This is a genomic window from Bifidobacterium sp. LH_449 (genome assembly GCF_056356755.1).
Genome location: NZ_JBKEUV010000007.1, coordinates 1 through 115,343, shown reverse-complemented (window position 1 = coordinate 115,343; position 115,343 = coordinate 1). Strand labels below are relative to the sequence as shown.

The 115,343-nt window shown below is 60.7% G+C and carries 84 protein-coding genes, 3 tRNA genes and 4 pseudogenes (1 of these 91 running past the window's edge); 71 read left to right on the top strand and 20 right to left on the bottom strand.

Annotated elements, in window-relative coordinates; genetic code table 11:
- From AC1AX7_RS06865 to AC1AX7_RS06840, 6 genes are all read left to right on the top strand, one after another.
- On the top strand, positions 1-718 hold the 3' portion of the coding sequence (locus tag AC1AX7_RS06865) for a nucleoside hydrolase (RefSeq protein WP_476509342.1). It extends 206 nt beyond the left edge of the window; only the last 718 of its 924 coding nucleotides appear in the window; the start codon falls outside the window, past its left edge; the stop codon is at positions 716-718.
- Between the two features lie 33 nt (positions 719-751).
- A complete protein-coding gene (locus AC1AX7_RS06860) occupies positions 752-2,191 on the top strand; it encodes an MFS transporter (protein ID WP_476509341.1) in 1,440 nt (479 codons plus the stop codon).
- 111 nt (positions 2,192-2,302) lie between these two features.
- A complete protein-coding gene (locus tag AC1AX7_RS06855; RefSeq protein ID WP_476509340.1) occupies positions 2,303-3,340 on the top strand; it encodes a LacI family DNA-binding transcriptional regulator in 1,038 nt (345 codons plus the stop codon).
- A gap of 248 nt (positions 3,341-3,588) precedes the next feature.
- Entirely contained in the window at positions 3,589-4,539 is a 951-nt protein-coding gene (locus AC1AX7_RS06850; RefSeq protein ID WP_476509339.1) for a nucleoside hydrolase, read from the top strand.
- Between the two features lie 135 nt (positions 4,540-4,674).
- Complete coding sequence (locus tag AC1AX7_RS06845) at positions 4,675-6,087, top strand: MFS transporter (RefSeq protein WP_476509338.1); 1,413 nt, start codon at positions 4,675-4,677, stop codon at positions 6,085-6,087.
- Between the two features lie 283 nt (positions 6,088-6,370).
- Positions 6,371-7,348 (top strand): ribokinase, encoded by a 978-nt coding sequence (locus AC1AX7_RS06840; RefSeq protein ID WP_476509337.1) that lies wholly within the window; start codon positions 6,371-6,373, stop codon positions 7,346-7,348.
- Between the two features lie 997 nt (positions 7,349-8,345).
- On the opposite strand, the gene AC1AX7_RS06835 is transcribed toward AC1AX7_RS06840, so the two are convergent.
- On the bottom strand, positions 8,346-9,359 hold the full coding sequence (locus AC1AX7_RS06835) for a ribose-phosphate diphosphokinase (RefSeq protein ID WP_476509336.1): 1,014 nt from the start codon (positions 9,357-9,359) through the stop codon (positions 8,346-8,348).
- Positions 9,360-9,785: 426 nt separating this feature from the next.
- Here AC1AX7_RS06835 and rpsF point away from each other — a divergent pair, with 426 nt between their 5' ends.
- The 15 genes from rpsF (at position 9,786) to clpB (ending at position 29,816) form a co-directional block, all read left to right on the top strand.
- Complete coding sequence (rpsF, locus tag AC1AX7_RS06830; RefSeq protein WP_476509335.1) at positions 9,786-10,082, top strand: 30S ribosomal protein S6; 297 nt, start codon at positions 9,786-9,788, stop codon at positions 10,080-10,082.
- A gap of 138 nt (positions 10,083-10,220) precedes the next feature.
- Positions 10,221-10,871 (top strand): single-stranded DNA-binding protein, encoded by a 651-nt coding sequence (gene ssb, locus AC1AX7_RS06825; protein ID WP_476509334.1) that lies wholly within the window; start codon positions 10,221-10,223, stop codon positions 10,869-10,871.
- A gap of 122 nt (positions 10,872-10,993) precedes the next feature.
- A complete protein-coding gene (gene rpsR / locus AC1AX7_RS06820) occupies positions 10,994-11,242 on the top strand; it encodes a 30S ribosomal protein S18 (RefSeq protein WP_476509333.1) in 249 nt (82 codons plus the stop codon).
- A gap of 17 nt (positions 11,243-11,259) precedes the next feature.
- On the top strand, positions 11,260-11,706 hold the full coding sequence (rplI, locus tag AC1AX7_RS06815) for a 50S ribosomal protein L9 (RefSeq protein WP_476509332.1): 447 nt from the start codon (positions 11,260-11,262) through the stop codon (positions 11,704-11,706).
- A 1,008-nt stretch (positions 11,707-12,714) separates the two neighbouring features.
- A tRNA-Lys gene (locus AC1AX7_RS06810) sits at positions 12,715-12,788 on the top strand.
- Positions 12,789-13,028: 240 nt separating this feature from the next.
- Positions 13,029-14,066 carry an acyltransferase domain-containing protein gene (locus tag AC1AX7_RS06805; protein WP_476509331.1) on the top strand — a complete coding sequence of 346 codons (1,038 nt, stop codon included), beginning with the start codon at positions 13,029-13,031 and terminating at the stop codon, positions 14,064-14,066.
- 143 nt (positions 14,067-14,209) lie between these two features.
- Complete coding sequence (locus AC1AX7_RS06800) at positions 14,210-14,947, top strand: MIP/aquaporin family protein (protein WP_476509330.1); 738 nt, start codon at positions 14,210-14,212, stop codon at positions 14,945-14,947.
- A gap of 243 nt (positions 14,948-15,190) precedes the next feature.
- Positions 15,191-16,306, top strand: coding sequence for a glutamyl-Q tRNA(Asp) synthetase (locus AC1AX7_RS06795; protein WP_476509329.1), 1,116 nt, complete (start codon positions 15,191-15,193; stop codon positions 16,304-16,306).
- Positions 16,307-16,851: 545 nt separating this feature from the next.
- Positions 16,852-20,865, top strand: a complete 4,014-nt coding sequence (locus AC1AX7_RS06790; RefSeq protein ID WP_476509328.1) for a SpaA isopeptide-forming pilin-related protein — start codon at positions 16,852-16,854, stop codon at positions 20,863-20,865.
- Positions 20,866-21,032: 167 nt separating this feature from the next.
- Positions 21,033-22,673 (top strand): SpaH/EbpB family LPXTG-anchored major pilin, encoded by a 1,641-nt coding sequence (locus AC1AX7_RS06785; RefSeq protein ID WP_476509327.1) that lies wholly within the window; start codon positions 21,033-21,035, stop codon positions 22,671-22,673.
- Between the two features lie 351 nt (positions 22,674-23,024).
- Positions 23,025-23,525 carry a hypothetical protein gene (locus AC1AX7_RS06780; RefSeq protein WP_476509326.1) on the top strand — a complete coding sequence of 167 codons (501 nt, stop codon included), beginning with the start codon at positions 23,025-23,027 and terminating at the stop codon, positions 23,523-23,525.
- Positions 23,522-24,580: a class C sortase gene (locus AC1AX7_RS06775; RefSeq protein ID WP_476509325.1), complete on the top strand. Its 1,059-nt coding sequence runs from the start codon at positions 23,522-23,524 to the stop codon at positions 24,578-24,580. The genes AC1AX7_RS06780 and AC1AX7_RS06775 overlap by 4 nt, the downstream gene beginning before the upstream one ends.
- A 285-nt stretch (positions 24,581-24,865) precedes the next feature.
- A complete protein-coding gene (locus tag AC1AX7_RS06770; RefSeq protein WP_476509357.1) occupies positions 24,866-25,684 on the top strand; it encodes a YggS family pyridoxal phosphate-dependent enzyme in 819 nt (272 codons plus the stop codon).
- A gap of 232 nt (positions 25,685-25,916) precedes the next feature.
- Positions 25,917-26,738, top strand: a complete 822-nt coding sequence (locus AC1AX7_RS06765; RefSeq protein ID WP_476509324.1) for a fumarylacetoacetate hydrolase family protein — start codon at positions 25,917-25,919, stop codon at positions 26,736-26,738.
- A 363-nt stretch (positions 26,739-27,101) separates the two neighbouring features.
- On the top strand, positions 27,102-29,816 hold the full coding sequence (gene clpB / locus AC1AX7_RS06760) for an ATP-dependent chaperone ClpB (RefSeq protein WP_476509323.1): 2,715 nt from the start codon (positions 27,102-27,104) through the stop codon (positions 29,814-29,816).
- Between the two features lie 655 nt (positions 29,817-30,471).
- Here the strand turns inward: clpB and AC1AX7_RS06755 are convergent.
- Positions 30,472-31,065, bottom strand: a complete 594-nt coding sequence (locus AC1AX7_RS06755; protein WP_476509322.1) for an endonuclease domain-containing protein — start codon at positions 31,063-31,065, stop codon at positions 30,472-30,474.
- Positions 31,066-31,203: 138 nt separating this feature from the next.
- On the opposite strand from AC1AX7_RS06755, the gene AC1AX7_RS06750 reads away from it, so the two are divergent.
- A complete protein-coding gene (locus AC1AX7_RS06750; RefSeq protein ID WP_476509321.1) occupies positions 31,204-31,419 on the top strand; it encodes a hypothetical protein in 216 nt (71 codons plus the stop codon).
- A gap of 226 nt (positions 31,420-31,645) precedes the next feature.
- On the opposite strand, the gene AC1AX7_RS06745 is transcribed toward AC1AX7_RS06750, so the two are convergent.
- Positions 31,646-34,513 carry an HAD-IC family P-type ATPase gene (locus tag AC1AX7_RS06745; RefSeq protein ID WP_476509320.1) on the bottom strand — a complete coding sequence of 956 codons (2,868 nt, stop codon included), beginning with the start codon at positions 34,511-34,513 and terminating at the stop codon, positions 31,646-31,648.
- Positions 34,514-34,745: 232 nt separating this feature from the next.
- Here AC1AX7_RS06745 and AC1AX7_RS06740 point away from each other — a divergent pair, with 232 nt between their 5' ends.
- The 4 genes and pseudogenes from AC1AX7_RS06740 to AC1AX7_RS06725 all read left to right on the top strand — a co-directional run.
- Positions 34,746-36,113 (top strand): DNA recombination protein RmuC, encoded by a 1,368-nt coding sequence (locus AC1AX7_RS06740; RefSeq protein ID WP_476509319.1) that lies wholly within the window; start codon positions 34,746-34,748, stop codon positions 36,111-36,113.
- A gap of 337 nt (positions 36,114-36,450) precedes the next feature.
- A complete protein-coding gene (locus AC1AX7_RS06735) occupies positions 36,451-37,176 on the top strand; it encodes a type I phosphoribosyltransferase (protein WP_476509318.1) in 726 nt (241 codons plus the stop codon).
- Positions 37,177-37,391: 215 nt separating this feature from the next.
- Positions 37,392-37,889 (top strand): annotated as a pseudogene (locus AC1AX7_RS06730) (RNA methyltransferase); the annotation flags it as partial.
- Positions 37,890-38,075: 186 nt separating this feature from the next.
- Positions 38,076-38,411 (top strand): annotated as a pseudogene (locus AC1AX7_RS06725) (TrmH family RNA methyltransferase); the annotation flags it as partial.
- A 404-nt stretch (positions 38,412-38,815) separates the two neighbouring features.
- Here AC1AX7_RS06725 and AC1AX7_RS06720 read toward each other — a convergent pair.
- Positions 38,816-39,238: a hypothetical protein gene (locus tag AC1AX7_RS06720; RefSeq protein ID WP_476509317.1), complete on the bottom strand. Its 423-nt coding sequence runs from the start codon at positions 39,236-39,238 to the stop codon at positions 38,816-38,818.
- An 828-nt stretch (positions 39,239-40,066) separates the two neighbouring features.
- Here AC1AX7_RS06720 and AC1AX7_RS06715 point away from each other — a divergent pair.
- From AC1AX7_RS06715 to AC1AX7_RS06670, 10 genes are all read left to right on the top strand, one after another.
- Positions 40,067-40,363: a hypothetical protein gene (locus tag AC1AX7_RS06715; RefSeq protein WP_476509316.1), complete on the top strand. Its 297-nt coding sequence runs from the start codon at positions 40,067-40,069 to the stop codon at positions 40,361-40,363.
- A gap of 350 nt (positions 40,364-40,713) precedes the next feature.
- Entirely contained in the window at positions 40,714-41,010 is a 297-nt protein-coding gene (gene gatC, locus AC1AX7_RS06710; RefSeq protein ID WP_476509315.1) for an Asp-tRNA(Asn)/Glu-tRNA(Gln) amidotransferase subunit GatC, read from the top strand.
- 1 nt (position 41,011) lies between these two features.
- Positions 41,012-42,565, top strand: a complete 1,554-nt coding sequence (gene gatA / locus AC1AX7_RS06705; protein ID WP_476509314.1) for an Asp-tRNA(Asn)/Glu-tRNA(Gln) amidotransferase subunit GatA — start codon at positions 41,012-41,014, stop codon at positions 42,563-42,565.
- 110 nt (positions 42,566-42,675) lie between these two features.
- On the top strand, positions 42,676-44,175 hold the full coding sequence (gene gatB, locus AC1AX7_RS06700) for an Asp-tRNA(Asn)/Glu-tRNA(Gln) amidotransferase subunit GatB (RefSeq protein WP_476509313.1): 1,500 nt from the start codon (positions 42,676-42,678) through the stop codon (positions 44,173-44,175).
- Between the two features lie 218 nt (positions 44,176-44,393).
- Positions 44,394-45,491: a GNAT family N-acetyltransferase gene (locus AC1AX7_RS06695; protein WP_476509312.1), complete on the top strand. Its 1,098-nt coding sequence runs from the start codon at positions 44,394-44,396 to the stop codon at positions 45,489-45,491.
- A 6-nt stretch (positions 45,492-45,497) separates the two neighbouring features.
- Positions 45,498-45,812, top strand: a complete 315-nt coding sequence (locus AC1AX7_RS06690) for a DUF2469 domain-containing protein (RefSeq protein ID WP_476509311.1) — start codon at positions 45,498-45,500, stop codon at positions 45,810-45,812.
- A gap of 280 nt (positions 45,813-46,092) precedes the next feature.
- Entirely contained in the window at positions 46,093-47,682 is a 1,590-nt protein-coding gene (locus AC1AX7_RS06685) for an NAD(P)/FAD-dependent oxidoreductase (RefSeq protein WP_476509310.1), read from the top strand.
- A 149-nt stretch (positions 47,683-47,831) separates the two neighbouring features.
- The gene (locus tag AC1AX7_RS06680; RefSeq protein WP_476509309.1) at positions 47,832-48,062 is read left to right on the top strand and encodes a hypothetical protein; all 231 of its coding nucleotides are present in this window, start codon (positions 47,832-47,834) and stop codon (positions 48,060-48,062) included.
- Entirely contained in the window at positions 48,052-50,244 is a 2,193-nt protein-coding gene (gene rho / locus AC1AX7_RS06675; protein WP_476509308.1) for a transcription termination factor Rho, read from the top strand. The genes AC1AX7_RS06680 and rho overlap by 11 nt, the downstream gene beginning before the upstream one ends.
- 1 nt (position 50,245) lies before the next feature.
- Entirely contained in the window at positions 50,246-50,683 is a 438-nt protein-coding gene (locus AC1AX7_RS06670; protein WP_476509307.1) for a chorismate mutase, read from the top strand.
- Positions 50,684-50,839: 156 nt separating this feature from the next.
- Here AC1AX7_RS06670 and AC1AX7_RS06665 read toward each other — a convergent pair whose 3' ends face one another.
- The 5 genes from AC1AX7_RS06665 to AC1AX7_RS06645 form a co-directional block, all read right to left on the bottom strand.
- On the bottom strand, positions 50,840-52,312 hold the full coding sequence (locus AC1AX7_RS06665) for a phosphatase PAP2 family protein (RefSeq protein ID WP_476509306.1): 1,473 nt from the start codon (positions 52,310-52,312) through the stop codon (positions 50,840-50,842).
- Between the two features lie 336 nt (positions 52,313-52,648).
- A complete protein-coding gene (gene valS / locus AC1AX7_RS06660) occupies positions 52,649-55,375 on the bottom strand; it encodes a valine--tRNA ligase (RefSeq protein WP_476509305.1) in 2,727 nt (908 codons plus the stop codon).
- Positions 55,376-55,464: 89 nt separating this feature from the next.
- A complete protein-coding gene (locus AC1AX7_RS06655) occupies positions 55,465-56,991 on the bottom strand; it encodes an ABC transporter substrate-binding protein (protein ID WP_476509304.1) in 1,527 nt (508 codons plus the stop codon).
- A gap of 156 nt (positions 56,992-57,147) precedes the next feature.
- Positions 57,148-57,816, bottom strand: a complete 669-nt coding sequence (gene nth, locus AC1AX7_RS06650) for an endonuclease III (RefSeq protein ID WP_476509303.1) — start codon at positions 57,814-57,816, stop codon at positions 57,148-57,150.
- Position 57,817: 1 nt separating this feature from the next.
- A complete protein-coding gene (locus AC1AX7_RS06645) occupies positions 57,818-58,534 on the bottom strand; it encodes a winged helix-turn-helix transcriptional regulator (protein WP_476509302.1) in 717 nt (238 codons plus the stop codon).
- A 316-nt stretch (positions 58,535-58,850) separates the two neighbouring features.
- On the opposite strand from AC1AX7_RS06645, the gene AC1AX7_RS06640 reads away from it, so the two are divergent.
- Positions 58,851-59,642: a hypothetical protein gene (locus AC1AX7_RS06640; RefSeq protein WP_476509301.1), complete on the top strand. Its 792-nt coding sequence runs from the start codon at positions 58,851-58,853 to the stop codon at positions 59,640-59,642.
- Between the two features lie 199 nt (positions 59,643-59,841).
- Here AC1AX7_RS06640 and AC1AX7_RS06635 read toward each other — a convergent pair whose 3' ends face one another.
- Together AC1AX7_RS06635 and AC1AX7_RS06630 are read right to left on the bottom strand one after the other, a co-directional pair.
- A complete protein-coding gene (locus tag AC1AX7_RS06635) occupies positions 59,842-60,336 on the bottom strand; it encodes an inorganic diphosphatase (RefSeq protein WP_476509300.1) in 495 nt (164 codons plus the stop codon).
- Positions 60,337-60,530: 194 nt separating this feature from the next.
- The gene (locus AC1AX7_RS06630; RefSeq protein ID WP_476509299.1) at positions 60,531-62,720 is read right to left on the bottom strand and encodes an alpha-1,4-glucan--maltose-1-phosphate maltosyltransferase; all 2,190 of its coding nucleotides are present in this window, start codon (positions 62,718-62,720) and stop codon (positions 60,531-60,533) included.
- A gap of 333 nt (positions 62,721-63,053) precedes the next feature.
- Here AC1AX7_RS06630 and AC1AX7_RS06625 point away from each other — a divergent pair, with 333 nt between their 5' ends.
- Positions 63,054-65,336 (top strand): peptidase, encoded by a 2,283-nt coding sequence (locus AC1AX7_RS06625; protein ID WP_476509298.1) that lies wholly within the window; start codon positions 63,054-63,056, stop codon positions 65,334-65,336.
- Between the two features lie 653 nt (positions 65,337-65,989).
- Here the strand turns inward: AC1AX7_RS06625 and AC1AX7_RS06620 are convergent.
- Positions 65,990-66,433: a hypothetical protein gene (locus tag AC1AX7_RS06620; protein ID WP_476509297.1), complete on the bottom strand. Its 444-nt coding sequence runs from the start codon at positions 66,431-66,433 to the stop codon at positions 65,990-65,992.
- A gap of 75 nt (positions 66,434-66,508) precedes the next feature.
- Here AC1AX7_RS06620 and AC1AX7_RS06615 point away from each other — a divergent pair, with 75 nt between their 5' ends.
- Together AC1AX7_RS06615 and AC1AX7_RS06610 are read left to right on the top strand one after the other, a co-directional pair.
- Positions 66,509-66,829 (top strand): hypothetical protein, encoded by a 321-nt coding sequence (locus AC1AX7_RS06615; RefSeq protein WP_476509296.1) that lies wholly within the window; start codon positions 66,509-66,511, stop codon positions 66,827-66,829.
- Between the two features lie 98 nt (positions 66,830-66,927).
- Positions 66,928-67,485, top strand: a complete 558-nt coding sequence (locus tag AC1AX7_RS06610; RefSeq protein WP_476509295.1) for a hypothetical protein — start codon at positions 66,928-66,930, stop codon at positions 67,483-67,485.
- On the opposite strand, the gene AC1AX7_RS06605 is transcribed toward AC1AX7_RS06610, so the two are convergent.
- Positions 67,435-67,791, bottom strand: coding sequence for a tyrosine-type recombinase/integrase (locus AC1AX7_RS06605; protein ID WP_476509294.1), 357 nt, complete (start codon positions 67,789-67,791; stop codon positions 67,435-67,437). The genes AC1AX7_RS06610 and AC1AX7_RS06605 overlap by 51 nt on opposite strands.
- A 128-nt stretch (positions 67,792-67,919) precedes the next feature.
- Between AC1AX7_RS06605 and AC1AX7_RS06600 the strand changes: the two genes are divergently transcribed.
- Both AC1AX7_RS06600 and AC1AX7_RS06595 read left to right on the top strand, forming a co-directional pair.
- Positions 67,920-68,177: a hypothetical protein gene (locus tag AC1AX7_RS06600; protein ID WP_476509293.1), complete on the top strand. Its 258-nt coding sequence runs from the start codon at positions 67,920-67,922 to the stop codon at positions 68,175-68,177.
- A 363-nt stretch (positions 68,178-68,540) separates the two neighbouring features.
- Positions 68,541-69,661: pseudogene (locus AC1AX7_RS06595) on the top strand (IS1249 family transposase).
- Positions 69,662-69,781: 120 nt separating this feature from the next.
- Here AC1AX7_RS06595 and AC1AX7_RS06590 read toward each other — a convergent pair.
- Positions 69,782-69,858 (bottom strand) — tRNA-Met (locus AC1AX7_RS06590).
- Positions 69,859-70,632: 774 nt separating this feature from the next.
- Here AC1AX7_RS06590 and AC1AX7_RS06585 point away from each other — a divergent pair.
- The 10 genes from AC1AX7_RS06585 to nucS all read left to right on the top strand — a co-directional run bounded on the left by AC1AX7_RS06585 (position 70,633) and on the right by nucS (position 79,981).
- The gene (locus tag AC1AX7_RS06585) at positions 70,633-71,667 is read left to right on the top strand and encodes a homoserine O-succinyltransferase (RefSeq protein WP_476509292.1); all 1,035 of its coding nucleotides are present in this window, start codon (positions 70,633-70,635) and stop codon (positions 71,665-71,667) included.
- Positions 71,668-72,010: 343 nt separating this feature from the next.
- Entirely contained in the window at positions 72,011-72,820 is an 810-nt protein-coding gene (gene atpB, locus AC1AX7_RS06580; RefSeq protein ID WP_476509356.1) for a F0F1 ATP synthase subunit A, read from the top strand.
- A gap of 170 nt (positions 72,821-72,990) precedes the next feature.
- Positions 72,991-73,221: an ATP synthase F0 subunit C gene (atpE, locus tag AC1AX7_RS06575; RefSeq protein WP_476509291.1), complete on the top strand. Its 231-nt coding sequence runs from the start codon at positions 72,991-72,993 to the stop codon at positions 73,219-73,221.
- Between the two features lie 68 nt (positions 73,222-73,289).
- Positions 73,290-73,814, top strand: coding sequence for a F0F1 ATP synthase subunit B (locus AC1AX7_RS06570; RefSeq protein ID WP_476509290.1), 525 nt, complete (start codon positions 73,290-73,292; stop codon positions 73,812-73,814).
- A gap of 24 nt (positions 73,815-73,838) precedes the next feature.
- Positions 73,839-74,675, top strand: coding sequence for a F0F1 ATP synthase subunit delta (locus AC1AX7_RS06565; protein WP_476509289.1), 837 nt, complete (start codon positions 73,839-73,841; stop codon positions 74,673-74,675).
- A gap of 69 nt (positions 74,676-74,744) precedes the next feature.
- A complete protein-coding gene (atpA, locus tag AC1AX7_RS06560; protein WP_476509288.1) occupies positions 74,745-76,421 on the top strand; it encodes a F0F1 ATP synthase subunit alpha in 1,677 nt (558 codons plus the stop codon).
- Positions 76,422-76,424: 3 nt separating this feature from the next.
- Complete coding sequence (locus tag AC1AX7_RS06555) at positions 76,425-77,345, top strand: F0F1 ATP synthase subunit gamma (protein ID WP_476509287.1); 921 nt, start codon at positions 76,425-76,427, stop codon at positions 77,343-77,345.
- Positions 77,346-77,353: 8 nt separating this feature from the next.
- A complete protein-coding gene (atpD, locus tag AC1AX7_RS06550) occupies positions 77,354-78,838 on the top strand; it encodes a F0F1 ATP synthase subunit beta (protein WP_476509286.1) in 1,485 nt (494 codons plus the stop codon).
- Complete coding sequence (locus tag AC1AX7_RS06545; RefSeq protein WP_476509285.1) at positions 78,835-79,137, top strand: F0F1 ATP synthase subunit epsilon; 303 nt, start codon at positions 78,835-78,837, stop codon at positions 79,135-79,137. Before atpD ends, AC1AX7_RS06545 begins: the two co-directional genes overlap by 4 nt.
- A 139-nt stretch (positions 79,138-79,276) precedes the next feature.
- Complete coding sequence (gene nucS / locus AC1AX7_RS06540; RefSeq protein ID WP_476509284.1) at positions 79,277-79,981, top strand: endonuclease NucS; 705 nt, start codon at positions 79,277-79,279, stop codon at positions 79,979-79,981.
- A gap of 182 nt (positions 79,982-80,163) precedes the next feature.
- Here the strand turns inward: nucS and AC1AX7_RS06535 are convergent, their stop codons facing one another.
- Complete coding sequence (locus tag AC1AX7_RS06535; RefSeq protein ID WP_476509283.1) at positions 80,164-81,096, bottom strand: FKBP-type peptidyl-prolyl cis-trans isomerase; 933 nt, start codon at positions 81,094-81,096, stop codon at positions 80,164-80,166.
- A 78-nt stretch (positions 81,097-81,174) separates the two neighbouring features.
- On the opposite strand from AC1AX7_RS06535, the gene AC1AX7_RS06530 reads away from it, so the two are divergent.
- The 4 genes from AC1AX7_RS06530 (at position 81,175) to AC1AX7_RS06515 (ending at position 84,782) form a co-directional block, all read left to right on the top strand.
- Positions 81,175-82,365: a hypothetical protein gene (locus tag AC1AX7_RS06530; RefSeq protein WP_476509282.1), complete on the top strand. Its 1,191-nt coding sequence runs from the start codon at positions 81,175-81,177 to the stop codon at positions 82,363-82,365.
- Positions 82,365-83,384 carry a DUF8094 domain-containing protein gene (locus tag AC1AX7_RS06525; RefSeq protein ID WP_476509281.1) on the top strand — a complete coding sequence of 340 codons (1,020 nt, stop codon included), beginning with the start codon at positions 82,365-82,367 and terminating at the stop codon, positions 83,382-83,384. The genes AC1AX7_RS06530 and AC1AX7_RS06525 overlap by 1 nt, the downstream gene beginning before the upstream one ends.
- 218 nt (positions 83,385-83,602) lie before the next feature.
- Positions 83,603-84,574: a tetratricopeptide repeat protein gene (locus AC1AX7_RS06520; RefSeq protein ID WP_476509355.1), complete on the top strand. Its 972-nt coding sequence runs from the start codon at positions 83,603-83,605 to the stop codon at positions 84,572-84,574.
- Positions 84,575-84,709: 135 nt separating this feature from the next.
- A tRNA-Arg gene (locus tag AC1AX7_RS06515) sits at positions 84,710-84,782 on the top strand.
- 184 nt (positions 84,783-84,966) lie between these two features.
- On the opposite strand, the gene AC1AX7_RS06510 is transcribed toward AC1AX7_RS06515, so the two are convergent.
- Positions 84,967-85,290, bottom strand: coding sequence for a hypothetical protein (locus tag AC1AX7_RS06510; RefSeq protein ID WP_476509354.1), 324 nt, complete (start codon positions 85,288-85,290; stop codon positions 84,967-84,969).
- A 146-nt stretch (positions 85,291-85,436) separates the two neighbouring features.
- Positions 85,437-85,625: a winged helix-turn-helix transcriptional regulator gene (locus AC1AX7_RS06505; RefSeq protein ID WP_476509280.1), complete on the bottom strand. Its 189-nt coding sequence runs from the start codon at positions 85,623-85,625 to the stop codon at positions 85,437-85,439.
- Between the two features lie 179 nt (positions 85,626-85,804).
- Between AC1AX7_RS06505 and AC1AX7_RS06500 the strand changes: the two genes are divergently transcribed.
- The 5 genes from AC1AX7_RS06500 to AC1AX7_RS06480 all read left to right on the top strand — a co-directional run bounded on the left by AC1AX7_RS06500 (position 85,805) and on the right by AC1AX7_RS06480 (position 92,085).
- Positions 85,805-86,482, top strand: coding sequence for a hypothetical protein (locus AC1AX7_RS06500; RefSeq protein WP_476509279.1), 678 nt, complete (start codon positions 85,805-85,807; stop codon positions 86,480-86,482).
- A 221-nt stretch (positions 86,483-86,703) separates the two neighbouring features.
- Positions 86,704-87,690: a glycerophosphodiester phosphodiesterase gene (locus tag AC1AX7_RS06495; RefSeq protein WP_476509278.1), complete on the top strand. Its 987-nt coding sequence runs from the start codon at positions 86,704-86,706 to the stop codon at positions 87,688-87,690.
- A gap of 144 nt (positions 87,691-87,834) precedes the next feature.
- On the top strand, positions 87,835-88,224 hold the full coding sequence (locus tag AC1AX7_RS06490) for a Rid family detoxifying hydrolase (protein ID WP_476509277.1): 390 nt from the start codon (positions 87,835-87,837) through the stop codon (positions 88,222-88,224).
- Positions 88,225-88,401: 177 nt separating this feature from the next.
- Positions 88,402-90,198 (top strand): arginine--tRNA ligase, encoded by a 1,797-nt coding sequence (gene argS, locus AC1AX7_RS06485; RefSeq protein ID WP_476509276.1) that lies wholly within the window; start codon positions 88,402-88,404, stop codon positions 90,196-90,198.
- A gap of 237 nt (positions 90,199-90,435) precedes the next feature.
- Positions 90,436-92,085 carry a diaminopimelate decarboxylase family protein gene (locus AC1AX7_RS06480; protein ID WP_476509275.1) on the top strand — a complete coding sequence of 550 codons (1,650 nt, stop codon included), beginning with the start codon at positions 90,436-90,438 and terminating at the stop codon, positions 92,083-92,085.
- 175 nt (positions 92,086-92,260) lie between these two features.
- On the opposite strand, the gene AC1AX7_RS06475 is transcribed toward AC1AX7_RS06480, so the two are convergent.
- Together AC1AX7_RS06475 and nagE are read right to left on the bottom strand one after the other, a co-directional pair.
- Positions 92,261-92,827: a PTS sugar transporter subunit IIA gene (locus AC1AX7_RS06475; protein WP_476509274.1), complete on the bottom strand. Its 567-nt coding sequence runs from the start codon at positions 92,825-92,827 to the stop codon at positions 92,261-92,263.
- Between the two features lie 94 nt (positions 92,828-92,921).
- Positions 92,922-94,466, bottom strand: coding sequence for an N-acetylglucosamine-specific PTS transporter subunit IIBC (nagE, locus tag AC1AX7_RS06470; protein ID WP_476509273.1), 1,545 nt, complete (start codon positions 94,464-94,466; stop codon positions 92,922-92,924).
- Positions 94,467-94,751: 285 nt separating this feature from the next.
- Between nagE and AC1AX7_RS06465 the strand changes: the two genes are divergently transcribed.
- From AC1AX7_RS06465 to araA, 7 genes are all read left to right on the top strand, one after another.
- Positions 94,752-96,065, top strand: coding sequence for a homoserine dehydrogenase (locus tag AC1AX7_RS06465; RefSeq protein ID WP_476509272.1), 1,314 nt, complete (start codon positions 94,752-94,754; stop codon positions 96,063-96,065).
- Positions 96,066-96,205: 140 nt separating this feature from the next.
- On the top strand, positions 96,206-97,252 hold the full coding sequence (thrB, locus tag AC1AX7_RS06460; RefSeq protein WP_476509271.1) for a homoserine kinase: 1,047 nt from the start codon (positions 96,206-96,208) through the stop codon (positions 97,250-97,252).
- 773 nt (positions 97,253-98,025) lie between these two features.
- Complete coding sequence (locus tag AC1AX7_RS06455; RefSeq protein WP_476509270.1) at positions 98,026-99,429, top strand: Maf family protein; 1,404 nt, start codon at positions 98,026-98,028, stop codon at positions 99,427-99,429.
- 325 nt (positions 99,430-99,754) lie between these two features.
- On the top strand, positions 99,755-100,873 hold the full coding sequence (locus tag AC1AX7_RS06450) for a LacI family DNA-binding transcriptional regulator (protein ID WP_476509269.1): 1,119 nt from the start codon (positions 99,755-99,757) through the stop codon (positions 100,871-100,873).
- Between the two features lie 469 nt (positions 100,874-101,342).
- Positions 101,343-102,980 (top strand): xylulokinase, encoded by a 1,638-nt coding sequence (locus tag AC1AX7_RS06445; protein WP_476509268.1) that lies wholly within the window; start codon positions 101,343-101,345, stop codon positions 102,978-102,980.
- Positions 102,981-103,021: 41 nt separating this feature from the next.
- On the top strand, positions 103,022-103,714 hold the full coding sequence (locus tag AC1AX7_RS06440; protein WP_476509267.1) for an L-ribulose-5-phosphate 4-epimerase: 693 nt from the start codon (positions 103,022-103,024) through the stop codon (positions 103,712-103,714).
- A gap of 72 nt (positions 103,715-103,786) precedes the next feature.
- Positions 103,787-105,304, top strand: coding sequence for an L-arabinose isomerase (gene araA, locus AC1AX7_RS06435; protein WP_476509266.1), 1,518 nt, complete (start codon positions 103,787-103,789; stop codon positions 105,302-105,304).
- A gap of 1,097 nt (positions 105,305-106,401) precedes the next feature.
- Here the strand turns inward: araA and AC1AX7_RS06430 are convergent.
- Positions 106,402-108,222 carry an AMP-dependent synthetase/ligase gene (locus AC1AX7_RS06430; protein WP_476509265.1) on the bottom strand — a complete coding sequence of 607 codons (1,821 nt, stop codon included), beginning with the start codon at positions 108,220-108,222 and terminating at the stop codon, positions 106,402-106,404.
- A 650-nt stretch (positions 108,223-108,872) separates the two neighbouring features.
- Between AC1AX7_RS06430 and AC1AX7_RS06425 the strand changes: the two genes are divergently transcribed.
- The 3 genes and pseudogenes from AC1AX7_RS06425 to AC1AX7_RS06415 form a co-directional block, all read left to right on the top strand.
- A complete protein-coding gene (locus AC1AX7_RS06425) occupies positions 108,873-113,129 on the top strand; it encodes a thiol reductant ABC exporter subunit CydD/CydC (RefSeq protein WP_476509353.1) in 4,257 nt (1,418 codons plus the stop codon).
- 187 nt (positions 113,130-113,316) lie between these two features.
- On the top strand, positions 113,317-114,654 hold the full coding sequence (locus AC1AX7_RS06420) for an ABC transporter substrate-binding protein (protein WP_476509264.1): 1,338 nt from the start codon (positions 113,317-113,319) through the stop codon (positions 114,652-114,654).
- A 94-nt stretch (positions 114,655-114,748) separates the two neighbouring features.
- Positions 114,749-115,343, top strand: a pseudogene (locus AC1AX7_RS06415) (carbohydrate ABC transporter permease); the annotation flags it as partial.

Below are 115,343 nucleotides of genomic sequence, written 5' to 3'. Positions count from 1 at the left end.
GCTCATGCGGGACAACCGCTTCGCCACCGATGCGCACGGCGCGTCCGGTATGGGCGCCTTCGAGTTTCCCCCGGCGGACACCTCGTTGCTGACCGTGAACAATGCGGTTCTGGAAGAACGCCGTGTATTGATGGACAGCGAGGAGCCCGTCACGTTGTTGACGCTTGGCCCGCTCACCAACATTGCGATGCTGTTCGCCGCCTTCCCGGAAACCAAGGAGAAGGTCGCCGAGATCATCATGATGGGCGGCTCCACGGGGCGCGGCAACATCGGCGTATTCGGCGAATTCAACGTGTTCGTGGATCCGGAGGCGGCGAAGATGGTGTTCCGTTCCGGGGTGCCGATCACCATGGTCGGTCTCGATATCGGACGCAAGGCCCGCCTCTTGGCCGAAGACCTCGAGGCTATCGAGCAGAGTGGCGAAGTGGGCGCCATGGTCGGTTCGCTGTTCCGTTCCTATGACGGTGGTCACATCGAGGAAGGCGTCAAGATGTACGACCCCTCCGCCGCCCTCTACCTGCTCGAACCTGAACTGTTCGACGTGCGCGAAGCCCACGTCGACGTGGAAATCTCCAGCACGCTATCCATGGGCGCAACCGCCGTGGACTTCGACGGCGTACTGGACAAACCAATGAATGCCAAGGTGTGCGTCGATGTGGACGTGGAGCGTTTCCGCGCCAGCTACGTGCGTCGCGTAAGCGATGCGCGACGCAAATGACGACACCATATGGAGAACAAGAAAGGAAAAACCATGGCTGAAACCGCAGTCAAGGCGAACGGCATTCCGGTTCCGGAAGAAGGAACCGAAGAATTCGCCAGAATGAACAGGATGGCGAAGATCGCGATCCCGATCGTGCTCATCATCTTCACTTTGGGCGTGCTCCAGCAGCAGGCCTTCGGCATGATTTACGTCAACATCGGCAACGAGCTCGGCCAGTCCAACCTGGCCCCGTTGATCACATCCATTCCGGGCATCGTGCTCGGCATCGTGTGCGTCATCTATGGATCCCTCGGCGACTTCGTCTCCCTCAAGAAGATGATGATCCTTGGAACCATCGTGTTCGTGGCTGGTTCAATCCTAGGCTGTTTCGGTGACCTGAGCATCTGGATCGTCATCGCCGCCCGCACCGTGCAATCCGCGGGATGGCAGGTGTCCGGTTCCATCTTCCTCGTGCTCGTCTCCAAGTATGTGGAGAAGAAGAAGCGCGTGATCTGGTACGGCGTGTTCGTCGCGGTGTTCCGTATCGCGGCCGCGCTTGGCGTGTTCCTTGCAGGCTACATGACTTTGGTCGATTGGCGTATCCTCTTCGGTATCGGCGTCATCGCGGTGTTCTTCATCCCCGTGCTCGCCAAGAACCTGCCGGACGAGCACGCCAAGGGCGCCAAGATCGACGTCGTCGGCTTCGTGCTCATCGGCCTGCTTGCAGGCTCCCTCACCATGTTCTTCACCGATATGAACTGGATGTGGGGCACCGCCATCGCCGTCTCCCTCATCGCCTTCATCGTATACATCAACAAGGCGTCTGATCCGTTCATCACGCCCAAGATGCTCACCAATCCGGCGTTCGCGATGACCATGATCGTCATCTTCGTCGGCTACTTCTTCAGCTACACCCTGAACGCAGGATGCAACGCCATCGGCCTGGACGTCTACGGCATCGACTCCGCACAGGTGTCCAACCTGCTCGTCTGGTCCATCATCGTGGCTGCGATCATGGGCTTCGGCGCCGGCCCGATCATTCAGAAGATCGGACGTAAGGCGTCCGTCATCCTCGCGCTCTCCTGCATGGGCGGCGGCCTGATCCTCATTGCGTTCCTCATTCCGTATGGCGCGGTGTGGGCTTTGGGCTTGGCTCCCTGCATCTACTACTTCGGTACGTCGTTCTTCTACCAGCCGATCGTGGATACCGCGACGTTGACGGTGGAAGCCGAGGAGTCCGGCCGTGCACTGGGCTTCAATGACCTGATGCAGGCCGTGACGGGTTCCGTCGGCGTGGCCATCTTCGGCCAGCTGATGGCCAACGGCGCCATGAGCGGCGGTTCGCTGTTCGGTACCGAAGCCGGTCCTTCTTCCACATACGCTAACGTCTTCCTGATCGGTGGCGTCATCGTCCTGGGTGCTTTGGTGATCTTCATCGCGTCCATGAAGATGATCTACAGCCACTCTCGCGCGGCCGAGGAGGAAGCCTGATCGACCTCGCCGAAGATCGTGTAACGACGTCGGCATGACATGGCGGAAGCGTGCGTTTGGGCACGCTTCCGCTGTATTCTAAAGGGGCTTGGAAGAGTGAGGTGGAAGGCTATGGTGCATAGGACCACACTGAAGGATGTCGCGGCTGCGGCCGGCGTTTCAGTGACCGCGGTGTCGCTTGTGCTCAACGGCCGCCCGGCGCGCGTCTCCGACGAAAAGCGCAGGCTTATCGCCAAAGTCGCGGCGGATCTCAATTATGTGCCCAATCAGAATGCGCGCAGCCTGGTCACGAAGCGCTCGATGCTGATCGCGCTTATCGTGCCCGACATCGAAAACCTGTTCTTCGCGTCCCTCGCGCGCAGTCTCGAAAACTGCGCCAAGCAAGAGGGCTATTCGCTGATCGTCGCCAATTCCGACGATTCGCGCGCCACCGAACGTGAGCTGATCAAACGTTTGGCTTCGCGCGGCGTCGATGGCATGTTCCTTATCGCCGCGCGTGAATCCTATAGGGAGGAGCTGGCTTTGCGCGAGGACGTCGCCAAGGTCGCCTGTCCTGTCACATTGATCGACCGGCTGATCTCCACCGGCTGGTGCGACGGCGTCGGCTTCGACAATCTTGCCGGCGGCCGTCTCGCCGCGCAACGCCTGCTTCAGGCCGGCCACACACGCATCGGCTGCATCGCCGGCGACGCGCGCGTCGGCAACGCGAACAGGCGACGTCAGGGCTTCGTCAAAGCCCTGGAAGAGGCCGGCATCCCCTTCTCCCATGAGCTTTCCGCAATCGGCGACTACCGTTTCGGAAGCGGATACGCCGCCGCGGATTCGATCATCGACAACAACGCCACCGCCGTATTCTGCTGCAATGATTTGATGGCGGTCGGCTTCATGCAGCGCGCCCGCGAACGCGGCCTGTCCATCCCGCATGACATTTCGCTGATCGGATACGACAATATTCTTGAACGCTTCGGCATGGGCGTCGAAATCACCACGGTCGAACAGAATGTGGACGAATTGGCGGCGAACAGCTGGAAAATGCTGCTGTCGCGCATCAATATGAAGCATCTTGAAGGCCGTCCCTGGCTGAGTGGCGCCGAGACGGTTTTGCTGAAGCCGAAATTGGTCGACCGCGGCACGGTGCGGCAAATTTGACGCGTCCCTTCCGCGTCTTTCGCTGATTCGTCCTGTTTGCCGGATCATATTCCGAATCATCTTCGTATCTGACGTAAGCAATATGACACGCCCGGATTGCAGTATCTTGACGATATTGATTTAACGTTTTATCATAATCGTTGTCGTTATGATAAAACGTTAAATCAAAAATATTGCGGCGGATATCATAGAGATAGCGTCGCGCAAAGAGGCAGCGATGCGATTTCGATGAGGAAAGGCAAAATTTCATGAAAAAGATGATTCTTGATCTGGACACCGGCGTGGATGACGCGCTCGCCATCGCGTACGCGCTGGGCAGCCCCGAAGTCGAACTGATCGGCATCACCGGCACCTACGGCAACGTCCTGCTTGAACAGGGCGTGCGCAACGCACTCGCCATCACCGACCTGCTGGGCCATCCGGAAGTGAAGGTATATAGAGGAATCCCGCATCCCGGCACGGCGGAATCCTTCAATGTGCTGGAAATCTCCAAATTCATCCACGGCGACAACGGCATCGGCGACGCCGTCATCCCCGATTCCACGCGCGAAGCGGAAGGCGAATCCGCCGTCGACTTCATCATCGACGCCGCAAAGACATACGGCGACGACCTTGTATACGTGCCGACGGGCCCGATGACCAACATTGCGGCGGCGCTCGAAAAAGCCCCTGAAATCAAGGACGAAATCGGCAATATCGTGCTGATGGGCGGCGCCTTGACCGTGCACGGCAACGTGAACGCCTGGACCGAGGCGAATATCTCGCAGGATCCCGATGCCGCCGACAAGCTGTTCCGCTCCGGCGCGCCCGCCACCATGGTCGGCCTCGATGTGACGCTGCAGACGCTGCTCACCTATAAGGAAACCGCGAAATGGCGCGAACTCGGCACCGCCGCCGGCACATTCTTCGCCGACATGACCGACTTCTACATCAGGGCGTACGAGACGACCGCCCCGCACCTGGGCGGATGCGGTCTGCACGATCCGCTGGCCGTCGGCGTGGCCGTCGATCCGACGCTCGTCACCATGCTGCCGATCAACATGCAGGTCGACGTCGAAGGCGCGACCCGCGGCCGCACCATCGGTGACGTCGAACGCCTCAACGATCCCGTCAAAACCATGAACGTCGCGGTCGGCGTGGATGTGCCGCGCTTCCTCGACGAATTCATGACCCGCATCACAGGACTGTTGGCCGGCTGAAAGCGAACACCAATCCGACACAATCAATCGAACGAACCAAACCAACGAAACCAAACCAAAAATGAAATTGCCCAGATGCGCCCGTAAAACATAAGAATCGTAGGCATCGGCAGTGGAAGTCTGAAAGGACAGACCATGAGTGCAACCACCGCCAAAGTCGTCGTCGATCCGTTCGACGACCCGGAAACCAGCAGTAAGACGGCCGTAAAGGCCCTGATCCTGCTGCTCATCACATTCATTTTGGGAACCCTGTGTCTGCAGGGCTTCAACCTCGTCTTCACCCAGGTCGGCGAAGACGTCGGTGCGCCGGCGCAGGCGTCGCTGATCACCGCGTTCCCCAGCATCGTGCTCGGCATCGTCTGCTTCATCTACGGCTCGCTCGGCGACTTCGTCTCACTGAAACGACTCGTCGTCGTCGGTCTCGTCACACTATTCGTCGGCTCGATCTTCGGCTTCGTCGCCAACATGTTCTTCGGCGCCAACCTGTGGACCGTCATCATCGCCCGCGTAATGCAGACGGCAGGCGAACAGGTCGCAGGCTCCGTCTATCTGGTCATCGCGACCAAATATCTGAAGAACGAACTCAAAGTCATCTTCTTCGGCCTGTTCACCGCAGGCTACCAGCTGTCCGCCTCCATCGGCGTGTTCGCGGCAGGCATGCTCAGCTCCATCGCATGGCAGTACCTGTTCCTGATCCCGGCCGTCACCATCCTGTTCCTGCCGGCCCTGCTCAAACTGCTGCCCGGCCGTAGCGGCAACGGCGAAAAGGTCGACTGGCTCGGCTTCACCATCTTCGGCATCGCCGTCGCATTCCTCACCCTGTTCTTCTCCTACATGGCATGGTGGATGCTGGCCGTCGCGGTGGTGCTGTTCATCGTGTTCGGCGTCTACATCACCAAGGCCGAAAAGCCGTTCATCACGCCGGCCTTCTTCAAGAACACCCGCTGGATCATGGCGATCAGCCTCATCCTCGTGTTCTACTTCTGCAACTACTGCATCTCCCCGATCTTCAACGCCATCGGCGGCGGCGTATACGGCATGACCACGTCGCAGGTCTCCACCTACATCGTGTGGGCGTTCGTCGTGGCCGCCATCGTCGGCACCAGCTCCGGCGCGATCATCGGCAAGATCGGCCGCAAGGCGGGCATCATCATCGCAGGCTGTCTCATGCTGGCGGGCTTCCTCGGCGCGGCGTTCGCCGTCGACGCGGGCTTCCTCGTCCTGACCCTGTGCGCATGCCTGTTCTATGCCGGCGTCGGCCTGATGTACTCGCCGGTCGTCTCCACCGTGCTCGACACCCTGCCGCAGGATGAATCCGGCCGCGGCGTCGGCATGAACGACCTCGTCATGAACGTCACCGCCTCCATCGGCATCGCCATCTTCGGCGGCCTCATGGGCTCCCAGGCGCTCGCCGGTTCCAGCATCACCGGTGCGGTCGGTGCTTCCGCCGGCTACGCCAACCTGCTGCTCATCTGCGCCGGCGTCGTCGTGCTCGGCCTGGTGGTGTTCCTGGTGTTCAACCGCAAGATCTACGCGGATAAGAAGTAGGACGTGGAATGGAAACCAGGAATAGGACGCAAGAAGTACGGTAGCGGCATCTGTTCGGACATTCGGCCATCGTGACGATTGGATCCGGTCATGCGACGTTGATTCGGCCGTTATTTCGGCCAAACGGTCGAATAATCGGTTGAATACTGGTCGAATGTCCGAATGATGTCCGAATAATGTCCGAATGATTCGGCCGGAAACGGCTGAAAATCAGCCGAAAAGGTCGAATAATTGTCCGAATAATCGGTCGAATGTCCGAATGATTCAGAAAGGAATGTCAATCATGAACGCAGCTGAGACCCTTGCCCTGCTTGACCGCATTCACGGCACGGTCTCCGTCGTGGGATCGATGAACGCTGACTACACCGTCACCACCGAGCGCCTGCCCGGTCCGGGCGAAACCATTACCGGCGGGCCGCTGCAGGTGCTGCCCGGCGGCAAATCCGGCAACCAGGCCGCAGCTGCAGCCCGCATCGGAGCCACCGTGCACATGTTCGGCGCAGTCGGCTCCGACGCCAATGCGGAATTCCTTCTCGCCAAACTCGGCGAAGCCGGCGTGAACACGTCGCATATCCGCCGCGTGCTCGGCCCCAGCGGCACCACGGTGATTACGGTCGACGCGGCCGGCGAAAACACCATCGTCTACTCGCCGGGATCCAACGCGCAAGTCACCGTCGAATACATCGAATCGATGCGCGACGTGCTGACGGCATCCTCCGTGCTCGGCCTGTGCCTGGAAAGCCCGATCGAAACGGTGACCGCATGCGCTCGCCTCTGCCATGACGCCGGCGTCAAAGTATTGCTGAACAATTCGCCGTTCACGCCGGTACTGCCGCGCGAACTGGTGGAAGCGTCCGACGTGCTGCTGGTCAACGAGCATGAAATGGCGCAATTGCTGGGCATCGCAGAGCCCGAAGATGATGATTGGGATTCGTTCGACTGGCATTTCGCGCTTGACAAGATGCGTGAATTCGGATTCGAACAGGCGGTCGTCACTTTGGGCGGCGACGGATCGATGGTGTTGGACGGCACTGCTGCCGATCCGATCCAACGCGTGCGACCTGTCCGCGTCAACGCCGTCGACACCACCGGCTGCGGCGATTCCTTCATGGGAACCGTGCTGGCCGGCCTCGCCTCCGGAATGACGTTATGCGAATCCGCGCAACTGGCATCGTATGTCTCCGCATACGCCGCCACCGGCTACGGCGCACAGGCCTCCTACGGCACCGCCGCCCAAATCCGCGAAGCCTTCACCAAATAGTGGAGACGCGTAAGGATGCTGTGTGGATCGCAGCATCGCAATCAGCGCCCCTTGCTGGGCGCATGTCCTTAACGCATGCGCCCAGTAAGGGGCATTATTGTATTTGCGCCAGGTCGCATCGCCCTATTGCGTCTGTATTTTCTCGTGCATATGCAGGCGTCGCGCGCACATTATGCATGCGGCACACGCACAATGTGCGAGTGGCATATACACATTGTGTGGGTGGCATATACACAATGCGGGAGGGGTATGCGCAATGTGGAGGCGCATAGCACAATGGGCGAGTAGCACATACGTGATGTGTGGGCATCACACGCACAATGTGTGGGTATCACATACACAATGTGCGGGTGGCACCTGCACATTGTGCGTTGACAGCCTGTATGGCGCACAATGTGTGTGTGAATCGCGCACATTGTGTATGTGGATGGGGCACATTGTGCATGTGGAAGGCTTCTTGCGCACAATGTGTGGGTGACGCCTACACATTGTGCGTATGCCACCTACACATTGTGTGGGTAGTACTTACACATTGTGCGTTGGCGGCCTGTGTGACGCACAATGTGTATCTGTTTCGCGCACATTGTGCGTTGATTCGGGGCACATTGTGCGTGTGGGAAGCTTATTAGGCACAATGTGTGGGTGGCACTTGCACAATGTGTGGGTGGCACTTGCACAATGTGCGTATGCCACCTGCACATTGTGCGCTGTTTTGGGGCACATTGTGCAGGTGGGGCATATCTTGATTGGAAGGGCTGCACGAGGGGCGCACAAAGGCTGCGCACGTTGTATCAGAATCGCGTGCAGAGCGTGCAGATGTGCACAAAACATGCAAGATTGTCCGCGGAACATACGGAATCGCCCTCATCCCGATGAAGAATGAGGGCGATTCCGTATTGCAGACAAGCCGATGGTGCGCGCGTTGATGATCCGCAGGTCACGCGCAGCGCACCACGCACGCTGCAGGTCACTCGCAGCGCATCATCAACGCTGCGGATCACGCATAAATATTGCGCGGGCGCATGTCCTCCGGCAGGCCGTTCAACAGCGTGGACACGGATCCGGATTCGAAGACGGATCGGATGCCGGCGGCCAGGAGAGGCGCTGCGGAAAGCACGGTCATATTCGGCAGTCGCTTCTCCTCCGGTACCGGCACGGTGTCCATCAGCACGATTTCCTTCGCGCCGCAGTTCTTCAGGCGTTCGACGGCCGGACCGGAAAGCAGGCCGTGCGTGGCGACCAGCGTCACCGATTTCGCGCCGGCGTCGGTCAGTGTGCGAACGGCCTCGCAGATCGTGCCGGCGGTGTCGATCATATCGTCGACGACCACGCAGTCGCGGTCCTTCACCTCGCCGATGATGCCGTGCGCTTCGGCATGGTTCGGACGCGTGATGTCGCGGCTCTTATGGATGAATGCGAGCGGCAGGCCGCCCAGCTTTGCGGCCCACTGTTCGGAAACCTTGATGCGGCCGGCATCGGGGGAGACGACGGTCGTGTTTTCCAGCGGCAGACGGCCGCGCACATAGTCCAGCAGCACCGGCATCGCGGTCAGATGGTCGACTGGTCCGTTGAAGAAGCCTTGCTCCTGCGCGGCATGCAGGTCGACGGTCATGATGCGGTTGGCGCCGGCGGTGCGGAACAGGTCGAAGATCAGACGGGCGGTGATCGGCTCGCGGCCCTGATGCTTCTTGTCCTGGCGCGAGTAGCCCATGAACGGGGCGACCACGGTGATGGAACGCGCGGAGGCGCGTTTCAGCGCATCGACCATGATGAGCTGTTCCATCAGCCACTTGTTGATCGGCTGCGTATGCGCCTGCATCACGAACACGTCGGCGCCGCGCACCGGTTCGGTGAAGCGGATGTACATCTCGCCGTTCGCGAAATCATATGCGGTCGTCTCCAGCACGGAAGTGCCTAGGTATTTGGCCGTTTCTTCGGCCTGTTCCGGGTATGCGCGGCCGGTGACCAATGCCAGGCGTTTATCTGGGGTGCCTTCGAGAATCGCAGACATACGATGCCTTCCCAAGTTGAATATCACGTGAAAAATAGCCGTATTCCAATATAACAATGTCTCTGTATTAGGCACGCGGAAAAACGGTATGGTGATTTTTCGGAAAACGCTTGTGGACGGGTCTCAATGCAGTCCTTTCCGCATTCCCCGCTTTCGCATTGTGATTTTGGATGCTTTTCCGCGGGAATCGCATTGCGGGTTCCCCGAAAATTTTATGCGCGCTGTTCATGTCCTGTTGGCATATCGTGCTTCATCAATCGCGCACATATCGATGCATAAATCGCGCAAGGCCTGGCCGCGATGCCGTCCAGCCTTCAAGCTATCCTGACAAGGTTGCCTGCAGCGCATATGCGCAATCAGCAGGCAGTACGCATACACACTCCTGCCACGGAAGGTCCGTGGCCGATAGTCCGAAGGAGGTGGGTGATGTCTGCGCATAAGTACGAACTGATGTTCATTGCCGATCCTGAGCTGGATGAGCGCGGTCTGAAGAAGCTGACCGAGCAGTATCTGGAGATCGTCACCAAGGAAGGCGGTGCCGTCGAAAACATCGACATCTGGGGCCGTCGCAAGCTCGCCTATGAGATCGCCGGAAAGACCGAAGGCAACTACGTTGTCGTCAACTATTCCGCCGAACCGGCCACGAGCGACGAACTCGACCGTGTTCTGAACCTCAACGAATCCGTGATCCGTACGAAGATCCTTCGTAAGGACGCCAAGTAAATCGTTATTCGAAAACGCTCATTCAACGCTTGGAAAGCTGCGGGCCCAAAAGCCGACAGGCCGGACAGCCGAAAGCTTCAAGCGAATAAACTGGTAAGCGTCACGAATTCAGCGTCACGAAGATAAGAAGGTAGCGTCATGGCAGTGCCAACAGTCACCATCATCGGCAACCTCGGAACCGATCCCGAGCTCCGCACTTCCGCCAATGGCAACGCGTATGTTCGCGTGTTCATCATTGCTTCGTCTCGTCAGCGCAATCGCCAGACCGGCGAATGGGAAGACGGCGACCATATGGCGATTGGTGGCGTTGCTTTCGGCGACCTCGCCCAGCACATCAGCCAAAGCCTTGCAAAAGGTATGCGCGTGATCGTGCAGGGCCGCATGCGCGAAGGCCGTCCGATGCCGAATCAGCCGGACGCGCGTGGCGCAATGGAATTGTTGATTGACGATATGGGCCCGGCCCTGAGCAACGCCACCGCACAGGTGACCAAGGTCACCGGCTCCGGTTTCGCAGGCGGCTCCCGCAACGGAGGATTCTCCGGCGGAGCAGGCGCTGGCGGCTTCGGCGGAAACAACGGTTTCGGCGGCAACGGCGGATATTCCGGCGGCGCCGCATACTCCGGAGGGGCTGGCTACATGGGCGGCGCATCCGCCGGCTCTGCAGCCCCGGCCGCGCCCGCAGGCCAAGGCGTCGATCCGTGGAGCTCCTCTGCCGACTCCGCAGGATCGAGCTTCGGCAGCTTCGGCTCCTCCGATTTCGGAGGCGGCTCCGAAGAACCGGAATTCTAAGCCTTCCGCGTCGAAGATTCCGATCGCAAAGCCTTCAATCGCAAACATTCCGGCATTCCAGCATGCCGATCGAATGAGCGTTACAGCAACGAACAATCAGTTTTTATAAGGAGAACATCAAGATGTCACGCAAGAGGCCGCAACCGCCGGTCAAGCCGTTTAAGAAGAAGCCGAATCCGCTGAAGACCGCCAAGGTCACCGAGATCGATTACAAGGACGTCGCCCTGCTGCGCAAGTTCATCTCCGATCGCGGCAAGATCCGTTCCCGTCGTATCACCGGCGTGTCCGTGCAGGAACAGCGCCAAATCTCGAAGGCAATCAAGAACGCCCGCGAGATGGCTCTGCTGCCGTACGCCACTTCCGGCCGCTGATCGAGGAGGATATCGAAATGGCTGATACCAAGGTTATTCTCACCAAGACCGTCGCGAACTTGGGCCACCCGGGCGACGTCGTCACCGTCAAGCGCGGCTATGCCCGCAACTTCCTGATCCCGCAGGGCATGGCCTTCGCGTGGACCAAGGGCGCTGCCGCTCAGATCGAAGCCATGCGTCGCGCTCGCCTGGCCAAGGCCGTCGCCACCCGTGAGGATGCCGTCGCCGCCAAGGGCGCCATCGAAGGCTCCGTCGTGGAAATCGCCGCCAAGGTCTCCGAGTCCGGCAAGCTGTTCGGCGGCATCTCCGCCGACGCCATCGCTTCCGCTCTGGCCTCCAAGGCTGCTGTGGATCCGAAGGCCATCTCCGTCGAGGCCATCAAGACCACCGGCGAATTCCCGGCAACCGTCGCTCTGCATCCGGAAATCACCGCTTCCTTCACTGTGAAGGTCGTCGCTGAGTAAGACCGGCCCCAGACCTGACCTCAGACCTCGCGTCTGAACTGCGTCTGATTTCAGGCTGAAACACGTCTGAGCTTAAGCACATACGCTCCCCGCTTCCGTTTTGGAGGCGGGGAGTTTTTTGTTCGTTCGGGCGGGGTGGGGTGTTTTTGTTTGGTGTGGGGCTTTTTGCTTTTTGGGACGCCGCTCATTTGCGTTCCCCTGTCCTCTTTTGCCTGTCGTCTGCCGCCCGTTTGCGTTTTTTGTTCTACTTGTCCGGCTCCATGCGACCATTTGTGTGGTGTCGGACGGATGGATGTTGCGGAAGTGGTCGCTGAGGCTGGTGTTTTCCGACCATTTGTGCGATATTGAACGGTCGGGTATTGCGGAAGTGGTCGCTGAGAGGCCGTTTCCCGACTATTTGTGTGGTGTCGGACGGATGGATGTTGCGGAAGTGGTCGCTGAGGCTGGTGTTTTCCGACCATTTGCGCGATATTGAACGGTCGGGTATTGCGGAAGTGGTCGCTGAGAGGCCGTTTTCCGACCGTTTGCGTGGTGTGGCCTTGTCGGAAGTTGCGTTTTTGGTCGCTTTTAGGGAGGCGGAACGGGAAAGAGATGCGGGAGGATGGGTGATGAAGGGGCGGTGTGTGTGGGCGGGTGAAAGGATGCTTGTTGGGTTGGCTGGATGTGTATTTGGGTCGGTCGGGTGCGCGTCTGGGTTGGCTGGATGTGTGATTGGATTGATCGGGACTGCCCTCGGCTGGTTGAATCGTGTGGCGAATTGCGGGAAGAAAAATGGGAGTGATTGGTGCGCGGGAGGGGAAGGCCGATGTCAGGGGGCTGCTGTGACACGCCGAAGATAATAATTTTTGTGGGCGATTTAGTTCCGGATGCGTAAGAGCAAGTAAAAATGCGATTTTGAAAACCATTGGAAATAAAGGCGACACGCCGTGACTTGCGTTCGTCTTGATTCTGAGTATATTTATCTCCTGTTCGCCGGGCAGGTTGCCGCGGAGAGAACGGATAACCAACGCCCCTTTAGCTCAGTTGGTTAGAGCAGCTGACTCTTAATCAGCGTGTCCAGGGTTCGAGTCCCTGAGGGGGCACTTCCAAGAAAACCTCGGCTTCGGCCGAGGTTTTTTCATATTCCGAGCCCTCCGTCATAGGTCAAATGGGCGTAAGCAACAAAACGGGGGTATGGGATTACGGGCCATATGTGTTTGGCTACAGTCGCGGCTTCGTCATCTGGCATGTAAAAACGCCGCACCGCATGATTCAAGCAGCATGATGCGCTTTCGGATATATTTGTCCCAACCGAAACCAATGTCCGAAGGAGGACCGCAATCATGATGACCGCTTGCGATGGTGCGGAGGATCCGATATTCACTGCAGACGCGGACGCACGGCAGACTCGTCCTGCCTCGGGGCATGATCAGACGGCCATCGTCGGCATGATTGCCGGGTTGGTATGCCCGGAAACCGCGGAAGACACCATGCGGCGCATCAAAACGATGCTGAAGGACCTGCCGGGCGGCGATTCCGACGGCAGCCGCATGCTGATGGTCATCCAGCAGGCATTGCCGTTGGCATACGAACGGTATCGCCGGATTGGAATCCCTGCAGAGGTGTTCGTGGCGACGATGGGCTGTCTTCCTCGATTCTGCCATGAACATTACGTCAGTTACGGAACGTTCGGATTCGATCGGGAATGGTGGGTGTGGCGTCAACTGAGCCTGCAGCTGTTCCGTCTTGGAGAATTGGAATTCGAGCTGATCTCCACGCCGGAACGGATGGTCCTGCCGTCGTCGCGCCGCTGCGACCCCGATCGTCGGAAAGGGGTGGAATGTGAGACGGTCAAGAACGATTGGGGCGACCCGGAAAGCCAAGCATCCCGGCTCATCCCGGAATACCACAGGGGACGGGAGCACCAGGGCGGGATCGCCGTCCCAGATGGCATCGCCGCTCCAAGTGAAATCGCCGTCTCGCGTGAAATCGCCATCCACATCCCTTCGGACGCCAGTCTGACAAGAGAGGAATGTCTGCGCTCGCTCGCGTTGTGCCGCGATTTTCTGACGAATTTTTTCCCGGCATTCACGCCGAACGCGTCATCCCAGCCGGCGTTCGTCTGCGAATCATGGCTGCTCAGCCCCGCCCTGCGCGCATTATTGCCGCAGGAATCAAACATTCGTCGTTTCCAGGACATGTTCGACATCGTCGACGTGCACGAGGAGGCGGAGGACTGGCGTGAATGGGTGTTCCAGCGTGATCCGTCGCCCGTCGCCGAACTGCCGGAACGCACATCGTTGCAGCGTGCCGTAAAGCATCATCTGATGAATGGCGGAAGAATCGGCGTTGGCATAGGCCGTCTGAAGGCGATGCCGTAATCCCGCAGCCTCAAGCCCATTCCGTCGGCTGCGCGCAGCCGTTTTGTGATGTTCCTACTGGCGTTCTCTTCAACACTCCGACGGCAGGGGTGTCGCTACAATCGAAATCACATCCCCAGAGAAGAAATCACGAAGGATTTTCAGTGGAATACTCACTTTTTGCCAAGCTGGCCGCGGAATTCGTCGGCACCGCCGTGCTGATGGTGTTCGGTAACGGCGCTGTGGCCAATGTTGAATTGAAGAATACGAAAGGCCATCATTCCGGTTGGCTGACCATCGCCATGGGCTATGGTTTCGGCGTGATGTTCCCCGTGCTGATGTTCGGCGGCATTTCCGGTGCCCACATCAATCCGGCGATGACGCTGGCACAGGCCATCAACGGCATGTTCGACTGGGCTTTGGTCGCCCCGTACATCATCGCCCAGCTGCTGGGCGCCGTGGTCGGCCAGCTGATCGTGTTCGCCGCATACTACCCGCACTATAAGGCCACTGAGGATGCCGACGCGATTTTCGGCACATTCAGCACGTCCGACGCATACGGCTCCCGCGTGAACTACTTCATCAACGAATTCTTCGGCACTTTGATGCTGGTCCTGTGCGCCCTGTGCTGCCTGACCCTGCCGTGGGGCGAGGCGAATCCTGCGGCCGCATCCATCGTGGTCGGCTTCATCGTGTGGGGCCTGGTCACGTCGCTGGGCGGCCCGACCGGTCCTGGCCTGAATCCTGCCCGCGATCTGATGCCGCGTCTGCTGCACCAGCTGCTGCCGATCCCGTCGAAGGGCTCCTCTCGCTGGAACGAAGCGTGGATTCCGGTCGTCGCCCCGATCTGCGGCGCGATCGTCGGCGCATGGCTGTACAACATCCTGTTCGTCGTCGCCTGATTCGATACGCGTCCTTTCGATAAAGCCGAACGAAGCTGAAAAGCTGAGCAAGGCTGAACGAATCCAAACAAACGGCCCGCGGCATCCCGCCCGGGCCGTTTTCCATGCCAAGATCCCGACATTCAATCCCGACATTCAATTCGACGTCCCAGATTCAATCCCGCTGGCCAATCCCGCCGTCCCCAACCGTAAGCGCCGCGCAAACATCACGATTTGAGCGGCCGATATGTTTTAATGCGCTATATGCACGCGTTTGAAGAATCCTCGCATCCGGATACCGCGCCTTCCGTCGTCGGCCGTTTCGCGCCCTCCCCGACGGGGCGCATGCATATCGGCAATGTGTACGCGGCGCTCGCCGCCTGGCTGGGCGCCCGTGCGCGAGGCGGCCGCATTCTGCTGCGCATTGAGGATATCGACGGCCCGCGCGTGGTGAAGGACGCGGACCGTTGGATCATGGACGACCTGCATTGGCTGGGCCTTGACTGGGATGGCGAGCCCGTATACCAGTCAAGGCGTTTGGACTTGTATGAGGCGGCGTTGCGGCATCTGATCGACAAGGATGCGGCGTATCCTTGTTTTTGCTCGCGTGCTGATATTCGTGCCGCGTCCGCCCCGAACGAGGGCGATGGCTTTCTGATTTACCCGGGCACATGCCGCAGCCTTTCTGCGCAGGAGCGTCAGGCTCGTGTTTCGGCCGGGGCCCGTCATTCGTGGCGTGTTCGTGTGCCCGGGGATGCGGCGGACCCGCGTGACGTGGTGTGTTTTGATGATGCGGTGTTCGGCGCGCAGTCGTTCAGTCTGTCCCGCCAACTGGGGGATGTGGTGGTGTGCCGTTCGGATGGCCTGTTCGCCTATCAGCTTGCGGTAACGGTGGATGATTTGATGATGGGCGTGACGCAGATCGTGCGCGGCCGGGATCTGCTGCGTTCGACGGCGATCCAGTTGTGGATCCGTGGTTTGCTGACTGATTCGGTGACTTCGGTTGGAATGATGCAGCCGTCTGGAATGGCGGTGCCGGCTGAAAAGGCGTTGCCGTCTGGAATGATGTCGGAGACTGGTGCGGCGTCGTTGTCGGGTGCCGTGTCGCCGTTGGACGGCCCGACACCGCTTGAATTCATCCATCTTCCGTTGGTTGATGCGCGGGATGGTCGCCGTATGGCGAAGCGTTTGAATTCAGTGGACATGGGCCGGATGCGGGATGAGGGCGTTTCGCCGGAGGAAATCGTCGGCTATTGCGCGTGGCTGCTTGGCGTGATTGACGAGCCGACGCCATGCCTTCCGTCTGATCTGCTGCCGGTGATGGATTGGGGCCGCGTGTCGGCGGATGGCGTGCAGGACCGGGTGGCGACGCGATATTGATTGCGGAGTGCGGATTGTGGATTGCGGCCATGTTAGGGCTGTAATGCTTGAAACTGTAACGTTTTCAGGCAAGTCCCAACGCTGTCGGCAATACCTTCGCCGTTAATCTTTTCCCGGCTTATGCGTTTCTTGTAGCGGTTTCATGATTTTCCGCTCGATTTCCTGAAACTTAAGCATCTTGCGTGACCTGTCGTCGGGCTTCATTGCGGCCGTGTCGAGATGATTCTCTGAACGCAGACATGCCGGTGTCCCGGCCTGCATTGGGCTGTTGCGTGGTGTTTCTGGCAGGCTGCGCAATCCGCCATGGCCTTTCCTGTCGGGCTCGTATGCCGCGTCCGATTTTCCTTCCGTGCCATGGTGTTGCGAGGTTCGCTAAAACCCGCCATTCCCCGCTTTTCCGGGGGGGGGTATCGGGGGTTGATGCTTTTTTCATTGCCGTCAACAATGGGGTGTTGACATTACTGTGTGCGGCGTAAGCCGCATGTGGGATTGCTTTCTGCATTCGGAATCAATCCGAACGGCAAGGATGCGGGAATGGGGAACTCATGCGCAATATGCATCGGACGACTGACGAGGATGTAGCTCTCAGGAGCACAAGTCGCCTGCATCGCCATGGACTGTTGGGATGCCTGGTGGCACTGCTGGCGTGCGTAGGAATGGTCTGCCCCATGCTCGCCGTGCCTACCGAAGCTGAGGCTGAGGTTTCCGATCATACCGTGCCGGGGGTCACGCCACTGGGCACTGAAGTCGACCTGTTCGATTATTGGCTATCAAGTCAGGATGAGAAGGATAACAAGACGGTCGCAGACTATACGAGGCAGGGCATAGACTATAAAACTCTTGGTATCAATGATGGACATTTCCTGCTTTTCGCTAACGGCATGGGCAGTGAAAGATGCGCAAATGCTGATTGCATCGCGACATCGAATAACTCCAATATGTGGACAGAAAGTGCCCAACCTCGTACGGGCATTGTGGAAGATAGATTGGGAGCTGACGGTTACCCGTCGCTGAATTCTGACAATACCGGTAGCAATGAGTCGTTAGCCTATTTGTTTGATACTCAAACCGAGTCTCAGGGCAAGGAGTCATTCCCTGATGTTTCAAATCTGCTGCGGGTAGATGAGGCCGGGTATTACTCATATTCCAGTCGTGATAATTTTGCGGAAATCAATACAAGAGACGAAGGAAAATCTTCGTTTATTTTGTATGATGCTCCTGGCGTGCAATCTGGTGGTGCCAGTAACGAGAACGGTCAGTTTTTCCCGTTCAATACTGGTGATCAGGTCTTTTCTGAACAGGGGAATGTGCTGGTCCCCAACAGTCAGGTTACGTCAACTTATAAGGCAATCAACCATTATTTTGGTTTGAAGATGAGCACGCGTTTCGTGCAGCAGTATGGCGGCCATACCGATAGCAATCAGAACACTGAAGTCACCTACAACTTCTCCGGCGACGATGATGTGTGGGTATTCATCGATAACAAGCTGGTCGGCGACCTGGGCGGCATTCACAATGCGTCATCGTTGCAGATCAACTTCCGTACCGGTGAAGTGATTGTGTACCAGGATAATAATGGGGATAATGAATACGATCCGCTGTCTGACCGGCGCTATCGGGCCACAACGCTGAAAAACCTGTTTAACCTGCAGGACGATACGTTCGCCGATAACACCTATCACACGTTGGACTTCTTCTATTTGGAACGCGGCAACGTCGATTCCAACATGAGCCTGCGCTACAACCTTGTGTATGTGCCGGAAAGCGGCATCACCAAGGTCGATCAGGACGGAAAACCAGTAGTTGGCGCCATGTATCAGCTTTCGGCGGCTGATGGTGATTATCAGCCGTTGACAGACTCTAACGCATATACGGTTCGAGGTACGACGGACGCGAGAGGCCGCATCGTGTTCACGGATGATAAGGATGAGCCTCTTTCACTCGCTGATTTGAGACTGAAGAGCGAGTATTACGTTTTGAAGGAAACATCGGTGCCTGCCGGGTATCGAACCGGTCCTGAAACGCATCTTCGTTTTTCCGATGTGGGCAATAGTGGGAATGATGGCCCGAGCCTGCTGCTGTCATCTAACCCGTGGGAGTCCGGAAGTTACGCGCAGGCGCATTCGTTGCAGACTGCGCCGGATCTCATCCAGCTGCCGAACGGAAAGAGCGTGAACCCTGCACCAGTTGCGGCAGGCGGACAGGGCGGCACGCTGTTTGTGGTCGTAATGCAACGCCAAACGGACGGCAACGGTAATCTTATGCCTTTGAACAATGCCGATTCTTGGCTTCCGATTTTCGGCGATCCGTTGGATGGATGGACCAAAGCCGGGTCCAATTCCATTGAGTCGGTAATTGAGACAGCCCAGAAGACGAAGAACAATGTCTTCACGCTCGGTTCCGGCGGTGCCATGCAGATGAATCTGGAGAATTTGCCGGGTGACGTCATGTCGTACTATTGGGTGGCGCAAGAGAACGACAAAAATCTCGACGAAACCGTGCGCTACACCGTCGGTGTTTTCTACACGGATGCGGACACTTTGGAGCAGGCGAATGCTCAGAATACCTGGTATGTGGAATCCAATGGGCAGAATCCAGGTGATGACGATTATTTCAGTCGCGTGTTCTCCACGACGGTATACACGGCGAATATCAATAACCGTTTGCTTGTGCAGAAGCAGTCGCCGGAAGGCACGCCGATTAACGGTGCTAAATTCGCCTTGTATGAGGCAGATTCAAATTCTGTGAATGATTCAAGCTATGAAACAGATGGTACCGTCACCATTAACAATGGTGCGACTCCGTATCAGACAGCGACCACCGGAGATTTGAGCAGCGTGTTGCCGGATGTGACGGCTGGTGCAGCCGTATTCACTGATTTGGACGTGCCGATGGAAGGGCAGGCCACCTATTATTTGGTCGAATCCACAGCGCCGAACGGATATGAGAAAAACGTGAAGGCAACCAAGATCATTGTGGATAACACTGGTGCCGCCAGCGCCGTATACGCGGATGCAGGAAAGGATAATGACGGCATTCGTGTCGAGCGAGGCGTGGGCAAACTGGTGCACAGCCTGCGGCAGTTCGCGACGGATGATTCCGTGGACTCGACGTTGCATAACCTCACCGCGCAGTTGCAGACATCGGAAACAGCTCCGAATGGTAGTACGCAGTGGACGACCGCTCCCGGCGATGCGACGCACCTGCAATACGCGGGTGCCCGAAACGAATGGTGGTACAGTGAACAGGCTGACGGTAGTTCTCAGCATCGTGTGACGTTCGGTACCGATAGCGGTTGGTCCCGTCTGCTTGTGAAACAGTGCGATCAGCATAAGGTAAACGGTTATCTGCAGGATATACCTAGTAACATGGATATCGCCGGACTGTTCTCCGGCACCGTATTCGTGCAGGTGACTGATACTCCGATCGGTTCGCTGCAGGTCAACAAACAGCTGAATAACGGTGGCACGTTGCCGGGGAACGCTTCGAATCAGGATTTCACTTTCCAGACTGTGCTGACAGGCGACAACGGTCTTGCTGGACAAACGGTTACGGCCACTGTGTATGACGCTACGAATAATGAAAAAACAGGTGTGACCGTTCAGAGCACATTTGCTGTAGTGGAGGATAAGAAGGCTGCGACCGCAAACCTGTCCATTACGATGAAAGCCGACCAGTATTTCGTAATCGAAGGATTGTCTGCTGGCTACATCGTAGGGAACAACGTTGACCTTCCCGCTTGCAATGAGACCGATAATATCTGCGGCGTCACCTACGCGGTGTCCGAAGATTCGGAGTCGGCAAAGGGATATACTCCAAGCTTCACGGTAAACGGTGAAGTTGCCACCGCTGAGAACGGCCAGGTCACAGGAATGATCACTCCGGATACGAATCCTGGCACAGTCGGATCACAAGTCGGTGCTCCAGGATGGGCGCCCGGCCAAAGCGTGGTCGTGACGAATACGTATGCGCAGGAGACGACTGCTTCCTTCAATATTGTGAAGAATCTTGATGGACGTGATTGGGCGGATGGCGATTCCTTCCAGTTCACGGTCACGCCGGATGATGATACAGCGAATTCGATCGGCACCGACGTCATGCTTCCAGACGAGAGTGACGGCATTGCAATCGATTCGGAGAGCAATGTCATAACGGTGACTGTCGATAATAAAGACAAGTTCAACGGATCTCAATCTCAGCGTTCAAAGGCATTGCCTGATTTCACCTTCAAACAAGCCGGCACATATGTTTTCAAGGTGAAAGAGTCTGTTCCTAAGGACACAGGTTCTCTGCAGTATGACGCAAGAACATACACCGTCACGTTCACGGTATCGCCAAATGCTGAAGGCGCACTGACGGCAAAAGTTACATGCGCGCCTGATAGTGGTGTCGCCACGAGAGCGGCAGGCGCCGCCACATTCACCAACAAGTATGTTGGCGTGTCTTCGCTGCCATTAACCGGTGGCGATGCGACGGCTCGTAACTGGATTCTGTCCGGCGGCGGTCTGCTGCTGTTGGCCGGTGCCGGTTGGCTTCTGGCACGGAGGCGTGTCATGTAGGCGATCGGATGCGTGTGATGGGTCGCGGTAAGCGGCGATTCATCACACGGAAACAGGATTTCCCGCCCATTATCACCGTTCCGATGGGTTTGGGAGAAAGCACTAGGAGCGGTGACGACAAATAATTTCTCAATTTTGCCACTTAAGGAAGAGAGCAAGGAGAGATCATGATGAAGGACACGTGGAAGCGCATATGCGCCGTCGCGGCCTCAGCCGCAATGGCCATCGCCGGCCTAGCCGTCGGAGCCACCTCCGCCAATGCTGCGGTACCTACCGACCAGACCATCACTATTACATCTGGTAGCGAAAATAACGGTGTGGTAAAAGGACATACGTTCAAGTATGTACAGATTGCCGAATATCCAGCTGAGAATACCAAAGGGCTGTATACGGTGGACGATAAGACGGTCAACGCTGCGGTCAGGAGCGCAGTGGGAACTGCACTGAGCACTACTGATATGCCGGTTACCGTGCCTGACGGCATGGACCCGCTGGTTTGGGCTCAGAATCAGGACAGTCCGCTGGATGACAGTTCGGATTTCCCATGGGATGCCGACAGCACCTCCCGCAAGTTTGCGGATGCATTGGTTGAGCTGTTGGACACCCCGGCAAACACCAACATCTGGACTTCTACTAGTGCTGCAGTGGGTGATAGCTTGACCATTGGAAGTTTGCTCGGTGGCCTGTATTTGATTGTAGATACCACTTCGCCTGCTGATCCTAAAGCGACCGATACTTTGCCGATGTTGGTCGGTACGCCTAATACAGCATTTGGCGTTGAAGGCACGGTTGTGGTGAAGAATCAGCGGACCGACACTGCGCCAGAAAAGACAGTCACTGATGATACTAGCGGTTCCGTGACTGTCGGTGATACCTTGACTTACACCATTACCGGTGAGATTCCGTCGACTACTGACCAAGGTGAAGATTACACGTATGTATTCAGCGATTACGCTTCCGCCGGTCTGAGCATTAATATCAGCAAGGAAAATGTCAAGGTTTACTACATAGGAGCAGAGGATACTGAAACACCAGTTAATGATTACACAGTTGCGTCGGACTATGATACCGACGGCGACAGTGTTGTAACAGGTCAAGGTTCTGATGCAAAACGTGATCAGCCTACCTTCACCGTAACGCTGGGTAAAACAACCTTGGACGACCTGCAGGATTATGCCGGCAAAGCTCTGTATGTCCGGTATGATGCCACGGTGACACCGGAGGCTCCAATCAGCGGGATTACCAACTCCGCAATCATTTCGAATGATGGCGATGCTTCTGAACCCGGCACCTCTCCTGAAATCGTTACCACGCCGTTCGAGTTCACCAAGGTCGAAGCTTCGGACGGCAAGACTCCGATTCAGGGCGCAACCTTTACTATCGCTGTAACTCTTGGTACTGACACTAAGGAGTTGCCTGCAAACTATGTCAAGACAGCTACCTCCGATGAAGACGGCGTTGTGAAGTTCGCAGGTTTGGCTGACGGCACCTACACAATCACCGAAACCGGGACACCGACAGGCTACATGGATACCGGCCTGTCCTTCACAATTATGGTTAAACATGATGTAGTGCAGAAGGTGACCGTTGACAGCGAAAGCTCTTCGTGGAACGTTGACCTCGGCCTTGTCGATCAGGCTGCCAACGGTGGTGGCGTCACCGTGAAGAATTCCAAGAACATTTCCCAACTGCCGCTCACCGGCGCTGCAGGCACCGCCCTGTTCACCGTCGTCGGTCTGTTGGTCGCGGGTGCCGCCGTGGCGCTGTATGCGAAGTCCCGCAAGCTGCGCAACAACATGCGCATCTGAGACCGAGCGGTCCGCATCGGCGGTAACGCCAGTCGATGATGCCGCATCAATGTTGCCGATCGGCAATGCCGAATTGGTGGCGTCCAACCAGTGACGCCAAGACAGGCAATGCCAAAAAGCTAACGCCCAACCGGCATCGCTAAGCGGCATCATCCAACCAGTAAACCGCAACAGAGGCTGACATGAGAGCAACGATCCCATGTCAGCCTCTGCGGGTATATCAAAAGTCGTAAAATCATCAGTGTCGGCAAGGAGGGGCCATGACTGCCGATCACATGAAATTCGATGGGGGGGGGGGTATTCAGTGATGAAGAAGTCGAATATCTCCGTTCTCTGCCCGCCGTACAGGATGTGAGAAACAATCGCACCATCATCTATTCGCGCGAATTCCGAGACGAATGCCTGACGCGCTACTATGCGGGCGAATCCCCGTCCGCCATATTCCGCAGTGCGGGACTGGATCCGATGCTGGTAGGCCGCAAACGCATCGAACGCTGCATCGCCCGCTGGAAAAGCTTTGCGGAACGGCATCTTCAATCCTTGTCTGGAATCGGAGCCGAATATAAGCTGCCTCAGCCGGATCAGTCCGACGAAACGGTATCGAAGGAACTGGATGTCAAAACATGCATACTGATCATCACACAGCAGGCGCGGTGCATTCAGCGTCTTAGGCAGGAAATCAGCCGACTCCGGGCGGAAAACAATGATCCGGCGTCCGACCATCGGAATGACGGCGACCCGGCAGATGCCGTCGGCGGGGACGACCTTGCCTATGAAGACGCCGCTTATGAAGACGTCGCTTATGGCGACGTTGCGCATGGAAACGTCATCCAAAAGGGCGTCCGGCGATGAAATCACGTCAACAGCCTGCGCATGCGACGTCAAAGCGGCATCGTCGTGAGACCACGCGCGACGACGTCGCATGCAATGGAACGGCTGTGCCGCAATCATTCGAAGACCTCATCAACATCGCGGACGTCATCGGCCGGCAACGCGCCGTCAGAAGAAGATTCCTGCGGCTGCGCATCATTTCATTGATCATGCTGCTGGCCGCGCTCTGCATTATGGCGTATCCGGTCGTGTTGCAATATCGTTCCGGCCTCCAGCAATCGGGCACGTCGGAAACCGTGAGCGATACCGTCGCCGGCTGGCCCTACCCGCAGGCGGAGGAATCGATCAAGGCGGCGTGCGCATACAATAGGCGTCTCGCCCAATCCGGACAGCCTGTTTTGGGTGAGGCGAAAGATCCTTTCGCTTCCGCTGCGGGGCGCTCGCAAAGCAGCGACGATGATTCCGCTTCCGCTGCGGACGACGAATATCAATCATTGTTGAATGTCGCCAATGGCGTGATGGGATCGGTCAGGATCCCCGAAATCTCCGTCGATCTGCCGATCTATCACGGCACGTCCGAGGCGGCGTTGGCCTCCGGATCCGGCCATTTATACGGCACCAGTCTGCCGGTGGGCGGCAGGAACACGCATGCCGTGCTCACCGGGCATCGCGGGCTCGTCGAAGCGGCGATGTTCACACGACTCGACGAAATGCGCGTCGGCGACGTGTTCTACATCGACGTCATGGACGAAACGCTCGCCTACAAAGTCGACCGCATCACCGTCATCGAACCGGACGACACCGACGCGCTGCGCATCATACCGGGAGAGGACCGCGTCACATTGATGACATGCACGCCATATGGCGTCAACACGCATCGTCTGCTGGTTTCCGGATTGCGGGCGTCGATTCCGGGCGAGGCGCCGGCATTGGAGGATGCGCCGATTGATGCGAGAGGGGTCGGTATCGCGCTTGGATTGGGTGTTCTGCTGATTGGAACGTTGCTTGTTCGACGGCTGTGTGGCGGCGGATGGCATGTGATGCGGCATGGCGAATGGTGGCCGCGCAGGTGGTAGGGAGCTGTATGCAGGCGCGGCGTGCGATTGGCGAATATTGATGAATGTTGACGAGCATCGACGAATGGTGAGGCGGCGTCGCCATCGATGCGGGATACGGCTACAATGAAACACACAATACGAAAGCAGGAAATCGCAGACAAACGTCGATAGCGCGCCGAACGGAGCGTCACGACGTGTCATGGCGCGTCCGTGACGCGTCGATGACGCATCAATGATACGTCGATGATGGTCGACGGCACGCTGATGGCGCGGCATATGGGCATATATGAATCGAGCAAGGGCATGACCGCATACATGGAGCACAAGGATCTGGCCAACGACAGCATTCCGCAGGAGCGGGCAGCGCAAATCGCCGACAACGTGCATCGTGTATTCGATGCGATTCATGCCGCCGAATCCGCTGCAGGCCGCTCGCAGGGCGGCGTGCGATTGCTGGCGGCCACCAAAACGCGCGACGTCGGCGAAATCATGGCCGCCATCGACGCCGGCATCCGCATGATCGGCGAAAACCGGCCACAAGAAGTCATCGCCAAAGCCGAAGGCCTCATCCGTGCCTGCGCCTCCCGCGGCTACCGGCTCGGCGTCGCCTCTACAATGGAAGAACGGTACGGGGATTTCATTCCGTTCCATCTGATCGGACAGCTGCAATCCAACAAAATCAGCAAAGTGCTGCCGTACGTCGATGCCATCGAATCGGTCGACACGTTGCAAACCGCCGAACGCATCGCCCGACGCGCCGCGGCGCAAGGCATCGATGTCGGCGTATTCCTGGAAGTCAACGAATCGGGCGAAGCCTCCAAGTCAGGCTGCGACCCCGATCAGGCGATTGACCTCGCGAACGCGATCGCGGCGCTCGACGGCGTCACATTGCGCGGCCTCATGACCGTCGGCGCGCACGTCGACGACGAACGCATCATCCGCGGGGGCTTCGCGCATCTGCGCGGCCTGCGCGACCGTATTCTCGCTTCCGGCGTGGCCGGCACCGAGCGGTGCGTGGAGCTTTCGATGGGCATGAGCGGCGACATGGCGCTCGCCATCGCGGAAGGCGCGACGATCGTGCGCATCGGCACCGGCATTTTTGGCGAACGCGCATTCAAGTGACGCCTGCTGTGTGACGTGCGCACTTTGCGGCGGTGCTGGGCCGTGCTGCCTGTTTCTGCGGTATGAGGTGTTGCGCTGTCTGTTTTTGCGGCGGTGCCGGGGTGTCGCGTCGCCTGTTTTACGGCGACGCATACCTGCCATGCCTCCGCCATGCGGCCCGGCCTGCATGTTCGTCGCCTGTTCTGCGGCGATGCGTGCCTGTGGATAGGCGTTGGGACGCTACACTGGACGCATGAGAATCGCACGTTTTTCCCACAATGACACTGTCCAATACGCGTTCGTGCAGACCGACGAAAACGACGGGCGCGACTATCTGATCGCCCTCGACGGGCATCCTCTTCTCGGAGACCAGGTCGCGCCGACCGGCGAACGGTATCCCGTCGACGGCGAAGGCATCCGCCTGCTCGCCCCCGTCATTCCGTCCAAAGTGTACGGTCTGGCGAAAAACTATGAAGCGCATGCGCAGTTCATGCACGAATCCGGCCATTCCGACATCGCGCACGCGCCGGAAGACATGGTCATCTTCATGAAACCGTCCACCTCCGTGATCGGGCCGGACGACCCGATCGTGATTCCGCCATGCTCGAACAACATGAATTTCGAGCCCGAAGTGGCCGTTGTGATGGGCCGCATCGCCAAGAACGTGCCGGTGGAGAAGGCCATGGACTACGTGCTGGGCTTCACCTGCGTCAACGATGTGACGCTGCGCGACGTGCAGGGCTTCGATCCGGCGTGGACGCGCGCCAAGGGCTTCGACACGTCCTGCCCGCTCGGCCCGTGGATCGTGACGCGCGACGACCTCGATTGGAAGGACGCGAAGATCTCCTTCACGTTGAACGGCGCCGACGTCGCCGAGGCGAGCGGCACGACGGCGAACCTGATCCACGGCATTCCGGAGCAGATCGCGGCGATTTCGTCGTTTGCGACGCTGCTGCCGGGCGACGTGATCATGACGGGCACGCCGCATGCGTCGGGCCAGCTGCAGCCGGGCGACGAGGCTGTCGTGCACGTTGACGGCATCGGATCGCTGCGCAATGTGGTGGTGCGCGGCTGACGTCGTCGCTATTCGATAGTTGATATTTGACGGAATCCGATTCCGCTGATTGCCGCTGGCTGGTTTTCCGAATATTCGTCGGCATATCGTCGGTTCGCGGGATTCTGCGGAATCCTGCGGGGTTTTGCGGGATTTGCAGGATTTGCGGGATGTGGTCGGATGCTGGCGAATGTCATCGAATAAGAATGTGAATGTGCTGTAATGCGCGGTGTTTCATGTGAAACACCGCGCATTTTTAAAACTTGAGTCGATTTCGCTCAAGTTTTGGGAATAGAGTGGTCGGAAAGCCTGTTGAGCATATCAGACAACGACAGCGCGGCTGCAATCCTGAAAACGGGAAAGCCGCCGCCAATGGAGGATGATATGGAACAGAAGTTCACAACAATGGCGCAGGAAGCCATCGGCGACGCCATCCAAAGCGCATCGGCGGCGGGCAACGCCCAAATCGAAACATTGCATGTGGTGGACGCCCTGCTGCGCCAACAGCAAGGCGTCGTCACCGCGCTCATCCAAGCGGCGGGCGGAAATCCGCAAACCATCGGCGCCGCAGTGCGCAACGCCCTCGTCGCGCTGCCCTCGGCCAGCGGCAGCAGCACGACGCAGCCTCAGGCCAGCAGGCAGCTCAACGCCGCCATCGCACAGGCCGAAAAGGAAATGCGCGACATGGGCGACGAATACGTCTCCACCGAACACCTGCTCATCGGCATCGTCGCAAGCAAACCGAATCAAAGCGCGGACATCTTCAACGCGAACGGCGTCACCGCCGAAGCGCTGCGCAAAGCCGTGCCCGGCGTGCGAGGCGGCGCGAAAGTCACCAGCCCCGACGCGGAAGGATCCTACAAGGCGCTCGAAAAATATTCGACCGACCTGACCGCGGCCGCAAAAGACGGCAAACTCGACCCCGTCATCGGGCGCGACCAGGAAATCCGCCGCGTCATACAGATTCTGAGCCGCCGGACGAAGAACAATCCCGTGCTGATCGGCGAGCCCGGCGTCGGCAAGACCGCAGTCGTCGAAGGCCTGGCCCAGCGCATCGTCGCAGGCGACGTGCCGACCACGCTGCAAAACAAGCGGCTCATCAGCCTCGACCTCGGCTCCATGGTGGCAGGCTCCAAATATCGTGGCGAATTCGAGGAACGATTGAAGTCCGTGCTGGAGGAAATCAAGAAATCCGACGGACAGATCATCACGTTCATCGACGAAATCCACACCATCGTCGGCGCGGGCGCAGCCGAAGGCTCCATGGACGCAGGCAACATGCTCAAACCGATGCTGGCGCGCGGCGAACTGCGCCTGATCGGCGCGACCACGCTGGACGAATATCGCGAAAACGTCGAAAAGGATCCGGCGTTGGAACGTCGATTCCAGCAGGTGTATGTCGGCGAGCCAAGCGTGGAAGACACCATCGCCATCCTGCGCGGCCTGAAGCAGCGTTACGAGGCGCATCACAAGGTCACCATCGGCGACGACGCGCTCGTGGCCGCGGCGACGCTGTCCAACCGGTACATCTCCGGCAGGCAGCTGCCCGACAAGGCCATCGACCTCGTCGACGAAGCGGCCGCGCACCTGCGCATGGAACTCGACTCCAGCCCGGAGGAAATCGACGAACTGCAGCGCAAGGTCACCCGACTCGAAATGGAGGAAATGCAGCTGCGCAAGGCCGAAGACCCCGCCTCCAAAGAGCGCCTCGGCAAACTGCAGGCCGACCTCGCCAACACGCGCGAACAGCTCAGCGGGCTCAAGGCGCGCTGGGACGCCGAACAGGCGGGACACAACAAAGTCGGCGACCTGCGCGCACAACTCGACGCCAAGCATGTGGAAGCCGACAAGGCCACGCGCGAAGGCGACCTGGAAAAGGCAAGCCGCATCCTATACGGCGAAATCCCGGCGATTCAGAAGGAATTGGCGGCGGCGGAAGCGGCGGCTTCGGAGGGGGCCGGCGCTGGTTCTGATGGGGCTGGTGTCGGTGCTGGTATTGGTGCTGGCGGCGCGGCGAACGAGCCGATGGTGCCCGACCATGTGGACGCCGACTCCGTGGCCGGCATCGTCGCGGAATGGACGGGCATCCCCGTCGGGCGGCTCATGCAAGGCGAAAACGAGAAACTGCTCAGCATGGAAGAACAACTCGGCAAGCGCGTGATCGGCCAGCGCGAAGCCATCGCGGCGGTCTCCGACGCCGTGCGGCGCTCGCGTGCCGGCATCTCCGACCCGAACCGCCCGACCGGATCGTTCCTGTTCCTGGGACCGACCGGCGTCGGCAAAACCGAACTGGCGAAGGCGCTCGCCGACTTCCTCTTCGACGACGAACGCGCCATGGTGCGCATCGACATGAGCGAATACATGGAGAAAGCCTCCGTGTCGCGGCTCATCGGCGCGGCGCCGGGCTACATCGGCTATGAGGAAGGCGGTCAGCTGACCGAAGCCGTGAGGCGGCGTCCGTATTCGGTGGTGTTGTTCGACGAGGTCGAAAAGGCGCATCCGGAAGTGTTCGACGTGCTGCTGCAGGTGCTTGACGACGGCCGCCTGACCGACGGGCAGGGCAGGACCGTGGACTTCAAGAACACGATCCTCATCATGACCTCGAACCTGGGCTCGCAGTTCCTCGTCAACCCCGACATGGACGCGGAATCCAAGCGCAAGGCCGTGATGGACGCCGTGCACATGCAGTTCAAGCCGGAATTCCTCAACCGACTCGACGAAATCGTGATGTTCCATCCGCTGACGCGCGACGAACTCGGCGGCATCGTCGACATTCAGGTGGCGCAGGTCGCCGCCCGCTTGAGCGAACGCCGCATCAAACTGGACGTGACCGCAGTCGCCCGCGAATGGCTGGCCGACGCCGGATACGACCCGGCATACGGCGCACGCCCGCTGCGTCGACTCGTACAGACCGAAGTCGGCGACCAGCTGGCCCGCATGCTGCTCGCCGGGCGCGTGCACGACGGCGACACCGTACGCGTCGATCAGACCGGCGGCGAACATCTGGAACTGTCGGTTTCGGGCGGCGTCGGAGCGGAGGCTGGTTCGGGTGCTGCCGGTGACGGCGGCGTCCATGTAGACGGCATCAGCGAAGACTAAGCGAACCGGGCCGGTCAATCCGGCCCGGCCAACCAATGGGCCAGTCCGGCCCATCCAATCCAGCGGGCCCGTCCAGTCCGGCAGGCCCATCCAGTCCGGCGGGCCCATCCAATCTGGCAGGACAGACCAATCTGGTGGGCCAGACCAATCTGGTGGGCCAGACCAATCTGGTGGGCCTGTCCAGTTTGGCCTGTCTAATCCGGCGGGCCTGTCCAATCCGGCGGGCCTGTCTAATCCGGCGGGCCCGTCCAGTCCGGCAGGCCTGTCCAATCCGTCCCAATCAATCCAACGGGCCAGTCCAATCTGCCCAACCGATCTGACAGGTCCGTTTGATTGGGCCTGACCAACCCGGCAGACCTGTCCAATCCGGCCTGTCCAACCCGGCCTGACCAATCCAACGGGCCCAGTCAATCCGATATGCTCGTCCAATCTGACCCGTCCAATATGGCCCAACCAGCCCGACCGTCCAGTCCAACCGGTCAATCTTTCTCGACCTGCCGCACCGCATTGGCCGGCTTACCGGAATGGCAATGCTAATCCATCGGCGCCTGCAAAAACCGCTGCCGGCCGCCATCTGCCGGCAGCGATTTATTCTGCTCGCCGTCCTCTCGGCATCATCAGTCTGCGTGCATTTCGTTCACATAAGGTGCGGAAATCATACGTGACCGTATGTAAGGATCTGACCGCGACGCTGTCCCAACGCGCGGGCCACCATGGTCACAAAAGCGTCCGTCGACTGCTGGTTCGCCAAATCAGTCTTCGTGGCGACCAGCACGTGCCATCCCAAATGCTGCAAACGGTTACGCTTATGAAGATCGGCGTTCCAACGCTGCTTGTCATAATGATATTCGCCGTCATATTCCACGGCGATACGCTCATCCGGGTAAGCCATGTCCACGGTTCGGATGCAATGTTCTTCAATGTCCACAATGGGGAAATTCACTCTTGGACATGGCAGGTTCCGATCCAAAAACTTCAGCCGCAGCAGCGATTCCTGCGGCGAATCCGTGCCTTCGACACTTCGGGCCAGGGCAGCCTTGCATGTTCTCGAACCGGTGAAGCGTGACAGGCCGGATATGTAATCGCAAAGTTCCTGATGCGTCAGTTGGCGAAGGCCATCATGGTGGCATGTAAGAAAATCCATGGCGATCGTGAGCGAATCCTGCGTGGTGAACTGCGCCATCTGGCAAATGGCCTGTTGCGGGGTGACCGCCATGACCAGTTCATCGGGTGCTGCCGCGTAGGTCATTTCCTGATGCCACACATGTGCCTGCACGCCTTGAAGCTTGGATTTTTCCGCGGCGTTGCCGACCGTGACATGTAGGGTATCGCACGGCAAGGTGGTATCAAGCCGAACGGTGAGGCCCGCCAAACGAAGTGCGGTGATATGACTGAAAACCAGAGGCCGCTTGGTTCGGGAAACGGCTTTTCGGCATGCGATTTGTGTCTGCCGTGCAAGTTCCTGGGCTTGCGTGATGGTGAAGAATCCGTTGATATCGTCCATACTCTGACGGTATCGGGGAATCGTCCTAGGCGGGTACGTTTCCCGAAAAATGGTGGATTATTCCAAGAAGGCCGGAATTTCCACATTTCTGATGCTTAAGAAATGTGGATAACCGGCATTGCCGTTCTGTATTGAAGGAAAACGAAGGGCTTCAGCGGACCCAAAAGAGCGCATGAAAACCGTACCGAAAATTCAGTGGGCACTTTTTGCGTTCACTGGGCACTTGAAAATGGGTTTTTAACCTCTGAAAGGCCGTTATACCCGAAAACGAGTGCCCAGTGAACGCAAAAAGTGCCCACTGAATGAGCCACACTCTGGTTTTGCGTTATGAAAGGAAAACCTGCGGGGCTTTCATGAAGTTCTCGGCGCAGCGTTCGGCGCAGAAATAGTAGGTTTTGCCGTCAAGCTCGCGGCGGATCGCCTCGGCGTTGACGGCGACGGTCATGCCGCATACCGGGTCGATGGCGGTTTCGGCTGCGTTCGGGTCAGCCTGCTTCATCATGTGCATTGCATGCTCCTTATTGTCGGGATTATTGGGGGTGTCATTGCCGAAATTGCGGGGGCTGTCTGCGCGGCGGGTGTTGGCCTCGCCCTGCAGATGGGTCATATTCGTGTGCTCGTCGATGATGATTTGGGGATCGCCGGCGGTGGCACGGCCGCTGTTCGCGTTCGCGGCGGTTGCGGATCCGGCATCGCGGGCATGGCCGACCAACCGGTCGTCCGCCAACTTCGCACCGTTCAAGCGATTCGCGTTCAATACCAGGCACACGGAAGAAAGCGCCATCGCCAATCCGGCGATCATCGGGCTCAGCAGCCATCCCGTGAACGGATACAGCAATCCTGCGGCAATCGAAATGCCGATGACGTTGTATCCGAACGCCCACAGCAGGTTTTCGCGAATATTGCGCACCGTCACATGCGACAGGTTCATCAGGCGGATCACGCCGCGCAGGTCGCCGTTCATCAGCGTCACATCGGCGGACTGCATCGCGACATCCGTGCCGGTGCCGATCGCAATGCCCAAATCAGCCTGCGCCAAAGCGGGGGCGTCATTGATGCCGTCGCCGACCATCGCGACCAGCCCATGCTGGCCGGCCGCGTCGCGCTCCGCCTGCAGACGTTCGATCCAATATGCCTTGCCGTCGGGGCGCACTTGCGTGATCACCGTGTCGATGCCGACCTGTCGGGCGATGGCGGCCGCGACTTCGGCCTTGTCGCCCGACAGCATCACCGTGCGGATGCCGGCCGCGCGCAAAGCGGCGATCGCTTCGCACGAGCCGTCCTTGATGGAATCATGCTCATAGGAAGGACGGTCGAACGTGGTGTCGGCGTCGATGATGCCGCGTGTGATCGTGCCGGTCTTGTCGAAGACCACCGTGCGGATGTCGCGCGCCTGTTCGAGGGCCTTCGCCGACGTGACAAGCACGCCGTTCGTGGCGCCCAGACCGCTGGCGGCGGTTACGGAAAGCGGCGTGGCAAGGCCAAGCGCGCACGGGCAGGCGATGATCAGCACGCTGACGGCGGTCACCAGCGCGTGAGGAAGTGCGGGCTGCGTGCCGGACGACAGCCAGATCGCGAACGTCCAAATGGCGATGATCATGACCGCGGGCACGAAAATACGGGCGATGCGGTCGGCGAGACGCTGCACCGGCGCTTTTGTGGCCTGCGCGCGCGAGACCATCGCGACGATCTGCGCAAGCACCGTGTTGCCGCCGACCTGTGTGGCGCGCATCAGAATATTGCCGGTGAGGACGACGGTCGCGCCGGTAAGCGTGGTGGACGGGGCGGGGGCATTTTGTCTGTTTTGTCCGTTTTGGCCGCCTGTTTCCTGCGTGCCGGCGTTTTTGATGACAGGCTTGGCTTCGCCGGTGATCATGGATTCGTCGACCGTGGCTTCGCCGGCGATCAGTACGCCGTCGACGGGGATGCGCTCGCCTGCACGGACGGTGATCAGGTCGCCCGGGGTGATCTGGTTGATGTCGACGTCGGTCAGATGCGCGGGGTCGAGCCAGAGGTGTGCGGCTACGGTGTTCGGGATTGCGTTGCCTGCGTCGTATGCGCCGTCGAATCGATGCGCGATACGCGGACGCAGCCGGATCAGCGATTGGATGGCTTTGCCTGTGCCTTCGCGAGCCTTGGTCTCCAGCAGTCGGCCGACCAGCACAAGCGTGATCACCGTGCCGACCGATTCGAAATACGGTTCGCGTGTGCCTTCCGGCAGCAGCGGCGAAGCGACGCAGACGACCAGGCTGTACAGATATGCGGCGGTTGTGCCGAGCGCGACCAGCGAATTCATATCCGGATCGCGGTGGATCAGCGCGGACCAGCCGACGCGGTGAATCGGCGCGCCGCAGTAGAACATGACCGGCGTGATCAGCGCGGCCTGCAGCCACGGATTCATCAACCAGTGCGGCACGAGGTCATGATTGATCATCGCCAGCATCATCGGCACGAATACCGGCAGGGTGAGTACTGTGCCGATGATGATCAGATGGGTCAGATGCTTGATTTCTTTGACGCGTTCGGCGGATTCGCGCTGTTCCGCGGCCAGTGCGTCGTCGGTGTTGGTGCTGCTGCCGGTGTTACCGGTGTTGGCGCCGTTGCTGCAGGTGCTGGCAGTGTTGCCGGTGTTGCACGTGTTGGCAGCGTTGCTGATGTTGGCGGTGTTGCCGACGGCTGCGTTCAGGTCTGCAGGAATGTCGATGGTCGGCGCCGCGCAGCATGAGGGGATGCCGCCATGTGCCGCGTCCTTTTTGGCCGTGCCGATCGTACCGATTGCATTTTCTGCGGCGCTGCCGCTTTCGCCGTCCGTCGTGACGCGCAGCAATCCGTGCACCATATTCATGCCGCATGCGAACGGATAGTCTCCGGGCTGCAGCGCGGGCAGCTGCACTTCGGTTGCGGCGTTGCCCGGCAGCATCACGTCGAGTCCGAGGTCTGCGAACACCACATGCGACGTGCATTCGCCGCTTTCCTGCCGGTCGAAGGTCAATGTGATCGGTATGCCGGGCCGCATTTCGATGAGTGCCGGTGAGTATCCGCCTTTGACGGTGATGACGGCGGTCTGCATGCCGTCGGCCAGCGCGCCGGCCGCGCCCTTTCTTGGGGCGAAGAAGAATCGTATGACGCCCCAGGTCAGCAGCGCCGCGATGATGATCGCCGTGATCGCAGCGGGCCAATCGATGTTCGGCATGCCTCCTCCTTGTCTCTCTCTCTGATGGTTCCTTGCTTCTTGCCGATATTGATTATTCTCTCTGTCAAAGTCGTGTGTTGGCAAGCATATTGCGCGTGCGGCGTACCGGTGTTTTTGTCCGCTTCGTCTGCATTCCTCCGTCCTTGCCGGGGCCGATTGCGGATGTGTCGGAGGAAGTTCGCGCTGCCTGCGCGCGTGTCGGTGGTCTATGGAATCCGGTTTAATAGAACATATGTTCGACAATATTGTGATGGTGCTGCTGCTGATTCTTGTAGCGGCTCTGGGACTTTTCGCCGGCTTCGTGTGGGGGCGTGCGAAAGGTCAGGAGAGCGCGCGTGATGTGAAGTCCTCCGATCTGGACCAGGCGAAGTCGGAAGCGGAGTCCTTGCGCCAGCAGATCGTCGAATTGACGACGCAGTGTGCCGAATATCGTACGCAGGCGGACGGTTTTGGGCAGCAGCTGGCGTATGTGAAGTCGCAGTTGGCTCAGGCGCAGCAGGCCGAGCAGATTCGTATGCAGCATGAGCGCGATCGCATGGCGGCGGAGGCTGAGGCGAAGCGGCAGGATCAGGCGAAGGCTTTGCAGGAGCAGAGCAAGGTGTTGTCGGCGCTGGCGCCGGTGCAGAAGAATCTGGATGCCTTGCAGGAGAAGGTGTCGCAGATCGAAGAGGGCCGCAAGCGCGAGATGGGTGCGCTGGGGGAGCAGCTTAAAGGTTTGAACGAGCAGCAGGCGCGTCTTGATAAGGAGACGAGTTCGCTGTCCGCCGCGTTGCGCAATAACAAGGTGCGTGGCGCGTGGGGTGAGGCGCAGCTGAAGAATATCGTGGAATCCGCTGGCCTGCTGGAACATGTTGATTTTGATACGCAGGTTGTGGTGACCGGCGCTGACGGCAGACAGCAGAGGCCGGATATGGTGGTGCATCTGCCGGGCGGCAAGACCATTCCGATTGATGCGAAGGTGCCATACTCCGATTATCAGAGGGCTTGTGAGATTCCGGATACCGCGTCGGAAGAGGAGTTGAACCGTCGTGCGGAATTGCTGCGAGCCCATGCGAAGGCGCTGCGTGAACATGTGAAGACGTTGGGCGATCGCGCATATTGGAATGCGTTTGATACCGCGCCTGATTTCGTGGTGGCGTTCATTCCGAATGAGGCGTTGCTGCAGGCGGCGTTGGAGACCGATCCGACGCTGATGGATGATGCGTTCTCCCGCAAGGTGGCGTTGACTTCGCCGGTGACGTTGTGGGCGGTGCTGAAGTCGGTGGCGTACGCGTGGCAGCAGCAGAGCCTGACCGATGACGCCAAGCAGCTGTTTGATCTGTCTCGCGAATTGTATGAACGATTCGCAGTGCTTGGCGATCGTGCGTCCAAGTTGGGCACGGCGATCTCCCGAACGGTGGCCACCTACAATCAGTTCGCTTCTTCATTGGAATCCCGCGTGCTGGTGACTGCGCGCAAACTGCAGAAGATCGACGCTGGCAAGGTCATCGAGCCGGTGGAAATGATCGATCCCGACAAGGCGGATGTGAAAGAGCTGTCCGCTCCGGAAGTGGTGACGGATGTGCCGGAGGTGATTGACGCTTCCAAGAATGAGAGCTGATGCGTAATCGTCGACGCAGGTGGCGGCAATGCGAATGGCGGCAATGCGAATGGCGGCAATGCGAATGGCGGCAATGCGAATGGCGGCAATGCGAATGGCGGCAATGCGAAGAGGATTTATTCCTTTCGTTATCCCGCAAAGGTGGCCTGCCGTAAAAAGGGTTTGTCGGAAGGACGGCTTCTCGTAAAGCTTCTTGTAAAGCTTCTCGTAAAGCTTCTCGTAAAGGAGGCTTGTCGTAAAATGATGACTTGGGAATGGGTCGACGCATCGTTGGAAACGCTGGCTGGCGCATTGAGGCGAAGCGTTTTTGACGAGCGGCGTCGGTAGTCTAGATGCTATGACCGAAGAGAAAACGTTCCGCAAGACCGGTGCGGCCCGATCCGGTGCAGTCGATGCAACCATCGCATCTCAGGAGGTATCGCATATGGCGTCCCAGGAAACATCTCAGGAAGCATTCCAGCAGACGGCATCCGCTGTGGACTCGGTGGCGTTCGCGATGCTCGAGCCGCGCGATCAGCTCAAAACACTGCTGAAGGACGAAATGGCCGACCGTCCGTTCTGTGAACTGTCGGCGGTCACCTTCGATCATCGTGGAGCTTCCATCGTCGGCCATATTCTGCTCGACGCCTTGGAGGAACAAGGCTATTCGGTCGACGATTTCGACGCGGTCGGCGCTTTGACCGCGGCATCCGTGCCGCTGGTCTGCGCGATGATCCAGGCCGCCGCATCCCGCGGCGAAGACCTGGACGGTTTCGTCATGGACTTTGTGTTTCCGTCCATCAAGGGTCCGTCCATCAGGGGCAAGCGCGTTATTCTGCTGGATTCCTGGCTGTCCGAAAAATCCTACGTGCAGACCTCTTCGTTGGTCACCCTGCGCAATGGCAACGAGCTGAGCCTCGACTTCTCCGTCGTTGAAGCCGAAGGCGCGGAAGTACTGGCCGTAACGGCGCTGGTCGGCGGCGTCGATATGACCGATCCGACCATCAAGGTCATCAATCCGGTCAACGGCGACGAGCGTGAGCTTCCGTTCGTTGAAGTGTACAAGGAATCCGAACTTCACTGAATCCGGCTGTTCGGTGTCCTCTGCCGGTTTCCCTCGACCGCAGCGGCATGTTCCAGCAGTGATGCCGCGCACGGGCGTGAATGCCGTCCGGTGCTTCGCGAATAATGCGTTTGCATGTTGCGTCGCCGTCTGCCGGTCGGCATTCGCGTTCATGATCGGCATCACGTATCCGCGTAAACAATTCTGCATACAACGAAGGCATAGCACACATCATCATGCACGAACCGAATCCCATCTCTTTGGCGGCAAAAGCTTCCGGCGAACCCGAATTCCGCGAAGTCGGCGTAGGCCCGTGGGCCGAAACCCATCCCGGCGAACCACGCCCGGACGATCCTCAATCCCGCGATTATGACGAACGCTACGATTCGCAGCTGTTGGACGAAGGCGATCGGCGCAACGTGCTTGACCGTTACCGCTACTGGACCGTGGCCGCCATCAAAGCGGATCTCGACGCGCGTGGACGCCACCGTTTTGAGGTCGCCGTCGAAAATTGGACGCATGATTTCAACATCGGATCAATGGTGCGCACCGCCAACGCATTCCAGGCCGCCAAAGTGCACATCGTCGGACCGCATAAGTGGAATCGCAAGGGCGCGCTGATGACCGAACTGTATCAGCACGTCGAACATCATCCTTCCATCAAAGAACTTGTCGACGACTGGCATCAGCGCATCAATCAGGAAATCGCCGACGCCCAAACCGAACTGGCCGCCCTTTGCGCCGCCGCCAATCTCGCCGCAAACGCTGGCAGCAGTGCGGAAGGCGATGCCGATACTCCTGCCGATGCCGCAGACATCGTCGGCCTTTCCAATGCGAATGCTGATATCAGCCTGACTGCGACTGCCGCAGCGAATCTTCGCGCCGCCGCAGATCTTGATGGTGCAGCCGCCAGTATGGATGCCGATGCAGCCGTCAGTATGGGTGCCGCCGATGCCGCCGACATCGCGAATCGCATCGCCGCGGCACAGCATCGTCTCGACGCAGCCCGTGCCGCACGCGTCATCGCATTGGATATCATTCCCGGCGCAGTGCCAATCGAAACCTACCGATTCCCGGAACGCTGCCTCATGCTGTTCGGCGCGGAAGGCCCGGGCCTTTCCGAAAAAGCCCTCGAACTGGCTGATGACGTCGTCTACATCTCCCAATTCGGCTCGGTCCGTTCCATCAATGCAGGCGCCGCCGCCGCGGTTTCCATGCATTGCTGGATCGCCCAACATGCCACCCCCGTCGTCTAAGCGTTCCCGGCGTTATGCCGGCAAACGTCATTTGCAAAGCGGTTGTTTTCACAAGAACGGCTGTCTGTGGGTCGTCTGTCTGCAGGTCGCCTGTCTGTAGGAACGGCTGTTTTGCGGCAAGCTGTCCGCACATCAATCGTTTCCAATGTGGCCGTCTGCAGAATGGTCATCTGCAAGAGGCGGCTGTCTGCGAGACTGTCATCTGCGAGACCGCCATCTGCGAGGCGGCCATTTACAGAGCGGCCGTCTCGAGGGAATGGAAGTCGGCATATAATCATCGACAAGAACGACAGTCCGCAGAATCGGTCATCCCGACGAAAACCGGCTTCACGCCAGCAAACGCCCACCAAACCGGCCTCACCAACGGCCAAGTCACCAAGCCACAAATCGCCAATCACAAATCTTTAATCCCCATCCAATAACGGCACCCCGCTTTCATACAACTTCCGAATAAGCGGATGCCGCTGCATCACGTCATCAAATGTGAAACGAATGATCGTGGTGACGCCCGCACGATGCAGGGCCCGTTCCCGCTCGCGCTCATCCGCGACCGTCTGCTGCACGCTTCTGCGATCGGTCATTGCCGGATCGACATATTTGCCGGTGCCATCGAATTCGCCGACGATGATCGTGCCGTCCTCGAGATACCACACGAAGTCCACACGACAACGCCGCTCGGTTTTGGGATCGATGAATACGACCTGGATCTTCGGCGGCATGAAATGCTCTTCGATGATCGTCGCCCGCGCCAGTGATTCGCCGCCGTTCTCACTCGCGGCATCAGCATGCTGCAGCACGCGCATGACGGAGGGCATCTGATATCGCATGCGGTTGCAGTTCGCTGCGAGAAGCTCGACCGTCGTTCTCTTTTGTCGCAAGGCTGAATCAACAATCGGCAATGCGAAGCGAAAATCCAATGTTCTCGCGCAATCCAACACTGTCTGCGTCAAATCCGTAACGGGAATCCCATTGACGATTTCCGATTCGAAAGACGGCATGACAAGTTTGTTCACTCGGAATGGCGAATTCTGATGCCATGTGCCGTAAACCGTGGAAGCAATGGTCAGACGATCGCGATGCAGATGCCATTGATGCTCCAAACCATGTATCGCTGCGGCCGTAACGCCCGCGAAGCACCATTGCGGATGCATGCGGCTCAATGTCCGTGCCATATACATCGTCTGATTGAGAGCATTGAGATTGTTCCATATTTCTTCGCGCACATATACATTCGGATAGAGCCGCAGCAGCTCGCTGGCAGCGGCACGGCGGCGTAACGCCGCTCTTTCGGCCTGATCGGTGCCGAATATGCATCTGCATTCACGTTCGGCCTGGCTGATGAGCGCCGTGACTCTGCGGTTTCTCTTCATGAATCGAGCATATGGATTCGCGGCCCGGCGGAAAAGCCGGAAAGGGGGCTGTGGACGAAGAGACGCACTTTCCCGGCGTGTTGTGGATAACTTTAGGCGTTATCCACATTTATGCGGCATTGGGACTATATATTAACAGTGGATGCCGGTCTTGCTGTGCGAATTGTTTCGAGCCGTCATATTGCGGCTCTCTTTTGCCGGTGTCATATCATTTCGTTGTGATTGCCGACTGTTCGCCGTCGCGGTGCGCGTCGCTGCTGGCATTGCGTCTATGGCATTGTAGCTATGGCATTGCGTCCATGGTATTGCATCGATGACATCGCATCGATGGCATTGCGTCTGCCGATGTTTGCTGTATTTGTTGATGCCGCAGGATTTGTTGGGATTTTCCGGAATCTGTATAGGGCTTGCTGTGATTTGTTGGAATTCGTCAGGATTCGTTCGCCCGTTTGTCTGTATTCCAGTCGCGGAATTTATGTGATTCAACTGATTGGCATATCAGCGTCGCATTATGGCAGTGCGGCGGTCGCCGGCATGCATGTGGTTCAGCCGATTTATGCATTTATATGGTCAGCTATATAGTCAGTGTCACAAATCCGTAGGTAAATTCTTTTTAGCAGTACGCTGAGAGACCGTCAGTGTACTGCTAAAAAGAATTTACCTACGGATTTGTGACACTGAGAGAAATATTCGGAAAAAGCCGCCTAGCGGGGATGCAGGTGCACGATTTTTGAGATAGCGCTTGTTGTTGGTGTTGGGAGGTGGGGTTGCTGTTGGTGTTGGGAGGCGGGGCGCTGTTGGCGTTGAAAGTGGGCTTGCGATTGGCTGAGGGGAAAACAGTGGGATAGGCGGACCATTGGGATCGGGCGCGGCCGGCTGGGAAGCGGAAAAAATAACCGGCCTCGTCACAAACCGCACGTATAGTAAGGGACATGCCTACATTCACACGAGAAGAAATCATGCATTTGGGCGATTTGGCCCGAATCGCACTCACCGATGAGGAAATCGCCCGCCTGCAGGGCGAGCTGAACGTCATCGCGGATTCCATCAACAAAGTACAGGAAGTCGCCGGCGACGATGTGCAGCCGACCGCGAATCCGATTCCGCTGGAAGCATATCTGCGCCCGGATACTCCGGAAACGCCGTTGACCCAGGAAGAAGCCACCGCCGGCGCTCCGATTTCGGAAAACGGCATGTTCGTTGCACCGCGCATTCTGGGGGAGGAGTGAGATGACCGCGACTACCGAACTCGTCAAGCTGTCCGCCGCCGAGATGGCGGCCAAGATCAGGGCCAAGGAAGTCTCCAGCCGTGAACTGGTCGATGCCCATCTGAACGTCATCGAAGCCGCCGAGCCGAGCATCCACGCATTCCTCGCGCTGTCCGCCGATCAGGCCCGCGAGCAGGCCGACGCCTTCGATGCCAAGAACGCCAAGGGCGAGACCGAGGGCATGCCGGAATTGGCGGGCGTGCCGATCGCGATCAAGGACATGATCGTCACCAAGGGCATCGTCACCACCGCCGCTTCGAGGATCCTTGAAGGCTGGGTGCCGCCGTATGACGCCACCGTCATCGAAAAACTGAAGGCCGCGGGCATGCCGCTGCTGGGCAAGACCAACCTGGACGAATTCGCCCAAGGCTCGTCCACCGAACATTCCGCCTATGGCCCGACCTACAATCCGTGGGATACCGAGCGTGTGCCGGGCGGTTCCGGCGGCGGCTCGGCGTCCGCGGTCGCCGCATTCGAAGCGCCGCTCGCACTCGGCACCGATACCGGCGGCTCCATCCGCCAGCCGGGCGCCCTGACCGGCACCGTCGGCGTCAAGCCGACCTACGGCGGCGTTTCCCGCTTCGGCGCGATCGCCATGGCAAGCTCGCTGGACCAGATCGGCCCGGTCTCCCGCACCGTTCTGGATTCCGCGCTGCTGCAGGAAATCATCGGCGGCCATGATCGCCGCGACTCCACGTCCATTCCGGAAGGCCCGCGTCCGATGGCCGCAGCCGCCCGCGAAGGCATGAAGCGCGATCTGAAGGGCATGAAGGTCGGCCTGGTCAAGGAACTGGGCGGCGAAGGCTTCCAGCCCGGCGTGCAGGCCCGCTTCAACGAAGCGGTGAAGATGCTCGAAGACATGGGCGCGGAAATCGTCGAGGTCTCCTGCCCGCATTTCGAATATTCGCTCGGCGCCTACTACATCATCATGCCGTCCGAAGTCAGCTCCAACCTGGCCCGCTACGACGGCATGCGCTATGGTCTGCGCGTCACCCCGCCGGCCGGCGTTCCGAACACCGCGGCCAACATGATGGCCTACACGCGTGAAGCCGGCTTCGGCGACGAAGTCAAGCGCCGTATCATCCTGGGCACGTATGCGCTGTCCGCAGGCTATTACGACGCCTGGTACGGTTCCGCGCAGAAGGTGCGCACGCTGATCATCGACGACTTCAGGAAGGCTTTCGAAAAGGCCGATGTGCTGATCTCCCCGACCAGCCCGTCCACCGCCTTCAAATTCGGCGAGAAGATGGACGATCCGCTGGCCATGTACATGAACGACATCGCCACGATTCCGGCCAACCTCGCAGGCACTCCGGCCATGAGCATTCCGGCCGGCCTGTCCGACGACGGCCTGCCGACCGGCATCCAGTTCATCGCCCCGCAGCGGCGTGACGAAGTGATGTACAAGCCGGCCGCCGCGTTGGAAGTCGCTTTGAATGAGGCTTGGAACGGCCCGATCTGGCAGTCGCTGAACACCCCGTGGCTGGACGGCCTGGACGACGGCCTGAACAAGTAAGCATCGGAAAGCCGGGAGGCCGGAAGGCTGGCAGTCGGATCGGACGACCAATGGTCGTGCGGTCCGACTTGGCAGCCGGAAGGCCGGCAAGACGCAAGCAAGGAATAACAATGGCTGAAAAACTTATGAAGTACGCCGATGCCGTCAAGAAGTACGATCCGGTCATCGGCCTGGAAACCCACGTCGAACTGAGCACGAACACGAAGCTGTTCTGCCCGGCCGAAGTCTCCTTCGGCGGCGACCCGAACACGCAGCTGACCCCGGTGAGCCTGGGCCTGCCGGGCAGCCTGCCGGTCATCAACGAGACCGCCGTCGATTACGCGATTAAGCTGGGGCTGGCCCTGCACTGCGAAATCGCCGAATGGAGCCAGTTCTCCCGTAAGAACTACTTTTATCCGGACATGCCGCGCAACTATCAGATCTCCCAGTACGACAAGCCGACCAACGGCAACGGCTACCTGGACGTCGAACTGGAGGACGGCACGGTTTTCCGCGTTCCGATCGAACGCGCCCACATCGAGGATGACGCCGGCAAGAACACGCATGTCGGCGGTGCCGACGGCCGTATCGAAGGCGCCGACCATTCCCTGGTCGACTACAACCGTGCGGGCGTTCCGCTGATCGAAATCGTCACCAAGCCCATCGAAGGCGCCGGCGACCGCGCTCCGGAAATCGCGGGCGCCTACATGCGTGCCATCCGCGACATCGTGCGTGCGCTCAACATTTCGCACGCCCGCATGGAACAGGGCAACATGCGCGCCGACGTGAACGTGTCGCTGCGCCCGTCCGCCGACGCCCCGTACGGCACACGTTCCGAAACGAAGAACGTGAATTCGTTCCGCGGCATCGAAAAGACCATCCAGTATGAGATTCGCCGTCAGGCCGCGATCCTCGACGAAGGCGGCGAAATCCTGCAGGAGACCCGCCACTGGGACGAAGCGTCGCAGACCACCGCCGGCGGCCGCGTCAAGTCCGACGCCGACGACTACCGTTACTTCCCGGATCCGGATCTGGTCATGCTGCACATCACGCCGGAACACATCGAGCGCATGAAGGCCGAAATGCCCGAAATGCCGCGCGAACGCCGCAACCGTCTGCAGGGCGAGTGGGGCTTCTCCGATCTGGAGATGCGCGACGTGATCAACGCCGACGCGCTCGACCTGATCGAAGCCACCGTCGAAGCCGGCGCAACCGCTTCCGGTGCGAAGAAGTGGTGGCTGGGCGAGCTGTCCCGCGAAGCCAACAACAAGGGCGTCTCCCTGGAAGAGCTGCCGATCACCCCGGCCGACGTCGCGGAGGTCGAGCAGCTGATCGCCGACGGCAAGCTCAACGACAAGCTGGCCAAGCAGACCGTCGCCGGCGTGCTGGCCGGTGAAGGCGCTCCGGAAGAGGTCGTCGCCAAGCACGGCTATCAGGTCGTGTCCGACGATGGCGCGCTCGTCGCCGCCGTCGAAGAGGCGCTTGCCGCGAATCCGGATGTCGTCGAAAAGCTCAAGAGCGGCAACATGAAGCCGATGGGCGCGATCATCGGCGCCGTCATGCGTGCCACGAAGGGCCAGGCCGACGCCAAGGCGGTCAACAAGATCGTCATGGAGAAGCTGCAGGGCTGATTCGCCGTCGATGGGCTCGCGCTGGCTGGCACGCGCGCACACGTATAATGCGCGTCCCGCGTGTCCGTGGCTGAATCGGCAAAACCGAATGGACGAAAGGTGATGATTTTTGTAAATCATCACCTTTTGTCTATTCAGGAATCTTTCAGTCGGGTAGAATACCGTCGAAACGGGTCGGGGATTCCCCGCAAAAGCAAGTAGCACAAGGACGAAGGACGATGTCAGAATATGGCGAGCCGCCGTTGGCGGAACAGCAGCAATCCCGTGAATTGCCGGCCAGGATCGACATTCCGTCGATTCGGGGCGAGATGGTGTATTTGCGTCCGGCTACCGTCGACGACCTTACGCGCATGGACGAGTTGGACGCGTTCTACAATGCGTCCGGCATCACCGGCAAGGACCAGCGTTCGGAGCGTCTGGCGGTGAGCGCGTGGGTCCGTCGTTCCGTCGCCTGGTCCGAAGGCGTGGCGCCGACGGAATCCGGTTTTGGGGATCCGGAATTGCGTCGCACCATTGCTTGGGCGATGGTGACCGATGCCGATCACGATGGCGACGGCACCGTTGACGCGCAGAACACCGACAATGTGATTGGCCTGATTTTCCTGATCGACATTGACGGTTGGTCGCGTTCCGCACGCATCCAGGTGATTCTCGGCAAGGATTACCGGGGCCGCGGCTATTCGCGCGACGCGATGCCGCGTGTGATGACGTACGGTTTCGCGCCTTCGCCGGCAGGCCTTGGCATGCATCGCATTTGGGTGGCCGTTCCCGAAAAGAACACGCGTTCCCGTTCCGTGTACCAGTCGCTCGGATTCGTGCCTTCCGGCACTTCGCGCGACGCCTTGTGGGATGCCGTCGACAATAAATATCAGGATCTGATCGTCATGGACACGTTGGTCGACGAATACGATCCGATTCGTTCGCTTGACGCGTTCGGCATGCACGTGTATGAGGACAATCCGGGTGTGAAGGAGGCGTTGAGCGCCCGCGAGCATTCGATTGCGATTCAGATCGCGCGCTCCGGCCGGAAGAACGCGCGCAATGACGGCACCGCCGGTGCGCAAGGCGGCGATAGGTCGGACGCTTCCGAGAAGACGCCGCCGACGCCGGATGAACGGCGAAAGGATGTCGCAAAGGACAAGGGCCATGCTGAAACGCCGTCGGACGGAGCCGCCGGCACGCAGGAGCACCCTTCATCCGGCGATGAAAACGATCGTAATGACTGGCCGTATAATTCTTCCGACCGCAAGCCATCGAAGGAAGCATGGTGGCGTGTGCTCGGTCGCGGCCGCAAACGTGAAACGGAAGGTATGTAAGGCACGATGAGCGCCGAAGATCTCGACAATTACGAAACCGACGCGGAACTTGCCCTGTATAAGGAATATCGTGACGTCATCAAGTTGTTCACGTATGTCGTGGAGACTGAGCGTCGCTTCTACCTGGCGAACAAGGTGGATTTCAACGTCCGCTCCGCCGGGCAGGACGTGTATTTCGACGTGCAGCTGACCGATGCTTGGGTGTGGGACGTGTATCGTTCCAATCGTTTCGTCAAAAGCGTCCGCATCGTCACTTTCAAGGACGTGAACGTCGAGGAAGTGCAGAAAACCGACATCGACATTCCGGACGATATTCGCTGATCCTGTCGGCCTGCCCGTGAGTTTGCCCGTAGGTCCGCGCGGTCCGCTTTCGGGTTTCTTATCGAATTCCCGTACGGTCATTCCGTTTTCGAGGCTTTGCGGCCCGATCCGGAATCCTCGTACGGGGATTGTTTTTTTTGGGGGGGGGCTCGCAGGAATCCCGTGGCCTCGCCGAACGCGCCTTTTTCCGCGGGAATCGTGAGGATTGCACATGGTCCCATGTGCGTTTTTCATACCTGTAAGTAAAATACCGTTGAATTTGTTATAAGGAGATCTCAACGTGACGAACAAGCAATCCGTAGTGATTATCGGTGGTGGGCCTGCCGGTCTTACCGCCGCATGGGAACTCGTCAAGGACGGCGGCTCCGCACAGTATGACGTGACCGTCCTGGAGGCCACGCGCGAATTCGGCGGCATTTCGCGAACCGTCCGGCATAACGGCAATCGTATGGATATCGGCGGCCACCGTTTCTTCTCGAAGGACGACCGCGTCATGGATTGGTGGAAGGAGGTCCTGCCCCTGCAGGGCGCCGCCAGCTACGACGACCGCAAGCTCGGCCGCGAGCATGATATGGAGCCGGGCGGCCCGGATCCGGAAGTCGAAGACAAGGTGATGCTGAAGCGTCATCGCGTGTCCCGCATTTACTGGAACCGCCATTTCTTCGACTATCCGATTTCGCTTTCCCCCAACACGTTGAAGGCGATGGGCCCGAAGCTGACGCTGGTCGCGGGCTTCTCCTATCTGAAGTCGATCTTCCACAAGCTGCCCGAAACGAATCTGGAGAACTTCTACATCAACCGTTTCGGCCGCAAGCTGTATTCGATGTTCTTCGAAGGCTATACCGAGAAGCTGTGGGGCCGTCATCCTTCGCAGATCTCCGCCGATTGGGGCGCGCAGCGCGTCAAGGGCCTGAGCATCATGGGCGTGCTGAAGAACGCCTTCGAAAAGCTGCTGCCGAAGAAGCGCGACAATTCCGAAGTGGAGACCTCGCTGATCGAGGAGTTCTGGTATCCGAAGTATGGCCCCGGCCAGTTGTGGGAGACCGTGGAAAGTAACTGCGAGCAGGCCGGCGTCACAGTCCTGACCGATGCGAACGTCGTTGAGATCCGTCAGGAAGACGGCCATATCGCTTCGGTGGTGTATGAGGATTCCGAAGGCAACCGCACCGAATTGAAAGCCGACCAGTTCATTTCCTCGATGCCGGTCAAGGATTTGGTCAACGCGATCGACGCTTCCGGGCAGCACGCTCCGGGCGACATGGTCGAGGTCGCCAATGGCCTGCCGTATCGCGATTTCGTGACGGTCGGCCTGTTGGTCAAGCATCTTCGTCTGAAGAACACGACGGATATCCCGACGCTCGGCAATCCGCCGATCGTGCCTGATTGCTGGATCTACGTGCAGGATCCGGGCTACAAGGTCGGCCGCCTGCAGATCTTCAACAATTGGAGCCCGTACCTGGTCAAGGACGTCGACAATACGGTGTGGATCGGCTTGGAATATTTCTGCGAGGAAGGCGATTCCTTCTGGAACATGAGCGAGGAGGACGCCACCAAGTTCGCCATCCAGGAACTGACGCGCATGCGCGTGATCAATGGGCCGCAGGATGTGGTCGATTCGCATCGCGAACGCGTCAAGAAGGCGTACCCCGCCTATTTCGACACGTATGACCGCATGGCGGAGCTGGTCGAATACCTTGACTCCTTCGGCAACCTGTATTGCGTGGGACGCAACGGCCAGCACCGTTACAACAACATGGACCATTCGATGGCCACCGCGATGGAGGCCGTCGAAAACATCAGGACGGGCAAGACCTCGAAGCGCAACGTGTGGTCGGTGAATACGGACAAGTCGTATCACGAGCAGAAGTAGCGCCGCCTGAAGATTGAGGATCGCGACGCGATTGCCGCCGGAATGCGGCGTTCCGCGCAGTATGCCGCCCATCGGACATTCGTCCGGTGGGCGGTTTTGCATCGGTGCGTACGTGTCATGCCTGGATGATGCCGTGGCCGGACGGCGTCATGACTGATGCCGTCCCGATCGATCGCGTCGATGATTCCGAGGTCCGCCGCTTTGCGGCATCGCCTCTCGGCCGTGTTGCGTTGGTCGCGTTGCCGTTGTATGGTTATTCCAGTTCGCTCAGGCTATGGAATGGCGGCGAACATTCAAGCGGATTTCCGCAATCTTTTTTGAAGCTGCTGCATGCAGTGTGTTTTGCAGAGCCAAGGAAAGGCATAACCAGTGGCAACTAGCCCGAATCTTGAAGATATGAAGCTGCCCGAATTGAGGGAATTGGCCAAGCAGATGGGCCTTCGCGGCACTTCGACCATGCGCAAGCCCGAATTGATGGCGACGCTGCAGGCCGCCCGCACCGGCGGTGAAGCTCCTGAAGGCGTGACGGTGAAAGCGCCGAAGCGTGTTGTGAAGCCGCTGCAGAATACGCAGATTGCAGATGATGCGAAGTCGGCGAATGACGGTGCGCCGGCCGCCGATGCGCGCAATATCGAGGTTGCGCAGCATGATGGCCAGGCCGCCAACGGCAAGGCCGTCGATGGCAAGGCCGTCGATGGCCAGGCCGCCGATGATAAAGCCGTTGACGGCAAGGCCGCGGAGGAAGCGCCGCAGTCGGACGAACGCCGTTCCGCTGCGATTGATGTTCAGCTGCCCGATCTGCCGATTCATGAAGATCGCCGTGGCCGCCGCGGCGCCGAGGCGCAGAATGGCGACATGCCACGTGTCGACCGTCGCGCTCGCAAGCATCGCGGCAAGGACGGCGCCGCATCCCTGCTGGACGAGTTGGATTTGGACGTCAATCAGACGAAGCGTGAGAATCCGCGCAATCGTCGTAATCGTGACGATGATTTTGACTCCGACCAGCCGCGTCGCCGTCGCCGTGGCCTGGAGTCCGGCGGCATCGTCGTTGAACGCGACGACAATCGTGATTTCGGCCGCAACGGTGGCCGCGATGAGGATGCTGTGCGCGATTTGGCTGATATTCTTGCCACCCTGCCGAATCAGTCCGCCGACAATGTGCGCCGTGACCGCGTGGAGGGCGAGGAGCCGGGCGAGGAACGTGAGTTCGTACGCCGTAATCGCAATCGCCGAGGCGACAACGACGACCGCCATGAGCGTGTGGAACGCCGTGGCCGCCGCATGCGTGGCCGCGACGAGGAACGTGACGCGCGCGATTCCCGTGATGAACGCGACACGCATGCTGAACGCGGCGAACACGCCGATCGCGTTGAACGTGTCGAACGTGAGGCCCGCCGCGAAGAGCCGCAGGACGATCTGGTCCCGGTCGCCGGCATCGTGGACGTGCTGGATTCCTATGCCTTCGTGCGTACCTCCGGCTATCTGCCCGGTCCGAACGACGTGTATGTCTCGATGGGCCAGGTCAAGAAGTACGGCCTGCGCAAGGGCGACGCCGTGCACGGCTCCATTCGCGCCCCGCGCGACGGCGAACGCCGCAACCAGCGTCAGAAGTTCGTGCCGCTGCAGTCCATCGACTCCATCAACGGCATGACGGTGGAAGAGGCCGCGAACCGTCCGCAGTTCAGCAAGCTCACCCCGCTGTACCCGCAGGAGCGTTTGAAGCAGGAGACGACGCCGAACAAGCTCACCGGCCGTCTGATCGATATCGTCGCTCCGATCGGCAAGGGCCAGCGCGGCCTGATCGTTTCCCCGCCGAAGGCCGGCAAGACGATCACCTTGCAGAACATCGCCAACGCGATCGCGACGAATAATCCGGAAGTCCATCTTATGGTCGTGCTTGTGGACGAACGTCCGGAAGAAGTGACCGATATGGAACGCACCGTGCAGGGCGAGGTCATCTCCTCCACGTTCGACCGTCCGGCCTCCGACCATACGACGGTCGCCGAACTGGCCATCGAACGCGCGAAGCGACTGGTCGAGCTCGGCCAGGACGTCGTCGTGCTGCTGGATTCGATGACCCGTTTGGCCCGCGCCTACAACATCGCCGCCCCGGCTTCCGGCCGAATCCTTTCCGGCGGCGTGGACGCGCAGGCGCTGTACCCGCCGAAGAAGTTCTTCGGCGCCGCCCGCAACATCGAAAACGGCGGCTCGCTGACGATCATCTCCTCCGCGCTGGTGGAAACCGGTTCCAAGATGGACGAAGTGATCTTCGAAGAGTTCAAGGGCACCGGCAACATGGAACTGCGTCTGAGCCGCGAACTGGCCGACAAGCGTCTGTTCCCGGCCATCGACGTGAACGCTTCCGGCACGCGCCGCGAAGAGCTGATCACCGACCCGCAGGAACTGCCGATCGTCTACCGTCTGCGTCGTCTGCTGGGTGGCCTTGAGCCGGAGCAGGCATACCAGACGCTGGTGCCGCGCTTGAAGAAGGCGCCGACGAACCGCGACTTCATGGCCGCGATCGTGCAGCAGGCGAATTCCAACGGCGCCAACGGCAACTGATATGCAGTCCGAAACGCAATCCGATATGCGGATGCCGCAGATGCCGGAATCATCGGAATCATTGGAAACGGCGCGATCGCGGGAATCGCCGCATTGGCGTGAATCCACGATCGATGAAGCGCAGGCCTCGCTGCATCCGCAGGTCGCGCAAGCGGTGAAGCATATCGAACGGCTGCGCGGTTCCATCGACAATGTCGATGCCGCGATCGTGCTGCTGCTGGCGGAACGCTTCAAATATACGGAGCAGGTCGGCCAATGGAAGGCGCAGGCGGGATTCGGGCCTTCCGATTCGCAGCGTGAGGCGCAGCAGGTGGAGCGTCTGCATCATATCGCCCATTCCGCCGGATTGCCGACGGCGATCGCCGACCAGTATCACCGTTTCGTCGTGACCGCCGCCAAAAACCGGCATCAGCAGATCGCTCGGGATACCGCGGAATGAAGCACATTCCAACAAGGAAAGGCCGTTGATGACCACGCCTCATATGGCGTGCTCGTCAACGGCCTTTCGCATTACTGGGAAACGAGATGTTGCCGTGACATGAGTCGATCCATATCACGGCAACATCGTTACCGATGGGTGCCGGTCAGATGCCGATCACCGCTGACGCTGACGACGCATCAGAGCCAATGCGGCACCGGCCGCGGCCATCGCCATGGCAAGCACGATGAACACATCGGCGGAGGAGCCTGTGGCGGCCAGCGCTTCGGAAGAGGACTGCGTGTTCTGATCGGCGTCGCCGGCTTCGGCGTTGCCGGCATCATTCGATCCGGTCGTGTCGGAGACGGTGACGACGGACGGCATATCGGCGTCAACGATCGACGCGATGCTGCCATCGGCGTTCAACGTGACCTTCGAGCTGAGCGCACGGGCCAGGTTGATGCGGTCCCAGCCTTGCGCGGAGGAGCTCAGCGGATAGCCGGAGTCGATGGCGGTGGCGGCCAGCACTTGGTCGCGCTGTTCGACGGTCAGGTCCGGATAGGCGAAGCGCAGCAGTTCGGCGGCCCCTTCGGGAGCGGTGAACTGCTGGCCGGCTGCGGTCACCTGGCTGAAACCGTAGGTCATACGGGCGGTATAGGCGTCGATGGCGGACTGACGGTCGGTGACGGCCTTGGTCGACACCGTGTCGGTGAAGGCGTTCCGATAGCCGTTGGAAGCGTTGGCTCCGGTGTTGACGATGCATTCGGTAAGCGTGCTGCCATAGCCGTCGGCGGAGCAGCGTGCGGTCAGATAGGAGCGCAGCTCGTCGGCGGCGTCGGCCACCTTGTCGGCGTTGGCCGTCCAATAGGCCGCGTTGGAGGCGTGGCCGCCGATGCGGCCGCCCATCACGTCGAGCGCGTAGTGCACGCCGAGCACGATGCGGTTGTTGCCGGCTTCGGAGGTGCGGGCGAGGATTTCGGGAGCCAGTTCCGGGACCATCGCGGCCAGTGCGACGCCGCGGGAATACGCCTTGTTGGTGTGGCCGGAGGGGAAGGATCCCTCCGAGGAGTTCTTCGGATAGTCGGCCGAATGCGTCTTGCCGTCGGAGCCGACGCCGTCCGGAACCTGATGGATATTGAGCGTTGCGGCCAAGCCGTTGAGATCGTTCTTGCCGCTGGTCAGCGCTGCGGCGTTGGGCAGCCATGTGTCACGCTGCGTGTACGGGCGCGGGGACTGATATACGGCCTTGGCCGGATTGCCGCTCCAGCCGTTGTCGTTCATGACGCTTTTCACGGTTTCCAGTTCGCCGCTGTTATAGCCGTCCGCGAAGTATTCGCCCAGAACGGGTCCGAAACCGTCCTTGAACGCGGTGGCCACGTCCTTGTCGGCATCTCGGTCGCTCAATGCGCGCTTCTGCTGTTCGGTGGATTCGGTTTCGGTGGCGCCGACGGCCGCGGCCTGGTTGATGGCGACGGTGACTTCGTCATTATGCTGCAGGACGGCCGTGTTCAGCACGGAGCCGCCGGTGCCGGTGCCGTCATACGGCTCGCCCGGCTTGGTCCAATACGTGTTGAATTCGGTGAGCAGAACGGCCAACGGATCGGTGGCGGCGGTTTCCTCTGCGGAAGCGGCCGGCACCATGGCCACCATGGTTGCGGCGGCGATGAATCCGGCGGATAAGCGTTTCGCCTAATGCGACATGATGAAGCTGTCCTTTCGAAAGCAAGTGGGATTTCGTTGCGTCCACGGCATATTTATTCGATGAATGCACGATATGAGACAGCGTCATTATGTGTGGTATAGGTGTTGTTCCGGTGCCCGATACATGTATGGAAAGTGAATTGTGGGATAACTGTCCGTTTTTGGGCGGTGCACGCCGTGCCGCGCATCGCGTCCGAATACGCATTGTGGCCGTCGTTCTTCCGAAGGGAAGAGCGACGGCCACAATGCGTATGCAATGACGGCGCCTCTCGGGCGGCGGACCGGTCAGGCCTTCTTGGCCTTGACCGGCGGCTCTCCGAGCTCGCTGGCGAGCACGGCCACGGCAGCGGCGGCCTCGCCGTTCCCGTCTTCGGCTGCGGCGCCGAACGAAATCTCGCCGGTCACGCGGCCGGCTTCGGCGATATCGTTCACGGCGGCCTCGACCGAAGCGCGGACCTCGTCGGAAACGCCCAGCGTCACCGACAGGATCGGGGTCTTCATCGAAACCTTCGCCTTGGACTTGATGCCACGCAGCGCGGCCAGCGCCTCGCCCGCATGCACCAGCAGATCGGCGGAGGCGTCGCCCGCGGCCTCGGCATACACGTCGGCGGTCGGCCATGCGGCGCGGTGCACGGAGCCTTCGCCCTCATGCATCCAAGCCCACACCTCTTCGGCGGCGTACGGCAGATACGGGGCCAGCAGGCGCACGAACGCATCCAGGCCAAGGCCCAGCGTGGTGCGGGCGGACTTGACGGCCGCCTCGCTCGGCAGCTTGCCGGTGGCGTCGGCCGTGCCGTAGGCGCGGTTCTTCACCAGTTCGATGTAGTCGTCGCAGAACTGCCAGAAGAAGGCCTCGATGACCTCCAAAGCCTTGGAATGCTCGTAGGCGTTCAACGCATCGGTGGCTTCGCGCACGACGGCGGCCATGCGGGCCATGGCGGCGCGGTCGATCGGCTCGGTCACGTCGGCCGGATCCCAGGAAGCGACCGCGGAGTCGGCCACATGATGGTTCTCGTCTTCACGGCCGATGGCCAGCGCGAACTTCGTGGCGTTGAGCAGCTTGATCGCCAGACGGCGGCCGATCTTCATCTGGCCTTCGTCATAGGTGGCGTCCAGGCCCAGACGTGCGGCTGCGGCCCAATAGCGCACCGCGTCGGCGCCGAACTTTTCGATCGGCTCGTTCGGCACGACGACGTTGCCCTTGGACTTCGACATCTTCTTATGATCCGGGTCGAGGATCCAGCCGGACAGCGTGGCATGGGACCACGGCAGGCATTTGTTCTCCAGATGGGCGCGGTCCACGGTGGAGAACAGCCAGGTGCGGATGATGTCCTGGCCCTGCGGGCGCAGATCCATCGGGAAGGTGGCGTTGAAGATCGCCTTGCTTTCCTCGTCCTGCTCCTCCCAACGGGTCACGATCTGCGGGGTCAGCGACGAAGTCGCCCACGTGTCCATGATGTCCTGCTCGGCGGTGAAGCCGTTCGGCTGGTCACGCTGGGACTCGTCATAGCCGGCCGGCACGTCCGTGGTCGGATCGATCGGCAGAATGTCCTCGCTCGGCACGATCGGATGCTCATAATCCGGTTCGCCGGCCTCGTCCAGCGGATACCACAGCGGGAACGGCACGCCGAAGAAGCGCTGGCGGGAGATCAGCCAGTCGCCGTTCAGGCCGTTGACCCAGTTCTCATAGCGCACGCGCATGAAGTCCGGATGGAATTCCAGTTCGCGGCCGCGTTCGATCAGCTGCGCGTTCAGCGCGGTGTCGGTGCCGCCGTTCTTCAGATACCACTGGCGGGAGGTGACGATCTCGAGCGGCTTGTCGCCCTTCTCGTAGAAGTTCGTCATACGCTTCGTCGGCGTCGGTTCGCCGTCCATGTCGCCGGATTCGCGCAGCGCGTCGACGACCGCCTTACGTGCGGAGAACGCGGTCTTGCCGGCGATCTGTCCGAACATGGCGCGGCCGGATTCGTCCTCGATCCAATCCGGGGTTTCCATGATGATGCGGCCGTTGCGCTGGATGATCGGGCGCAGCGGCAGGTTCAGGTCGCGCCACCACTGCACGTCGGTGACGTCGCCGAACGTACAGCACATCGCGATGCCGGCGCCCTTGTCCATTTCGGCGGCGGTATGCGCGAGAATCGGCACCTTGACCTTGAACAGCGGGGAGTGGACGTACTGGCCGAAATACGGCTTGTAACGCTCGTCGTCCGGATGCGCGATCAGCGCGCCGCAGGCGGCCAGCAGTTCCGGACGGGTGGTTTCGATGTAGATCGGGGTGCCGTCTTCGAAACGGAACGCGATCTTGTGATAGAAGCCCGGGTACTCGCGGGATTCCAATTCGGCCTGGGCCACGGCGGTCTGGAAGGTGACGTCCCACAGACCCGGGGCGTCCTTCTGATAGGCCTCGCCGCGGGCGAGATTGCGCAGGAACGCCTTCTGGGCGACGCGGCGCGGATGCTCGCCGATCGTGTGGTAGGTCTGAGACCAGTCGATGGACAGGCCCAGCCTACGCCACAGGGCCTCGAACAGCTTCTCGTCCTGGGCGGTGAGCTTTTCGCACAGTTCGATGAAATTCTGGCGGGAGACCGGCACCTGATCCTTGGCGTCGATCTTCTTGCCGTCGGTGCCTTCGAACGGCGGCACGAAATCCGGGTCGTACTTCAGCGACGTATCGACGCGCACGCCGTAATAGTTCTGCACACGGCGCTCGGTCGGCAGGCCGTTGTCGTCCCAGCCCATCGGGTAGAACACGTCGAAGCCCTGCATGCGCTTGAAGCGGGCGATGATGTCGGTGTGGGTGTAGGAGAACACGTGACCCACGTGCAGGGAGCCGGAAACGGTCGGCGGCGGGGTGTCGATGGAATAGACGGACTTACGGTCGCGGCTGCCCTGGAACTTGTAAACGCTGTTTTCGTCCCAGACGCCACGCCACTTGTCTTCGAGACCGTCCACGCCCACCTTGTCCGGCAGTGGGGTGAGGTTCGCAGTGATGGTGTGTTGGCTTTCAGTCATGGTTCCCCAGTCTAGAAGCCATTTGTGACAACACCGCAGCGGCATCGCGGCATCATCGCGACCGTATCGCAGCCATCGTCACCGCACCGTCACTGCACCGTCAAACCCGCAAGCGGCAGCCATTCGCGCGTCATATTCGTCGGATATCCGCTCACATGATTCGACGCGATCACATAATCCTTGCGCACATACAGCCAATCCGCGGCGGCGTTTTCGCTGACCGCGCGCGCAAAGGCGCGAAGATTCCCCTGATAGTCGTCATCATTCGTCGACGCCATCACCGCGTCCCACGCCCGCTGCGCGTCGCCGTTTTCATAGCGGAACACGGATTGCGCGTTCGAAAATACGGAGGCGTCGCCCTGCTCGTCCATCGTCATCAACGCGACCGCATACGATCCCTCCTGCAGACGCGACCGCAATGCGGCGTCGTCCAACGTCTCCATCGAAACGTCGAATCCAAGCGTCTGCAGAATGGCGAGGATCTCCTGACCCAGCCGCTCGTATTGCGTCGGCACAAGGAACGTGAACGCATCGAAATACGAACCGGGAAAATAGCCGCGCATCGACTGCGCCTGCGCCAAATCATGGGGGAACAGGCCTGTCAGATCCTCATAGCCGTCCTCCAGCGGGCTTACCGGGCCGCCCAACGGTTCGTACGAATCATCCGCAATGGAATTCAGCGCGCTCGCATTGACGGCGTAGCGGACCATTTTGCGCACCTGCTCGTCGGAGAACGGCGAATCCGACGACATGTTGTACCCCAGCATCACCTTTTCGAAGCCGACTCCCGATGTGATCGCGGTATTGGGAATGCTGGCGACCTCGCTGACCGAAGAGGCGCTGTCCGGCAGCACGATCTGGATGTCGTCGTCCTTGAAGGCGGATATCAGCGACGCGTCGTCGCCGTAATAGCGCAGCAGGATCTGCGACAGAGCGGCTTTGCCGGACCAATAGTCATCGTTGCGCCGCAATGTGATCGCGGTGTCCGACATGTCATCCACGATGAAAGGGCCTGTGCCGATGCTGCGCCTGGCGTAGTCGATGTCGGCCTGCTCGTCGTATACGATGCCGGCGCGGCCGCTCAGCGCGCGCAGTAGTCGGGGATCGGTGCGCGACAGCGTGATCTGCACGGTGTCGTCGTCCGGATTGGTCACGTTCCTGAGATATTCGAAATCGTCGGCGTAGACGAATTCATTCTGCACGGCCTGCTGGATCGACCAGACCACATCGGATGACGACATCGTGTGACCGTTGGAAAAACGTATCCCGTCGTGCAAGGTGAACGTGTAGGTGAGGCCATCGTCGGAAATCTTCCATGATTTCGCCAATCCCGGCTGCAGCCTGTTCGACTGGTCCCGTGTGACCAGCGTCTCGTACACGTTGCCCAGAAGGGCCCGCTGTACGGCGACGTCGTCGTCCTGTTGGATGTCCAGGGATTTCGGCGCATCCGTCATGCCGACCGTCACCGTCTGATCCGTTTGGATGACATTGATTTGCGGCAGAATGCTGCGATGGTTGATCAACGCGAACCCGGCCCACACGATCGTGCCCAACGCCACGGCGGTCGCGATGAAGATCAGCCATCGTTTCACGGCTCCAACAGTGTCTTTCGTCATGTCTTGAAGTCTAGCCGCAATATCGCACGATGGTGGCGCAATCATGCCGTCGACGGCGTCATGCGCCGGAACGCAACGGCGATCTGCCGGCCGGTCGCGTGTTGCGTTTTCGGCTTTTCCGCGTTTCTAGCGTGTGATTTTGCGTTTCGCCCGCGCCTATGCGAGGATCTCCGCGCTTGGACAGGTGCCGTTCAGCGGGCAGCGCGCGCAGTCGGGACGTCTTGCATGGCATGTGGCGCGTCCATGCAGGATCAGCCGGTGGGACAGATCCGTCCATTCTTCGGGCGGGAAGCAGGCCGTGATCTCCTGTTCGATCTTCACCGGATCGGGGGAGGCGCTTTTCCAATCCGAGCGCCAGCGCAGCCGGCCCGTCACACGGATCACATGCGTGTCGACGGGGAATCCCGGCACGCCGAAGGCGTTGCCCAACACCACGTTCGCGGTTTTACGCCCCACGCCGGGCAATGACGTCAGCTCCTGCATCGTCTGCGGCACAACGCCGTCGAAACGTTGGACCAATTCATGCGACAGCGCGATGATATTGCGCGTCTTCGAACGGAAAAAGCCCAGCGGACGGATGATCCGCTCCACATGTTCGGGATTCGCCGCGGCAAGATCCCCCGGATCGGGATATGCGGCGAACAGGTCGGGCGTCACCGTATTGACGCGCTTGTCCGTGGTCTGGGCGCTCAACACGGTCGCCACCAGCAATTGGAACGGATCGTCGAAATCCAGCGCGCACTGCGGGGCCGGAATCATTTCGCGCAGCACCGCGTATTCGGCGTGCATGCGCGCCAGGCGTGCGGCCTTCGATTCGCGCGGCATGCTAGGCGTCCTCTTCGTCGGCTTCCGGCGGGTCGAAACGATATCCGACATTGCGCACGGTGCCGATCACATGCTCGTATTCGCTACCCAATTTGGCGCGCAGACGACGAATATGCACGTCGACCGTACGCGTGCCGCCGTAATAGTCGTAGCCCCACACTTCCTGCAGCAACTGCGCCCGCGTGAACACGCGGCCCGGATGCTGCACCAGGTATTTGAGCAGTTCGAACTCCTTGTACGCCAGATCGATCGGATGGCCGTGCAGGCTTGCGGTGTAGCCGTTCGTGTCGACGACGAGATTGCCGGAACGGATCAGGCCGTCCTCGTTGTCGTCCGTCATGTCGGCGCCGCCCGTACGGTTCGCTGCATGATCGCCATGCTCGCATACCAGGCGCAGTCGGCTTTCCACTTCGGCGGGGGAGGCGGAAAAGACCACCATGTCGGCGATGCCCCACTGCGCGTTCACCGCCGCGAATCCGCCTTCGGCGAGAATCAGGATCACCGGCGTCGAAAGGCCCGTCGCATGGATCAGATTGCACAATGTTTTCGCGGTCGCCAGATCGTCGCGCGCATCAAGGAAAAGAATCGTGCTTTCCGGCATCTTCACCAGGCTTGCGGCGTCCATCGGCAGCACACGCACACGATGCGACAGCAGTGCGAGGGACGGCAGCACGGTGGCGGGATCGCTGGCGAACGTCATAAGCGTAAGATCCGTCACAGTGTCTCCCTCCGGTGTTCTACTGGCGCATGCCGCAGCTTTCGGTCCGTGACGTCTGCCGCGTTCGGTCTTGGCCGCCGCCCGCGGTCTGTGCGCCGGCGGCGGCTTGCCGTCGCGCCTCAGTGTAATCGCAGCCACACGCTGATATTGATTGTAGGCGCATATTGTGGACACTTATGACTACATTTGGTTACATTGTTCGTGGATAGGATGTATTCAGATCGCGATGACCGCAATGTGAACGATGACGCGATTTGCTGTGCGGATTGCAATGCGGCCGCAGCGCGAGTTGCGGCATGGACGGAGGGAGCAGCGCATGACCTCAAAGAAGAATCCGGCCGTTCGGGCCGGCGCCGCCGCCATGTTCGGCGTGCAGGCCGCCGCATATGCGGTGCTGACCGTCGTTTCGGTCGTTTCCGCGGTTTTGATTCCGGGGGCCGATATCGCGGCCGGCGCTGCCGGCGGCATGCTGTATATGCCGGCCGTTCCGGCGGCGGTGGCCGGTCTTGTGCTGCTGGGCGTCTGGCTGACGCGTGCCTGCTCGCCGCTGCGCGACGGCGTGGCCGGGCGTGTGATCGCGGGCGTCCTTGGCGTGCTTTCCGGCGTGTTCGCAGTGACGACGCTGCTCGGCCGGATTGTGGCGCCGTCCGAAGCCACAGGCGCCGAAGGCGCGTCGGCTTCGGATTTTCATCAGTCGGAGGCGTGGCTGGCCGGCGCCGGCGTACTACTGATCGCCCTGACCGTCACGGCATTCGCGCGGCAGATGGCGCGCGAGGAACGCTCGCACCTGATCCGCTCGCTGTCGCACACCATCCTTGACGGCGTGTGCGCGATCGGCGTGTTCGGATGGTGCTTCCTGCCGGGCGTGCTGCAGGCGTTCGCCGGCGCGCGGAATGCGGACGATCCGGGCATGTTTGTGGCTGCCGGGATCGCGATCGTCGTGATCGTGCTGCTGATTGCGATGCTGGCCGTGGCCTCATATTGGTGGCATAAGGAAATGGACCCGCCGTCGGACGCGCGCCACCCGTGGGTCGGCGTCGCGCTGGCGCCGGTAATGTTGAGCGGCACTGCGGTGGCGTTGGCGGGAATGATCATCGCGATGCTGTGATGCTTCGATGATCGCTGTTCTCATGATCGCGGGATCGCATGATCGCATGATCGCGGATGTCGCGCGGAATCATGAAAAACGACGATGGGCTGGCCTTCCTCATGGAAGGCCAGCCCATTTACGCATCCGTAAAACCGATTTCGCAATCAGATTCCAATCGGTCTCAACCAGATTTTAATCGGTTCCACATCGGTTTTGATCAGGCTTCGGAAGCGGCGAGGCGCTCGCGGGCCTCGACGATCTCCTTCTCGGCCACTTCGGCGCCGGTCCAGTAATCGCCCGGCATGACTTCCTTGCCCGGCTCCAGAGCCTTGTACTGCTCGAAGAAGTGCTTGATTTCGGCCTTGTGGTATTCGGAGACGTCGTCGATGTCCTTGATGTCATCGAAACGGACGTCGGCCGGCACACACAGCACCTTATCGTCTCCACCGGCCTCGTCGACCATGTGGTACAGGCCGACGGCGCGGCACTCGACCACGCAGCCCGGGAACACGGAGTTCGGGATCATGATCAGGGCGTCGAGCGGATCGCCGTCCTCGCCCAGGGTGCCCTCGATGTAGCCATAGTCATCCGGGTAGCCCATGGAAGTGAACAGGGTGCGGTCCAGGAAGACGCGGCCGGTCTCATGGTCCACTTCATACTTGTTCTTGGAACCGCGGGGGATTTCCACCACGACGTTGAAGGTTTCTGCCATTGTTGCTCCTTATGTAAGGCGACAGTTGGATGTACTGGTGTACTCAATAGAAAACAATACCGCGCCCGGCGGCACAAGGCACGTCGGGCGCGGTATCGTATGGCCGCATTCGCGGTCGGCGCGTTCTGTCTGCGGCAGGCGGCGCATCATTCGTGGCTGGCTGCAGGCGTCGAATGTCTGCGGCTGGCCGCGGATCAGCCTTCGACGGTCAGGATGTGCGCCACATCCGCCCACGGGGCGAGCGAGACGAAGTTGTCCCAACCCCATTCGAATTCACGGCCGGTCAGCTCGTCGCGCACATGCACGGCATGGTCGGTCGGCAGGCCGTAGTCGCCCAATTCCAGATGGATCGTGGACTGATGCGCGTTGTGCCCGTCGAGGTTGACGACGACGATCACCGTGTCGGTGTGGCCGTCTCCGGTGTATTCTGCCGGGGTCTGGCGAAGGAACGCGATGATGTTCGGGTCGCTGCTGGGCAGGATGTGCAGGTTGTGGTAGCTCCTGCACGCCGGATGCCTGCGGCGGATCTCGTTCAAGGCGCCGAGCAGCTCGCTGATGCCGTACTTGTCGGCCTCATCCCAGTCGCGCACCTTGATCTCGTACTTTTCGTTGTCGATCTGCTCCTCGAAGCCGGGGCGCTGACGGTTTTCGATCAGCTCGTAGCCGTTGTAGATGCCCCAGCTCGGGCTGCCCATCGCGGCGAGCACTGCGCGGATCGCATGGCCTGCGATGCCGTTGTCGCGCGTGTATGCGGTAAGGATATCCGGCGTGGTCGGCCAGAAGGTGTTGTGCTGGTAGAAGCCGCCCAAACCATTGGTCTCCGGCAGGAATTCCTCCAGCTCGCCCTTCGTGTTGCGCCACGGGAAGTAGCAGTGGGACTGGGTGAACCCGGCGTAGCTCAGCGCGCGCACCATGCCCGGGCGGGTGAAGGCTTCGGCCAGGAACAGCACTTCCGGATGCTTCTTCGTGACCTCGGCGATGACGTCCTGCCAGAAGCGCACCGGCTTGGTGTGCGGGTTGTCGACGCGGAAGATGGTGACGCCCGCATCGATCCACAGATTCAGGATGCGTACGACTTCCTTTTCGATGCCGGGCATGTCGGCGTTGAAGTCGATCGGGTAGATGTCCTGATACTTCTTCGGCGGATTCTCCGCGAACGCGATCGTGCCGTCCGGCTTGGTGCGGAACCAGTTCGGATGCTGCTTGACCCACGGATGGTCCGGCGAGCACTGCAGGGCGAAATCGAGGGAGACCTCCAGACCCAGTTCGTGTGCGCGGGCGCAGAACGCCTTGAAATCCTCCATCGTGCCCAGCAGCGGGTCGACGGTGTCATGGCCGCCCAATTCTGAGCCGATGCCGAACGGGGAGCCCGGATCGTTCGGGCCGGCGACCAACGAGTTGTTGCGGCCCTTGCGGTTGGTCACACCGATCGGGAAGATCGGCGGCAGATAGACGATGTCGAAGCCTTCCTCGGCTGCGCGGTCAAGGCCGGTCAGCGCCGTCTGCAGCGTGCCCTGCACGATATCGCCGTTCTCGTCGACATAGGCGCCTTCGGAGCGGGGGAAGAACTGATACCATGCGGCGAAGCTGGACTTCGGCCGCTCCACGCGCAGACGCTGCGGGTTGCTGGCGGAAATGCCGTCGCGCAGCGGATTGCTCCTATGCAGGGCTTCGATGGTCGGATTGTCGGCTTCGGCCAGTCGCGCCGCGGCCGGACGCTCCTTGTCGTCCATGCGGTCGGCGGCCTGCTGCAGATGCTTGCGGTCGCGGGCGGTCAGCTTGGAATCCTTGGTCACGGCCCAGCGGCGCAGCAGCTGTGCGCCGGATTCAAGCGCGTTCTCCACGTCGTCGTCGACCCGCACCTTGATGCGGGCGTCATGCAGCCAGGAAACGTAGGTGTCTTCCCAGCCTTCGACGACGAAGCTCCATTCGCCGAGCTGCTTCTTGACGCTGGCATAGTCGTCGTCCCAAGGCTTCAGATCGCTGTGTTCGCCGGCCTGGATGGTGGCGACCCAGCGGTCGAGACCGGGGTTGACGCAGTGCATCGGCACGCGCAGCATTTCGCGGCCGCGTGGATTTCGCAGCACGACGGTGGCACCGACCTTGGTGCGACCTTCGATGAAAACCTGTGCGGTGACGTCGAATGCTTCGCCGATTTCAACGCGGGCCGGATACAGGCCGTTTTCGATGGACGGGGTGACATCCAGCACATTGATGCGTCCGAACTGGTCGGGCGTGGAACGTTCAAGAATGGGGGCGGCAGGCTCTCCAACGGTCATTTCGACCGCGGCTTTCGCCTTCGTCGTGCGTTTGGCCGCCGGTTTGCGCTTGGCGGTGGAGGAAGCGTCAGTATGTGAACGTGTCGTCACTTGTGTTTCTGCCATAAAACCGATTATAGAGACGTATCTCACGAAATCGTCTTATATTTTTGCACTATTTTTGAACACCAGAAACGTTGATTTTGCGCCGATTGCATGGGCTGATCGCGAGCGCGTCGCCCGCATGCCACGCATTCTTGCCGCGGATATGTGAATTGACGTCATGATGATTGAAATGTGCTGTGGATGGCTGTGGATAACGCAAAAAGTTATGCACAACACGCCGGCGGACGGCGTCTATTTTTCCACAGCGCCCAAAAACCACCCGCCAAAATCGTATTTTCTGACAATCTCGAATCATCGCGGCAATGCGGCTGCGATAACGAGGAAAGGACGATCATGGAAACGAAAAGACATCATGCCGTCGCGTCCATAATCCGCATGCTGGCGGTGTGCGCGGCACTGGCCATGGCATTGCTTGCCGCAGGGCCGGCGCACGCGGCGGAAAGCTTGTCCGCGGGGCCTGACGGAACGCATAAGGTCTTCATATATAACGGAAACAGCTATGAGATCGGCATCACGGCGGTGGATTCCCGCGGCCGATATTATTATTGCCGCGAAATCAACGAATATACGGATTACGTGGCAGGCGAGGCGGCCGTGATGAACGATGACAACACGGCGCGCGCCATCGGCTGGATGATCGATCGTTACGACGATTCGTCTGATTTCTACGCGCACGCATCGATCGGCATGCTCATACATGATGAATATGATGTGAATCCTGACATATGGGCCCAGGCCCGCAAGGATGTGGTGTCGACCTTCCCGGAACTGGAAGCAAAAATGAGCGGTTTCTGGGAAGAGGCCAAACGTAATGCACCGGCCGATGTGGTGGTGGAGCACACATTCACTGACGGACGGCGTAGCGGCACGCTTGCCGTGCAGGTGGTCAATCAGTACGGCGACCCTATAGCCGGCGTTCCCTACAGTGTGACGTTGAGCGGCGCCGCACGATTCAAAAACGGCGATATGACGGTGAACGGCACAAGCCTCGCCGGACGGTCCGAATGGTCATGGACCGCTATCGGGGACGGAAAAGTGTCGGTCGACGTGCAATATGCCGTGGAAAGTCTGGAAAGCGTCGACAGCGCGCAGACGCTTGTGCGTGGCGGTGGGAAAATCCAAGCGCATGCCGATATCGAGCCGTTTGAGGTCGCCAAGACGTTCCATCCGACTGTCAGTACCAACGTCGTCTTGGAACAGGTGGATGCGGGGGAGCCGATACAGGATGTCGTGACCTCCGCCATTACTGGTGACAATACGTGGGCAGACGGCATCGAATTGAATGCCACCGGTTGGTATTTCGACGGCGTCGCGCATACGGGCCTCGACCAACCTATTGCTCCGCGTTCCGGGGAAAACGCCGATGCCTTCCTCAAACGCCTCGCGGATTCGGGATATGTGCCTTCCGCCTTTGGAACCGCGCGATTCAACGGTCCGAACCAAAGTCGCGTGGTGAGTGCGGTCGATGCCGATGGTCGCCCCTACCTTTCGGCAGGGGATGCGAAATTCGGCACATGGGTCTGGGCGTTCGAAATCGATGGGCAAAGCGATTCCGCCGCCGAATATCTGGCCGCGGATTATGTGAGCGGATTCCTTGAACTGAACGAAGTCAACTCCAATCGAACGATCGTCACCAGCGAATCGGAAACAAGCGAATTCTCCGCATCGCTCGGCGCCGAGTTGCGGGACACGATTACGGTGTCCGGATTTCCCGAAGACCACGGACTGTTCGCCGGAAATGAATTACACGGATTCGAGGCGGATAATCCTTATATGCAGGTCACGGTGTGGTGGGCCGGAGATAAGGAGAATCCGGAAAATAATGAACAGTATGCTCCGGCACATGCTGAAGAGCCGCAGGAGGACGAGCATCACGAGATTATCGGAACATGGAATTACCCGGCGAAAAACGGCGAATACCGCATAGGCGGCGGGGAACCGGACGCCAACGGCGATCCGGTGAACATCATCGCCGAGGAACCGGGCTGGTATGTGTTCGTATGGAAATTCACAGGGGATTCCCGCGTGGCTCCGGCGGCAAGCGCCTACAACGATGGCTGGGAACGCGTGTACATCACCGAAAACGAACCCGGTCCCGAGCCGAAGACGCCGATGATCCTGACCGAAGTGAGCGCCCGTACGGTAACGGTCGGGGAGCCGTTCCATGATACGGCCATGATCATAGGCTCCGTGGAGGAAGGCTCATATGTGACCTTCAGCGCCTACGAGCCGGTGCCGGCGGATGCCGAACCGGGAAGCGGGGAAAAACTGCTGGATGAGGAACGCGTCGAATTGGACCACACGCTTGCCGCGCAGCGAGTGACCAGTTCGGATATCACCGCGTCGCAGGCCGGATACGTGTATTGGCAGGCCACGATCTGGGATGCGGCGGGCAATATGCTGGCCACGCACGAGCTTGGTGAGGAACGCGAAACGGTATTGGTCAGTCAGCCGCCGGAGGAGGAACGGCCCCCTGAAGAGCCGGACCCGGCCCCGGAACCGGTGCTTCCGTACACGGGCGTCGATATCGGCATGGTTTCCGGCCTTGTGGTCTTCGCGTTGTCGGTTTCGATGCTGATGATATTCGGCATTCGACGTCGAAGCGGCGAATACTGAATATGACTGTATATAGATAGGAGCGCAAAGGTGCGTATGCGGAACGGACATGTATATGGACAGACGTGCATATGGACGGCATGCATATGGCGTAAGTAACAAACGATGGGGGTTCAACGATGCCCCTCAGCCCTTACGGGAGCAGGCGTGTTGGGCGGTGTTAATGATCCAGCCGTTAATGGAATCGTCGTTTGCCTTCAGCCTAGTCGCATACCGCTGTTGGTCAATCCGGGTTCGAAGGAGAATCCGTTTGCGACCGTGTACGCCATGTCGGAACAAATCCAAGGCGAGAAAAGGCCTTGTCGGCGTCAGCAACGATGCAGTATAGCGCCAGACTGATCCGGCGGTCATGAGTCGAGAACCGGTCTTGGAGAGAAACGCGGCGCGCCGACCGAAACCATGCCATTGGACCGTATTGGTTACTCATGCCGTAAAACCGGGAACCCGGACGCAGTCTTTAATGGTCGGAACGTTAATGCCACCCCGACGCGCTCACTCTCGCAAGGGCTGATGGGCATCATCGGACCCATTGTTTGTTGCTTGCGCCGCCGTATGTGCCTGAGATGCTCTGCAAGCAAAGAGGCTGGGAATCTCTATGATTCCCAGCCTCTTGATTGGTAGCGGGGCATGGATTTGGACCGTGGACCTCCGGGTTATGAGCCCAGCGAGCTACCGAGCTCGTTCGTGAAGCAGTCGTACACGAGCGTCATGTCCGGAACGCCCCATCTGCCGGTGTATTGCAGGCGGGTCCAATGATCGCCGTAGGTCTGCGTCATGCCCTCGGACCTGCTGTGCGGCAGGCAGGTCAGGAACGGGTCCGCCGGTTCGCCGCCGCGTGCGAGCAGGTCTGACACCTCGCCGGCGATGTCCGGTTCAGGTTCCTGCACCTGCGCCGGTTCAGAGTCTGGCGTGTCCGTGTCGGCTTCGTGCCACGTCTCCGGTTGCGTCTCCTGCTGCGGCTGACGTTCCTTCTGGGTTTCCTCCTGCGTCGTCGCGGGCGGTTTCGTCGCCGACGACTGCTCGCCGCCGCACGCCGCGAGTGGCGGCAGGCAGCAGGATAGGACGGCCAATGCGGCGACGAAACGATTCCTGTTCATGGGGTTTGCTCCCTTACATCGAGGGCGTCGTTGCCCTCACCATCAATTATCGCGTCGCGGCGTGGCGGGAGCAAGATGCCACGCCACGACGCGCGGCCGGCCGTGACGCCGGACGGCGGCTCAGGCATGAGCTCGGTCGCCTTCCGCACCCATCGGGGCGGCTGCGACGGGGCGAGCGCGACGATGGTGTGGCCGGAACCGTCCGGACGGCAGTGCATCGGCGCGGGCAATATGGTGACGTCGCCGAGGCCGTGGCGGCCGGTCGGTGTGAACAGGATCTCGCCCTCTGCCGGTTGCCCGTCCGGCGTGGCGAGCCTGACGTTAACCCTTGTCATCGGTCACGCTGACCTCGACCAGCTCGACATCGCCGTCAGCGTGGCCGACGGCCAGGACTGAGGGTCGTCCGTCGCGGCGTGGCTTCTTGCTCCCGCCACGCCGCGACGCGATAATTGATGGTGAGGGCAATGACGTCCTCTCGGTAAAGGGAGCAAACCATGAACAGGAATCGTTTCGTCGCCGCATCGGCCGTATTGGCGTGCTGCCTGACACCGCTCGCCGCGTGCGACGACACTCAGACGGCCGGCAAACCGGCAGATCAAAACACCACGCAGCAAACCACGCCAAAGGATGAGGAACCACAGCAAACAAAACCGCAGGAGGAGCCGGAACCCGAGGAACAGCCGGCGGCCGACGGCCCGCAGGCCATCGTCGACGCCTTGCAGGTGGGCAGCGACGGCAGCAGCGACACGATGGACGACGTGCCGCAGGCCAACATGTACGACACGTGGATGGAATGCATGCCGCACAGCCAGGTCGACGGACTGCGGTGGGTCACGGGCCCGCAGGCCGAATACATACGTTTGACCGCGCCGGGCGGCGACCTGCCGTACATGTTCGACTGCACGGCGGACGCCACGGGCATGCCGGACGACGTGCGCCGATCCGTCACCGACTCGCGGGACGGGCAATGGCACACGGCCGGCTGGGACGGCTATCAGGCCCTATGGCGGCGTTCCGCGGCACAGTCGGACGTGGTCATACGCATGCGGTAGCGGCCAGCCGATAACAACGGCTTCAAGGCCGGCGCGCAGGCGATCGGCGGGCATGGCGACGTATATCTGCGTCGTCTCGACGGACGAATGCCCCGACAGTTTCGATGCCAGCAGAATATCGTGCGTGGCCGCGTATACGGTGGTCGCGTACCGGTGGCGTAGGCTGTGCGGCGTCCATCCATCGCCCAGCATTCGGCTGATATGTCTGCCGATGTACGATGCCTCGCAATGGCCTGACCATCGGCTGGGAAACAGATAGCCGCCTGCTGCTGTCACGACCGCCGCCAGATCGTCGGAAAGCGGCATGATACGTTGCTTGTCGCCTTTCCCGTGGAACTATGAGCGACCATCCCAGCAGATCGCGTATGACGTCGCGGCTATGAACCGCTGCTACTTCCGAACGTCTGAGACCGGTTTCGGCCGCAAGTCGTATCATGGCGCGTTCACTATTGTTCGCCCTTGCTAACGCCGCGAGTATGACGCTGTCGGGGCATGGTCTTGGATGTGCGTGCGGCCGTCTGACGCTTGGCAGCGCGTCGGACGGATTGCCTGCCGCGCGTCCGGTGTCGTGCAACCATGTGAAGAAGCCGACCGCAGCGTTGCGGTATGATTTGCGCGTCTCCGGCTTCCAATCATGGCTTGCGAACCATCCGACCAATTTGTCGTCTGTGACGTCGGACGGCGTGCGCTGAAGATCTCGTGCGAGTTGGGACAACTGGCATCGCCGTGTTTCCAACGTTCCGGCCGGCCGCCCGTCCGCCGGCCCTCAGCATATCGGTGTATTGGGTTATTTGTTCGCGCCACCCGGCCGGCGCGTTCGTTGTCTTCGACATGCGACAACCATGCGATGACGTTATGTGACGGCCATGGGCGGGTTATAGGCCAAAATATGTGTCCGGAATGGCTCCCCGTGCCTTGTCCCGGAATGCGTGTCGGGGATTCGAATGTCCGCGGGGGCACTTTCGAGGTCGGCCGGAAAGTGTGTCCGGAACATCGTTCCGCCCTTACTGCCGAAAGGGATCGGGCCGGTTCGAATGTGCCTGCTGCCGTACGGTATGAACACACCACGATGCGGCGCCTGCGGGGCGGACATGAAGAAAAACGGCAGGACCGGCGGCGGGCGGACCCGATGGCGATGCAAGAACCGTGAATGCGGCGCCGGCACCAGCCGCACGTACGACAGGAAGGCGTCCGACCTGAGGGTTGGGCTCGACCGGCCGTTCTCGAAACAGTCCCAGGCCGAGCACCCGCTGCCCGCGCGCACACTGCGGCGCCGCTGCGAGGCGATGCGGAAGATATGGCCGCCGGTGCCCGCGGTCGACGGGATCCATCACGTGGTGCACGTCGACGGCATCCATCTGCGCCGGCTCGCGGCGGTGCTCATCGCCGTCGCCGACGGGCACGTGATCGGCTGGCATGTCGCCAAAAGCGAGCGGAGCGCCTCATGGTCGAGCCTGATGGGCAGGATCGCGCCGCCCGACGTGCTCGTCTGCGACGGCGGCGGCGGGATCCTCAAAGCCGCGGCCGCCGTCTGGCCCGGCACCGGGATCCGGAGGCGCCTGTTCCACGTGCGGTGCGACATCCTCGAGCCGGCCGGCATGAGGCCGCGCCTCGAGGCCGCGAAACGGCCGCGGGGAATCGCGAAACGGCCCGCCGCCGTCACCAACGCGGACGAGGCCGCCGCGTGGCTCGTCGACTGCAACCAGTGGGAACGGGACTTCGCGGCGTTCCTCGACGAGAGGAGCAGGCTCGCCGACGGCGGCGTCGCCGACACGCACCGCCGCATGGTCAAGGCCAGGAGGATGATCCGCCGGCGGATAAGGGAGGGCCATCTGTTCACGTTCCTCGACGAGACGCTGACGGCGGCCGGCCCGGTGCCCTCGACGAACAGCCTCATCGAATCATGGAACGCGCGGCTGCGCGACATGCTGCGCCGCCACCGGGGGCTGCGGCTGGAACGGCGGCTGAGGCGGTCTGCTGGTGGCGCCACCAGCACACCGAACGGCCCGGGTCCGACGCGTGGCTCGTCGCGCACGCGCCGGACGACGATCAGGTGAGGGATTTGTACCGCAAGGCGTGGGAACGTTCCCCCGAGGGCGTCCATGAGACGTTCGGCATCCCGATGAGATACGGTACCGGCGTCGACTGGAACGATTTCCATATGCCGGGTACGTGATCGGAACGGCTGTGTCCGGCCACACCACCGGACACACTTTTTGGCCTATAACCCCCATGGGCTAGGCGTGTCCGGCACGGAAAGCAGAAAGCCGCCACGGCATGAACCGTGACGGCTTGTTGGTAGCGGGGACAAGATTTGAACTTGTGACCTCTGGGTTATGAGCCCAGCGAGCTACCGAGCTGCTCCACCCCGCGTCGGCTTGTTTTCAAACAGCTCTATTTATATTAGGAACATATCAATATCTGTCAAATCGGCGTGTCGCGTTCGGCTCTCCATCGGAATGGCCGGACTGACCTTATCCTGTCTTGTTTTGTTTCGTGCTGTCCTGCTCGGTCTTGTCTTGTCCTGTTTGGTCTTGTCTGTCCTGTCTTGCTTGGTCCTGTCTTGCTTGGTCCTGTCCTGCTGTGCCTCGTCCGTCCGGCCTTGTCTGTTCTGTCGGATCCCACTCCCGCCTTTCCCCATCCTGCCTTCTATCCTGCTTGTACTCCGGTATCCTCATCTCCTGACGCTTTTGACCGCAGTTCCCGGCGTGTTGCGGTCAAAAGTGTCATGGGAGGGGCTGTCTTGTTTGGCGGGGCTTTTGTCCTTTGACGTTTTTGGTCGCCGATCTCGGTGTGTTGCGGTCAAAAGTGTCAGAGAAGGGATGCCGTTGTTCATTGTCGTCCGTTGTGGTTGATCTCTGTTGGTATGTCCCTGTTTCCTGTGTCCTCGTTCTTTGACGTTTTTGGTCGCCGATCTCGGCGTGTTGCGGTCAAAAGCGTCAGGGGAGGGGCTGTCTTGTTTGGCGGGGCTTTTGTTCTTTGACGCTTTTGGTCGCTGATTCCGGCGTGTTGCGGTCAAAGGTGTCAGGGGTATCCGTGCGGCGTTAGGGTATCCGTGTTGCGGTCAAAAGTGTCAGGGGTATCCGTGTTGCGTCGGGGATATCCGCGCCATGTCGGGGATATCCGCGTCAAGCCCATAATGGGAGCATGCCTATTAAGATCCCCAGCGGCCTGCCGGCCAGAGAAATCCTTGACTCGGAGCGTATCTTCGCACTTGAGAAGCCGGAGGCGGAACGTCAGCGTGTGCGTCCGCTCAAACTGGTGATCCTCAATCTGATGCCGAAGAAGATCGAAACCGAAACGCAGCTGCTTCGTCTGATTTCGAAAAGCCCGCTGCAGGTGGAGATCGACTTCATGAAAACCTCCACCCATGAAGGCACGCATGTCAGCGCCGACCATCTGGTGAAGTTCTACGAGACGCTGGATTCGTTCCGCGACAATTACTACGACGGATTCGTGGTGACCGGAGCCCCGGTGGAGCATCTCGATTTCGAACAGGTCGATTATTGGGACGAATTCAAGGAGATCCTCGACTGGGCCTCCACACACGTGTTCTCGACCATGTATCTGTGCTGGGGCGCGATGGGCGCGCTGCATTACCGTTACGGCGTGCGCAAGATGAATCTTGACAGCAAGCGCTTCGGTGTTTTCCCCCAGTATCTGCAGGACGAGTATTGCTTCCTGACCAATGGATTCGATGAGATCTGCCTGCAGCCGCATTCCCGTCTCGCCGGCGTCAACGAGGACGACGTCGCCGCCAACGAGGATCTGCAGGTGCTGACCTGGGGGCCTGATGCGGGGCCGGGACTTATCGCCACGCGTGATTTTTCCGAAGTCTTCGCGTTGGGGCATTGGGAGTACGGCAAGAACACGCTGAAGGAAGAGTATGACCGCGACATGGCCAAAGGCATGACCAATGTGCCGTTCCCGCAGAATTATTTCCCGCATGACGACCCGAAGGCCGAACCGCTGTTCTCCTGGCGCGCGCATGCGAATCTGCTGTGGCGCAATTGGCTGAACTGGGTGTATCAGACCACGCCGTATGACGTTGCCGAAATCCCGCAGCTGAGGAGCGAGAAGCGGCTTGGCACGGATCGTTCGATCCGTCATGAGCCGGGGTCCCCGCGAGAGGATGATTTCAGCGTTTTTGCCCACGATGGCTATGGCGTAATCAATCGGTAACGTCACACGTTGGATAATGTCGGAAGTGCTGATGATTTACGGCCCGACAAGTCGTGACGTCACACGAGCAAAGTAGACGTTTACACAGGGAACGTCTATTGCCTTGGTCTGGTCTTGCTTCGGCGAAACGCCGAAAAATCGTTGCGACGGCAAGGTTCATGCAGGTTGTCTAGACGCGGGCAAATAATTCAATCTCAGCCATTCGGAGTCGAATGTCTCATCAGGATTCCGGATTGGAATGAGGCATGCTTCGTGTGACTAACAGAAGACGTTCCGGATCTTCTTCAATGACGATTCGTTGCGTTAGACTGACAGGAACATATGGAAGCAGGAGGTCATGGCTATGGGGTCATGGAACATGGGCTTGCCGTTGGCGGCGGAAAGTGGGCTGGAACTCCCCTCGGTTAACGATTTTCTGCCGGATGTATGCCTTTTCGAAGGCACACCGTTCGCGATCAACCGCATCATCCTCATCCGTATCGTTGCCACGGTGATTCTGCTGACGGTCATGGTCGTGACCGCCATGCGCGCCAAGCTGGTGCCCGGCCGCTGGCAGGCCGCAGTCGAATGGGTGCTGGATTTCGTCCGTGAAAGCATCGTGTATCAGGTCATGGGCGAATTGCGCGGCAAGCGCTATGTGCCGATGATCACCACGATTTTCATGGCGATCTTCGTCTTCAACCTGTGTGGCGTCATTCCGGGCATGAACATCGCCGCGAATGCGACCATCACCATGCCTTTGGTGTTCGCCATGTGGACGTTCTGCCAGTATTGGATCGCGGCGGTGCGCGAGAAGGGGTTGGGGGAGTTCCTTAAGGAGGAACTGTTCCCGGCCGGCGTTCCGTGGCCGATCTACATCATCCTTACTCCGATTCAGTTGCTGGAATTGCTGGTGATTCGCCCGCTTTCGCTGACGATTCGACTTTTCGCCAACATGATCGCAGGCCACCTTCTTGTGGCCACCTGCTTGGCGTTCACCCAGTACTACATCGTCGTCGCCGAAAACAAGATGATGGCCGGCGTGGGCGTCGCCTGGTTCGCGGGCGGTTTCGTCCTGACGCTGTTCGAAATATTCGTCGCCGCATTGCAGGCGTACGTGTTCGCCATTCTGTCGACCGTGTACATCAGCCAAAGCTATCCGGAAGTCGAATAGACATTCGGATAGCGCGTGAAGGCCGCGCAATCCGCTCGACGAGCGGTCGAGCAGCGGTCGGATAACTGGATAACTGAATAATCGAATCAACTGAACCGCATATGAGATTTGCGATGCCCGCCAAGTGACATCGCCCGATATTGTCAGATTTCGGTAAGAAAGGACAACAAATGGATATCATCACCCTCGCCGAAGTTGCAGGCAACCTGAGCGTTCTCGGCTACGGCCTCGCGGCCATCGGCCCTGGCATTGGTCTGGGCATCGTGGTCGGCAAGGCCCTGGAATCCACCGCTCGCCAGCCTGAAATGGCCGGCAAGCTGCAGACGCTGATGTTCATCGGCGCCGCCCTGATCGAGCTTCTGGGCCTGCTGGGCTTCGTCGCCTTCATGATGGCCCAGTGATTCGGACGTTTGGCATTCAACGAACGTTTAATACAGGCGTATAACGAATCAGAAAGGAGGAGCGGTCAATGACGCAAGCAGCAGGCGACGGAATCAGGCTATTCCTTCCCGAAACGTATGACATCGTATGGTCGTTGGTCATCCTCGTCATCATCGCGGCTGTTTTCTATAAGGTTGTGCTGCCGAAATTCCAGGCTGTGTTCGATGAGCGCGCCGAGAAGATCGAAGGCGGCATCGCCCGCGCCGAACAGGCTCAGAAGGAAGCCAACGAGGCCAAGGCCAAGTATGAGACTCAGCTGAACAATGCAAGGGTTGAAGCGTCGAAGATTCGCGATGACGCCCGTGCCGAAGCGTCCCATATCGTGGCCGACGCCCGCGCCCGCGCCGAATATGATGCGGCGCAGATCACCGCGAATGCGCAGCGTGCGATCGAATCGCAGCAGCGTCAGGCGATGGTCAGCCTGAAGGGCGAAGTCGGCGTTCTGGCGACGGCGCTTGCCGGCAAGATTCTGGGCAGCCAGCTTCAGGATACCGCCATGCAGTCGTCGATGATCGACCAGATGCTCGACGATCTGGACAGCGACAAGCAGTAAGTTTCCAAGAAAGGGAGGTGACCAATGCGAGGAGAAGCATCGCGTATCGCGGACCGCGTTTCGCGTGACTCGCTGGCACCCAGGCTGCGTGACACGCATGATCAGGCATGGCGTATCGGGAACGAATTGTTCACGATCACCAATGTGCTCGATCATAATGCGCAGCTTGAACGCGCTCTCACCGACCCGTCGCGCCCTGTCGAAGACAAGGTGGCTGTCCTGAATACGCTGTTGGGCGGGCAGGCGCACGAAATGACGATGGCGATCATGACCGACCTGGTCGGCCGCAAGTGGAGCCGCGTTTCGGATATCGCGAATGCAGTCGAGGATTTCGGCGTTGATGCGATGATGTATTACGCGGATTATCGCGGCAAGACTTTGACGGTTTCGATCGAACTTGCCGAGCTGCATTCGGCGCTGCTGAAGTTGCCGGTGGTGCGCGCCAAATTATATGACGCCACCGTTCCGGCCGAGGCGCGCACCAAGCTGCTGAACGGCCTGATCGGCGACGGCGATTTCGATGTGGTCACCAAGCGTCTGGCCGAACATGCCACCTGCAATCTGCGTAATCGTCGCTATCTGGCCACCATTCAGTGGCTGATCAGCAAATTCTCCCGTCATATGGGCGAATCGATGATCACCGTGACGACGGCGACGCCGCTGACGGACAGGCAGATCGACCGGCTTATCGCCATCTACAGCGAAAAGCTCGGCCAGCGTGTGCACGTCAACTCGATCGTCGACGCGGCGGTGCTGGGCGGCATGCGCATCCAAGTGGGCGACGAAGTCACCGACAACACGGTGGTCGCGCAGTTGCAGCAGCTTCAGCGCATGGCACAGGCGGGCATGCAATCCGTCTGAAGGTGAGAAAAGCCTCGGGGAAAACCTGACGACTTGACTTGAATTTGACAACAACAATAAGGAGTGATCATGGCAGAACTTACCATTGATCCCGCCACGATACGCAAGGCGCTCGATGAGTTCGTCGAGTCGTACAAGCCGAGCGACACCCCCACCCAGGAAGTGGGCTATGTCGCGACGGCGGGCGACGGCATTGCGCATGTGACGGGACTGCCTGGTTGCATGGCCAATGAGCTGCTGACGTTTGAAGACGGCACGCTCGGCCTGGCGTTCAACCTTGACGCCCGTGAAATCGGCGTGGTTATCCTCGGCGATTTTGCTGGCATCGAGGAAGGCCAGGAGGTCCGTCGCACCGGCGAAGTGCTTTCCGTGCCAGTCGGCGACGGCTATCTCGGCCGTACCGTCGACCCGCTGGGCAACCCGATCGACGGTCTGGGGGAAATCAAGAGCGAAGGACGCCGAATCCTTGAGGCGCAGGCTCCGGACGTCATGCACCGTCATCCGGTCGATGAGCCTATGTCCACCGGCCTGAAGGCCATCGACGCCATGACCCCTATCGGCCGTGGCCAGCGTCAGCTCATCATCGGCGACCGCCAGACCGGCAAGACCGCCATCGCCATCGATACGATCATCAACCAGAAGGCGAATTGGGAGAGCGGCGACCCGAAGAAGCAGGTCCGCTGCATCTACGTGGCCATCGGCCAGAAGGGCTCGACCATCGCCTCCGTCAAGCAGAGCCTCGAGGACGCGGGCGCAATGGAGTACACGACCATCGTCGCCTCCCCGGCTTCCGACTCCGCAGGCTTCAAGTACATCGCGCCGTACACCGGTTCCGCCATCGGACAGCACTGGATGTACAACGGCAAGCACGTGCTGATCGTCTTCGACGACCTGTCGAAGCAGGCCGAGGCCTATCGTTCGATCTCGCTGCTGCTGCGCCGCCCGCCGGGACGTGAAGCCTACCCGGGCGACGTGTTCTACCTGCATTCCCGTCTGCTCGAACGCTGCGCCAAGGTTTCCGATGACCTGGGCGGCGGCTCGATGACCGGTCTGCCGATCGTCGAAACGAAGGCGAACGACGTTTCCGCCTACATTCCGACCAACGTCATCTCCATTACGGACGGCCAGATCTTCCTGCAGTCCGACCTGTTCAACGCCAACCAGCGTCCGGCCGTGGACGTCGGCATCTCCGTGTCCCGAGTCGGCGGCGCCGCTCAGACCAAGGCGTTGAAGAAGGTCTCCGGCACGCTGAAGATCTCGCTGGCGCAGTACCGTTCGCTGGAATCCTTCGCCATGTTCGCCTCCGATCTGGATGCGGCGTCGAAGGCCCAGCTGAACCGCGGCGCGCGACTGACCGAGCTGCTCAAGCAGCCGCAGTTCTCCCCGTACTCGATGGAACAGGAAGTCGTTTCGGTGTGGGCCGGCACCCACGGCAAGCTCGACGATCTGGAGATCGCCGACGTGCTGCCGTTCGAACGCGCCATGCTCGACTATCTCGACCACAACACCGACATTCTGACCACCATCCGTGAAACCGGTGACTTCACCGCAGAGACGGAGGCCGCTCTCGACGCGGCCGTGGAAGCCTTCCGCGAGACTTACGTGACCAAGGCGGGCACTCCGTTGGTCAGCCACAAGCCGAGCGTCCGGAACGCAACCCCGGTGGAGCAGGAACGCATCGTGGCCAACGCCGAAAAGCCGGCGCTTGACCCGAACCAGCATCCGATGGCCGGAGAAAAGAAGTAGCACATGGGATCGCAACTCGCATTGAAGAGCAGGATCGCCTCCACGGGCTCGTTGGAAAAGATCTTCAACGCCCAGGAGATGATCGCGTCTTCGCATATCGCAAGGGCACGTGACGTGGCCTTGAATGCGAAGCCCTACACCGATGCGATTTTCGACGCCGTGCAAGCGCTGGTGGCGCACAGCCATATCGATCATCCGATCGTCAAGCGCGAGGCGGGCAACACTCGTGTCGCCGTGCTCGCGCTGACTTCGGACCGCGGTATGGCTGGCGCCTACACCTCATCGATCATTCGTGAAACGGAATCGCTGCTGGCCCGTCTTGACGAGGCCGGCAAGCAGCCGGAGCTGTATGTGTATGGTCGCCGAGGAGTCACCTATTACAAGTACCGCAATCGTGATATCGCCGGTACTTGGGAAGGTGATACGGACCAGCCCGGCGTGGAGGTCGCGGAGTCGATTTCAAGCGCCCTGATGGACGCATATATGAAGCCGGCGGCCGAAGGCGGTGTAAGCGAGCTTTATATCGTCTACACGGAATTCATCAACATGGTGAGCCAGAAGGTTCGCGTGCTGCGCATGCTGCCGGTCGAACTGGTGCGCCCGGAACAGCCGGCCGCCGGTCCCGTGCCGGAATCCGTGGCCGATCAGGCATCCCCGCTGTATGCGTTCGAGCCGAGCCTGGAAGAGGTTCTGGACGCCATTCTGCCGAAGTACATCCAGTCGCGTATTCATGAATGCCTGCTGGAAGCCGCCGCCTCCGAGACGGCCAGCCGCCAGAACGCCATGCATACGGCCACAGAGAACGCTCGAAACCTGATTGAGGACCTGACTCGCAAGCTCAACGCTTCGCGTCAGGCTTCGATTACCCAGGAACTTACCGAAATCATCGGCAGCGCCGACGCGCTGAACAAGAAGGAAGAGTAGGAACGCATATGGCTGACATTCAGACCACAGCGGCTCCCGAGACGGTTGCAGAGCCGATCAACGGACGCGTCACGCGTATTCAGGGCTCGGTCATCGACGTTGAATTCCCGGTGGGCCACCTGCCCGACATCTACAATGCTCTGACCGTCGAACTGACCAGCATGGGCGCGAAGGAAGAGGGCGAATCGACGCATACGATCACGCTTGAGGTCGAACAGCATCTCGGCGATTCCACCGTGCGCGCCGTCGCCCTGAAGCCGACCGACGGCCTCGTGCGCGGCGCGAAGGTCATCGACACCGGCGGCCCGATTTCCGTGCCGGTCGGCGATGTGACCAAGGGCCACGTCTTCGACGTCTCCGGCAACATCCTGAACAAGAAGGACGGCGAGCAGATCACCATCACCGAACGCTGGCCCATTCACCGCCAGCCGCCGGCGTTCGACCAGCTCGAATCCAAGACCCAGATGTTCGAAACCGGCATCAAGGTCATCGATCTGCTGACCCCGTACGTGCAGGGTGGCAAGATCGGTCTGTTCGGTGGCGCAGGCGTCGGCAAGACCGTTCTGATTCAGGAAATGATTCAGCGAGTCGCCCAGAATCACGGCGGCGTGTCCGTGTTCGCCGGCGTCGGCGAACGTACCCGTGAAGGCAACGATCTGATCGGTGAAATGGACGAGGCCGGCGTTCTCGAGAAGACCGCGCTGGTTTTCGGCCAGATGGATGAGCAGCCGGGTACCCGTCTGCGTGTTCCGCTGACCGCACTGACCATGGCCGAATACTTCCGCGACGTGCAGAATCAGGACGTGCTGTTGTTCATCGACAACATCTTCCGCTTTACGCAGGCCGGTTCCGAGGTGTCCACACTGCTGGGCCGTATGCCTTCCGCAGTGGGTTACCAGCCGAACCTGGCCGACGAGATGGGCGCCCTGCAGGAGCGCATCACCTCGACCCGCGGTCACTCCATCACCTCACTGCAGGCCATCTACGTGCCGGCCGATGACTACACCGACCCGGCCCCGGCCACGACCTTCGCCCACCTGGACGCGACCACCGAGCTTTCCCGTGACATTGCCTCCAAGGGCATCTACCCGGCCGTCGACCCTCTGAGCTCCACGTCGCGAATCCTTGATCCGCGTTACGTCGGCCAGGCTCACTACGACTGCGCCAATCGTGTCAAGGCCATTCTGCAGCGCAACAAGGAACTGCAGGACATCATCGCCCTGATCGGTATCGACGAACTCGGCGAAGAAGACAAGACCACCGTGAACCGTGCCCGTAAGATCGAGCAGTTCCTTGGTCAGAACTTCTACGTCGCCGAAAAGTTCACCGGTCGTCCGGGCTCCTATGTGCCGGCCGATGAAACCATCGAGGCCTTCACCCGCATCTGCGACGGTGTGTACGACGACGTTCCGGAACAGGCGTTCTCCGGTATCGGCGGCATCGAAGACCTCGAGAAGAAGTGGCATGACATGCAGAAGGAATTCGGTGCATGATGGCCGATTCAACCATGCAAGTGAACATCGTCGCTGCCGACCATCCGGTATGGCACGGCACGGCGACGTCCGTGATTATTCCCGCCTCCGAAGGCAGCATGGGCATCCTGCCCGACCATGAACCGATTCTTTCGGTCGTCAAGGGCGGCACGCTGACGGTGGTCGACGAGAACAAAGAGCGTCACCACTTCGAAGTCGCCGACGGATTCATCTCCTTCGACACGAACAAGCTCACGGTTGCGGTTGAACGCGGCCGCGATGTGGTGCAGCTTGACGCCGCGCCCGAAACCGCGGACTGATCGCGCGGCATGATCGCAGCCTGACTTGGGCTTTGCGAACGACGGCCTCCCGTATGCAAACGGGAGGCCGTTTTCGTATATGGCCTTCGCGCCGCGGGCGTCGCGGCGCAATCGCTTGCATGCGCTATTGTGAAGCATTATGCGTGTGATTGTTGCTGATTGTTCCGCCGAATATTCGGGCCGTCTGAGCGCGTCGCTGCCGTTGGCGAAGCGCGTGCTGCTGATCAAGGCGGATAACAGCCTGCTGATCTTCTCCGAATTGGGCTCGTACAAGCCGCTGAATTGGATGGCGGCGCCCTGCACTTTGAAGGACATCACGCCGGACAACGCCGACGCCGACGTGGATACGCCCACACCGGAAAAGGTGATTCGCGCCGCCGCCGCGAAGTCTTCGGATGTGCTGGAAGTGACGTTGCAGCACATCTATTCCGATGAAACATATGATTTGGGCGAGGATCCGGGACTGATCAAGGACGGCGTCGAAGATCATCTGCAGCGCTATTTGGCGGAGCAGATCGAGCGCATCGGCGAAGGCGCGACGTTGGTCAGGCGCGAATATCCGACGGCGATCGGTCCGGTCGACATCATGGCGATCGACGGGGACGGCCAGCATGTCGCGATCGAAATCAAACGCAACGGCGGCATCGACGGCGTCGAACAGCTGACGCGATATTGCGAACTGCTGAACCGCGACCCATTGCTGGCGCCGGTCCGCGGCATCTTCGCCGCGCAGACGATTACGCCGCAGGCGCGCGTCCTCGCGCATGACCGCGGCTTTGAATGCCTCATCCTCGACTACGACGATATGAAAGGCGCTGAAGACGATTCCCTGCGCCTGTTCTGATTTACGATACGGCTGGTCCATGGGAGCCATGGAAATCACTGAAGGCATTGAAATCGCAGGAATTGTAGGGATTCCAAAGCCGTAGGACTTATGCGAATACGAAACGGGCCGCATCCTTTACGGGATGCGGCCCATCGCCATCGCCGGCGTCCATCCGGCCCTGTTCAGACCTTCCGGCCGGCTCAGTACGCGGCGAGGATGTCCACCACGAACACCAGCGTCGAATTGGCCGGGATGGAGCCCTGTTCGGTATCGCCGTAACCCAGGTCCGGCGGAATCACCATCAGCACCTGCGAACCGACGGTCTGGCCGATCATGCCCTGCTGCCAGCCGTCGATAACGGTGTTGTAGCCGCCGCTATACGTGTCGGCGGTCAGCGTGTCGCCGCGGTCCCACGAGGAATCGAACTGCGTGCCGTCCAGCAGCCAGCCCGTGTACTTCACCACGACGCTCTGGCTGTCGGTGACGGTCGCGCCCTTGCCCTTGATCAGCGGCTGCGCGACCAGCGTATCGCTGCCCTTGTAGCCGTTCATGTCGATCGACGGCTTGCCGTCCTCGTCGCGCGTCACCTTCGGCAGGTCGGCGGGAATATCGGTGACTTCGTCGCCGGTGGCCTTCGTGTAATCCTTCGACTTGGACACAAGCGTGTACGCCATGATGTAGGACGAGTCGGAAGAACTGGAATCATTGCTGCCGAATGCGACGGTGCCGTTGATTTTCATCGACTTGAAGACATTGTAATAATCGGTGCTCATCGAATCCGCGTCGACCAGCGCGGAGCAGTCGGGCGTATTGTCTTCCCAAGTGCTCATCAGTTCGGTGCCGTCTTCGGCGTTGAGCGCGATGCCCTGCATGCACAGGCGGTCGCCGTCTTCGACCTGTTCGCCGTCGCCCTCCTGCAGCATGACATAGCTGCCGTCCTCAACGGTCATCGGCGCCTTGAAGGCGATTTTCGGCTTTTCGCCGGGATTGCCGGTAGCGGTGACGCCGGCGATCTGATTCATCGAAACCGTGGAATCGGCGGAAGAGGAATCGTCGCATGCGGAAACGCCCAAGCACAGCGCCAACGCGGACGCCGCGGCCAACGTCGTAAAGAAATTCGAAGTATTGCGCATGAAACCATAGCCTAGTCGAAAACCATGATTTACGGCATTCAGACTGCATCAAGGTGGGATTGTAGAATAGGATTCGTTATGACTATCGAGCAGGAAAACAGCGGATCCGAAAAGGGAACTGCACAAACGTCCGAGCATGTCCTCAAGCGGCCGACCCGGCGCGCGAAGATCATGCGGGGAGTCGTCACGCCTATCTTCGGGTTGCTGGCGGTGGCCTGCATTGTCTTGGGTGTTCTGAACGCGACCGAATGGAAGCCGAGCACGTCGGTGACGGCTGTCGCAAACGTATCCGGCACTCGGTATATCGTCACCGATCCGGGCGTCCTTCCTTTGGTGGACACGAAAACGAAGATCACCGTTTCGCCCAGGAATTCAAGCGAGGACGTGTGCATCGTCGTCGGTTCGGCCAAGGATGCAGCCGGATGGATCGCAGGCGAACAGTACACGAGGATCACAGGCTTGACCGATTGGCGGAATCTGTCCACTGAAAAGGCGTCGGCGCAGGGCAGCGCCGACTCTTCCGAGAATCAGGTTGGAATAGCGGATTCCGATATGTGGCTGTCTGCGGGATGCGGCACGCATGATGTTTCCATGAACGTGGACAGGCAGGATTTGGGATCCGACAAGACGAATGTCGCATTGATTGATTTGGGCGAAAAGAAGAACGCTGAAATCACCATGCATTGGACGCGTACGACGGTACCTGATTTTGCGATGCCTTTCTACCTGTGCGCGGCATTGCTTGCGATCATGGCGGTGCTGTCGGCATCCGTGTTCGCGATGTCGCCGCAGAAGCGTCGTCATCGCGGGACGTTGGAAGCCGTTGAAAACGGGCAGGAGGAAGTGGCCTCCGACGCCCCGTCGCCGTGGGCGACGGCAACGTTGGCCTCGATTCCCGCGACCGCCGCTGCAGGGGCGGCGACATCCCGTCGTGCGCGTAGCCGCCGTCATGCCTCGCATCGCGCAGACCGTGCCGAAGCCCCTGCCGGATCGCGTGACGACGAAACCGCGAATGCCGGCGAACAGACTTCAAAACCGAGCATCGTCGATCCGGGCAGGCGTAATCTGGTCACCGAAAATGCCGGCGGCGCGAACGAGCAGGACTCGTCGAGCGCCGGCGAAACGACGTCCGTCATCACGCAGGACGAATTGCAGGCGTATTTCGCGCGTCTTGCGCAGGAGGCTTCCGAAGAGCGGGCCGCAAACGCGCAATCCGAATCATCGGATGATCAATCGGCAAACGGCGAATTCGGCGACAAGGAGGCATGATGGCAAGGAAATCCCGTATTACCGCAATCATGGCGTCCATTGCCGCCATCTCGATGACCGCCGGTCTTTCCGCATGCGAAGGACAGGTTCCAACGGTCTCCAATCCGTCCACGAGCACGGCCACCTCCACGGCCGTCCCGGATCTGACGGAAGCCCAGGAAAAGCGGATCCGTACGCGGATCCTGGAAACGCTCGACCAAGCGAATCAGGATCGCAACACCGACATACTGCCCACCATCATGTCGGGGCCGGCCCTGCAGGTGCGCACCAGCGAACTGATCACCGCGCGCGCGACGGGCCAGCTGGACAAGAAAACCACCATTCCGACCGACATTTCGCAGACGATCATCCCGACCGATAGCGGCTGGCCGCGTACCGTTTTCGCCATCACCACGACAACGGAAGACCAGCAATCCAAGCGTCTTCTGGTGTTGAAACAGGATTCGCCGCGGCAGAATTACAAGCTGTGGGGCGTCGCGCGACTGTTCCAGGGCGCGCAGCTGCCGAAATTCACCATCGCCAGCATCGGTTCGCAGATGGGCGACGAAAACGATGCAGGCCTGGTGGCTACGCCGAAGGAAGCCGTCGCCCAATACGTGGACGTGCTGCAGAACGGCGCGAACAGCCAGTATGCGGCCATGATCGCGGACGATTATTTCCGTCAGGCGATGGCGTCGCAGACGCAGACCGTGCAGGAAGGCATGGAACGCAACAGGGGCACGCTGCAGCAGACGTTCAGTGCGGTCGACGGCGCGCTCGCCTGCATGCGAGCCGCTGACGGCGGCGAACTGGTCGTGACGCAGATCAACAACGAGATGATCCGCCAGGCCGGCGAAGGCCGCCAGTCACTGCCTGCATCCGATTCGGAGACCGCGCTGTTCGGCGGTGCGACGGCGACCAGCACGATGAAGGTCACCTATGTGAGCATGGTCGCGCTGTACATTCCGCCGGAAGGATCCGACCAGCAGATCACGGCCGTCGGCGCCGAATGGCAGCCGGTAAGCGTGGAGGCGCTGTAAGACGGAATCCTCGTGCAGGCATTGCATCGTTGCGCAGCCGCTCCCGCAGGCATTCCGTTATGTGACGTTGCATGCCGCTGCATGACGCTGTGTGACGGATTCTCTTGTGGCGCAACGCTTTACGGCGTGATGCCGCAACTATAGTTGATTGCGGCAATGATTGTTGTTTGATTTCTGCAAGCGGCCGCCTCATCGAGGGCGGCCCGGAATCGGGAGGCATGATGGCAGGTCAGTTCAATCCTGGCGTGTCCCTTGCGGGCGCGGTCGATTTGGAAGCGTTGAAGCATCAGGTTAAGGCGGAACCGGGCGAAGCCGGCGGCGCTCCGGCCGCGGGCGGCTATGTGATCGACGTTTCCGAAAACACGTTCCAGGCGATGGTGCAGACTTCGGCCACATTCCCGATCGTGCTGCTGCTGTGGGTGCCGACGGATGACCGTCTCTTCCCGATGGCGCAGCGGCTTGGCGATGCCGTGAACGCGATGAACGGCCAGATTCAGCTGGCCCGCATCGATATTGCGGCGAACCCGTCCATTGCACAGGCCTTCCAAGTGACTGGCGCGCCCGCATTGTTCGGTCTGATCGGCGGACGCTCGATGCCGATTCTGCAAGGCCTGCCGTCCGACGCCGAACTGCAGCAGATCGCGGATGAAGTGATTCCGAAATTGGTCGCCGTCGCGCAGCAGGCCGGCGTGGTCGGCAGCGCGCCGTATTCCGGCGATCCCGATCAGGACGGCGCCGCGGCTGCCGGCGAGGCGGGCGCTTCGGCCGAGCCGCAGATTCCGGCCGCGCATATGGACGCCTACATGTTGGCGCAGCAGGGCGATTATGCCGGTGCCGCCGCCGCATACGGCAAAGTGCTGGAAGCCGATCCGAATGACGCGCTGGCCGCCCGTGAACGCGCGAAGGCGCTGCTGCTGGCCCGTTCCGGCGCCGCGGACGTGCGACTGGTGCGCGCCGCCGCCGCGGAGCATCCGGATGATGTCGAAGCGCAGCTTGCCGTCGCCGACATCGACATGATCGGCGGTCAGATTCAGGACGCGTTCGACCGTCTGCTGGACTTCCTTGCGGCGGGCCATCGCGCCGACATCGAGCCGGTACGACAGCGCATGCTGGAATATTTCCTGATTCCGCCGGCGGACGATGAACGTCTGAAGCGCGCGCGCCGCCGCCTCGCCACGCTGATGTACTGATCATCGGCCGGCTGGCCGTTTGTCTGTAGCGCCCTCGCATGATTGTGCGGGGGCGTTTATGCTGTTATGTTGCCGATCATGCTTTGGACGTGTGTTATTTGGTCCATGCCTGTCATAAAATAGTCAAGTTAACTCGGGTTCGTAGCTCAGTGGATAGAGCGTCTGTCTCCGGAACAGAAGGTCGTGGGTTCGATCCCCATCGAGCCCACGAGAACGGCGGAATTCCAAGGATTTCCAGTCGGCCCTAACCCCACCCCGTCCAAATCGGGGACATTCCGGGGACATTGCTATGCAAAGGCGTCCTCTTCAACGCGCCGGATCGATCGTGTGCGCGGCGATCCAACCGTCGATATCCGGACGCCGGTATCTCGCCGGCCGGCCCCAAACCTGCCCTAAACCTGCCCTAAACTTGCCCCCAACCTGCCCTCAAAGTCGGTATTTGCTCGGTATTTGCCTTCCATCCGTTCCATTCGCGACCATTTCTGCGACTTATGACGAAGCCACTGCGCACAATTGGTCGCCAATAGCTGATTTTCCGACCAATTGTGCATGGTGGCTTCGTTCAAAATGGCACGTTTGGTCGTTTTATCGGCAGGACGAGTCTCTCCGTCCGCCGTCACGACAAGGACGATGTCTTCATTACGGCATCCGATTGAGACAAGATGGTCCTTCTCGTTCTGGTCGAGCGTGAAGAGACGCTCGCCTGTCTTTGGAATGTAGAGCCGATGGGCGCAATGTCTGGGTTGGGCTCATCCTCGTCACCAGGCGTGGTGGTGTTCTGGAGGCATTGCTGGAGAAAGATGCCCAACCCGTCGGATCGATTGCGTGCGCGGCGATCCGACCAGCCGGCGGCATGACGTCGTCAGCGTGACGAAGCCTGATATGATCTGCCCCACTCCTGCATGGCGGTGAGAATCGGCTGCAGGCTCGACCCCAGCTCCGTCAGGGAGTATTCCACCCTTGGAGGCACCTCCGCGTACACCGTCCGCGTGACGAGGTCGCCGTGGGTTGCGGCGCGGGTCGCGGAAGGCGGGCCCGCCGTCCAACGCATTCCCGATCCGCGACATGCATGGGCGTGGGAATCGTCGAAATCTTTCAAAAATGCGCGGCTTCCGTCGAAATGCCCGGAATCGCGCATTGGTTTCCTCTCGGCAACCATCCAATAGTATCCTTTGGGTAATTGTATTACAAGAAAGTGTCTTCTTTACATTCGAAAGCAACGTTCCTATCTTGAACGGCGAGGCTTCGGACACGGAACGCGGCGAAGCGGGGAAACCACACGATAAGGAAGGCGACGGCATGGACAAGAACGCATTCGCCGCCGTAAAGCTCGCAAAGGGCGAGGTTCGCGTCTGTGATTTCGGCGGAGTGACGCTGCATGCGTACGAAACGAACGGCCTCATCGGCGACGAGGTCTTCATCGTGGAGAAGGGCGGCAAGGCGCTGATCGAGAACTTCACGAGCGCCTTCGGCGCCGCCTTCGACGGCGGCGTCCACAAGATCACCGACTTCATCGAGCCGGGAGAGACGGCGGTATGCGGCATCGACTTCGACATCAGGCAGACCGCCGAGGCGTTCGACATCGTCATCCCCGAAATCAACGCCGTCTACACGCATATGCTGGGGCATGACCGCCATTCCATCGTCGCAAGCGCGGAGCATGCCGACGCGATGATCGCCGGACTCAACGGATGCATCGAAAAGGGATACGACCTGGTGCTGTCTGCGCATTACACGCCGGAAGACCTGAAGGATGTGCGGGAGAAGATCGATTACCCGAACGATCCGAAGGCGATCGCGGCGGATTGCAAGGACGCCGGCAGCTTCAAGACGGAAGTGCGGAAGCGGTATCCGTCCTACGGCGGCCGGAACTATCTCGACATGACCGCGGATTTCCTGTACACGTAGCGCACCTCGTGCAAGCGTTTCCGAGACGTCTTCGAACCGCCTTGAACCGTCCCTGAGGCGCCCCTGAAACCTTCCTGATATATCCCTGAATTTCGCCTGTCGCGCAGGATAACGCGTCGGTGTTCTGCCACAATGAAAAAGGATACGGCATCGGGGCCGTGAAACGTTCGGCTTACGGTCCCATTGAAGGCACCGGTATCCGGTGGGTGAAAGGACGCGTCATGAACGGCCGCAATGTGACTTCATCGAAAGCCCTGCGCGAGGGAACGCCTCGCCCTGCGTTCCGCATGAAGCTGATGTCCGTCGTCGTCCTGTTCGGCATGCTGTTGACTGTCGGCTGCATGGCATGCCATCGTATGGCCGTCTCCTTCGGCGGCCCGGACGCCATCCGGCCGTTCGCGGTAGCCGGGCATACGTTCGCGGGGCGGTCCAGGCCCATCGTCATCGCCCATCGCGGCGACAGCGGTGAAGCGGAGAATTCGCTGCGCTCCATCGCGCGTGCGGCGTCGAACGGCGCCGACTATGCGGAAATCGATGTAAGGCTCACCTCCGACGGGTATCCCGTCGTATTCCATGACCGCACCACGGAGCGTCTTTCGGCGCAGGGGCGCACCGTGACCGTCGCGCGAACGCCGTTGCGGACGCTGCGGCGCATGCGTATGCGTTCGAACGGCATGCAGTATCGGATCCCGACATTGCGCGAGGCCTTCGATGTCGCGATGTCGTCCGGCATAGGGCTGCTGCTCGACCTGAAAACCGGGGATGAGGGGGCGGACAAGCTCGCCTCGACGGTGGCATACGAAATCCGACGGATCGGATACGACGATCAGGTGATGCTCATGTCGACGAACCGGAAGGTGCTGTCGAGGCTGGAACGCAGGCATCCGCAATGGCTGGTCGGATACTGCGCCAGCGGGCATCCGGAATCCGTCGACTGGAATGACGGCGCGGATTTCGTGGTATTGCGCGGCCATGAAATGACTTCGGCGTTCATGCGTTTGGCTCGTGAGCATCAGGTGCCGGTGCTCGCCGGATCGATATGGGACGGTCGGGCCGCCGCACGCTGCCTTGAAGCGGGGGTCACGGGCATGCTGGGCGACGATATGGCGATGATCCGCCATGCGGTCGACGTCGACGAAATGCGTTCGACGCGTATCGCCAACGGCATCGTCTCCATAATATGGAACGGGGTTTCGTCCGCGGACTGACCTTTCGGCCCATGCCGCCGGTCGGCTGCCGGCTGGCATGGGCCGCGGCGCTTCCTATTTGGACCATCCGTCACGGATGCGGATTCGGCGACGTATGATGTCGGACATCATTCATCCGATGAATCGACCATTGAAGGAGCAGTGATGAACGAGAGGCTGGAAGCCGTGGCCACGACGAGCGCGCCGACTGCGTTGGGCGCCTACAGCCAGGCCGTCAAGGCCAACGGGTTCGTGTTCGTGTCCGGCCAGCTGGGCATCGATCCGGCCACCGGCGAGCTGGCGGGCCCGACCGCGGGCGAGCAGGCCACGCAGGCGTTGAAGAACATCGCGCACATTCTTGAGGCCGCCGGCACCGGCCTGAGCGGCGTGGTGCGCACCACGATCTATATGAAGGACGTCGACGATTTCAAGGAGGTCGACGCCCGTTACGCCGAAGTCTTCTGCGGCGACGTGAAGCCGGCCCGCTGCGCGTTCGGCGGCAACGACATCCCCAAGGGCGCCCTCGTCGAAATCGACGCGATCGCGGCCCTGTGAGCCAAGGAACGTAAGACGATGCGGGCGTGATGCGCGCCCCATTCGACGCGGCGGCGGTTTCCTGTTCAATGAAGGTCATTGAACGGAAACATGCCGCCGCGTTCGTCGTATAAGCGGCGTCCGTGGCCGCCGCCATCCGAGGTCTCCTCTGTCTGCGTGCCCGGTATTCTTAGAAGAATGAGCCCAGAAGCATTGAGTGAACTGATTTCCGCCATCGCGCACGACCTTGTCGCTGCCGGTGAGGCGGGCACCCTGACCGAAGACCTGATTCCCGACACGTCCAAGTTCGCCGTGATGCGCCCGAAGGATCGCGCGCACGGTGATTGGGCTTCCAACGCCGCCATGCAGCTGGCCAAGAAGGCCGGCATGAAGCCGCATGATCTGGCTGAACTGTTCGCGGCCCGCCTCACCGAGGCCGACGGCGTCAGCAAGGTCGAAGTGGCCGGCCCCGGCTTCATCAACATCACGCTTGATTCCGCTTCCGCCGCGGCCGTCGTGGACGCCGTGCTCGAGGCCGGCGCCGCGTACGGCAGGAACGATCATCTGGGCGGCGAAACGTTGAATCTTGAATTCGTTTCCGCCAACCCGACCGGCCCGATCCATATCGGCGGCACCCGTTGGGCGGCCGTCGGCGATTCGATGGCCCGCGTGCTCGAAGCGAACGGCGCGAAGGTCGTGCGCGAATATTATTTCAACGATCACGGCGAGCAGATCAACCGTTTCGCCAAGTCGCTGGTCGCCGCCGCCCATGGCGAGGAATGCCCGATCGACGGATACAAGGGCGCCTACATCGATGAAATCGCGCAGCGCGTTATCGACGAAGCCAAGGCGGAAGGCATCGACGCGTTGTCGCTGCCGCGCGTCGACGGCGGCGTCGACAACGATGGAAATCCGCTGGGTGAGGGAGATTCCGAACAGCGTGAGGAATTCCGCAAGCGTGCGGTGCCGATGATGTTCGACGAAATCCGCCGTTCGATGAAGAACTTCCGCGTCGACTTCGACGTGTGGTTCCACGAGAACAGCCTGTATGAGCAGGGCGCGGTCGACAAGGCGATCGCCGACCTGCGCGCCCGCGGCGACATCTTCGAAAAGGACGGCGCCACCTGGTTCGCCTCCACCAAGCACGGCGACGACAAGGACCGCGTCATCATCAAGTCCGACGGCAACGCCGCGTACTTCGCGGCCGACATCGCCTACTACTACAACAAGCGCCATCGCGAAACCGACCCGGCCGACGTGGCGATCTACATGCTGGGCGCCGATCATCACGGCTACATCGGCCGCATGATGGCCATGTGCGCCGCCTTCGGCGACGAGCCGGGCAAGAACATGCAGATCCTGATCGGCCAGCTCGTCAACGTGATGAAGGACGGCAAGCCCGTCCGCATGTCGAAACGCGCCGGCAACGTCGTCACCATCGACGATCTGACCGAAGCCATCGGCGTGGACGCGGCCCGCTACTCGCTGGCCCGCACCGACTACAACTCGCCGGTCGACATCGACCTGAACCTGCTGGCATCCCACTCCAACGAAAACCCGGTGTACTACGTGCAGTACGCGCACGCCCGCTCCTGCAACGTGGACCGCAACGCCGCCGACGCCGGCATCACGTATGAGGGCGCCGACCTGGCATTGCTCGACACCGTCGCCGACGGCGAAGTGCTCGCCGCCCTGGCCCAATGGCCGGCGGTACTGCGAGAAGCCGGCGACCTGCGCGCCCCGCACCGCGTGGCCCACTATCTGGAGGACCTCGCCGCCACGTACCACAAGTGGTACAACGTGGAACGCGTCGTGCCGATGTCCCTGACCGATCCGGAGGAACGCGCCGACGACGCCGAACGCGAAGCCATGCGCATCGCCAAGGCTCCGGAACCGGCCCGCGCCGCCGCACGACTGAAGCTCAACGACGCCGTGCAGGCCGTCATCGCCTCCGGTCTCGACCTTCTGGGCGTCAGCGCACCGGACAAGATGTGATCTGACGACACACGGCCCCCTCACATTGCGACCGCGCATCGCATTCGCAGAGGGGGCTGTCGCATATCGGAATCGCATATATCGCATTGCGATATTCCGGCATTGCCGATGACGCGGCGTCCTGCAATCCGATATCCGACGGTCCCGCAGGCAATCATCCTGATAAATCGAACAAAACAAACAAGACCAACGAATCAATCCGATTTTTCACATCCTCATATCGCATAAGGAGCGCACATGCCCGTCACCCCGATCTGGCCCAAAGCCAGCGCCATCAACAGCGACGGCGCCATCGAATTCCACGGCCGCACCGCCGAATCACTGCTGGACGACTTCGGCTCGCCGCTGTATCTGATCGACACCGACGAAGTCGCCGACCGCGCCTCACGCTTCGTCAAAGCCGCGGCCGCCGCCTTCCCCACCACGACCACGCATGTCAGCTTCGCCGCAAAAGCGTTCATCTCCAAGGAAATCGTGCGCATCGTCACCGAACAGGGCATGCTCGTCGACACCTGCACCATGGGCGAAATGCGCATCGCGCTCGCCGCAGGCGTTCCGGGGCGACGCCTCGTGCTGCACGGCAACAACAAAAGCGACGAGGAAATCGCGCTCGCCATCGAACAGGGATTCGCCAAAATCGTCGTCGACGAACCGGACGAACCGGCCCGCATCGAACGCATCGCCAAACGGCTTGGCAAGCGCGCCCGCGTGATGCTGCGCGTCACGTCCGGCATCCACGCCGGCGGCCACGAATTCGTATCAACCGCGCATGAGGATCAGAAATTCGGCGTGCCGCTGCTGCCTGCCGGCGCGGACGCATCGGCGCTGGATCTGCTGGAGAACCTGTCCGAGGTGACGCCGGCCGGGGCGAACGCGCGATTGCGTGAGCATGAGGTCGCAGATGATGCCGTCGGCAGTGTTGCGGCATCCGATGGTGTCGCTGCCGGCAATGTTTCCGGCGATGCGGCCGTCTCGCACAAGCCATATGAGCGCATGCTGCGTCACGACATCAAATATCCGTATGATCTGAACGCCGCCGACGTTTCCGACGACGACCGCATGCTGGCCGCGGCGATGGAAACCGTTGCGGACGGGCCGGCGCTCGCCGTGCTGAAGGATATTCTGCGCCGCGGAGATTCGCTGGAACTGGTCGGCATCCATTCGCATATCGGATCGAATATCCATGATGCGGACGCCTTCATCCAGGCGGCCCGACGCATGATGCTGCTGCGCAAGACCTTCTACGCCACCGACGCCTACACGCTGCCGGAAGTCGACCTGGGCGGCGGATACTCCGTGGCCTACACGGACGGCGAGGATTCGATGGACGTGAACGTCGAACTGCGGCGTCTCGCCGAAGCGGTCACCGGCGTCAACCGTGCGCTCGGCATGCCGGCTCCGGTGATCTCCTTCGAACCGGGCCGCTGGATCGTGGCCCCGGCCGGCGTGACGCTGTACCGCGTGGGCACGGTCAAAACCGTCGCGCTGAGCGGCGTCGTCGACGAACAGGGCGATCCGGTGACCGAACGCACGTATGTTTCGGTGGACGGCGGCATGAGCGACAACGTCCGCCCGGCGTTGTACGGCTCGAAATACGCGGTGCGCATGGCCAACCGCGCGGGCTCGGAAGAGACGAAGCTGTGCCGCGTCGTCGGCATGCACTGCGAGTCGGGCGACATCATCGTCCCCGAATGCCAGCTGCCGGCCGACGTTCGGCGCGGCGACGTCCTGGCCGTGCCGGTGACGGGCGCGTACGGCCGCACGATGGCCAGCAACTACAATCAGGCGCTGATTCCTGCCGTCGTCGCAGTGAGCGAAACGAACGCCCATGTGATGATCCGCCGTCAGACGGTCGACGATCTGTTGGCCTTGGACGTCAGCGAATGATCGATGACGTCACATGACGGTGACACATGACGGTGTCGTGTGACGGGCATGTGACGATGCCATGTGACGGTGACGGATAACGGCGACGATCCCCGGCTGCCCAGATCAGGCAGTCGGGGATCGTCATATGCGTCATGCCGGGCGTCGTGCCGCCTGGCCGCGGCCGGCACGGGATTCAGGATTTGACGGCGAGCCGTCCGATTGTGGTGCCTGCGGCGACGGCGCCGGCCTTCGGCAGCGTCAACGTGTCGATGCGGTCGGGATTCGTGAAGACGACGATGACATCGGTGGCCTTCCCCGCAGCGGTGATCGCGGCGAAATCGACATCCACCATGGGGATGCCGGCCTGCACTGGCTGTCCCGCGGCGACGCGCATGGTGAACGGCGCTCCTTCGAGCTGCACGGTGTCCACGCCGATGTGGATGAGCACTTCGACGCCGCCCGGCGTGGTGATGCCGACCGCGTGCTTGGCGTTGGCGATGGTGGTCACGGTGCCGCTGACCGGCGCCACCACAGTGCCGGACGCCGGCACGACGCCGAAGCCGTCGCCGAGGATCTTCGCGGCGAACGTTTCGTCCGGAACCTCGTCGATCGGCTTGCATGATCCGTCGACGGGGGAGACGATCGGCATCGTGGTCGGCTGGCCGGGCTGCGGCTGCGTCGTCGCGGCCGGGGTCTCCGCCGGCTCCGATGTCTGGTCAGGCTTGTCGCGGCGGAAAAGCGAGGAAAGGAAACCTGCCATGGAAACTCCTTGTTGAAAACGAGATGATGGTTGGATATGAACAAACGGGGTTAGCGCTGACTGCGTACGCTAACCCCATTTGCGGACGGTGAAGTCACGACTTGGCGTGGATCTCTCCCATCGCGTCGGCGACGGCCTGCACCTGCGTGCCGACGATGATCTGGACGTTCTTCGCGTCCAACACCTTGACGCCCGGAACCAGTTTCCTGATCGTATCCAGGTCGATGTTGGAAGTGCTGTTGACGCCCATGCGCAGACGGGTCACGCAGTTTTCGATGTCGACGACGTTGGTCTTGCCGCCGAGGGCCGCATACAGTTTGGCGGCCAGATCGGCGTACTTGTCGGCGGCCTGGGCGACCGGAGCGACGGTCTTGGCCGGTTCGTCGAAGGCGGCGGAGGAGATCTCCTCATCGTCATCGCCGCGGCCCGGGGTCTTCAGGTTGAACTTCTTGATCACGAACGTGAAGACGAAGTAGTAGATGACCGCGAAGACCAGGCCCTGCACGATCAGCATCCATGGCTGGTGCGCCTGCGGCACGCGCAGCGACAGGAACCAGTCGATGAAGCCTGCGGAGAAGTTGAAGCCTGCGATCCACTGGAACGCGGCGGCGATGAACACCGACAGGGCGGTGAGCAGCGCATGCACGACATACAGCGGGAACGCGGCGAACATGAAGGAGAACTCCAACGGTTCGGTCACGCCGGTAAGGAAGGCGGCAAGGCCACCGGCCAGCATCAGCGAGCCGACCGCCTTACGCTTCTCGGGCTTGGCGCACCGGTAGATGGCGAACGCGCCGGCAGGCAGGCCGAACATCATGATCGGGAAGAAGCCGGCCTGATACATGCCGGTGACGTAGGTGCCCCACGGGTGGAATCCGCCGGTCGCCTGCACTGCGGCCACGTCGCCGGACAGGCCGCCGACGCCGTTCCAGAACTTCGTGATGTCGTCGATGCCGGCCAGGTTGAACCAGAACACATTGTTCAGAGCATGATGCAGGCCGGTCGGGATGAGCAGACGGTTGAAGAAGGCGTAGATGCCGGCGCCCACGGCGCCCATGCCCATCAGGGATTCGCCGAACCAGACCAGTCCGTTGTAGACGAGCGGCCACACGAACAGCAGGATCAGCGAAATGACCGACATGATCGCGGCGGTCAGGATCGGCACGCAGCGGCGGCCGGAGAAGAACGCCAGGAAGTCCGGCAGCTTCGTCTTGCTGAACCGGTTGTACAACGCGCCTGCGACGCAGCCGACCATGATGCCGAAGAACACGTTCTTGTTGCCGATGGCGCCCGCGGCGAACGCCGGATGTTCTTTGTCGATGGTCGCCGCGTCGAATCCGAGGAACATCGAAGCGGAACCCAGAATCGTGGTGACGGTCATGAAGCCGACAAGACCGGACAGGGCGGAGGCGCCGTCCTTGTCGCGCGCCATGCCGATGGCGACGCCGACGGCGAAGAGCAGGCCGAGATTGTCGAGGATCGCGGATCCGGTCTTGCACAGGTAGGCGGCGACGACGTTGTTGCCGCCCCATCCGGACGGGTCGATCCAGTAGCCGATGCCGAGGAACAGCGCCGCGGCAGGCAGACAGGCGACGGGGAGCATCAGCGCTCGGCCCAGTCGCTGAACATATGCTTTCATTATTCAGACTCCTTCATCTATCATCCGGCGATATCGTGAACGTTCCTCATCGAACCTCACGGCCGTGCACAGCCATTGGGCACGGCGGCTCCCCGCATGGCGGGAAGCGGCATCGCTTGCAACCAATGATACACTGCGACGGCGAGGTAACATCATAATTGTTAACTTCTTTTGCGAAACGGCGTCAACGGAATGGGAATGAGACGGAATCGCCGGCGTGTCGGATTTCATTCGTACAATGAGACCAGTCAGATAAGGCGTATCGACCGCAAGGAGACGAAATAAGTGGCACAGGAACAGGTTTCTCCGATTCGCGTCGGATTGTTGGGCGCAGGCACCGTCGGCTCGCAGACCGCACGACTGATCGTCGAACAGAAGGATGAGCTCGCGGCCCGCATCGGACGTCCGATCGAACTGTCCGGCGTCGCATGCCTCGACCCCGACGAAGTGGACTTCCCCTGGATCGACCGCTCCCTGCTGACCAGCGACACCATGTCGGTATGCCGCAACGCCGACATCGTCGTCGAACTGATCGGCGGCACCAACGTCGCACGCACCTTCGTGCTTGAGGCCATCAACAACGGCGCTTCCGTCGTCACCGCCAACAAGGCGTTGCTCGCAAAATACGGCGAGGAAATCTATTCCGCCGCCGAAGCCAAGGGCGTCGACATCTATTTCGAGGCCGCAGTAGGCGGCGCCATCCCGTTCCTGCGTCCGTTGCGCGAATCGCTTGTCGGCGACAAAATCACCAGCATGCTGGGCATCGTCAACGGAACGACGAATTACATCCTCGACGAAATGACCACCAAGGGACTCGACTTCGACGATGTCCTCAAGGACGCCCAGGCCAAGGGCTACGCCGAAGCCGATCCGACGGGCGACATCGAAGGCTATGACGCGGCCAACAAGGCCGCCATCATGGCGACGCTCGGCTTCCATACCAACATCACCATCGACGACGTCAGCGTCGAAGGCATCACCAAGATCACCGCCGACGACATCGCGGCAGCGGCGGCGGAAAACAAGGTCATCAAGCTGCTCGCCGTCGTCGAAAACGGCGAGGCCGGCGTGTCCGCGCGCGTCTATCCGGCGCTGATCGGCACCGACCATCCGCTCGCCTCCGTGCACGGCTCCTTCAATGCCGTGTTCGTCAAGGCCGAAGCCGCCGACGACCTCATGTTCTACGGCCGCGGCGCAGGCGGCGCCCCGACCGCTTCCGCCGTCGTCGGCGACGTGGTCACCGTGGCGCGTCACATCGTCGCCGGCTGCACCGGTCCGGCCATCCCGCTGTACAAGGCCCTGCCGAAGGCTCCGGTCAACGCTTCCAAGGCCGCTTTCGCAGTGCGTTTCGTCATCCACGACAAGCCGGGCGTGCTGGCCGCCATCGCCGAGAAATTCGCCGAGCACGGCATCTCCATCAATGGCGTGAACCAGGATCTCAAGCCGACCATGAATGAGCCCGGCTATGACGGCGAACTGCAGCAGCTGCGCATCGTCACCCACCTGACCGACGAGCAGACGCTGCGCGCAACCGTCAAGGATGTGTGCGAACTGGATTGCGTGGCGGGCGAACCGTCCATCCTGCGCGTCATGGACTGAATCGGCGAGCCGATACGGCAAAAACCGAAATAGCGAATGCTGAAACAGCAAATACTGAAGTGACGAAATGAGCTGAAATATGCTGAATCTGCCTCATGTTTCACGTGAAACATGAGGCATTTGATTATAAGGAGGAACGGATGATCCCAGTGGCTCGGCAAGTGCATGTGCGCGTGCCTGCAACCAGCGCCAACCTCGGCTCCGGCTTCGACACGGTCGGTCTGGCGTTGGACTATCACGACGAGCTTGTGTTCACGCTCAACGGCGACGCCGGCGAAACCGGCGACATGACTGCCTCCGGCGCCGCCGTCGCGGCAGGCGACGTTTCGGCGCATGTCATCATCGACGGCGAAGGCGCGGATACGTTGCCGCGCGACGAAACGCATCTGGTCGTCTCCGCATTCCGCCGCGCCTGCCAGACCTTCGGCCTGGGCCGTCTCGGCTTCACCTTGGAAGCGCATAACAACATCCCTCAGGCGCGAGGCATGGGATCGTCCGCAGAAGCCATCGTCGCAGGCATCGCGGCGGCCGCCGCCTTCGCGCAAGAGGGGCCGCTCAACCGTGACGCCATCTTCGAACTCGCCGCGGCGATCGAAGGACACCCCGACAACGTCGCGCCGGCCGTATACGGCGGGCTGACCATGTCATGGAACCTGCAAACCGGCGAAGGCGTCGGATCCGTGCCGATCCCGCAGGGCGAGCCGCTGCACGGCGGCTTCCACACCGTCAACTATCAGGTCTCCGACGATGTGACCACGGCCGTGTTCGTGCCGGATTTCGAACTGTCCACAGAAAAGGCGCGCAAGGCGCTGCCGGGCGACCTCGCCTTCAAGGACGCCGTATACAACGTGTCGCGCGTGGGACTTCTGCCGGCCGCGATGAATCCCGGAATGCTGGCCGCAGCCAGCGCCGACCCGAACGCGCTGCTGTACGTGGCGACGCAGGACAAGCTGCATCAGCCGTATCGCGCCGCATTGATGGAGCCATCCTGGAATCTGATCGAAACATTGCGCGCCCGCGGCTACGCCGCAATGGTTTCCGGCGCCGGCCCGTGCGTGCTCGTGCTGCATCACGGCGACGCGCGCGAAGCGATCGAAGAGGCCGCCGCCAAGCAGCTTGCCAGCGGCCACTGGCGTGTGTTGCATCTCGCCGTCGACACCGCCGGCGTGCAAGTCGAGCGCCGTTAGGGGGCGTCTCTGGCGTTGACTGGCGTCCTCCTGCTGCTGGCGGGTGCGTCCCTGCTGCTGGCGGGCGCGTTATCTGTTACTGGCGGGCGTCTCACGTACTGCTGACGGGCGTCTTTTTGCCGTTGACGGCCTCTCTTGCCGTTGGAGGGCGCGTCTCTTGCTGTTAAGCGGGTATTTCCTTACCGTCCGCGGGCGCCTCTCTGACACTTTTGACCGCAACACGCCGTGTTATGCGGGCAAAAGTGTCAGGAAAGGTGTGCAGGGGAGGCGAAGAGGACGGGCTCTGCCGGGTTTGGCTGTCCCATCCTGACGGTTTTGACCGCAACATGCCGCGTTCGGCGGGCAAAAGTGTCAGGAGGGCGTGCAGGGGAGGTGAAGAGGACTGTCCTTGCCGGGTTTGGCTGTCCCATCCTGACGGTTTTGACCGCAACACGCCGCGCTTGGCGGGCAAAAGTGTCAGGAGGGCGTGCAGGGGAGGTGAAGAGGACTGTCCTTGCCGGGTTTGGCTGTCCCATCCTGACGGTTTTGACCGCAACACGCCGCGCTTGGCGGTCAAAAGTGTCAGGAAAGGCGTGCAGGGGAGGCGAAGAGGACGGGCCTTGCCGGGTTTGGCTGTCCCATCCTGACGGTTTTGGTCGCGACGCGCCGCGTTCGGCGGGCAAAAGCGTCAGGAAGACGGGGCGGGCGAGGTACGGCAGGGTGGGGACGAGGCTGAGGCGGGACCGAGGTGGGGTCTGGTGAGGCGGGACGCTTGCATTGGTAGAGTTGAAGGCATGACGATTCCGCTGATTCTTGCTTCGAAGTCCCTGCCGCGCCGCAATGTGCTGTTTTCGGCCGGCATCTGTCCGACGATCCGCGTATCCCATGTTGACGAGCCCGCAGCATTGGAACGCGCCGCGAAAGAGCGCGGCATCGGCGTCGACGATTTGACGGTCGAGGAGCGCGTCATGATTCTCGCCGAAGCCAAAGCGCGCGTCGTATACGACGCCTACCGCAATGTCGCCGCCACCGCGGCGGCGGCCACCGGCGAGCAGATCACAGGCCTCCCGCTTGCGGCGAAGGCCGACGAAGCGCATGAATCAGCCGACCATCCTTCCGACATCACGCGTACGCGTGATTTCTCAAGCATCGCCATTCCCACCGAATCCTGCCCGATGTCGAACATCGGCGCCGGCGAACATGGCGGCCTCAACGCCAGCACCGTCGGCCCGCTGATCCTCGGCTGCGATTCCATGTATCTGATGGACGGCGAATGCTATGGCAAGCCGCACAGCGCCGACGTCGCCCGCGAACGGCTTCGTGCGATGCGCGGCGCCACCGGCGAATTATGGACGGGCCACTGCCTGATCGACTTCGCCACCGGCCGCGTCGCCCGCGGAGCCAGCAGGGCGACGCTGCGTTTCTGCGAATATTCCGACCGCGACATCGAACGCTACATTGAAACCGGCGAACCGTTGGAAGTCGCCGGCTCCTTCACCATCGACGGATTCGGCGGAGCCTTCATCGACGGCATCGAAGGCGACCCGCACGGCATCATCGGACTGAGCCTGCCGTTGGCGCGCCGCCTTACCGCAGAACTGGGCATCGAATGGACCGATCTGTGGAACGTGACGCGCGAAGACCAGTATCCGAGCGCCGGCACCGATTCGAAAACAGGGGAGAAAAGCGTGCTGCCGCCGAAGGAAAACGTGAAACAGCCGGGTGACGGCTGGGTCGACTGCGCTTGCGGGCGCAAGCATTGGGGCCTGAACGGAGCGTCCGGCATCCTGCTGGTCCGTCGCGACGCCGAAACCGGCAAGCCGACGCATGTGGTGATGCAGCATCGCGCATTGTGGAGCGCCGAAGGCGGCACATGGGGCATACCGGGAGGCGCCAGCGCCGATGGCGAGACGCCGATCGAAGGGGCGCTGCGCGAAGCCTACGAAGAGGCCAACATCACACCGGAAGACATCGAAGTGGTCGGTGCCTACCGTGAAGACCATGGCCCATGGGGCTACACCACGGTGTTCGCATTCGAAAAGCCCGGTCACAGCGTCAATCCGCAGGCCAACGACGATGAAAGCATGGAAATCGAATGGGTGCCGATCGACGATGTACCCAATCGAAAACTGCTTACCGCGATGCGCACCGATTGGCCGGCCTTCCGCGCGCGTATCGACGTGCTTGCCGCGGCGTAGCGATTATAGCGGCGCAGTGACTGTAGCGGTGCCGCGATTGCAGTGATGCAGTGGTCGTAATGATGCAGCAAGTGCGGTAATCATAGCGGATACGGCAGGCGCGACGGGGGCAGGTGCACATTCGATTGCGTACGCCCCGCAATGCATGCCAGCAACGTGTGTCCGCAATGTGCGTCCGCAGCGCATGCATCGCACGCACTCTTATAAAAAAGCGCTGGTAACACGCCAACTGTGAGCGCTCACTATGAAACGCGCCGTAATCGCGGTATCCTCACAATAAGGCGGTCGCCAGCAAAGCAGCTGCAGGCAATACGGGGAGGCAAACATGGCAGGCAAACGCAACACCGGCAACAAGCGCCCTTCGATTTTCGAAGTGGCGAAGCTCGCCGGCGTCAGCCATCAGACGGTCTCCCGCGTCATCAACAATTCGCCGTCCGTTTCCGACGCGACGCGCGCGAAAGTGCAGCAGGCGATCGACGAATTGGGCTATCGTCCCAGCAATTCCGCCCGTGCGCTCGCCTCACGCCGATCCCGTACGATCGGTCTGATCGCTGGCGGGCAGCGCTTTTTCGGCCCGATCTCCGCGATTTCGGCGATCGAATCGACGGCGCGCTCGCACGGCCTGTTCGTTTCGGTTTCGATGGTGCACGAGGCGCTGTGCACGCAGGACGAATTCGACGACCTGTGCCGCACGTTCGATGAGCAGGACGTCGACGCATTCATTTTCCTGGCCCCCACCGATGTGATGTTTTCCGCCGCCTGCCGCGCGCAGATCGCGCAGCCGCGCGTTATCGTGACGTCCACGCATGGCGCGACGAACGTGCAGGAAGGGCTGCGTCTGATGCGTGCCGCCGAACGGAGGCGCGTTTCCGTGGTCGGCGTCGACCAGTGGGGTGCGATGGCGAATGTGATGCGGCTGGTCGCGCAGCAGGGGCATCGTTCGGTCCTGTATTTCGCGGGGCCGAAGGAATGGCGCGATGCGGCGACGCGTCTGATGGCGTGGAACAAGCTGTGCGCCGCGAATTCGGTGAGTTCGGTGACCGTGCAGTCCGAAACGTGGGAATCGGCCGAGGCCTACGGCAAGATGAATCATGTTCTTGACAACATCGGCCGCTCCGGCGGCAGGCTGCCGACTTGCGTGGTGACCGCGAACGACAGCCAGGCCGTCGGCATTGCGCGCGCTTTGCACGAGCATGGCGTGCGCATTCCGCAGGAGGTGAGCCTGATTGGTTTTGACGATATGCCTGCGATGGACAATATGTTCCCGCCTTTGACGACGGTGCGTCCCGATTTCGAGCAGCTTGGCGTCGCCGCGATGCGTGAGGCGCTGCGTTTGCTGGGTGAGGGCGAAACCCCGAGTTTTGCGGTGACGCAGCATGGTGCCGGCCTGATTCCCGCGAAGGTGATGATGCGCAGTTCGCTTGGCGTCGCCGTCGGACGATGATTTCGCGGTTTTCTTGTTCGTGATTTCCTGATTTGTGATTCCTTGATTCGTGATTTCCTGTCTTGCGATGTCGCTTTGCGGTTGCGTCTTGCGATTGCGCTTGTCGATCGCGTCTTGCGATTGCGCCTTGCATTACTGCCTTGCGATGGCATGGTGACGGCGATTTGCGGGTGGCGGTTTTCGTGATGATTTCGCGATGATTTCGCGATGATTCGTATTGTTGATTGCGCCGCGTGTTGAAGCGTGTTGAAGCGTGTCGCGTGTGTTTTCTGTGTGCTTTTCTATGTGTTCTTCCGCATGTTCTTCCGCGTGTCGGCTGCGTGTTTCGAGTTGCTTCGTCTACGGTCTTCGCTTACAATAGTGAGCGTTAACAGTGAGCGCTAACAATCACGCAACGATGGGGTTATGACGCGCTCGGAACATTGACGCCGGCGGCGTGAGCTGCCGTTAGAAAAGGAGCCCAGCATCCATGGCAGCAACGCAGAATCTCGACGATCAGATCGCCACAATCTCCGAGAAGATTCGCGCCGGCAAAACATCTCTCGGCATTGAATTCGGCTCGACCCGCATCAAGGCCGTGCTGATTGACGACACGTATTCCACCATCGCCGCCGGCGATTACGGCTGGGCCAGCCACCTGGAAGGCGGTTTGTGGAGCTACACCGTTGAAGAGATCTGGAGCGGTCTGCGCACCGCCTATGCGAACATGGCGCACGACGTTGAAAAAGCCTATGGCGAAAAGCTCACCAGAATCGGCCACATCGGCTTCTCCGCAATGATGCACGGCTATCTCGCCTTCGACAAGGACGGCGAATTGCTCGTGCCGTTCCGTACCTGGCAGAACACCAACACGCACGAAGCCCACGAAAAGCTTTCCGAAATGTTCCAGTACAACATTCCGGAACGTTGGTCCGTGGCCCACCTGTACCAGTGCGTGCTCAACAACGAAGAGCACATCGGCAAGGTCGACTTCTTCACCACCCTTTCCGGCTACGTCCACTGGAAGCTCACCGGCAGGAAGGTCCTCGGCGTCGGCGACGCCTCCGGCATGTTCCCGATCGACCCGACCACCCACACCTGGGAATCCGAATTCATCGAACAGTTCGACGCGCTGCCGGAAATCCAGGCCCAGCCGTGGAAGATCGAAGACCTGCTGCCCGAACCGCTCGTCGCGGGCACTCCGGCCGGCGAACTGACCGCCGAAGGTGCGCTGCTGCTCGACCCGACCGGCACCCTGCAGCCGGGCATCACCCTCGCTCCGCCGGAAGGCGACGCCGGAACCGGCATGGTCGCCACCAACTCCGTACGCGTGCGCACCGGCAACGTCTCCGCCGGCACCTCCATCTTCGCCACCGTCGTACTCGAACGCAAGCTGGAACGCCTGCACCCCGAAGTCGATCTCGTCGCCACCCCGGCAGGCGATCTCGCCGGCATGAGCCACGCCAACAACTTCACCTCCGATCTCAACGCGTGGGTCGGCCTCTTCGGCCAGTTCGCCGCCGCCATCGGCCAGCCGGTCGACGCCGGTACGCTGTACGGCACGCTGTTCCGCGCCGCCATCGCCGACGACGTCGACTCCAACTGCGGCGGCCTGGTCAACTATCCGTTCCGCTCCGGCGAATTCCTCGCCGACCTGCCGGAAGGGCGCCCGCTGTTCGCACGCGGCCCCGAAGCCAACATGACGCTCGGCAACTTCATGCGCGCCCAGCTGTTCAGCGCATTCTCCCCGGTCAAGATCGGCATGGACGTCATGACCAAGGACGAAGGCGTCGCAGTCGATTCGCTCGTCGGCCACGGCGGCATCTTCACCACCCCGAAGGTCGCACAGAAGATCCTCGCGGCGGCGTTCAACACCCCGATCAAGGTGATGAGCACCGCGGCCGAAGGCGGCGCATGGGGCATGGCCGTCCTCGCCGACTACCTCTTCCACGCCGACCAGTCGCTCGACGACTACCTCGATGCCTGCGTCTTCCCCGATGCGCAGTCCACCACCGAAACCCCGGACGCAGGCGACGTCGAAGGCTTCGAAAAGTTCTTCGACCTGTTCCGCAAGGGACTGCCGGTCGAGCGTGCGGCCATCGAAGCGATTCCGCTGGAAACCAAGTGATTTTGAAACAAGCTTCATCTATTGAGGAAAGGAAACCAACCATGGCAACTCTCGCCGATTTCGGACCCGAAGTCCGCGCCGAAGTCAAGCAGGTGCGCGAAGTCGTCGCCAACCTGCACGACCAGCTGATCAAGTGGAACCTGGTCGTCTGGACCGCGGGCAACGTCTCCCAGCGTCTGAAGACCGCCGACCTGTTCGTCATCAAGCCGTCCGGCCTGCGTTACGAATACCTGACCCCGAGCTCGATGGTCGTGTGCGACCTCGACGGCAACGTCGTCGACGGCAGCGAAGCACCGTCCTCCGACACCGCCTCCCACGCCTACATCTACCGCCACATGCCCGACGTCTACGGCGTCGTGCACACGCACTCCACCTACGCCACCGCATGGGCGGCCACCGGCCAGAACATTCCGTGCGGCCTGACCATGATGGGCGACGAATTCGGCGGCGAAGTGCCGGTCGGCCCGTTCCGCCTCATCGGCTCCGAAGCCATCGGCGAAGGCGTCGTCGAAACGCTGAAGAAGTACCCGAAGTCCCCGGCCGTCCTCATGCAGAACCACGGTCCGTTCACCATCGGCAAGGACGCGGAAGGCGCCGTCAAGGCCGCCGCGATGACCGAAGAGGTCGCCCACACCATGTGGGCCGCCCGCCAGCTCGGCGACATCATCCCGATTTCCGAGGAAGACATCGCCAGCCTCAACGACCGTTATCAGAACGTCTACGGGCAGCACTGACCTGGCGGCGTTGCCGACAGGCGAAACTCCAAGTTCCCCATCATTGGATAAACAACAGTAAGGAAACCGATTATGGTTATGGCAAACCCGTTTGAGGGCAAGGAAATCTGGTTCGGCGTCGGCTCGCAGGACCTCTACGGCGACGAAGCGCTGCGCCAGGTGGCACAGCAGTCCGCCGAAATCGTCGACACGCTCAACGCCAGCGGCAAGATCCCGGTCAAGGTCGTGCTCAAGCCGACCCTGAAGTCCTCCGATGGCGTCAAGCAGTTCATGGTCGAAGCCTCCGCCAACCCGAACGTCATCGGCGTGATCGCCTGGTGCCACACCTTCTCCCCGGCCAAGATGTGGATCCGCGGCCTCGAAGTGCTCACCAAGCCGATGCTGCAGCTCAACACCCAGCATCATTTCGAAATTCCGTGGGAAACCATGGACATGGACTTCATGAACCTGAACCAGGCCGCCCACGGCGACCGTGAATTCGGCTACATCGTCACCCGCCTCGGCATCAACCGCAAGATCGTCGTCGGCCACTACACCGATCCGGAAGTCGCCGAAAAGATCGGCACCTGGGCACGCGCCTGCGCCGGCTGGGACGCCTCCAACAACATGAAGGTCATGCGCTGGGGCGACAACATGCGCAACGTCGCCGTCACCGAGGGCGACAAGACCGAAGCCGAGCGCGTGTTCGGCGCCTCCATCAACACCTGGGCCGTCAACGAGCTCGTCGCGGCCTATGAGGCCGTCAAGGACGACCAGGTCAAGGCCATCATCGAGGACTACAAGGCCAAGTACGACGTCGACCCGGCCCTGCTGGACGCCAAGTACGAATCCCTGTACATCGCCGCCAAGGAAGAAGCCGCCATGGTCAACATGATGACCGCCAACGGCTGCACCGCAGGCGTCGACAACTTCGAAGACCTCGGCGCACTGCCGCAGCTGCCGGGCGTCGGCCCGCAGCGCTTCCCGTCCGAGTACGGCTTCGGCTTCTCCGCCGAAGGCGACTGGAAGACCGCCGTGCTCGTGCGCATCGGCGCCGTGATGGGCTACGGCCTCGACGGCGGCGCCTCCCTGATGGAGGACTACTCCTACAACTTCACCCCGGGCAACGAGATGATCCTCGGCTCCCACATGCTGGAAGTCTCCCCGTCCCTCGGCACCATCGCCAAGCCGAAGCTGGAGATCCACCCGCTCGGCATCGGCGGCAAGGCCGACCCGGTGCGCCTCGTCTTCACCGTCGCCCCGAAGAAGGACGCGGTCGTCGTCTCCATGTCCGACGTGCGTGAGCGCTTCCGTCTGCTGATGAACGTCGTCGACGTCGTCGAGCCGCTCGGCGAGCTCAAGGCTCTGCCATGCGCCCGTGGCCTGTGGAAGCCGGCTCCGGATCTGAAGACCTCCGCCGAGTGCTGGCTGCGTGCCGGCGGCTCCCACCACACCGTCATGACCACTTCGGTCGGTCGCGAGGCTTGGGAGGACTTCTCCCGCATGGCCGGCGTCGAACTCGCCGTCATCGACGAGAACACCAACGCCCGCGACTTCGAGCGCGATCTGGAAGTCTCCGAGATGTACCACCGCCTCAACAACCGCCACTGATGCGGCGGGCCGGCCGGCGGGCTGACAGCTGGCAGCCAACCGGCCGGCGGCAAGCCAGTCTGGCAAGCCAGTCGATGGCAAGCTGACGGCAAGCTGGTTGACGGCAAGCCGTTTGACGGTGCCGCTTAACGATATGCCACTTGGCGTCATAAAGCGGACGGCACATAATTGACGGCATATGAAAAGGACGGGCCCAAAGCCCGTCCTTTTCATATGCCCAGCCAGTTTCCCCCCCCCATCTGGTTCTTTCGTTTGGTTTTTCGTCTGGTTTCCCTGTCCGATCCTCTCGTCCGATCCTGTCCCCGGTCTTTCTCCCCGGTCTTTCTCCCCGGTCTTTCTCCCCGGTCTTCCCATCTGGTTCTCTTGCCTGGTTCTCCTGCTTAGTCCTCACATCTTTGGCGTTCTACCTCTGATGGCCTACCTCTGGCGTCTCACCTTCGTCAGTCCCACCTCTGACACTTTTGACCGCCAGTCGCGGCGTGTTGCGATCAAAAGTGTCAGAGGTGGGGCAGGTTTTTACCTTGACAGCCCCGCCTTTGACGTTTTTGGTCACGACATGCCGTGTTGTGCGGTCAAAAGTGTCAGAGGTGGGGCAGGCTTTTCACCTTGACGGCCTTACCTTTGACGGTTTTGACCGGTGTTGCCGGCGTGTTGCGGTCAAAAGTGTCAGGTGGGGGCCTGTCCTTTGCCGTGTGGCTGTTTTCTTTGACGTTTTTGGTCGCGACGCGCCGTGTTGTGCGGTCAAAAGTGTCAGGAGTGGGGCTGGTCTTCTGTCTCGGTGGCCTCACCTTTGACGGTTTTGACCGGTGTTGCCGGCGTGTTGCGGTCAAAAGTGTCAGGTGGGGGCCTGTCCTTTGACGTGTGGCTGTTTCCTTTGACGCTTTTGGTCGCGACATGCCGTGTTGTGCGGTCAAAAGTGTCAAAGGTGGAGGCTGGCCTTTCACCTTGGCGGCCTCACCTCTGACGTTTTTGACCGCAACACGCCGGTGTGTGCGGTCAAAAACGTCAGAGGAGGCAGCGGTGTCAGCAGAGATGGCAGCGGCAAGCAGCGTCCGTAGCGGAACCAGCGGCTCAGCAGGTGCGAGCGAAGGCGAGGCTCAGCGCTTGTCACCGTAGATATCGTGCGCGATCACATCGGCGAACACGCGGTTGACGGCAGGGCGCACCACCTTCAGCGATGGCGTCAGGCACTTGTTGTCCTGCGTGAACTGCGTGTCGAGCACCACGAATTTGCGCACGGATTCGGCGCGCGACACCATGGCGTTCGCCTTGTCCACATACTTCTGGATCTCCTCATGCACGGCGGCTGCAACGGCGACGCGCTCCAGCGGCGTATCCGCGCTCAGACCCACCGTCGGCAGCCAGTGATCCAGACCTTCCGGATCAAGCGTGATCAGCGCGGCGATGAACGGACGGTTGTCACCGACCACCACGGCATGTTCCACGATCGGGCATTTCGCGATCTCCTGCTCCATCGGAATGGGGGACACGTTCTTGCCGCCCGCGGTGATGATGATGTCCTTCTTGCGGCCTGTGATCGTCAGATGGCCCGCGTCGTCGAGAGAGCCCAGATCGCCGGTGCGGAACCAGCCGTCCTCGGTGAACACTTCGGCGGTCTTGTCGGGCAGATTATGGTAGCCGCGGAACACGTTCGCGCCCTTCACCTGCACTTCGCCATCGTCGGAAATGCGCACGGACGCGCCCGGCGCAGGCTGGCCCACCGTGCCGATCAGATTATCGCCGACGCGCGTCACGGTAAACGGCGCGCAGGTCTCCGTCAAACCGTACCCCTGAATCATCGGCAGACCGATGCCGGCATAGAAATGCGCCAGATCAACCGGCAGGGGAGCGCCGCCGCACGCCACATAGCGGATGTTCGAGCCCAATGCGCCGCGCACGGTGCGATATACCGACGCCTCATAGCCGGCATGCTCGGCGATCTGCCGGGCCGTCGGGCGTTCGCCGGTCTGTTGTATGCGCGACCATTCGCGCGCGGCCTCCGCCGCCTTGTAGAACAGCCGGCCCTTCAAACCGGTGCCGGCCTTGCGCGAAGCCGCGTTGTACACCTTTTCGAACACGCGCGGCACGCCCAGTAGATACGTCGGTTTGAACGAACGCAGATCAGGCAGCAGCGACTTCGTGTCCGGCAGATATCCGACCACGCCATAGTCGGATCCGATCGAGCAGAACTGCACGTATCGCGCGAAGCAATGCGCCAACGGCAGGAACAGCAGCAGTCGCGGCTCATCTTCGCACAGCACTTCGCCCAGGCAGTCATAGCCCGCACGCACGATGCTCAGGAAATTGCGGTGCGTCAATTCCGCGCCCTTCGGATTTCCCGTGGAGCCGGACGTATACACGATCGTCGCCAGATCGTCGGCCTTCACCGATGCGATGCGCTCCTCCAGTTCCTCGTCCGAAACGACCACGCCCAGACCTTCCAAAGCGCCCAGCGCATTCGCGTCCATCATCAGAATGCGATTCAGGTTCGGGCAGCGGTCGATCACGGAATCCAAGCGGTCGAAGCGCTCGCGATTGTCGGCGATGGCCAGTTTGACGGCGGAATCGTTGAGGATGCGTTCCGCTTGGGCGGCGGAGTCGGTGTCGTAGATCGGCACGTTCACCGCGCCGATCGCGGCCAAAGCGAAATCGAGCACGCCCCATTCATAACGGGTGGAGGAGAAGATGGTGACGGCATCGCCTTTTTCGATGCCGAAGGCGATGAAGCCTTTCGCCGCGGCGGTGACGGCGCGATTGAATTCGCCGGTCGTGATGTTCTGCCAGTGGCCGGGGCCGATTTTGCGCGCCGCGATGACGGTGTCCTCGCCGGTGCGGGCGATGCGCTGGGGGAGCAGGGAATACAGCGTTTCGTCGTTGGCCACTTCGATGGAACCGGGGGTGGTGTATTGGCTGAGCATGGTGTGCTTCTTCTTTTCTGCGAATCACCGTTCGCGTAGGCCGGCAGGACCGGTGCAATCAAATATATCGCCATATTGCCGGCTTGGCCGGTGCCATATTGGCTTAGCAACATTGTAAGTTACGGTCGCGTAGCTTGGCTTTGTGCAAACCGACAAGAACACGTCGGTGGGCTTTGTATGAACTGACAAACTGTGTCGTGATGTCAATTCTCGGGCGTATGCGAAGCCGCTACGGAATTCAGTGGGCACTTTTTGCGTTCAGTGGGTAGTCGTTCGACGAACTGCTTAACGGAAAATGGCCGTTTCCGTCGAGTGACACTCTCAAATGAGTGCCCAGCGAACGAAGAAAGTGCCCACTGAATGCGAATGCACCGCGAATGCACCGCGAATGCATCGCGAATGCATCGCGAATGTGCCGTGATTGTGTCATAAACGCGTCGCGAATGCGCCATGAGTGGCCGTGTGCACGACGAACGCATTATGAGTACATGCATGTGCCGCGCGCGCATGTGAAAAAGCTAACAGGGGTCTGTTCAAAACGCGCTGGAATTGCTAGGTTGAATACGAAACGTGTGCAATCGCATGCGCAGGACCGCGCGCATCGCGTGAAACACGGCATGCACCCCGACGGATTCGGCAGCGAGGTTGGAATGTTCGACAAACGACTGTTTTCCCTGGTACCGGGCATCAGAGGATTGATCGCCTGCAAAGTCATGTGCCTGTGGGCCGGGCTGCTCGCGAATATCGCCTTCGCGTGGACGCTGGTGCAGCTGCTGGGAACGCTGCTGATGGCCTCCGATCCCAAGACCTTCGCCTGCGACACCGCGCTCGGCGCATTGTGCCCCGCCAACCTGTATGGGGTGGGTTATTACGATCTGCCGCTCGGACAAAGCGTCGTCCGATCATTGGTGGCGTTGGCGTTGGCGGCCACGGTGCGTTTCGCCGCAGCCCGATTGGGCTCCCACTTCGGCACGGAAGCCGCGGAACGCGTCAAACTCGCGCTGCGCGAATCCCTCTACCGTAAAATGCTCGCGCTCGGCCCCTCCTATGCCCGTCGCGCCCGCACGTCCGACGTCATCCAATCCGCGGGCGAAGGCATCGACCAGATCCAAAGCTTCTTCGAACTGTTCCTCCCGCAGCTGTTCTATGCGGTGCTTGCGCCGATCACCCTGTTCTTCGCCATCGCCCCGCTGAACATGCCCGCCGCCGTCACCCTGCTGGTGTGCGCGCCGCTGATCGTGCTGATCGTCGGCATGGTGGCCATGCGCGCCTCCCGCGTATTCAAGAAATACTGGGGCCGCTACACCGACATGGGTGCCGCCTTCCTCGACAACCTGCAGGGTCTGGAAACCCTGAAAACCTTCGATGCGGACGGTCGTGCGGCCGCCGACATGGACCAAAAGGCCGAAGAATTCCGCGTGATGACGATGAACGTGCTGCAGATCCAATTGCGCTCGCTGACCGCGATGGATGTCGTCGCCTATGGCGGCAGCGCCTTGGGCGTCGGCGTCGCCGTCTGGCAGTATATGAGCGGCTCGCCGCTGACTCTTGCCGGCGTGCTGTTGATTGTGCTGCTGTCCGCCGATTTCTTCATCCCGCTGCGCCAATTGGGATCCTTCTTCCATGTCGCGATGAACGGCATGACTTCCACGAAGCGTATCTTCGCGTTGCTTGACGCGCCGGAAGGCCGGTATGGCGGCGAGCGTTTCGTCGGCGACGGGCGCGGCATCGGCGTCGCCTTCGAACATGTGGGGTATTCGTATGAGGAATCCCATGATGATTTGAAGATTGATCCGCAGTCTGATTCGCAAGCTGATTCACCGGCCGATTCGCAGTCCGACGCGCGGGCTGATTCGTCGACGACCTCGCACGCCGCCTTGAAAGACGTGAATTTCCGCGCCGATCCCGGCACGCTGACCGCCATCGTCGGCGTATCCGGCTCCGGCAAGTCCACGGCTGCCGCGCTGTTGACCGGATTGATGGACGGATACGCCGGTTCGATCCGACTCGCCCGCGGCGGCGCCACGGAAAGCGTCGAACTACGCGACCTCGACGCCGCTTCTCTGACCGGCCTCGTCGCGCTCGTCTCCGCCCGCAGCCACCTGTTCGCCGGCACCTTGCGCGACAATCTGCTGATGGCCGCGCCCAACGCCGGCGACGACGCATTGTGGGACGCGCTCCGCCGCGCCCGCATCGACGATTTCGTGCGCTCGCAAACCGACGGATTGGATATGCGCATCGAATCGGGAGCCGAGAACCTGTCGGGCGGACAGCGTCAGCGTTTCGCCATCGCCCGCGCCCTGCTGAGCGACCGCGCGATCTACGTATTCGACGAGGCCACCAGCAGCGTCGACTTCGACAGCGAATTGAAGATCATGAGCACCATTCATGAATTGGCGCGCACGAAAACGGTGATCATGATCACCCATCGCATGGCCAACGCCGTCGACTCCGACCAGATCGTGGTCTTCAGCCATGGCACGACGGCGGAATGCGGCCGCCACATGGACCTGCTCAACGCCGGAGGCATCTACGCGTCGCTTTTCCACACACAGTGGAGCGTCGAACATGTCGGACGCCGCAACACCGGCGAACAGCCGGAAGTAGGCGGCCTCAACGCAGAAGCCGGTCCTGTTGGTGATGCTGTTTCTGATAGCGTTGTTTCCGATAGCGCTGTTTCTGATGACGCCGTTGATGCTGCTGATGTTGCCGATGCTGCCGATATCGCTGATGCCGTCGATTCCGCCCCCTCCGCAGCTGGCACAGGTAATGCAACTGGCACAAATGACACGGCTGACGCAGCTGACACGGCCGCCGCAGTCCCTGCCAAGACCGCTGCCGCCTCCGCTGCACGACCGCGATTCGGCGGCGGTGACGCCAGTGATTCCGAATTCTCCTGGCCGCTGGTCGCCCGTCTGCTCGGCATGGTCGGCCCGCTGCGCCCCTTCATGATCATCGCCTGCGCCAGCGGTACGATCGGACATCTCGCAGCCGCGTTCCTGCCGTTCTTCGGCGTCGCCGCGGCTCTGGCCGCCACGGACAATCCGGTATGGGGGCTGGGCACGGTTCCCGCGCTCGTCTGCATGGCGGTCTGCGCGCTGGTACGCGGCGGCTTGCGCTACGTCGAACAATACATGAACCACAACGTGGCCTTCCGCCTGCTCGCCCTGTTCCGCGCCAAAGCCTTCGCGGCGCTGCGTCGTCTCGCCCCGGCGAAGCTCGTCGGCAAAGGCAAGGGCGACATGATCGCGCTGATCACCACCGATGTGGAATTGCTGGAGATCTTCTTCGCGCATACGATCTCACCGGTTGTCATCGCCGTTTCCACAACGCTGATTTTCGCCGCGGTATTGGCGGCGTTGAATCCGTGGATGGCCGTGCTTGTGCTGGTCGCACATCTGGTCATCGGCGTCGCCCTGCCCCGCCTGTTCGCCGCCGCCGTCGGCGGTCTGGGCGGCGGCATCCGCAAGGAATCGTCCGCATTGGATGACGTGATGCTGGATGACATGCGCGGTCTGGACGAGATCATTCGCTTCGGCCAAGGCGAACGCCGTCTCGCTTCGATCGTTGCACGGACCCGCTCGCTGTGGGCGCGCCGCATGAAGCTGAGCGACAGAAACGGCGATTTCACTGGCCTGAGCGGTGTATTGGTGATTGTTTTGACGGCGGCCGCCGCGTTTTCGGCGATTGCGTTGGCGTTTGCGAAACCGGATGAGACGCCGCAGCTGCTGGTCGCGTTCACGCTGATCGCCAGCTCGTTCGGCCCGACCCTGGCGTTGAGCGCGCTGCCGGCCAACCTGACGCAGACCTTCGCCTCCGCCCGTCGCCTGTTCGCGCTGATGGATGAGACGCCCGCCGTGGTCGAAGCCGGTACGATGATGCCGGAATACGAGAATATGGCGCTGCGTGATGTGACGTTCGCGTACGCGAATGATGCCGCCTCCGATGATGCCGCCCATGATGAGGCAGTTTTTGATGGTGCCGTTCATGATGGTGACGCCCATGATGCCGCTGCCCATGGTGGGGCAGTCTCTGATGATGCCGCCGCCCATGGCGATGCCGCCTCCGATGGCGCCGCCGTCCTCAGCCATGTGTCATTGGATGTCCCGCGTTCCGGCATCCTCGGCGTGCAGGGGCCGTCCGGCCGCGGCAAGTCGACGATGCTGAAACTGCTGATGCGCTATTGGGACCCGCAGTCCGGCAGCGTGACCATGTCGGGCACGCCGCTGCCGCAGATCGACGCATCGCATCGCCGCCATGTGCAGACGATGATGAGTCAGGAGACCTATCTGTTCGACGGCACGATCCGCGACAACCTGCTGATGGCCTTGCCGCGGACCGACGCCGCTGCGCAGGATGTTGCCGCCGTGCGGGACGTTGCAGTTGCGCAGACCGGTGCCGCAACACAGTCTGATGCCGCCGTGCGGGACGTTGCAGTCATGCAGAACGGCACCGCTTCACAGTCTGACGCCGCCATGCAGGACGAGGCCGAAACACGGGATATCGCCGCCGCGCAATCCGCCGCCTCCCGATCCGCAGCCGCCTCCCGATCCGCGGCCGCCGTCCGATCCGATGCGTCTGCCGACGACCTTCTCTGGTCCGCCTTGCGCAAGGCCGCCGTCGCCGACCTGATCGAATCCTTGCCGCAGGGGTTGGATACGCCCGTCGGCGAACTGGGCGGCCGCCTGTCTGAAGGCGAGCGCCAGCGCATCGGCCTGGCGCGCGTGTTCCTGCGCAATGCCGACCTGGCGTTGTTCGACGAGCCGACCAGTCGTCTGGACGCCTTCAACGAAGCGGTGGTACTGCGCTCGATCAATGCGTTGGCCGAAGAAGGGGATGCCGCCATCGTGTTGGTGTCGCATCGCGATTCGACGATGCGCGTCGCCGACCGTGTCGTGCGCATGTAGACCGCGGCATCATCGGGCTTACGGCCGGTTCTTCATTTCGGGCGTGACGTCGTGAAGACGCGGCGACACGCCTGTTTTGACATTGTGGTACACGGTTGTATCATGATGAATGTTGGTACACGGTTGTACCAAACGCGTGTATGACATATCCGGAGGAGGAGCTCCGGGTGACGTAAGGAGACGAGATATGCGCAACGTGAAGAAGATCGCCGTTATGACAGCCGGCATCGCACTGGTCGCCGGCATGGCAGGCTGCGGCGACGCCAACGGCAATGCCGGCGGCGCGGGGGACGCGGACAATGCGGAGCTGGTGTTCTGGGGCTGGGATTCCGGCAATTCCATGAAGGACATCATCGCGGAATTCGAAAAGGCCAATCCCGGCATCACCGTGAAATTCAACAGCACCGGCACCGCCGATGACACCTCCACCGCACTGACCAACGCCATCGAGGCCGGCAACGGCGCCCCGGACGTGGTCATGCTGGAAGACCCGACCGTCACCCAGTTCGCGGTCACCGGCGGACTGGTCGACCTCAGCCAGTTCGGCGCCGACAAATACGCCGACGACTTCACCTCCGGCCCGTGGAACAAGCTGCAGTACAACGGCAAGCCGTACGCGCTGCCGATCGATTCCGGCCCGGAAATGTTCTTCTACAACAAGGCCGTCTTCGACAAGGCCGGCGTCAACGGCGAAGACATCAAGACCTGGGACGACTACTATGAGGCCGCCAAGAAGGTTCGCGCCACCGGCTCCTATATGACCAACATGACCGACTACCAGCCGTTCACCGCGCAGATCTGGCAGGCCGGCGCCAAGCCGTGGCAGGTCGACGGCGAAAACATCACCATCGACATGGTCAACGACGAGGGCATGCAGCGCTATGCGGAATTCGTGCAGAAGCTGATCGACGAGGATCTTATCGACACCAAGACCATCAACTGGAGCGACGAATGGAACCGCGAGCTGAACGACGGCACCATCGCCTCGCTGACCATCGGCGCCTGGATGCCGATCAACCTGATGAACGGCGCTCCCGACCAGGCCGGCAACTGGCGTGTGGCCCCGCTGCCGCAGTGGAATGAAGGCGACGAAGTCTCCTCTGAAGACGGCGGCTCCTCGCTTGCCGTGGTCTCGCAGTCCACGAACCAGGCCGCGGCCTACAAGTTCGTCGAATTCATGACGCACGGCGAAGGCGCTCAGATGATGGCCGACACCGGCACGTTCCCGTCGCTGAAGTCCATCCTGCAGTCCGACGACTTCACCGATCCGAGCGTCGGCACCCACCAGACGACCAACGATTTCTTCGGCGGACAGAACGTGAACGAAATCCTTGCCGAGGCCGCCCAGCGTCCGACCGAGGAATTCCAGTATCTGCCGTACAACCCGTACACGCAGGCCACCTACAGCGATGAGATCACCCGCGCATTCGCCGGTGAGGTCACCATGAAGGAAGCCCTGCAGAACTACGCCCAGAAGCTGGCCGACCACGGCGAGCAGCAAGGCTATACGGTCACGTTGAAGTAAGTCATCAGGGGGTGTGCGTGGGAAACGTCGCACGCGCACCCCTGTGTTCCCACTCGCTTATGTAAGTGGTATAGACGAAGGAGTTGAAAAGAAGATGGCTGTTATGGCTGATTCTTCGGCAATGTCCGAGCCTGCGGTGCGTGTGAATAGGCATCGTGCGGATTGGCGTGGCTGGAAGTTCATGTGGCCGTTCGCGCTGGTGTTCGTGTTCGTGTTCGTCGTGCCGATCGTGTACGCGGTGTATATCTCGTTCTTCCAGGACAGGATGGTCGGGGGCACGGTGTTCACGGGCGGACAATTACGCGCGCCTGTTACGGGACGGTCAGTTCTGGTCCGCGGTGGGCCGCGTGGCTCTGTTCACGGTCGTGCAGGTCCCGGTCATGCTGTTCCTGTCCGCGCTGATGGCCCTGTGCATCGATTCGATGAAATTGCACGGCGCGAGGTTCTTCCGTATCGCGACGTTCCTGCCGTACGCGGTGCCCGCGGTCGTGTCGACCCTGGTGTGGGGGTTCATCTACGGCGCGAAGTACGGCCTGGTGGGCTCCTTGAACGACCTGCTGGGCACGCACATTGACGTGCTCGCCCCGGACGTGCTGCTCGCGTCGATCGGCAACATCGTGACGTGGGAGTTCGTGGGCTACAACATGCTGATCTTCTACAGCTCGCTGTCCACGATCCCGCGTTCCCTG

Excerpts from the sequence above, each read along its gene's own strand:
- AC1AX7_RS06495 (WP_476509278.1), top strand. The coding sequence starts at position 86,704 with ATGAACGGCCGCAATGTGACTTCATCGAAAGCCCTGCGCGAGGGAACG.
- AC1AX7_RS06670 (WP_476509307.1), top strand. The coding sequence starts at position 50,246 with ATGCAGTCCGAAACGCAATCCGATATGCGGATGCCGCAGATGCCGGAA.
- gatC (WP_476509315.1), top strand. The coding sequence starts at position 40,714 with ATGCCTACATTCACACGAGAAGAAATCATGCATTTGGGCGATTTGGCC.
- ssb (WP_476509334.1), top strand. The coding sequence starts at position 10,221 with ATGGCAGTGCCAACAGTCACCATCATCGGCAACCTCGGAACCGATCCC.
- AC1AX7_RS06455 (WP_476509270.1), top strand. The coding sequence starts at position 98,026 with ATGACGATTCCGCTGATTCTTGCTTCGAAGTCCCTGCCGCGCCGCAAT.
- rplI (WP_476509332.1), top strand. The coding sequence starts at position 11,260 with ATGGCTGATACCAAGGTTATTCTCACCAAGACCGTCGCGAACTTGGGC.
- nagE (WP_476509273.1), bottom strand. The coding sequence starts at position 94,466 with ATGAAAGCATATGTTCAGCGACTGGGCCGAGCGCTGATGCTCCCCGTC.
- AC1AX7_RS06600 (WP_476509293.1), top strand. The coding sequence starts at position 67,920 with ATGGCGCGTTCACTATTGTTCGCCCTTGCTAACGCCGCGAGTATGACG.
- AC1AX7_RS06610 (WP_476509295.1), top strand. The coding sequence starts at position 66,928 with ATGAACAGGAATCGTTTCGTCGCCGCATCGGCCGTATTGGCGTGCTGC.
- AC1AX7_RS06585 (WP_476509292.1), top strand. The coding sequence starts at position 70,633 with ATGCCTATTAAGATCCCCAGCGGCCTGCCGGCCAGAGAAATCCTTGAC.
- AC1AX7_RS06765 (WP_476509324.1), top strand. The coding sequence starts at position 25,917 with ATGAGAATCGCACGTTTTTCCCACAATGACACTGTCCAATACGCGTTC.
- valS (WP_476509305.1), bottom strand. The coding sequence starts at position 55,375 with ATGACTGAAAGCCAACACACCATCACTGCGAACCTCACCCCACTGCCG.
- AC1AX7_RS06860 (WP_476509341.1), top strand. The coding sequence starts at position 752 with ATGGCTGAAACCGCAGTCAAGGCGAACGGCATTCCGGTTCCGGAAGAA.
- AC1AX7_RS06545 (WP_476509285.1), top strand. The coding sequence starts at position 78,835 with ATGATGGCCGATTCAACCATGCAAGTGAACATCGTCGCTGCCGACCAT.
- AC1AX7_RS06555 (WP_476509287.1), top strand. The coding sequence starts at position 76,425 with ATGGGATCGCAACTCGCATTGAAGAGCAGGATCGCCTCCACGGGCTCG.
- gatA (WP_476509314.1), top strand. The coding sequence starts at position 41,012 with ATGACCGCGACTACCGAACTCGTCAAGCTGTCCGCCGCCGAGATGGCG.
- AC1AX7_RS06425 (WP_476509353.1), top strand. The coding sequence starts at position 108,873 with ATGTTCGACAAACGACTGTTTTCCCTGGTACCGGGCATCAGAGGATTG.
- araA (WP_476509266.1), top strand. The coding sequence starts at position 103,787 with ATGGTTATGGCAAACCCGTTTGAGGGCAAGGAAATCTGGTTCGGCGTC.
- AC1AX7_RS06785 (WP_476509327.1), top strand. The coding sequence starts at position 21,033 with ATGATGAAGGACACGTGGAAGCGCATATGCGCCGTCGCGGCCTCAGCC.
- AC1AX7_RS06680 (WP_476509309.1), top strand. The coding sequence starts at position 47,832 with ATGACTGATGCCGTCCCGATCGATCGCGTCGATGATTCCGAGGTCCGC.
- AC1AX7_RS06530 (WP_476509282.1), top strand. The coding sequence starts at position 81,175 with ATGACTATCGAGCAGGAAAACAGCGGATCCGAAAAGGGAACTGCACAA.
- AC1AX7_RS06620 (WP_476509297.1), bottom strand. The coding sequence starts at position 66,433 with ATGAACAGGAATCGTTTCGTCGCCGCATTGGCCGTCCTATCCTGCTGC.
- AC1AX7_RS06750 (WP_476509321.1), top strand. The coding sequence starts at position 31,204 with ATGACTGAAAACCAGAGGCCGCTTGGTTCGGGAAACGGCTTTTCGGCA.
- atpA (WP_476509288.1), top strand. The coding sequence starts at position 74,745 with ATGGCAGAACTTACCATTGATCCCGCCACGATACGCAAGGCGCTCGAT.
- AC1AX7_RS06840 (WP_476509337.1), top strand. The coding sequence starts at position 6,371 with ATGAACGCAGCTGAGACCCTTGCCCTGCTTGACCGCATTCACGGCACG.
- AC1AX7_RS06440 (WP_476509267.1), top strand. The coding sequence starts at position 103,022 with ATGGCAACTCTCGCCGATTTCGGACCCGAAGTCCGCGCCGAAGTCAAG.
- AC1AX7_RS06570 (WP_476509290.1), top strand. The coding sequence starts at position 73,290 with ATGACGCAAGCAGCAGGCGACGGAATCAGGCTATTCCTTCCCGAAACG.
- argS (WP_476509276.1), top strand. The coding sequence starts at position 88,402 with ATGAGCCCAGAAGCATTGAGTGAACTGATTTCCGCCATCGCGCACGAC.
- AC1AX7_RS06630 (WP_476509299.1), bottom strand. The coding sequence starts at position 62,720 with ATGGCAGAAACACAAGTGACGACACGTTCACATACTGACGCTTCCTCC.
- nucS (WP_476509284.1), top strand. The coding sequence starts at position 79,277 with ATGCGTGTGATTGTTGCTGATTGTTCCGCCGAATATTCGGGCCGTCTG.
- AC1AX7_RS06745 (WP_476509320.1), bottom strand. The coding sequence starts at position 34,513 with ATGCCGAACATCGATTGGCCCGCTGCGATCACGGCGATCATCATCGCG.
- atpD (WP_476509286.1), top strand. The coding sequence starts at position 77,354 with ATGGCTGACATTCAGACCACAGCGGCTCCCGAGACGGTTGCAGAGCCG.
- AC1AX7_RS06855 (WP_476509340.1), top strand. The coding sequence starts at position 2,303 with ATGGTGCATAGGACCACACTGAAGGATGTCGCGGCTGCGGCCGGCGTT.
- AC1AX7_RS06635 (WP_476509300.1), bottom strand. The coding sequence starts at position 60,336 with ATGGCAGAAACCTTCAACGTCGTGGTGGAAATCCCCCGCGGTTCCAAG.
- nth (WP_476509303.1), bottom strand. The coding sequence starts at position 57,816 with ATGCCGCGCGAATCGAAGGCCGCACGCCTGGCGCGCATGCACGCCGAA.
- AC1AX7_RS06735 (WP_476509318.1), top strand. The coding sequence starts at position 36,451 with ATGACCGAAGAGAAAACGTTCCGCAAGACCGGTGCGGCCCGATCCGGT.
- AC1AX7_RS06615 (WP_476509296.1), top strand. The coding sequence starts at position 66,509 with ATGCCACGCCACGACGCGCGGCCGGCCGTGACGCCGGACGGCGGCTCA.
- AC1AX7_RS06625 (WP_476509298.1), top strand. The coding sequence starts at position 63,054 with ATGGAAACGAAAAGACATCATGCCGTCGCGTCCATAATCCGCATGCTG.
- AC1AX7_RS06565 (WP_476509289.1), top strand. The coding sequence starts at position 73,839 with ATGCGAGGAGAAGCATCGCGTATCGCGGACCGCGTTTCGCGTGACTCG.
- AC1AX7_RS06790 (WP_476509328.1), top strand. The coding sequence starts at position 16,852 with ATGCGCAATATGCATCGGACGACTGACGAGGATGTAGCTCTCAGGAGC.
- atpE (WP_476509291.1), top strand. The coding sequence starts at position 72,991 with ATGGATATCATCACCCTCGCCGAAGTTGCAGGCAACCTGAGCGTTCTC.
- AC1AX7_RS06775 (WP_476509325.1), top strand. The coding sequence starts at position 23,522 with ATGAAATCACGTCAACAGCCTGCGCATGCGACGTCAAAGCGGCATCGT.
- AC1AX7_RS06430 (WP_476509265.1), bottom strand. The coding sequence starts at position 108,222 with ATGCTCAGCCAATACACCACCCCCGGTTCCATCGAAGTGGCCAACGAC.
- clpB (WP_476509323.1), top strand. The coding sequence starts at position 27,102 with ATGGAACAGAAGTTCACAACAATGGCGCAGGAAGCCATCGGCGACGCC.
- AC1AX7_RS06770 (WP_476509357.1), top strand. The coding sequence starts at position 24,866 with ATGACCGCATACATGGAGCACAAGGATCTGGCCAACGACAGCATTCCG.
- AC1AX7_RS06505 (WP_476509280.1), bottom strand. The coding sequence starts at position 85,625 with ATGCGTTGGACGGCGGGCCCGCCTTCCGCGACCCGCGCCGCAACCCAC.
- AC1AX7_RS06835 (WP_476509336.1), bottom strand. The coding sequence starts at position 9,359 with ATGTCTGCGATTCTCGAAGGCACCCCAGATAAACGCCTGGCATTGGTC.
- AC1AX7_RS06450 (WP_476509269.1), top strand. The coding sequence starts at position 99,755 with ATGGCAGGCAAACGCAACACCGGCAACAAGCGCCCTTCGATTTTCGAA.
- AC1AX7_RS06720 (WP_476509317.1), bottom strand. The coding sequence starts at position 39,238 with ATGCGATATCAGATGCCCTCCGTCATGCGCGTGCTGCAGCATGCTGAT.
- AC1AX7_RS06525 (WP_476509281.1), top strand. The coding sequence starts at position 82,365 with ATGGCAAGGAAATCCCGTATTACCGCAATCATGGCGTCCATTGCCGCC.
- AC1AX7_RS06535 (WP_476509283.1), bottom strand. The coding sequence starts at position 81,096 with ATGCGCAATACTTCGAATTTCTTTACGACGTTGGCCGCGGCGTCCGCG.
- rpsR (WP_476509333.1), top strand. The coding sequence starts at position 10,994 with ATGTCACGCAAGAGGCCGCAACCGCCGGTCAAGCCGTTTAAGAAGAAG.
- AC1AX7_RS06480 (WP_476509275.1), top strand. The coding sequence starts at position 90,436 with ATGCCCGTCACCCCGATCTGGCCCAAAGCCAGCGCCATCAACAGCGAC.
- AC1AX7_RS06845 (WP_476509338.1), top strand. The coding sequence starts at position 4,675 with ATGAGTGCAACCACCGCCAAAGTCGTCGTCGATCCGTTCGACGACCCG.
- AC1AX7_RS06640 (WP_476509301.1), top strand. The coding sequence starts at position 58,851 with ATGACCTCAAAGAAGAATCCGGCCGTTCGGGCCGGCGCCGCCGCCATG.
- AC1AX7_RS06420 (WP_476509264.1), top strand. The coding sequence starts at position 113,317 with ATGCGCAACGTGAAGAAGATCGCCGTTATGACAGCCGGCATCGCACTG.
- AC1AX7_RS06605 (WP_476509294.1), bottom strand. The coding sequence starts at position 67,791 with ATGCCGCTTTCCGACGATCTGGCGGCGGTCGTGACAGCAGCAGGCGGC.
- AC1AX7_RS06695 (WP_476509312.1), top strand. The coding sequence starts at position 44,394 with ATGTCAGAATATGGCGAGCCGCCGTTGGCGGAACAGCAGCAATCCCGT.
- atpB (WP_476509356.1), top strand. The coding sequence starts at position 72,011 with ATGGGGTCATGGAACATGGGCTTGCCGTTGGCGGCGGAAAGTGGGCTG.
- thrB (WP_476509271.1), top strand. The coding sequence starts at position 96,206 with ATGATCCCAGTGGCTCGGCAAGTGCATGTGCGCGTGCCTGCAACCAGC.
- AC1AX7_RS06690 (WP_476509311.1), top strand. The coding sequence starts at position 45,498 with ATGAGCGCCGAAGATCTCGACAATTACGAAACCGACGCGGAACTTGCC.
- AC1AX7_RS06795 (WP_476509329.1), top strand. The coding sequence starts at position 15,191 with ATGCACGCGTTTGAAGAATCCTCGCATCCGGATACCGCGCCTTCCGTC.
- rpsF (WP_476509335.1), top strand. The coding sequence starts at position 9,786 with ATGTCTGCGCATAAGTACGAACTGATGTTCATTGCCGATCCTGAGCTG.
- AC1AX7_RS06520 (WP_476509355.1), top strand. The coding sequence starts at position 83,603 with ATGATGGCAGGTCAGTTCAATCCTGGCGTGTCCCTTGCGGGCGCGGTC.
- AC1AX7_RS06850 (WP_476509339.1), top strand. The coding sequence starts at position 3,589 with ATGAAAAAGATGATTCTTGATCTGGACACCGGCGTGGATGACGCGCTC.
- AC1AX7_RS06665 (WP_476509306.1), bottom strand. The coding sequence starts at position 52,312 with ATGGTGGCCATGGTGCCGGCCGCTTCCGCAGAGGAAACCGCCGCCACC.
- AC1AX7_RS06655 (WP_476509304.1), bottom strand. The coding sequence starts at position 56,991 with ATGACGAAAGACACTGTTGGAGCCGTGAAACGATGGCTGATCTTCATC.
- AC1AX7_RS06805 (WP_476509331.1), top strand. The coding sequence starts at position 13,029 with ATGATGACCGCTTGCGATGGTGCGGAGGATCCGATATTCACTGCAGAC.
- AC1AX7_RS06475 (WP_476509274.1), bottom strand. The coding sequence starts at position 92,827 with ATGGCAGGTTTCCTTTCCTCGCTTTTCCGCCGCGACAAGCCTGACCAG.
- AC1AX7_RS06755 (WP_476509322.1), bottom strand. The coding sequence starts at position 31,065 with ATGACCTACGCGGCAGCACCCGATGAACTGGTCATGGCGGTCACCCCG.
- AC1AX7_RS06490 (WP_476509277.1), top strand. The coding sequence starts at position 87,835 with ATGAACGAGAGGCTGGAAGCCGTGGCCACGACGAGCGCGCCGACTGCG.
- AC1AX7_RS06740 (WP_476509319.1), top strand. The coding sequence starts at position 34,746 with ATGTTCGACAATATTGTGATGGTGCTGCTGCTGATTCTTGTAGCGGCT.
- gatB (WP_476509313.1), top strand. The coding sequence starts at position 42,676 with ATGGCTGAAAAACTTATGAAGTACGCCGATGCCGTCAAGAAGTACGAT.
- AC1AX7_RS06715 (WP_476509316.1), top strand. The coding sequence starts at position 40,067 with ATGGCATTGCGTCCATGGTATTGCATCGATGACATCGCATCGATGGCA.
- AC1AX7_RS06445 (WP_476509268.1), top strand. The coding sequence starts at position 101,343 with ATGGCAGCAACGCAGAATCTCGACGATCAGATCGCCACAATCTCCGAG.